The following is a 103,954-nucleotide window of genomic DNA, read 5'->3' on the forward strand; positions in this document are numbered from 1 at the left end:
GCGCTGGCAGGGTGTTGGTGGCGAGGGCTGTTTTGCAGGCGCCGACGAGTCCGTCGAGGAGTTGTTGGGGGCGGGTGCGGCGTTCGAGGTGGGCGTCCGCGGCCGCGGCTTCGGCCGCGGCGCCGAATCCCGGCCCGGCATGCGCGCCCGCGTCACCGCCGGCGGTGTCGGTGTCTGTTCCGCCGGCGCCTGTTCCCGAGCCTGTTCCGTCCGCGGTGGTGGTGGGTTGGGTGCGGGGGTTGGTGGCGGTGTTCATGGCGGTGAGGAGGTGTTCGTATTGGTCGGTGGTGGCGAAGATTTCCAGGTGGTGGAGGCCGCGGCGGGGCGGGCGGGTGAAGGCGCCTTGGCGGTGGCGGAGTTCTTCTTCGCTGGGTTCGGTGCCGTCCTGGTCGATGGCGTCGGTCCAGCGGTGGGCGATGCGGAGCAGGAAGTCGTGGTCGTTCTCCAGGGCGGTGCGGTTCAGGGCGGCCTCCATGCTCTGGAGGGTSGCGGGGTTGGTGATGGGGCGGGCCTTGTCCAGGGCGGTGGTGATGATGGTTCCGGCGCGGGAGGCGATGGTCCCGGCGGCGAGGTTCGCGGCGGTCTGTTCGCAGGCGGGGGGCATGGGGTGGGTGTTGAGGCCGGTGCGGGGCAGCACGGCCGCGGCGAGGGCGAGCCGGCGGCGGGCTTCGCCGATGCTGATCCGGAGCCGGACCCGGAGGAATTCGGCGGTGTTCCGGCACCCGTCATCGGCAGGCACAGACCGCACCCGCCCCGGCCCCGGCGCCGTCTCCGCGGCCCCGGATGCTCCTGCACCGGCCGCGGTGTCGGCCGCGCTGCCGGTGTCGGTGCCGGTGCCCCAGCCGGTGGTCCAGCCTGTGGCCTTTGCCGCGGGTCCGGCGGCGTTGACCGCCTCGGTGCGGGTCCGCTCCACCGCGGCCGCGGCGAGCAACTGAAGATGCTCGGCCCGGCGGGAGAGCTCCTCGGCCAGGTCCGCGAAATCCGCCGCGTTACGGAAGGAGGTCAGAGCCAGTTCATCCGGCACGCTGTCGGCTGTGGTCTCCGCCAGCGCCAAGCACTGCCGGAGGCAGTCAAAAGCACCGCCGTTGGACGAAGAAGTGTCCGCAACGGCGGTGCTGGAGAGTTGGCCAGGGGCACAAGTCCCTGCATCCGGGACGCTGCGCAACGGATTGGTACGCGGGCCGGGCACTGCTGCCTGGCCCGCGTTACCAACGCTGCGTCCCCCAATGGCTTCCATATGAAAACTCTGCCAGAGGGGTCTGACAATCAAAGCCGGTGCCTAAAACGGGCGCCGAACTTCAGTACTCAGCTCGGCTGAGGGACCGGGCTGTTCAGCTAGTGCCTTTCAGGGTCCACGTTGGTGGCAGCCCCGGCCGGAGTGGCGCCACCTTCATCGGACCAGTCCTGACCCGATGAGTCGTTCAATGCGGGGTCAGACTCAACGTCTGAAGTGCCAAGGTTTACTGTCTCCGGGTGAGTACTGTGTGCGGGGACGTCCCCGCTGTCCAAAGTGTCGCCGTCGGGCGTGCCGCCTGAGGCGGGCGCGCCGCCTGAACCGGACGCGGTGCCGCCTGAGGAGTAGGTGCCGGACTTGGTGTCGCCGGATTTTGAAGCGTCGCGGTGCATAGCCGAGCTAAGCACTGTCCCGGCCCGACGCGCTGCTTCGGAGAGCTGGTCGCCCATGTCGGGTGCCTTTTCCTTCACAGCCTCGGCGGCCGCGGTGACCTTGTCCTGAACGGGCTTGCTGTCCCAAATGCTGGTGGCGCGGGCTTTGAGTTTGTCGTACGCTGCCCGGCCGGACCTGGATCCGAGAACGTAGCCTGCAGCAATTCCGGCGCCGAAGAGAAGTTTGGATTTCATGATGAACTCCTGCTCTTGAGAGGGATATGTACGATGTGGAAAGTTCAGCCTCTGAGGGAATCAGCTAAGAAAACGGCCCCGGGAAAATGTCCCGGGGCCGGTTTCCAGCCAAGGTCCGACTAGCGGACGCTGCGGCGGGTGATCATGCCGTAGACCAGCAGGACGACGATTGCCCCGCCGATGGCCAGCAGCCACGTTGACAGCGAGAAGAACTCGTTGATTCCCACGCCGAAGAGCGCGCTGCCGATGAAGCCGCCGAGGATGGCTCCTACTACGCCAAGCAGAAGCGTGATGAAAATGCCGCCACCCTGTCGGCCGGGGAGGATCGCCTTAGCAATGGCTCCGGCAATGAGGCCCAGAATCAGAAATGCGAAAAAACCCATTTTTATCGTTCCTTCTTCTTCATAAAGGAGGCACCCGGTATGCCGGGTACGCTTCGTCCTTCTCCCCAATACTAAACATGCTTACTATTTTTCTGCCAGTCGGTTTGAGGAGAAACTCTCCTGCGGAGGGTTGTTCCCGCCGGCCTCAATGCCCTTGGACGTCTGAGTTCACGCCCGCCTCTGGCCCTTCATCCAGCGTCTCGATGGCCGTCAGATCTTCCTGGTCCAGGGTGAACCCGAAGATGTCGATATTCTCCTTCATGCGTTGCAGACTGGAGGACTTTGGGATGGCCACCAAGCCTTGGTGAACATGCCAGCGGAGCACTATCTGGCTCTCGGTTTTGCCGTGTTTTCTGGCGATTCTTGTCAGCACTGGCGCAGACAACAGGCCTGAACCTGCCCCGAGCGGGCTGTATGATTCGGTGACTATCCCGTGGTGCTCGTGATAGGCGCGGTCCGCAGAGCGCGTGACCGAGGGGTTGAGTTGGATCTGGTTCACTGCGGGAACCACATCACTTGCCCACATCAGCTGTTCAAGGTGGGACGGTTTGAAATTCGACACGCCGATTGAACGGGCCTTGCCCTCCTTCTGAAGCCCTTCAAAGGTCTTCCACGTGGAGATGAAATCGCCACGCCGGGGCAGCGGCCAATGGATGAGGAGCAGGTCCACGTAGTCCATGTTCAGCCGCCTGAGCGCGCCCTCCAGGCCGGCCACGGCCCTGTCCTCACCTTGGAATTCGCCGTCGAGCTTGGTGGTCACGAAGAGCTCGTCGCGGTCCAATCCACACCCGCGAATTCCCTCGCCCACCCCGGTTTCATTGCCGTATTTCACGGCGGTGTCGATATGCCGGTACCCGGCTTCCACGGCATGTACGACGGCGTCCGCCACCTCACGGTCGTTTAGCGGCCAGGTGCCAAGTCCAATCTGTGGTATCCGGTGGCCATCGTTCAGGTCGATTACCGGTGAGAGTGCCATGCGCAAAGTCTTTCCTATGAGCAGCCGTTTGCACAGAGCCAATTGCGGTGCTCCGCTGCCAGAGCCGGTTGTTGCTACGATGAGCGCGAGGGGGCATATGGAGGTCTTGGCCAGGCGCCGCGCGATGACGGATGCGGCAATAGCGATGGCTGGTTTTCTTGTGGCCGGGAGTTGGCTTATGGCCACTTCGGCTGCGGATTCAGGTTGGCTCTACGCGGCGCTGTCCGCTGGCGTTGGGGTGGTGGGAAACGCTGCGGTCTCAATCCTCAGGCGCAAGCCGCCAATGATCACTCCCGCAGATCGGATCACGCTGGTCCGCGCTGTTCTGGCGGCATGCTGCGCAGCAATGGCCGTTCCCGCACTCTTCAGTGACCGCTTGCCCGGCCTCCCGTTCATCGTCATAGGCAGCGTGGCTTTCCTGCTTGATGCCGTGGATGGAGCAGTGGCGCGGCGTTTCGCCTGCGCATCCCCTGCAGGGGCACGACTGGACGTTCAAACAGATGCCGCCTTGGTTCTCGTACTGTCCGTCGCCGCAGTGGGAAGTTTTGGTCCGTGGGTCCTGGCTATCGGGCTGATGTGGTATGCGTTTATGGCGGCCGGCCGGCTCCGGCCTGCCCTCAGAGGAACGCTCGGCGTGAACCGGCTCCGCAAGGTCATAGGTGCCTATCAGCCATTTGCCTTTCTGCTGGCGCTAACACCGGGCGTGCCCGCGGGGATCGGCGCCGCCGCCGTTGTCCTTGCCCTCCTGACGCTGGTGGCCTCTTTCGGCCGAGACATCCTAGAGCTGGAGCGGACCCACAGCAGGGATGTTGGCTTGGAGTCCGGACAAGAACTGGTGAACTGACCGCCTGCCTGAGATCGGCAGCCCTGAGTGAAGCTCTGGACTCAGCGGCAAGGCGCTGGTATGCCTTGGGTGTAGCGGGAACGAGAGAAATATGCGGCCAAGTTTCGTGGCCGCACCGGATGGCACCCCGACCAGCCCCGACCAGCAAAGGATCCTGACCATGAGTGAAACGCCCGACGATTCCAATCAGGATTCCACCCGGGACCCACAGGAGAATCCCTCGGAGGGATTTCCTTTCGACCCCACGCAGAACCCGCCCTTGGAGGATCCCGCAGTTCCTCCGCAGGACCCGCCGGGACCGCCTACGGGCCCCGACGGCGAACCAGACGACCCCGCCCTGGAGGACCCGCAGCGCCCTCCGGCCCGTTAGCGGTAGACGACGGTAGCAGTGCATGCGGCCGCGCGGGAGTCCGACGCCGGCCCGGTCAGCGGCGCGGCCCACCGGTGAGCCAGCGCCAGCCTGTCACCAGGCGTAGTCCTCAGGTGCGGTGCGGTGCCCCGGGAAGATGGCGTCCAGGCGCTTGAGTGCGTCACCGTTGAGCGTGACATCCAGGGCCCGGACGGCGGCGTCGAGCTGTTCCTGCGTGCGGGGGCCGACGATAGGGGCCGTCACCGCCGGTTGGTGCAGCAGCCAGGCGAGCGCCACGTCGCCGGGTTCGTGGCCCAGCTCTTCGGCGAAGTCCTCGTACTCCTGGATCTGGTCGGAGTGCTTTTTCAGTGTTTCGTGCGCGCGCCCCTCAAGGCGCCGTACGCCATCGCGCTCCTTCTTCAGCACACCGCCGAGAAGGCCGCCGTGCAGGGGAGACCAGGGAATGATCCCGAGCCCGTATTGTTCGGCGGCGGGGATGACTTCAAGTTCCACATTCCGGGTCAGCAAGTTGTAGATGGACTGCTCGCTGACCAGGCCCGTGTAGTTGCGCCGGGCAGCGGTCTCCTGCGCCTGTGCAATATGCCAGCCGGCGAAGTTACTGCTTCCTGAATAGAGGATCTTGCCCTGCTGGACGGCCACCTCGATGGCCTGCCAGATCTCGTCCCAGGGAGTGTTCCGGTCCACGTGGTGGAACTGGTACACATCGATGTAGTCGGTCTGTAGGCGCTTCAGGCTCGCGTCGAGGGCCCGGCGGATGTTGAGCGCCGAGAGTTTGGACTCGTTGGGGCGGTCTGTCATGGTTCCGTACAGCTTGGTGGCCAGGACGGTGCGTTCGCGCCGCTCGCCGCCTTGGGCGAACCACCGGCCGATGATCTCCTCTGTCCAGCCGCGATGACCCGTGCCGCCGTAAACATTGGCGGTGTCGAAGAAGTTGATGCCGGACTCCTGCGCGGAGTCCATCATCGAATGCGCTGCGGCCTCGTCGGTTTGAGGGCCGAAGTTCATGGTGCCGAGGCACAGGCGGGAGACTTTCAGGCCGGAGCGGCCCAGATGGGTGTACTGCATGGTCGTGGTCCTTAGGGCTAGAACTGGGAAAAGGCGGCGACGGCGGGATCCGCGCCCACCCGGGTACCGGCCTCCAGTGCATTGATTGATTCGACATCCGCGGCGCTCAGCGAGATGGACGCGGCGGCGAGGTTCTCACGCATACGAGCCGAGTCAGCGGACTTCGGAATAACAATGGTTCCCGCCGCGAGGTGCCAGGCCAGGATGATCTGCGCGGGCGTGGCGCCGCGGTCCTCGGCCAGGGCAGTGACGGCCTGGGCATTCAGGTCGGCGCCCTGGCCGAGGGGGCTATAGGCCTCGACGGCAATGCCGTGGGAGCGGCTCTTCTCGGCCAGAACCGACTGCTGGAACGTGGGATGGAGCTCTATCTGGTTCACGGCCGGAACGATGCCGGCCTTCGCCAAGAGGGTATCCAGGTGGTCCTCCAGGAAGTTCGACACGCCGATGGCACGGATGTTGCCTTCAACGTAGAGCGCCTCCATGGTTCGCCACGCTTCCGTGAACAGGCCTTGCGACGGCACGGGCCAATGGATGAGGTAAAGATCAATGACGTCCAGGCCGAGTGCTTTGCGGCTGTTTTCAAAGGCCTCGGCAGCAGAGCCCTGTTCGCCGTTCCGAAGCTTGGTGGTGATGAAGAGTTCCTTGCGGGGGATCCCTGAAGCCGCGATGGCCGCTCCGACGCCTGCTTCGTTGCGGTAAGCGGCCGCCGTGTCGATGTGCCGGTAGCCGGCCTCGAGGGCGCCTTCCACGATCCGCTGGGTCTCTTCCGGCGGCACCTGGAAGACACCGAACCCCAACTGGGGGATGGTGACGCCGTTGTTCAGCGTGACCCCTGGAATTTCGAGGCTCTGAGCGGCAGGGGTGGTGGATTCGGGTGTCTGGGACATGGCTGTTCTCCTGGGTATTTACGGAATCTGCGTATGTACAGAATCGGAAGGCTCTTCATCGAGCCTATGCACCAGGGCCGCCGCCGTCAGTAGATGTGCCTGTCCCTGTTTTTCCTAGGACTGGCAGTCCTACCCTCGTTGTAGAAAGCACCGCCGTTGCAAGTGCAGAATGGAGGACATGGGTCAGAGCGCTGAGTTCGGAAAATTCCTCAAGGCAATGCGGTCGCGGTTGAAGCCGGAAGACGCCGGCATAGCCGACGGATCCAGCGCGAGGCGGGTGCCTGGGCTCCGGCGTGAAGAAATTGCACGGCTCGCGGACGTCAGCACCGATTACTACACGCGGCTCGAGCAGGGCAGGAACATCCATCCGTCACGGGCGGTGCTGGATTCAGTAGCCAGGGCGCTCAAGCTCGACGCCGGCGAGCAGGCGCACATGATGGATCTCCTGGAGCACTGTGCTGAATCCGCCCGTTCTCCCGTTCCGGCCCAGGGCGTGCGTCCCGCAGTGCGCCAGCTTCTGGAGGCCGTGGGCGACGTTCCCGCCCTTGTCCTTGGCCGGCGCACGGATGTGCTCGCCGGCAACCGGCTGGCATTCCTGCTGTTTGCGGATTTCCCGGAGCTGCCGCCGGGCGAGCGGAACCTGACGCGCTGGCTCATCCTGGATCCACGGGCGCGTGAACTCTTCCGCGACTGGAAGTCGGTGGCCGCCGAGGCGGCAGGCGCGCTGCGCGTCGACGTCGGCCGGCATCCCAGCGACGCCCAGGCCAACCAGCTGGTGGGGGAGCTGGCGGTGCACAGCGAGCACTTCCGGCAATGGTGGGCGGGGCACCGGGTTGCCACCCGGTCGGCCGGCAGCGTGCGGCTCCACCATCCCGCCGTCGGGGACCTTGAACTGAACTTTGAAAACCTGATCCTTCCGGACGATCCTGACCAGGTGCTCCGGGTGTTCTCAGCGAAGCCGGGCTCCCCGTCCGCGGACGCGCTGGCCCTGCTCGGCAGCCTGGGCGCCGGCGCGGAGGGGGAAATTGCGACGGCGGAGGACGCTTCCACCGCTGCCGAACCGCAGCCGTCAGGTGCTCCGGGCGACCGCCCCGCCGCAATGAGGGCAGCCGAACAGCCGTAGGGGGCTCCAGAGCGTTGTGCTGCTGCCCAGCCCACCGGACGGATTCTAGCCATCCGCCCATTGGGTCTGTGCTGCCGCCTTTCTAGCCTTGGAGGAGAACTTCTTCGACCACCAAGGATGACATTCAACGATGAAACGCATCGCACTGCTCAGGGAACGCCACGCGCCGTCCGCATCGACAGGAACCCACTGCCCCGCATCGGGCCTGTGGACCCCGGATGAGTCGCCGCAGGAAACCCATACGTTCTTTGAAGGCCAGGTCCTTCCCGCTTTCCAGGGTGCACCCACCGTATGGCGCCGCCGGTCCGTAGGCCAGGAATCATGATGCGCGAGGCGGGGCTGCCCCAACGTCCCGCCACAGCCGCCGCACGGCTTGCGCCGAACCGGTGGGCGGAATTGGCGCCCGGCGAAGCGGTGTGGGTCGAAAGCGACGGCTACGGCTTCGATGCCGCACACGTGGACGAAGTCTCCGAGCACCACGAGATGCTCTGGGTGGAGTTTGCCGGACGGGGCCGCCGCCTCTTGTGCGGCGGCGACGCCGTCCAGGTGTGGACCAGGGACTGAAACAGTAGCTAACCGCCTGGGCTGGCGGCTGGGGTCAGCGCTCCAGCCGGAAGCCGAGCTTGATGGTGACCTGCCAGTCGGCGACCTGGCCGTTGTCGAGGTGGCCGCGGATCTCCTTGACCTCGAACCAGTCAAGGTTCCGCAGTGTCTTCGAGGCCTCGGCTATTCCGTTGCGGACGGCATCGTCCACGCCTTCGTTCGAAGTCCCGACAATTTCAGAAATGCTGTAAGTGTGATTAGACAACTTCGCTCCTCGTGATCGCCATCGATACCCGGCTGCGGGCCGTTCCTGCAGAGTATCGGAAGGAGCGTCCCGGAACTAGGTTTCCAGGGGGTCAGGCTTCCAGGACGTAGCTCCTGAGGTCGTCAAGGGTCTGCTGCATATGGGCGTCCATGGCATCCCGTGCCCGCAAGGGATCGCGGGCGGCCAGGGCCTCGTAAACGTTCTGGTGGTGGCCGATTGCGTGTTCCTGGATCTGCGGCACCTTGGAAGTCTCCGTGCGCCGCTTCTCCAGCACGCGGTGCAACGGCTCGAACAGGACCGCCACAAAGACGTTCTCGGAGGCATGAAGTATCAGGTCGTGGAAGGCGAGGTCGGCCGCCACGAACCGGGCAAGGTCGTTGGCATGGTGGGCTTCGCGCATGTCCTCAACGCGGCCGCGGAGTTCCTCCAGCTCGGCATCGGTGATGCGCTGCGCAGCCAGCTCGCAGGCACCAGTTTCCAGCATCCTGCGCAGCTCAATGAGCTGGATCGCCGCCGCGGGTCCGTTCTGCCCCTCGGAGGCTGCACGGAGCACGGCTTCCAGTGACGACCAGCGGTTCAGCGGGTTCACGAACGTTCCGCGGCCGCGTTCCACGCTGAGGATGCGCTGGGCCTCGAGGGTCTTCATGGCCTCGCGGACCGTCATTCTGCTGACCTCGTGGCGTGCGCTGAGCTCCAGCTCACCGGGGACGCTCGCGCCGGGCGGAAATTCCCCGGCAATAATGCGGTCCAGGAGCTCGTCAGCTACGACTCCCACCAGTGATTTGCGTGCCATTTTCCCCGTTCAGCGTTTCTCGCCCCATATGCCTGACAAGTCTACTTGCGCACGTCCTGTGCGTTATGCCACACTAGCAGTCAAACGACAGATGTCTGACATCTGACAAAGATTTGTTCGCAATATAGTTTCGACACAACGGAGTGCACCGTGCCCCTAGAAGCAGACATCCTGGCCGCCTACCCCGCGGAGCTCCAGATCCCCGCCCGGCAGGTAGCCAGCGCCCTGGCCGCCTCCGTTGCGGCGTCCCCGCGTGTGCTGGTGGTCCTCGACGACGACCCCACCGGAACGCAGTCGGTTTCCGATCTCCCCGTGCTCACCCGCTGGGAAGTCGAGGACTTCACCTGGGCCTTCACTCAGGGTAAGGCCGCAGTGTACGTGCTCACCAACACCCGAAGCTTGGATCCAGCGGAAGCCGCTGCACGAAACGAAGAGATTGTGCGCAATGCCCTTGCTGCCGCGCATGCGGGCGCAACTGACGGCGAGGCAGCAGTCCGGCTCGGATTCGTCAGCCGCAGCGACTCGACGCTGCGCGGGCACTTTCCGCTTGAACCCGACGTCATCGCCGCCACTGTCGCCGCCGAGAGCGGCGAGGAAACTGACGGCGTCGTGATTGTTCCTGCCTTCCCCGACGCCGGACGCGTCACCATCGGCGGCATCCACTACATGCGCGGAACCGGAAACGACGCCGGCCAGCTCACCCCGGTTGCGGAGACCGAATTCGCCAAGGATGCGACATTCGGGTTCGCCAACTCCGAGATGGCAAAGTACGTGGAAGAGAAGTCGCAGGGCCGCTTTGCCGCGGACTCTGTGATCGTGCTCGACCTCAACATCATCCGCGCGGGCGCCGCCGGCAATGGCGAAGCCGGCGACCCGGACGTGTCCGCCAAGGCCATTGCCGACGCGATTGAGCCGGCCACCGCCTCAACCCCGATCGTGGCGGACATCGTCACCGAAAACGACCTACGTGCCCTCGCCCTCGGCTTGGAAGAGGCCGAACACCGCGGCAAGAAGCTCCTGTACCGCGTGGGTCCGCCCTTTGTCCGTGCCCGGATCGGGCAGGAGATCCGGAGCGAGCTCAGCGGTGAGGAAGCCTACGCCGGCAACGTCCCCTCCGAGGCCGGCGGCCTGATCGTCGTCGGTTCGCACGTGGGCGTGACAACGCGGCAGCTGAAGGTGCTGACCGACCAGCACGGCGCGGCCCGCATTGTGGAGATCGACGTCGAGAGGCTGTTGTGGGACGGCGCCGACACCTACCTCGACGAGACGGTGGACGCCGTCGTTGAGGCCCTTCACAGCGGCGACGTCATCGTCCACACGAGCCGCCTGCTTATCAAGACTGACGACCCGGCCGAAAGCCTCCGGATCGCGCGTACCGTCTCTGCCGCCGTCGTCGCCGTGGTCAACCGGACGCTCAAGACCTTCCCGCCGCGGTTCGTCATCGCCAAGGGCGGCATCACGTCCTCCGACGTGGCTGCCCATGGACTGGAAATCCGGCACGCGATAGTCCGCGGGCCGATGCTGCCGGGGATCGTCAGCCTCTGGGAACCGGTGGACGGCCCCGCCAAGGGAATTCCGTACATCGTGTTTGCCGGCAACGTGGGCGACGACGAATCCCTGGCCCAGGTCACCCGCAAGCTCAGCAACGCTTTCTAGCCAATTCAATGGAGAACACCATGACCTCGAACTACAAAGTCACCGTCCTCGGCCTCGGCGCCATGGGCCTGCCGATGGCCACCCGCCTCGCCAGCCAGCTCACCGTCCACGGGTTCGACATCGCCGAACCCCGCCTGCGCCTGGCCGAGGAGTCCGGCGTGCGCACCTTTGCCTCGGCGCGCGAGGCCGCCCAGGACACTGACGCCCTGCTGCTGGCCGTCCGCAACAGCGAGCAGCTCAACGACGTCCTGTTCGGTGAGAACGGCGTAGCGTCCGTGCTCAAGAAGGGCGCCGTCGTCATCCTGACCAGCACCGTCGGTACCGAAGCGATCCCGGCCACCGTCAGCCGCTTGGCGGACTACGGTGTGGCGCTTATCGACGCACCGCTGTCCGGCGGCCCCAAGCGGGCCGGTGAAGGGGACCTGCTGATCGTCGTCGGCGCCGAGCCCGCCGCGCTCGAGTCGGCTCGTCCCGTCCTGGAACTACTCGCTTCCACCCTGACCGTTGTGGGCGACAAGCCCGGCGACGGCCAGGCCCTGAAGACCGTCAACCAGCTCCTCTGCGGAATCCACATCGCAGCCGCCGCCGAGGCCATGGCCCTGGCCGATGCCCTGGGCCTGGACCAGGCGAAGACCCTCGCCGCCCTCGAAGCCGGTGCCGCCGGTTCCTTCATGCTTTCCAACCGCGGCCCGCGCATCCTGGAGGCCTACAGCGAGGAAGGCGCCGAGGTACTCAGCCGTCTGGACATCTTCGTCAAGGACATGGGCATCGTCGGCAAGGCAACCCGTGCGGCTGGCCTCGCCACCCCGGTTGCCGCCGCCGCCGAACAGCTCTACCTGCTGGGCCAGGCGCACGGCCTCGCCGCTGCCGATGATTCCGCGGTCATCAAGGTTGTGGCTCCCACCAAGCGCACCGCCGCACTCTGATGCGCGCGAGGCTCGACGAGCTTGTAAGCTCTGCTCTCCAGCAGGGCGCGGCAGTACCCGCCTTCACCTGCTACGACTTCACCACCGCGCTGGCGGTTGTCAGCGCCGCCGAAGAGGCTGGCATCGGCGTCATTCTGCTCGTGGCGCCCAAGACTGCAGCCGCCGCGAACGGACTGAGGCTCATCTCAGCGCTCCGGGGCCTGGCCGACGCCGCCTCGGTGCCTGTCGCCGTGCAGTTGGACCATGCCTCAGACCGCCAGGTCATCGTTGCGGCGGTTGTGGCCGGGGCAGATTCCGTCCTCGCGGATGGCTCGTCCCTGCCGTATGAGGAGAACATCGCGCTGGTTCGCGAAGTGCGGGCAGCCCTGGACGCACAGGGGAACGCCGGCGTCGTGATCGAAGCGGAGCTGGGGGGACTCGCCGGTGATGAGGACCGGGCGTTCGGCGCCGATTCGGACGCAGATGCGTCCGGCAGCGAGGTGGCCGGCCTCACCGACTCCGCACAGGTGGAGGACTTTGTGGCCCGGACCGGCGCCCAGCTGCTCGCCGTGGCAGTGGGCAACGTCCATGGAAAGTACAAAGGCAAGCCCGAACTGCGCTGGGACGTCCTGGAGGACATCGCCGTGCGCACACGCATCCCTCTGGTGCTCCACGGAGCATCCGGAATTCCGGCCGGGGAACTGGCCAAGGCCCCGGCCATGAACGTGGGGAAGGTGAACTTCAACACCGAGCTCCGGACCGGCGTTCTTGAAACGCTGGAGACACAAACTGCTGCGCACCGGGCAGACGGCGAGAACCTCCAGGGCCTCCTGGCCCGCTGGAACGACTCCGCCAAGGACTTCGCGACATCGGCCCTGGCCATGTTGAGTCGCTGAACTACGTTTGAGCTGCTGACCACAGTTGAGCCGCTGAAATACAGTTGAGTTGACGCTTCGAAGCGCAGGGGGAGGGGAGGCTAGGATCGAGCCATGATTCCGGCCTCCCTCGTCTTTGCACTCGTCGCGGCACTCCTGCACGTCTATATCTTCACGATGGAGTCGCTCACCTGGGCCCGGCCGTCCACGTGGAAGCGCTTCGGGGTCGCATCGCAGGCCGATGCCGAGACCACGAAACCACTCGCGTACAACCAGGGCTTCTATAACCTGTTCCTCGCACTCGGCGCCTTCGCCGGGATCGCGGCAGTGCAGTTCGGCCAGCCTCGCGTGGGCTGGACGCTCGTCTTCAGCAGCTGCGGTTCGATGTTCCTCGCCTCTGTCGTGCTTGCCTTGAGCGGCAGGAAGTACCTCCGCGCCGCCGCGACGCAGGGCACGACGCCGTTGCTCGCCGTCGTGCTTGGCGTCCTGGCGGTGCTGGCCGGCTAGCTTCGTGGCGGCTCAGCGCCGCTCAGGCGTCGCCGCCCCACAGCGCCTTGCGCAGCAGTGCCTTGAGCTGGGCGGCTTCGTCATCTGCCAGCCCAGACAGCGCTTCGGACTCCGCCCGGCCGGCGGCCTCGGCGGCCTGCGCCTGCAGCCGGCTTCCCGCCGCTGTGGCGGTGACCGTCTTAGCCCGGCGGTCCTGCTTGCCGGGGGCCCGCACCACAAGTCGGCGCTTTTCCAGCTCGTCCACCAGGGCCACGATTTGGCTCGGGTCAAGGCTGAGGAAGTCGGCCAGTTCACGCTGCGTGGGCTCGAGGCCGCTGTTGGCAAGGATCAGCACGGAGTACGAGCGCTCCTTGAGGTCGAACTCCGCCAGCGCCCGGTTGTTCAGCACCGACCCCGCCGCGTGCAGTTTGGCGAGCAGGAAGCCCAGGTCCTGACTGATGGACGCCGCGACGAGCTTGTCGGCCGGCTCTGTCCGCTGCCCGCCCTGTGTCTCGACGCTCATGCCCACCTCCGATAGTTCTCAAAATAAATCGTTGACTTTTTCAACTATCCATATTTTCATGGATACAGAACAGCATCGCATGCCGGACGGCAGGATGCACGGTCAGCTAGCAAGGGAGCAGCGATGAGCCTGTCAGGAAAAGTAGCAATCGTCACGGGAAGCGGCCGCGGACTGGGCCTCGCCTATGCAAGGGAACTCGCCCGCCAGGGTGCCGCCGTCGTCATTAACGACGTCGACGCGGACGTCGCCGGCGAAGCGGTAAGGACCATCGTGGCCGATGGCGGCCGCGCAGTGGCCGCCGTCGCTCCCGTGGGCAGCACGGAAGCCGCCAAACTGCTGGTGCAGACAGCCGTCGACGCTTTCGGCCGGCTGGACATCCTGGTCACCAACGCCGGAATCCTGCGGGACAAGTCCCTGCTGAAGATGACAGATGAGGATTTCGACCTTGTCATCAACGTCCACCTGCGCGGCACCTTCACCTGCGTCCGGGAAGCGTTCGGTTACTTCAAGGAGAACGGCATCGCGGGCCGGATCATCACGATCGGTTCGCCCACGGGGCAGCGCGGCAACTTTGGCCAGACCAACTACGCCGCAGCCAAGGCGGGCATCGTGGGCATGGTCCGCACCTGGGCGCTGGAAATGAAGAAGGCGGGCGTGACCGCCAACGCCGTCATCCCGGTGGCTGCCACTGCCATGACCAAGACAGTCCCGTACTTCGAGAAAGCAGTGGAAGCGGACGAGCGCGGCGAGTCCATGCCGGCGTTCTTCCGCCACGAGCTCGGCTTCGGAACGGCCGACGACGTCTCCGGACTGGTCGCGTTCCTCGCCTCCGATGAGGCGGCGGGCATTACCGGCCAGGCGATCGGCGCCGGCGGCGACCGCCTGCAGGTGTGGACGCACCCGGAAGCCGCGGTAACTGAGTACCGCGAGGGCGGCTGGGGATACCAGGACCTGCTGGAAAACTTCAGCTCGCTCTTTGGGGACAAGCTGCAGAGCGTGGGCGAGGAATTCCTGCCGCTGCCCGAAGGCCTGAAGCCCGAAGCACGTCCTGCCCAGAACCAGCCCGCGGCTGCGAAGGTCGGCTAGCCGTGGCTGCAAACCGCTACGAGCTCGGCATTGACGCGGCCAAGCTGGATGCGATCGACATGCACGTCCACCTCGAAGTGGACGGCCACGGCCACGAATCGCTGCCGCCGGCCCTGACCGAGGCTTCCGCGAAGTACTTCAAGTCCGAGGACCGCAGCCCGTCGCTGGACCGCATCGCCGAGGTGTACCGGGAGCTGAACATGGCCGCCGTCGTGTTCACGGTGGACGCCCGCACCCAGCTCAAGCACGAGCCCAACAGCATCGAGGACCTCATCGCCGGGGCCGCCCGGAACAACGACGTCCTCATCCCGTTCGGCAGTGTCGATCCCCGCACAGGCGCCGAGGCCATCCATGGCGCCAAGCGCCAGGCCATCGACCTCGGCGCCCGCGGCTTCAAATTCCATCCCAGCCTGCAGGGCTTCGACCCCTCCAATGAACAGTTTTACCCTCTGTGGGAGGCTCTCCAGGAACTGGGGCTGCCGGCCATCTTCCACACCGGGCAAAACGGCATGGGCGCCGGGCTGCCCGGCGGTTACGGCATCAAGCTGGCGTATTCCAACCCGCTCCTGCTGGATGCCGTGGCAGCGGACTTCCCGGAACTGCAGATCATCATGGCCCACCCGTCCGTGCCGTGGCAGGACGAGGCCAATTCGATCGCCACGCACAAAGCCAACGTGTTCATCGACCTGTCCGGATGGTCACCGAAGTACTTCCCGGAGTCGCTGGTGCGCATGTCCAATTCGGTGCTGCAGGACAAGGTCCTGTTCGGCACTGACTTCCCGCTCATCACGCCGCAAAAATGGCTCGGTGCCTTCGCGGACCTGCCCCTGAAGGACGAGGTCCGGCCCAAGATCCTCAAGCACAATGCAGTGCGCCTGCTCGGACTGGGAGCCTGAGATGAGCCTGGATACCGGCCTGGCCCCGGGGCATAGGGCCGTGGTGGAAGAACGCCTCTACGGTGTCTGCGACTATTACGACGCCGAGTCCCTCCTCAGCGACGACGAGCGCCGCGTGCTGGGACGCCTGCGGAGCTTCCTCGATGAGAAAGCCCGGCCGCTCCTGGCGGAGTACTGGGAGCGCGGGGAATTCCCGCAGCAGCTCGCACAGCCGCTGGCTGACCTGGACCTCATGGAACCAGCGGAACTCACAGGCGCCGGCCCGGACCGCAGCCCCGCCCGGGGCATCTACCACGGCTTCCGGATCTTCGAGCTGGCCCGCACGGACGCGTCGCTGGCCACTTGGTACACCGCGCAGGCCGGACTGTTCCGCACAGCCGTCCGCGTGGGGGCCTCGAGGGAGCAGCAGGCTGAATGGATGCCGAAAGTCATCGACTTCTCGCTCAAGGGCGTCTTCTCGCTGACCGAACCGGAGTCCGGGTCCGACATTGCCGGTGGGCTCTTAACAACGGCCCGGCGCGAGGGGGATTCCTGGGTCCTGGACGGCGCCAAGCGCTGGATCGGAGGCGCCGCGACGGCGGACGTCCTTGCGGTGTTCGCCCGCGAGGGGGCCGACGGGCAGGTCAAGGCCTTCCTGGTTGACCGTGAAGCCGATGGCGTGACGCTGGAGAAAATCCACGGCAAGACGGCATTGCGGATGATGCAGAACGCCCACATCAACCTTGAGGGCGTCCGCGTACCGGAATCCATGCGGCTGCACAGCGTGAACTCCTTCAGGGATGTGGCCGCGATGCTCCGGGCCATGCGTTCGGACGTCGCTTGGATCGCCGCCGGCATCCAGGCCGGTGCCTTCGAGGCTGCTTTGCGGTACGTCACGGAGCGCCGGCAGTTCGGCCGGCCGCTGGGATCCTTCCAGCTGGTCCAGGAAAAGCTGGCCCGGATGCTCGGTAACGTCACGTCCTCCCTGTCCCTGGTGGTCCGGCTGACCGAACAGCAGGCGCGGGGCATCTACCGCGACCAAGACTCCGCCCTGGCCAAGATGCAGACGTCCCTGCTGATGCGGGAAACCGTGGCCCTAGCCCGCGAAGTGGTTGGCGGCAACGGCATCACCTTGGCCTCTGACGTCGCACGGTTCCATGCCGACGCCGAAGCCGTCTATTCCTACGAGGGCACCCACGAAATCAACGCCCTGATCGTTGGCCGCGCCCTCACCGGCGAAAGCGCCTTCACCCGCTAAGCCCCACGAACTGAACGACTGAACCGGACGACAACTGAACTCCACAACGGCAGCGCCCGCCGCCGTCGTACTTCCGCAATCCCAAAAACCGCCACAGGAGGCACAAATGCCCAATCTCGTCGTCGACTTCGACAAACTGCTCACCCTCGCCGGAACCGACCTCGGCGTGACCGAATACCGCGAAATCACCCAGGAACAGATCAACAAATTCGCCGATGCCACCGGTGACGACCAGTGGATCCACGTGGATCCCGAACGAGCCAAAGACGGCCCGTTCGGCGCCCCGATCGCGCACGGTTTCCTCACGCTCTCGCTCATCATCCCATTCTGGGGCGAGCTGTTCGACGTCGACGGCGTCACCACGAAGGTCAACTACGGCCTGGACAAGGTCCGCTTCACCTCACCAGTGAAGGTCGGTTCGCGGATCCGCATGCAGGCCACCATCGCCGAGGTCACCGAGGTCAAGGGCGGCGCCCAGATCAAGGTATCCAACACCATCGAAATCGAAGGCCAGGAACGCCCCGCCGTCGTAGCCGAGTTCCTCGCCCGCTTCTACAAGTAGGCCGGTTCTACAAGTAGCCCCGCTTCTGGAGGCCACCGCCTCCACCCGTTCCACCCACCCCTCTGCTTTAAGGAACAACGATGTCCCAAATATCGCAGCTTCAGGCCATGGACACTGCCAGCCGGCGCAATGAGGCGCGCACCGTCATTGCCTCCAGCTACCTGGGCAGCACCATCGAGTACTACGATTTTCTCCTCTACGCCACAGCCGCGGCCGTGGTCTTTCCCAAGGTCTTCTTCTCCGGCATGGACGACTGGGTGGGCGTGGTGGCGGCGTACGGAACGTTCGCTGCCGGCTACGTGGCCCGTCCGCTGGGAGGCATCATTTTCGGCCACTTCGGGGACAAAATGGGCCGAAAGGGCATGCTGATCATCTCCATGCTGGTCATGGGCCTGGCCTCCACGCTGATCGGGCTGGTTCCGGGCGCCTCCGTTGCCGGCCCGTGGGGCGCAGTAATGCTCGTGATCCTCCGCGTGGCGCAGGGAATCGCGGTAGGCGGCGAATGGGGCGGCGCTGCCCTGATGGCCCTGGAGCATTCCGAATCGGGCAAACGCGGCTTCGCTGCGTCCTTCGTCAACGCCGGCGCTCCGACCGGTGCCGTCCTCGGCACGTTCATCATGGGTGCTTTCTCCTCGCTGCCCAACGACCAGTTCCTTGCCTGGGGCTGGCGCGTGCCGTTCCTGCTGTCTTTCGTGCTGCTAGGCGTGGGCATGTTCGTCCGGCTCAAGGTGTCCGAGAGCCCCATCTTCAAGGCGGCCCTTGAACAGGAACGGCTTGAACAGGAACGGCTTGAACAGGAACGGCTTGAACAGGGGAAACACGCAACGGCCGCGGCCAAGCAGGGGATTCCGCTGCTGCAGGTCATCCGCAAGCCCAAGACCCTGATCTTCACCATGCTCGCGGGCGCAGCCGGTTTCGCGCTGCAGGTAGTCCTGGCCACGTTCGCCGTCACGTTCGCGGTTTCCAAGGGCGCCGACAGGCAGGGCGTGCTGTATGCCTACGCGGCGGCCTCACTCATCTCCATCGCGTTCGTTGTGATGGGCGGCCGGCTCTCGGACAAACTGGGGCGGCGGCCTGTCATGATCAGCGGGCTGGTGCTCTTTATCCTTTACCTGGTGCCGATGTTCCAGCTGCTGTCCTCCAACAACATCGCGCTGATCTTCGTTGCCTTCACCGTCGGCCTCATGATCCACTCCACGCTGTTCGGCCCGCTCGCTGCGTTTGTCTCCGAACAGTTCGGCACCACGTCCCGCTACACGGGTGCGTCGCTGGGCTACCAGCTCGCCACGCTCCTGGGCGCAGGGTTCACGCCGGGCATCGTGGCGCAGATTTTCAAGGACTCGGGCCAAAACACGGCTTCGGTGGTTTGGTACCTCGCCATCATGTCGGTTGTTTCCATCGTCTTCATCCTGCTCACCAAAGAACCGAAGAACAACGATCTGCAGACCGTGAAGCTCTGACCCGCCTCCGCAGGACTACCTTGAGATAAGAAAGGACCAACGATGGAGAATTCAGGCATCGGTTCGTGGCTGCGACGGCGCAGCCCGAAGTCCGGCACCAAGACCGCCCTCATTTCCGGGGACCATGAACTCAGCTACGAGCAGTTGGCCCAACGAACCGACCGGCTCGCGAACGCCCTGCGGGACCGGGGCGTCGCCCAGGGGGACAGGGTTGGTTACCTCGGCGAGAACCATCCAGCTTTCCTGGAAACGCTCTTCGCCTGTGGCCTTTTGGGTGCCATCTTTGTTCCGCTCAACACCCGGCTGGCGCCTCCGGAAATCCAGTATCAGCTTCAGGACTGCGCAGCCGGGGTCCTGATTTACGCCGAAAGCCTCAGCGACCTCGCCGCCCGCGGCGCCGCCGGGACGGCGGTGGGCAGGCTCATCGCCGTCGACGACTCCGGGGACGGCTCAACTGGGGGCGGCCCAACCGCCGCCGGCCGTTCCGGTGATTCCGCACCGGCCACCGACCAAACCACTTCCGGCGGGAAGAGCCGGGCTGCCGGGCAGCCGGCGCGGGAGGAGTACCGCGACGTCGTGGCTACCGGTGCGGCGCAGCCCCTTGATGAAGCCGTCGGCCTGGATGACGGTGCCATGATCCTCTACACCTCGGGCACTACGGGTCGTCCCAAGGGTGCCCTGCTCACCCACGGCAACATCACGTGGAACTGCATCAACGTCATTGTGGACTTTGACTTCTCATCCGCCGACGTGGCCCTGATGATTTCACCGATGTTCCACGTGGCATCCCTGGACATGGGTGTGCTTCCCACCCTCCTCAAAGGCGGGACAGTAATCCTGGAAGCCAAATTTGATCCCCAACGGGTCCTGCAGCTCATCGGACAGCACAGGGTCAGCACCATCAGCGGCGTCCCCACCACGTACCAGCTGCTCTGCGAGCATCCGGACTGGGCGACGGCGGACATCAGCTCGCTGAACAAGCTCACCTGCGGCGGTTCCGCGGTACCCCTTCGCGTGCTGGAGGCCTACGAGGCGCGGGGACTCAGGTTCTCCAACGGTTATGGCATGACTGAAACAGCGCCGGGCGCCACGACCCTCCCGGTGTCCCGGTCCCGGGACAAGGCGGGCTCCTCAGGCCTGCCGCATTTCTTCACCGACATCCGGATTGCGGACCCGCTCGGGGATCCCTCTCCGGCCGGAACAGTCGGGGAAATCCAGATCAAGGGACCGAACGTCATCCATGAATACTGGAACCGTCCCGAAGAATCGGCAGCCTCCTACGCCGACGGCGGGTGGTTCAAATCCGGCGACATGGGGTACAGGGATCCGGACGGTTTTGTCTTTGTCTCTGACCGGCTTAAGGACATGATCATCTCCGGCGGTGAGAACATCTACCCGGCGGAAGTGGAGCAGGCCATCATCGAACTGGAGGCCGTCGGAAGCGTAGCTGTCATCGGTGTGCCCGACGAGAAATGGGGAGAGGTGCCCCGCGCAGTGATCCTGCTCCGCGAGGGCGCGGACCTGAGCGAACAGCAGCTCCGCGAGTATCTGGACGGCCGGCTCGCCCGGTACAAGATCCCCAAGTCGGTGGTGTTCGTCAGCGAAATGCCCAGGACCGCCAGCGGCAAGATCAGGAAGGCCGAGCTGCGCCAGATGTCCAGCCAAGCCTGACCCTGCTGGCAACCGCCTTGGACCGGGCGGAGAATGGACGGTACCAAGACATTCGCCAGTTCCGCGTTTGTAAGGGGCGCCATGGAGGAATCACTGGGCCGGCCGGGGTCCGTTGCCGGTACAGCCGCGCCGGAGCGCGACCAGGCCATCGATATGGCGCGGTTCGCCTGCCTCACACTTGTGGTGGTGGGACACTGCATGATGACCAGCCCGGTGCTGCACCCCGACGGTACGGTCACCACAGTCAACACCCTCGCGGAACAGGACTGGTTCGAACCCGTTATCTGGATCTTCATGGTGATGCCGCTCTTCTTTGTGGCCGGCGGCATCACCGGGCTGCAGTCATGGCGGCGCACGCAGGCCCGCGGCGGCAACGGCTATGAGTTCGCCCAGACGCGGCTGCTGCGGCTCATCCGGCCGGCGGCGGCGCTGCTGGCCGTGATGTTCCTCGGTTTGTGGGGTGCCCTGCTCCTTGGCGTTGCGCCCCAAGTGGTGGAACTCATGGCCAGCGGGGCCGGCATGCCGCTGTGGTTCCTCGCAGCCTATCTGGCGGCGCAACTGAACATCCCGCTCCTGGCCCGGCTCCATCGGCGCGCACCTTGGCTGACACTTTGCGGCCTGGCGTCCCTAATTGTGGCGATCGACTGTTTCCGCGGCGCCATGCCGCTGCTCGCCTACGTCAACATGATTTTCCTGTGGTGCGCCGTGCAGCAGCTCGGCTTTTTTGTGGCCGACGGTTATCTCGCCAGGCGCAGGATTTCCTCGCTGGTCGGGCTGATCGCCGCCAGCAATCTGCTGCTCCTCGTCGTTACGGGTCTGGGTCTGTACCGGAACAACATGCTGGTGAACCTGAATCCTCCCAACTTCTGCCTGCTGCTGCTCGGCGTTTCGCAGGCCGCCACGCTGCAGCTTTCCGGGCCCGTGCTGGGCCGACTCGCTTCCATGCGGTGGGTTCGGACAGTGGTGGCATTGGTCGGCCGCCGTGCGATGACCGTCTACCTCTGGCACCTGCCCTTGCTCGCCGCCATGACCGGCTTGCTCCTGCTCACCGACTTCCCCAAGCCCGTGTCCGGAACCGCCGAGTGGTGGTGGTCGAGGCCGCTGGTGCTGCTTGGCGTTGTTGCCCTGCTGTTGCCCGCCGTCGCATTGTTCGGCCGGCTGGAGGAACGGCCGACGGCGGCTGCCCACTCGCGCGGGCGGCCTTCTGCCGCGGTGGTGACCGCCGCCGTCGTCGTCTTCATCCCCGTGGCTGACGCCGCGTTCAACGGGCTGACGCTCACCCTGCTGGGCGGGGGCGCCGCCTGCTTCACGCTCGCTGTCCTGCTGCTGGGCCGGGTGCCGGTCCGCGCGGAGGAGCCATTGCCAGCACAGTCATTAAGTGCCAATGTCGAACCATGACGGAGAACACGGTATCCACCGAGGACCAATTCACCCCGGATGTCACGACCTTCCGGAACGATGCGCTCCACCGCTACGAGCTGCACGTCGGCGGGAAACTGGCGGTCAACATCAGGATCATGGACAAACCCGGCCACGTCGACTTCATTCACACGGAGACGGCCGAAGAGTTTAAGGGCCAGGGCCTGGCCAACGTGCTGGTGCACTTTGCGCTGGACGACGTCGTAGCCGCGGGAAAACGCATCATTCCGCACTGCCCGTTCACGGCGCACTACCTCCGCAAGCATGAGATTTACACGCAGTGCATCGACTGGCCGGAGGAGGCCGCCCCCAAGCTCCTCGGTACGTGAGAACTCCCCCAGATACGGCAGAACACCTCGGGACGGTTCACCGGCCTTGAGCCACCGTGCGTGCCCCGGGCGTTGGCGCTAAGCGTTCGTGCCCGGCGTTCGTGCCCGGTACCGCGACTTGTGACGCCCACGACAATTGCGTACGATTCAGTCTGGGCTATGCAGTTGGCTTACGGACTTTCCCTTGGAGAATTCTTTGAACCACAAACTGCGTGTCCTGGTCCGCGTGGATCTCGATCCCGGACGTGTCACCCTCGAAATTGGTGGCTGCCTGACCCAGACAAACTTCCCCGTGCTGCTTCACCTCCTGCTCCGCGCCCAGCGGCTGGCGACCGGTCCAAGCATCACCCTGGACTTCCGCGAGTCTTCGCACCTTGAGCCGTCAGTGCTTTCCTACCTGCAGAACGCCGCACTGCCGGAACCGCATGACGACAGCGAACATGCGGACGTGCATCCTGAACTCGGAAATGCTGCCGCTGCCGCCCTTGACGACGCAGACATGTTCCAACTGACCCTCCTCGAACCCGACGACATCCCGGTCTGCCCCATTCATTCCGGGGACGCCGACACCGAGCCGGTACCTGGCGCGCTGCCGCCGCTGACCGGGGCGGTTGGCCACCTGCCTGCCGTGAACGGAAAACTTGCCGGGCTGGTTGAAGCGGGGAGTGCCAGATGAATGAGAAGGACCTTGCCCGATACCTCGACGAAACCGTCGATCCGGCGGCGACAGTGGCGACGATGCCCGAATCCGCGCTCGCAGAACTGGCCGATGCCCTGTACCGGCATTTGGACACCCCCAGCCCCGCTTTCGGTGCCTACGCGTGGTACATCCAGGTCGCGGACGAACTCCAGATGCGGCGGCTGGCAGCCACTGCGCGTGAGGCGGCGGACTCCGACGATCACGGCTCCGGAGGGCTCGCCGGGCATTCCGGAGGGCGCGCCGGTACTGAGGTGCCGGCCGGATAGCTTACGCAGCTGCGGCTGAACGCGGGCACCGCACCACCCCGTCTGGTGGATCCGGGTGGATTACGACGGCGGGGGCTGCTTTTCGCGGTTGCTGCCCCACTGGGTGGCGTGCCAGAACAGGAGCCCCAGCAGGCCGAGGACTCCGGCGAACAGCAGGAAGGGTGCGAAGCTCATCCACATATAGCCCATCTGCGGGGACTCGACTGACGTTGGCGCGTTGAGGGATTCCTGAGCGACGTTGAACGCTCCGAAGGCGGCCAGGATCAGACCTGCAACAAGGACCCACAGCACCGCGATGAACGGGTTGACCGGGAAGCGGCCTCCCCGCGGGGTGAACCCTGCCCCGGAGGCCTCGGCCGAACTCCATTCGCGGGCGCCAGGGCCGTTGGCCCCGGGGCTGTGGGTCCCAGGTCCGGGCGGGGATTCGCGGCCGAGATTCGCACGACCGAAATGGGTCGGATTTCCGTGTACATCAATCTCGCGGAAGTCGATCGGGTCAGAACCGGCGTCGGGCATGTCCCCCTGCTTCCTGCCGCGCCCGGACTGTACGCCTGGGCACAGGCCCTGTTGAAACCTTGTAGGCACTCTACTCCGCGCTCCCTCCGGCAGCCACGGATTCTGCAGCGAACGGCCCGGATGCAAACGGCCCGGAGGCAAACCGCCCGGATGCAATTAGGCTGGGGCCATGACACCCAGATCCGGCAGTACAGCCCTTGTCACCGGCGCCACCGCGGGACTCGGGGCGGAGTTCGCGCACCAGCTCGCGGAGCAGGGCCACGATGTGGTGCTGGTGGCCCGCGATGAGGCGCGGCTGCAATCGGTGGCGGCAGAGCTGACGCGGCGGTTCGGAACCACGGCTGAAGTGCTGCCCGCGGACCTGACGGACGACGACGGCGTGGCCGCCGTCGTTGCGCGTCTCTCCGACGCTTCGCGTCCCGTCGAAATTCTGGTGAACAATGCCGGGATCGGGCTGCTGCACGACTTTGACCAGAACAGCATCGAGGACGAGAAGAAGCACCTGAAACTGCACGTGGAAACAGCCATGGAGCTCAGCCACGCCGCACTGCAGGGGATGCTGGAACGCGGATCGGGCAGGATCATCAACGTGGCGAGCGTGGCGGCGTTCCTTCCCCGAGGCTCATATTCGGCGGCGAAGGCCTGGCTGCTGAGCTTCAGCCGCTGGGCCAACCTCGCGTACTCCCCCAGGGGAGTGAAGGTCACGGCGGTCTGCCCGGGATTCGTCCATACGGAGTTCCACGACCGGATGGGGATGGATAAATCCGTGGCGCCCGGCTGGACCTGGCTGCGTCCGGGCAGAGTGGTCCGGGAAGGCCTGGCGGACAATGCACGGGGCAAGGCGGTTTCCATTCCCACCAAGCGCTATAAGGTCCTCGCTGCTGCCGCGCGGATCCTCCCGGACCGGATCACGGCCGGGCCCCCGAAGAAGCCGAAGGAGCCGGGGCGGGCCTCCGGCGGGAACGGATAAGCACCACCACCAGGATGCCGGTCACGGCACCTACTAGGGTCTCCACGCCGCGCTCGGCAATGAGGATGTAGGGGTCGGCCGGAGCAGCCAGCTGGGTCATGAGGAGAATGACCGGGGTGAACGAGACCATGGCCAGGCCATAGTGCCGCGTCATGAACAGCTCAGTGGTGAACTGGAAGGTGATCACCAGGAATGCGAGGACGGCGGCTTCGGCTCCCGGAAAAAGGTGCAGCAGGGCCCACGGCCCCGGCAGCAGCACGACGGCGACGATCACCAGCCCGAGCAGCGTCCCCATAATGCGGTGGATGCCGCGGTGGACGCTGCTGGGCAGGTCGGCCCCCGCGAGCGGAACGGCGGCCGCCGCCATGGCCCAGTGCGGATGGCCGCTGCCCGTGAGGACGCCGACCGTACCGGCTGCTCCCACCGCCAGTACGTAGCGCGCGGCGTGGATGACGGCCTTGCGCCGCAGCCGACCCTGCAACCGGACGGAGTCCCTCGCCGCGCCTGGGTTCCACGCACGGCCGCGGACCCAGCCGCCGAAACCGACGAAGAGCGAGAACGCGGCCGATCCGGCGCCGATAAGCAGGGCGCCGTACCAGGGAACTGCCGTGGGGACTGAGGCGCAGGCGCCCAGGGCGAGAATGCCGAAAAAGGGGCCATTGGGCTTGAGGCGGACTTTGTCCGAGTAGACGGAACCCACCCCGGCAAGGAGGGCTTCGATGGCTACAAGCCACCACGAATGAAGGTGGTTGACGGAAAGGAAGACACCTACCCCGACGCCGGAGAGCAGCACCAGCGCCGCCTGCAGTTGGTGCCGCAGCCGGAGCTGGTGGGGCTCATTCCGTCCGTACATCCCGGTCAGTGCCCCGAACACGGCATAGATGATCAGGTCCGGCCGGCCGCAGAGGAGAAGCAGGAGCGACGGAACCGCCACGCTGACGGCTACCCGCAGTGCGGAGAGATGGTCGTTGTTGGATGGCCCCAGACTGTGCAGCTGCCGGACGTGGCGAAGGACAGGCCGCACGGGAGCTCCTCCAACCGTCTACGCTGGCTGCCCCCGGCTGGAGCAGCACCCTAGAAAAAGTAACACCGACGGAGTGACTCCGCAGTGGTTAAGGCGACACAGTGGTTAATGCGACACAGAGCGAAGGCCCGCCCGGCGTGCCGCCCCCAAGGACAGCACGCCGGACAGGCCTTCATCACGGAGACGGAGCTGCTACCGCATCAGGCGTTGGCAGGAACCTTGGCCTGGTCTGCGTCCCGGTCCTGTGTGTCCTGGGCCTCGAACGGCAGTTCGTCGAGGTCAATCAGCGGGTTCTCGTCCTGCGTGGCCACGAGTTCACGGGCCTCGGCCTGCGTGTCGACGCTGGGCATGGAGCCCGGCAGCGGCCGCTGCGCGGATTCCTTCAGGAAGTAGATCGCGACTGCACCGATGGCCGAGGTGACCATGAGGTAGTAGGCAGGCATCATGTCATTGCCCGTGGCGCTGATCAGGGCGGCCACGATGAACGGGGTGGTGCCGCCGAAGATCGCTACGGCGAAGTTGTAGGCGATACCCATGGCGCCGTAACGGCTTGCAGTGGGGAACTGGGCCGGCAGGGCCGAGGCCAGGTTTGCCACGTAGAACGTCACGGGGAAGGCGACCAGGGCCAGGCCGGCCAGCGTTGACCAGATGCTGCCGATGCCGATCAGCATGAAGGCCGGGGCGGCCAGCACCACGGTGCTCAACGCGCCGATCCACAGCACCGGGCGGCGCCCGATTCGGTCAGACAGCTTGCCGGTCAGCGGAATGCAGAGGCTCATGATGACCAGCACGGGGATGGTCAGCAGCGTGCCGTGAACGGGATCGTAGCCCTTGGACTCTGTCAGGTACGTGGGCATGTAGGAGGTGAGGGCATAGCCGGCGGTGTTGGCGGCGGCCACCAGGATCATGGCCACGATGAGGGAACGCCAGTAGGCCTTGACGATGCCCAGAGGCCCCTTGACGGCAGCCTCGTCTCCGGCGGCTGCACCCTTGGCCTGGTCTTCCTGGGCGTCCAGGGTGGCCTGGAACTGCGGGGATTCCTCGATCTTGCTCCGGAAGTAGACGGCGATGAGGCCCAGGGGGCCGGCGAGGAGGAACGGCAGGCGCCAGCCCCACTCCTCCATGGCGGTCTGGCCAAGGGTCAGCTGCAGCACGGATACGAGGGCGGCGCCGAGGGCGAAGCCCAGGTAGCTGCCCATGTCCAGGAAGCTGGCAAAGAAGCCGCGCCGCTTGTCCGGGGCGTACTCGCTCACGAACGTGGTGGCGCCGGCGTATTCACCGCCCGTGGAGAAGCCCTGGATGAGCTTGAGGACAACCAGGAGCGCAGCGGCCCAGATGCCGATCTGCGCGTAGCCGGGCAGGAGGCCGACGGCGAAGGTGCTGGCGGCCATCAGCATCAGGGTTGCGGCCAGAACCTTCTGGCGGCCGATCTTGTCACCGAGCCAGCCGAAGATCACGCCGCCCAGCGGACGGGCAATGAAGGTCGCGGCGAAGGTGCCCAGCAGGAACAGCGTCTGGACTTTGGCATCCGCCTCGGGCAGGAACACCGGTCCCATGGTGGTGATCAGGTAGCCGAACACGCCGACGTCGTACCACTCCATGGTGTTACCCACGATGGTTCCGCCGAGCGCCTTCTTAAGCATGGGCTGGTCAACGACATTGACGTCGGACACCTTGAGCCGCCGACGTGCGAGCAGCTTTGGTTTCTTTACACCCTGGGGTGCCACTTGGTTGGTTCCGCTGGCGTTAATAACGCCTGCTGAAGAGTCGGTCGTGCTTCGGTCTGTGGGCATTTGGGCGACTCCTGTGGAGGTCATTTGCTTGCGACTTGTAGCTGCCCCGCTCCGGGCAGGCCTTCAATTTTACGCGATTTCCATGGCAAATCAGAGTTTGGTGCCGTATGATCAACAGTTTCACCGCCCTCGGCAAGCAAATATCAGATTTGTTTTGCCCGGTTTCACCGCGCCATTCCGGGGAATCCGGGCTCCGGCTGGCATCGTTATCAAACTTTTTGTTCCGGGGCCCGTTTGGGGCCGTATTTTCCGGGTAATGGGCCGCCCGCGAGCGCTTTTGGACTGCCTATCGAGGTACCCGAGAAGGTGCCCTGCAGACGCGACAGAAGGCCCCCCGATTGGCACAACAGGCCTGCCGGCGCGGCCCCAGGAAGCCAGGGCGGGAGTTCCCCGATTGAACCGTTCTTCGCCGGCGGTCGTCTGAGTGGGTAAACCCGGTATGGATGATCCGGGGAAGCCCGGAGAAGGTTCGTTAATTCCAGACAGGGGTGTTCGGCATGGACTACGTAATCAACGGTCTGCCAATGCATGTGTTGCTGGTGCATGGCACCGTGGTGTTTGTTCCGCTGGCCGCCTTGTGCACCGTGCTGAGCATCGTCTGGCCAATTGCCCGTCGGCGGCTGGGAATCGTGACCCCGCTGATAGCCCTGGGGGCGCTGGTGCTGGTCCCGATCACCCAGCAGGCCGGGGAGTGGCTGATGAAGCGTGTGGATACGACCCCGGCCATCACCGCGCACACCGGCATTGCCAGCTCATTGCTGCCCTGGGTCATCGGCGTGTTTGTCGTGGCCATGGCGCAGTGGCTGTGGTTCCGGTACGGGACCACGCAGGCGGATGGAATGCGGAAGAAGCTGGGAACCGCCGGCTCCCGGATAGCGGGGGCGGTCGCCGTCGTACTGGTTCTCATCCTGTGCGGCGGAACGGTCTTCAAGGTGGCGGAGATCGGGGAAGCCGGATCCCGTGCGGTCTGGGAGAACTCCTTTAGCCAAGAAGCCCAGGACTGATTGGCTTCCCGGGGGTTCCCGCGCGGCTGGTTTCTGCCTATCGTGGAGCCATGGGAACACTGATCTTTGAGTAGCTGGCCGGCTGGTGGCCTTCGGTTCGCGCCGAGTCCCAATGACACAACCTTTCGTGATTACAGCAGGGACGCCTGAATCACGGCCCTCATAGGGGTGAACGCTTCGTTTCATTGCAGAAAGGAAGAACAAATGGGTGACATGAATATAGGAAGCTCCATCAAACCGGATGTGGCTGCACATCTGACTGAGTCTATGGACAGGCCGCCGCTGCCCACTCCGGAAACCATCGCCGTCACCGCGGCCATGGGCGGAGCGCGTCAGTGGCCAGACGGCAACGGTAAGCGCCGCCATCCCAAGGACCGCGGTTCGAGCCACGGCCGCGCAGGGCAGGAGGCTGCCGTGACCGCCGTCCACCGGACCGGCCGTCCCCAGATGCCGCACTCGTCCTAGCACCGTTCGAGACTGAAATGGTCCGGCGACACCCGAATTCGGGTGTCGCCGGACCATTTGCGCGTCTTGGGCCGTTGTGCGCGTCCCGGTGACTTTGAGGTTGCCCGTCCGGCTCAGGAACCGGCGGATTCGGCGACGACGTCCTCCGGCTTCTTATCCAGCCGCCAGCCGCGCCACACCGGGTGCCGGAGTTTTCCGCTGCCGGTCCACTCGCCGAAAGTCACCTCGCCCACGAGGCCGGGCGTAACCCAGCGGGCGTCGGCTGCGTCGAGGGCGGGAACCTCTTCAAACGGCGAGGTCTTCCGGGTCAGCCCGTCCATGGTCTGGCGCAGTTCCTTCAATTCGCGGCTGCTGAAGCCGCTGCCAACGCGGCCCACGTAGCGGAGTTTCTTCCCGTCGGGTATGCCCAGCAGCAATGACCCCACGGTGTCCGACCGTTCACCCCTGCCCGGCCGCCAGCCGCCCACCACCACTTCCTGCGTCTGCTCAATCTTGAGCTTGATCCACGACCGGCTCCGCTGGCCGCTGACATAGCGGCTGTCAGCGCGTTTGGCCATGACCCCTTCCAGACCAAGTTCCCGCGCACTTTCCAGGATGTGTTCCACACGCTCGTCTAAGGTCTCGGAGAGCTCCACCGGGAACTCCGACGGACGGTAAAAGTCAGCGAGCCGGTCCCGGCGTTCCTCGAGGGGGAGCCTGCGCAGGTCCTCGCCGCCGTAGGCGAGCAGATCGAAAAGCATGAGCCGCACCGGGATGGCGGCACGGGCCTTCTTCACATCACCGGGTTTGGTTAGCTTCATCCGCCCCTGAAGGAGCCCGAAGTCCGGCCTGCCGCGGGGTCCGACGGCGATGATCTCACCATCCGCTATGAAGTCCTGCGGCGGCCAGCAGTCCCGGTCCGTCAGTTCCGGGTAGCTGGCGGACATGTCGTTTCCGTTGCGGCTGATGAGTCGGATCTTTTCGCTGTCCGCCACCACCAGGGCACGGATCCCGTCCCATTTGAGTTCGAAAAGCCACTCGCTGCCGTAGAGGTCGGCGGTGGTGCCCGCGGTTGCCAGCATCGGGACAGGGTCCTCGATGATGCTGTTTCGTCGGGATGCGGCCTTCGTGGGTGGGCCCTTGGTGGATGCGGCCACGGCAGCCGTGTCCTCACCGGGCGCCGCGTTGGCGGGCGCAGACTCCGTTGCTGCCGTTGAGGCGGCGCGCTTTGTCCGGATACCGGATCCCTTGTCCATCAGGTGGATGAGCCACTGGCTTTGCTCGCCCTGGCCCTGCCCGGTGTGGATCAGGGCGAATCTCCTGGTGCCGCCAAGCCCGCCGCCCTCCTGGCCAGTGAGCGTGGCGATGACTTCCTTGCCGTTGACCCACTTTTCCAGTTCATACACGCCCCTGTCCCAGAGGCTGACTGTGCCGGCGCCATATTGACCCTTGGGAATGGTGCCTTCGAAATCGGCGTAGTCCATCGGGTGGTCCTCGGTCTGGACGGCCAGATGGTTCTTGGCGCCAGTCTCCGGAACGCCCTTCGGCAGCGCCCACGAGACCAGTACGCCCTCGTGCTCGAGCCGGAAGTCGTAGTGCAGGCGGCTGGCATGGTGCTCCTGGATCACGAAGATTTCGTTCGCATCCTGGTTCCCGGCGTTCTCTGCTGCGCTGGCCTGGGCGTCTTCCAGGACCCGGTCGCTGCCGCCCTTGGCTGAGTGGTGCTTTTCGGCGGTAAATGGCTCCGGCGTCTCACCCTGGTCCCGCAGGGAGCGGTACTTGTCCAGTCGCGGATCCTCATGGCCGCCGCTTCGGCGAGCGCCGCCGTCGGCCGTTCCAGCGGCCGGCGTTGCGCTGTGGTGGCCGGTGCCGACGTGTCCGGGTAAGTGGTCCCCGTGCCTGTGGTCCGCGCTGGACGGTACGGTGTGGGCGGCTCCGCTGCTCTCGTCAACGATGGCAAAGGGATCCTTGCCGGCTCCTACCCGGCGCATGACGTCCTCGTAGTCCAACTGCCGGAGGGACGCGGAACTCAGCTCCCGCCAGGTCCGCGGAGCAGCCACGGTGGGCGTCAGCCGTCCGCGCAGCGAGTATGGAACGATGGTGGTCTTGGCCGCGTTGTTCTGGCTCCAGTCCACCAGGACCTTGCCCGTTCGAAGTGCCTTTTTCATGTCGCTGACAGCGAGGTCCGGGTGGTCGGCCTCAAGCGCGCGGGCCAGTTCATGGGCGAAATCGGAAATCTGGTCCGAGGTCTGCGTGCCGTCGAGGCCGGCGTAGAGGTGGATGCCCTTGCTGCCGCTCGTCACCGGAACCGGGTCCAGTCCCACGTCCTTCAGGATGTCCCGCGCCAGCAATGCCACCTGCACGCATTCAGGGAGGCCTGCCCCTTCGCCGGGATCCAGGTCCAGGACGATCCGGTCAGGCGGCAGCGCGTTGCCGTGCGAGTCCACCCTCCACTGCGGGACGTGGATCTCCAGCGAGGCGATCTGCGCCAGCCATGTCAGCGTGGCGGGGTCGTTCACCAGCGGATAGTAATTGGTGCTGGTCTTGTGGGTGATGGCGGCCCGGGGAACCCACCCGGGAGTGGAATGGTCGAGGTTCTTCTGAAAAAACATCTGCCCGGGCTCTTCCGCCGTCCCCACGCCGTGGACCCACCGCTTCCGCGTGGCCGGCCGGTTGGCTGCAGCCGGGATCAGCGCGGGGGCCACAGCGGCGTAATAGGCCAGGACGTCTGCCTTGGTGGTACCGGTCGCAGGGTAGAGCACCTTGTCCAGGTTGGTCAGCGTCAATTCGCGGCCGCCGACCCGCACCCGTTCCTTACCGCCGGCCAAAGGGCTTCACCTCCGGCGAAGTGTGATGTTCACTTGTCTCATGAGAGCGATCTGGAAAGGCGCCATTGCGTTCGGGCTGGTCAACGTCCCGGTCAAGGTGTACAGCGCCACCGAGGACCATGACATCAGCCTCCATCAGGTGCACAACGCCGACGGCGGCCGGATCCGCTACCAGCGCCGCTGTGAGGTCTGCAGCAAGGTCGTGGACTATGCCGATATCGATAAAGCCTTCGAGGACGACGGCCGGACCGTGGTCCTTTCCCGCGAGGAGCTCAAGGCCATTCCCGCGGAAAACAGCCACGAGATCGAAGTGGTCCAGTTCGTTCCGTCCGAGCAGCTTGATCCGATCATGTTTGAGAAGAGCTACTACCTGGAACCGGATTCGAAGTCGCCCAAGGCCTACATGCTGTTGCGCCGGGCGCTCGAGGACACCGACCGTGTGGCAATCGTGCAGTTCGCCCTGCGGGACAAGACGCGGCTGGGTGCTCTGCGGATCCGGGACGACGTCCTGATGCTGCAGGCCCTGCTGTGGGCCGACGAGGTGCGTGAGGCAGGTTTTCCTGCCCTGGAGACGACCATCCGGATCTCCGCTCAGGAACGTGAAATGTCCGCCGCGCTGGTGGAGTCCATGGCCTCCGATTTCGAACCGGAGCAGTTCACGGACGACTACCAGTCCCAGCTGCGCCAGCTCATCGAGGCCAAGCTGGAGAAGGGCGACTCCCTGGATACGGAAGAGACCTTCGGCGTCGAGGCCGGGGAGTCCGGCAACGGGGAAGTCATCGACCTGATGGAGGCGCTCAAGCGCAGTTTGGACCGGAAACGCGGGGCAGGTGGCGGTGAAGAGGCCGGCGGTGCCTCCAGGGCTCCGGCAAAGACGGCCGCGAGGTCCGGCACCAAAACTGCGGCCAAGGCAGCGCCCAGGACAGGCACGGCGGCGAAGACCGGTGCGGCCACCAAGACTGCTGCCAAGCCGGCCGCCACCAAGACTGCTGCCAAGACTGCCGCCAAGCCGGCCGCCACCAAGACTGCTGCCACCAAGGCTGCTGCGAAGCCGGCCGCCGCCAAGACCGCGCGGAAGGGCGCTTGAGGAACCGGACACCCCGGCCGCCGGTCTCATGAGCGCACCGCTCAGGAATTTCTGAGCGCGGAAATGAGCTCGCTCTTCTTCTTGCCGGAATACCCTTTGAGGCCGATCTCTTTGGCTTTGGCTTTAAGCTGGGCCACGGTCCAGTCGTCGTAGTCGCCGGACTTCCCGCCTTTGCGGCCAACTTCGGAGCGGCCCTTATTGGCGGCGGCGTTGGAGATGCGGGCCGCCTTCTGCTTCGACGCTCCATCCTCACGGAGCTCTTCGTAGAGTTTGGCATCCTTGAGGCTCGGGTTCTTTCTCTCAGGCATGGCTACCTCCGCGGATCGGGGTTTTGTTAGTGCACATCCATTTACTCGGCGTCGACTTCTCCGCGATCCACGGACGAGCGCCAGGCGCCGGTCTCGATGCCGCGTGATTCGATGAACTCCTTGAAGCGCAGCAGGTCGGACGAAACCTGCGTTTCATCCACGTGCGCGGCGGCGCCGGTCTTTTCGAGGAGGCCCTCCGGCTCCCATTCAAGTTCCACGTTCACGCGGCAAAGGTCCTGACCGAGGCTTTCGAAGGTGACTCTGCCGGCATTGCGGGGTTTGTCCTTGCTGACCCAGGCGATGCACCGGTCCGGCGTTTGCTCAAGGATCTGCGCGTCGTATTCGCGCCTGATGCCGGCTACCCTCGTCCGGAAGTGGAGCGAGGTCTCGTCGATCTGCTCGACGGATTCAACCCCCTTCATGAACCGGGGGAAAGATTCGAACTGCGTCCACTGGTTGTAGGCGGTGTTGACCGGAACTTCGACGTCAATGCTTTCCTGCAAGGTTGTCACTTTGTCAGGCCTTCCTTCAGCCCGGGATGTCCGGGCGGTACTGAACGGCGCGGGGCACAATTCCAAGCTAGTGGGGCTGAAGAGCAAAAACAAGAAACTGCTAAGTTTGCTTACCAGTCGGGATTTTTGATGGACAGCGAGAACTCGGAAACAGCAACGGCCGGCCCCGGCGCAGTTCCCGGCTGTCGGGATGCTGCGCCGGAAGCCGGCCGTCGTGAGCCTGCTTAGACCTATTCGGCGTCGTGGTCGGTCTCGAGGATCTGGACCAGACGATCGAGGGCGACGTCGGCGCCATCACCCTCTGCCCGGAGCACCACAACGTCGCCGTGCGATGCGCCAAGGCTCATGAGGGAAAGGATGCTGGCGGCGTCCATGGCTTCGTCAGCCGGCTCACCTTCGCGGGCGATAGTGATGTCGAGGTCAAACTCGCCGGCTGCCTCAGCGAAGATGGCGGCGGGGCGGGCGTGCAGGCCTACTCGGCTGGCGACGGTTGCGGTACGTTCGGACATTTTTGCTCCTTGCGATTGCGGTAGGGGGAATTGGGCTGCTGAAGAATCAGCGGGCGGGGACGGCTTCAGGGACGGTCTCCACCGTATCAACGGGCTTGCGGGCAGCCCAGCGCTTGAGTGCGACCACGATCAGCGCGCTGACAACGGTGCCGGCCAGGATGGCGACGATGAACATCACGACGTTACCGATGGCGAAGAACACAAAGATTCCACCGTGGGGTGCCTGTGACGTTACACCGGTGGCCATGGTGAGAGCGCCGGTGACGGCGCCGCCCACCATGCTCGCGGGGATGACGCGCAGCGGATCGGCTGCGGCGAACGGAATGGCGCCCTCCGAGATGAAGGAGGCACCCAGCAGCCAGGCTGCCTTGCCGTTCTCGCGCTCAGCCAGACTGAAGAGCTTCTTGTCCAGGACGGTGGCCAGGGCCATCGCGAGCGGCGGGACCATGCCGGCAGCCATGACGGTCGCCATGATCTGCCACGGCGCCTGGTTGGTGGCGCTTCCTGCACCGAGCCCGGCGACGGCGAAAGCGTAGGCAACCTTGTTGACCGGGCCGCCGAGGTCGAAGCACATCATGAGGCCGAGGATGATGCCCAGCACGATGGCCGAGGCACCGGACATGCCGGAGAGCCAGGTGTTCAGCCCCACAGTGATGGCTGCGATCGGTCCGCCGAGGAACAGGAACATAGCGCCCGAAGCGACGATGGAAGCGAGCAGCGGAATGATCACGACCGGCATCAGGCCGCGGAGCCAGCGCGGCACCGACCATGTCCCGATCACGTGTGCGATGTAGCCTGCGAGCAAGCCGCCGACGATGCCGCCGAGGAACCCGGCACCCATGAAACCGGATACGGCACCGGCCACGAAACCTGGCGCAATGCCCGGACGGTCGGCGATGGCGTAGGCGATGTAGCCGGCCAGTGCGGGCACCAGGAAGCCCATGGACAGGGCGCCGACCTTGAAGAAAACGGTGCCCAGGTAGAGGGCCAGGTTGCCGTCGGGAAGGTTGAGCAGGGTGTTGTTTGCCAGGATGTCGTTGGCTTTTGTGCCCAGGGCGATGTCGAAACCAGCCAGCAGGAAGCCCAGGGCGATCAGCAGGCCGCCGCCGGCAACAAAGGGAATCATGTAACTGACACCGGTGAGCAGGGCCCTCTTCAGCTTCTGGCCGATGTGTTCGCCCTTTTCGGTGGCCTCCTGCTCGGCCTGCTCTTCGGCGCCAAAGTGCGGAACGCGGCGGGCGTGCGGGTTGTCCGCGGCATCCAGCGCTTCCTGGACCATCTTGGCGGGTTCGTCGATGCCGCGCTTGACCGGGGCATTGATGACGGGCTTGCCTGCGAACCGCTCCTTGCCGCGCACATCCACGTCCACGGCGAAGATCACGGCGTCGGCTGCGGCGATGATGGCAGGGTCGAGGGGCTTGGCGCCCGAGGAGCCCTGGGTCTCCACCTGGAGGTCCACGCCCATTTCCTGGGCCGCTGCGACGAGGGAGTCGGCTGCCATGTAGGTGTGGGCGATGCCGGTGGGGCAGGCCGTGACGGCGACGAGGCGCTTCGGGCCACCCTTCGCGGGGGCAGCGGCGCCGGCGGCTGCTGGTGCCGGGGCTTGTGCAGCGGCGGGTGCCGCAGGCTTGTCAGCCAGGGCGCCCTCGACGAGTTCAACGATTTCCGTCTGGCTGGACGCGGCGCGCAGGGCACCGGTGAAGTCCTTCTTGATCAGCGACCGGGCCAGCTTGGACAGGAGCTTGAGGTGCTCCTGGTCTGCGCCGGCGGGGGCTGCGATAAAGAAGATGAGGTCGGCGGGGCCATCCTTGGCGCCGAAGTCGACGGGCTGGGAGAGACGGGCCATGGCGAGCGTGGGAACGGTCACCGCGGACGAGCGGCAGTGGGGGATCGCGATGCCGCCGGGCACGCCGGTTGCCGTCTTCTGCTCGCGGGCGAAGGCGTCAGTGAAGAGGCCTTCGACTTCGCTCGCGCGGCCGGTGGCAGCAACCCTGCCAGCCAGGTGGCGGATCACGTCCTCGGGCGAATTGCCCAGGTTCTGGTCGAGCTCGACCAGGTCGGTGGTGATGAGCTGAGTCACTGTCAATCCTTCCGGAGGGCCGTGATGGTAACGGCGTCGGGGGTAGTTTGGTGGACTGCCGGAACTGTGGAGCCCGGCAGGGAAGCGGCTGCGGCGCCGTGCGCCACAGCTTGACGGAGGCAATCAGCCGGGGCGGCGCCCTGGCTGGCGGCGAGCAGATAGCCAGCCAGCGACGAATCGCCCGCGCCGACCGTACTGACCGCGGTGACCGGCGGATGCGTGGCCAGCCACGCGCCGTCGGCCGTCACAAGGACAGCGCCCTTTGAACCGAGCGTTGCCAACACGGCCCCTACGCCGGAACGCACGACGGCGGCGGCGGCTGCCGCGGCAGCCTCCGGATCCGCTTCGAGTTCCTCAGCCGTGCTCACCGAGGCGAATCCTGCCGCGGCGGCAAGTTCCGCGAGCTCCTCGGCGTTGGGTTTGAGCAGGTCCGGTTTCCCGGAGACTGACCCTGATGCATCGCCGGCGATGGCCGCGGCGAGTGGTGCCCCGGAGGAATCGACGGCGATCTGTGGAACGCTGTTTCCAGTGTCCGCGGAACGAAGCCTCCGGGTGACAGTGGCGTAAAAATCGTTAGGAACTCCCGGCGGGAGCGACCCCGCGAGGACAACCCAGCTGGCGCCCTTGGCGCGTTCCAGGAGCAGCCCAATGAGCGCCTCCTGGGCGTCTTCGCCGAGCACCGGGCCGGGCTCGTTGATCTTGGTGGTGACGCCGCCGGGCTCAGTGAGGGCCACATTGGTCCGGAGCGGCTCATGGATGGCCAGCGCCGCGAACGGCACCCCGGCGTCACGAAGCCCGGCCAGGACGGGATCGGAGTCCCCGCCGGGGAGCACCGCGACGGTCTCCAGCCCGGAGGCCACCAGGGCGCGGGAGACGTTGACTCCCTTGCCGCCGGACTCCTGGCTGACGGAGACGGCACGCTGGACCTCGCCGCGTTCGAGCGGGCCCGGGAGCGCCACCGTGCGGTCGAGGCTGGGGTTTGCCGTGAGCGTGACGATCATGCGATCACCAGCTCAACGCCGGCGTCGGCGAGGGCCGCGGCTAGTTCGGGGCTGGGCTTGCGGTCAGTGATCACGGTGTCCAGATCTTTCAATGAGGCGAACTGGACCAGCGTTTCCGCATCCAGCTTGGACGAATCGGCCAGCACCACAATGCGGCGGGCCGAGTGGACGAAGGCAGCCTTGACGGCGGCTTCTTCGGGATCGGGGGTGCTCAGGCCAAAGCTTGCGTGGATGCCGTTGGTTCCCACGAAGGCGATGTCCGGGCGGAGCTTCTGGGCGGCGTCCACGGTTGCCTGGCCAACGGCGGCCTGAGTCAGTCCCCGGACCCGGCCGCCCAGGATCTGCAGGGCGATGCCCGGCGTACTGGCGAGTTTGGCGGCGATGGGAATGGCGTGCGTGATGACCACCAGTTCCTGATTCTGTTCCGCTCCGTTGTGCTTGGCTGATACGGCACTGCGGCGGGCCAGGATGTCGGCCAGGACCTCGGTGGTTGAGCCGGCGTCCAGGAGGATGCTGCTCGAGGGGCCCTGCGGCAGGAAGGCGAGGGCAGCCTCGGCGATGCGGTGCTTCTGCCCCTGGCGCTGGATGGTCCGCTCCAGGATGCTTTCTTCGGTGGTGCTGAAACGGTCCGCGGAAACAGCGCCGCCGTGAACGCGGCGGACGCTGCCGGCGGATTCAAGGGCGGCGAGATCGCGGCGGACGGTTTCGGTGGTGATCCTGAAGCGCTCTGCGAGGTCGGTCACGCTGGCGCGGCCGCTGGCTGCAACGAGCCCCGCGATCTGCTGCTGACGCTCCTCGGCAAACACATACCCTCCATTGCGTAAGTACTGCTCTGCGTGAATACTGCAAAATCGTCTGTCTCTTACTGATCAGCGAACGGCTTCCGGCTGGCTGTCTTCCCGGGGCCTACTGCCAGCGGCCGACACTCCAGCGATTGAAGCCTCAGTGACTGCCATCACACGATCTGTAATTACTTGACTTTATCTTCGATCATGTTGCTTTGTCAATGAAAAACAACATGAAAACAGACTGCCGGGCCGGACCGAAGGGTCTGGCCCGGCAGTCCGGTGCTTTATCTGGAGTTTCACGGAAGGGCACCCGGCTGGATCCGGCGGGCAGCGGCGGGGCTACAGTCCGCCGTCGCGGCTTTCGTTGCGCGTGATGCGCTCGCCGGTGTTGGGGTCCACGACGGAACGTGTCTCGCTGATGCGGCGGCTTCGGCCGGGGGACGCCAGGACAAGCGAAGCGATCAGCCCGATAACTCCCACCGCCATCAGGATGTAGCCGACCAAAGTCTGGTCGACATTGGGAATCAGGCCGGGGGTGATGGCCCAGGCGAGGATGGCACCGATGGCAATGAGGAAGATGGCGGAACCGATTCTCATGACTTGCTCCTTGTGTTAGCGGCTTCTCGCAACTTGGTAAGTACGGCATTCGGTAAATCCGGCGAATCATGCGCCACTCGCTAAGCATGCTGTCAATCGTCAGGCTACAGCGCAGTACCCCCTGTTTCAATCAAACGCGCAGGTCAGCACGCTGGCCGGCCCGCAGTTCCCGCACGGGGAGTCGTTAGGCTGTTCCGATGGAGACAGTCGTTTGGTCGAAGCCGGAAAATGAGCGCGCCGGCACGCCGCTGCTCGTGATGATGCATGGCTATGGCACGGACGAGTCGCGGATGGTCAATCTGTTCGAGTACCTCCCGTCCGAATTCACATGCGCCGCTCTCCGCGCACCGATGCCAATCGCCGACGGTTACGGCTGGTTCCTGCTGGACTACTTCCTTACGAACGACTTCGCCGATGTCATTGCCGCGGCCAACTCGGTCTTTTCCTGGATTGACTCCGTCAAGGGCGGCCACAGCAGCGTGAGCCTGCTGGGGTATTCGCAGGGGATGGCCATGGCGAGCACCCTGCTGCGGCTGCGGCCGCGGGACTTTCCGGCCGTCGTCGGCCTTTCCGGCTTTGTGCTGGACAACGATCTGCTGGCGCTCAGTGAATCGTTCGACACCCCGCCGCCCTTTTTCTGGGGACGGGACAGGGCCGACCTGATCATCAACGAGGAAGCTGTTGCCTATGCCGAGGAGTGGCTGAATGCCCACACCCAGCTGACGGCACGCACGTACCCGGGCATGGGCCATGCAATGTCCAAGAGGGAGATGGTGGACGTCAGTGCGTTCCTGCGCCACTACGTCCTGCCCTGAGCTGCGTCCTGCCCTGAGCTGATGAAAAGCGCCAGGAGTTGGTCCCCGGGGAGTCAAACTCCTGCGGTTTGGTAAAAACAGTTGCACGCCAAATTTGTAAGCGCTTACACTCGTCTTCGGCCGAAACTACCGGTCCTTGACTGAGTGTTGAAAGGGCTGGGTCACGCGATGCATGTGCAATTGCCTGCGGGCGTGAATCCGGGCGCGTTTGCCCTGACCGGACAACGGCCTCATGATGGAAGCAGACGTTTCTCAGAGCGACTGCGCATTTAAGCCACCTGAACGCGCCCCCGGGCGCTCCCCAGTCGAGGCATTGCGCCGTAAGATGCTCCACCCGCGGTCGCCGACGCCGCACCTCCTCCCCGCATGGTCCCCAACCACTGCTGTCCGCCATCCGAAAGGACACCGCACCAGGCATGACTGATCTTCTGAAGACCCTCCCCGGCAGCACTCCGAACAACTGGACGGACGCCGCCGCCATCCTGTTCGACCTCGACGGCGTGCTCACGCCCACGGCCGTGGTCCACGAGCGCGCGTGGCAGGAACTCTTTGACGGCTACCTCGCATCCAAGCCCGGGAAGTCCGGTTACCGCGGAAGCGACTACTTCGAGCACATTGACGGCAAGCCCAGGTTCGACGGCGTCCGGGACTTCCTGACGTCGCGCGGCATCGAGCTCCCCGAAGGTCCCACCGACGACTCGCCGGACAACGAGACAGTCCAGGGACTGGGCAACCGGAAGAACAAGATCTTCAACGACATCGTCGGCGCCGGCGTTGACCCTTACGCGGGGTCGGTGCGTTTCCTCACAGCCGCGCTGGCCCGGGGACTCAAGGTCGCCGTCGTCTCCTCGTCCCGGAACGCACCGTCCGTGCTGCGCGCGGCGGGGCTCGACGGCCATTTCCAGGTGGTGGTGGACGGCGTCGTGGCAGCCGCTGAAGGCCTTCCCGGCAAGCCCAGCCCGGCAACCTATGACTACGCCGCCCGGCTCCTTGAGCTGCCCAGCGAAGAGTGCGTCGTCGTCGAGGACGCGGTTTCCGGCGTGCAGGCCGGAAGCGCGGGCAGCTTCCACTCCGTCATCGGAGTGGACCGCGGCGCAGGGCGCCAAACGCTGCTGGAGGCGGGCGCCACGTTAGTGGTCAACGACCTCGACGAACTCCTCTAGCACCGCCTTCACAGAGCTCTAGCTCCGCCTTCACGGAGCTCCGGCTCCGCGGAACTCCGCCTCCACTGCGCAATCCTGCCAGGCCCCCAACCCTGGCCGCTCCTCCAACCGCCTAAGGAACGCCACTCATGGCACTCATCACTGCTGACCGCGTCCGCTTCCCCAACGATCCCTGGAAGCTCGTGGAGACCAGTCATGCCGCCGGCAATGCCGGCACCCTGGAAACGCTGTTTGCCCTTGGAAACGGACATTTGGGTATCAGGGGCGCCCATTGGGCGGCGGCGGATGCGGAGCTCCCGGGCAGCTTCATCAACGGGTTCCACGAAATCTGGGATATCAAGCACGCTGAAAATGCCTTCGGTTTCGCGCGCACCGGCCAGCGGATCCTGTACATTCCGGATGCCAACAACTTCACGGTGATCGTGGACGGCGAGATGCTCAGCCTCGCTGAATCGACGGTGCTGGACTACCGCCGCTCCGTAGATTTCGGCACCGGAATCTACGAGTGCAGCATCGTGTGGCAATGCCGTTCGGGCGCCACCGTCACCACCGTGGAGCGCCGCGCCGTGGGCTTCGAATCGCGCGGCTGTCTCGCCATTTCGCTGGAGCTCTCCGCGGACCGCGCCGTCTCCGCCGACGTCACCTCGTCCGTGATCAACCGCCAGGACCAGCCGGTGGACGACCACTCCGCGCACGATCCACGCAGGGCGGGCCGGCACGCAGGGCGCGTCCTGCTGCCCTTGAGGCTCGACGGCGGCGACGGTTCGCTCCGCCTTTCCTGGGAAGCGGCGGAGTCGAAGCAGCGCGTGGGAATCGCCGTCGACCACTGGACCTCTGCAGGGCACCAGCCGTTCGATACGCTCGTGGACCAGGACGACAGCAGCGTCCGTTACGTGCTGGCGGTTGGAGCCGATGAGCCGTTCCGGCTCGAGAAGAGCGTCAGCTACGCGGTGGCCCGGGGCGCCCGCATCGGGGTGCCGGGAGCGGCAGACGCCGAAACAGGCCAGGACCCGGCGGACACGGCAGCGGCGGGCCTGAAGCCGGTAGGTGAGGTCTTCGCCGAGAGCGAGGCACACTACCGCGACTACTGGTCCACCACGGACATCAAGGTGGGCGGCCAGCCCGACGTGCAGCAGGCCATCCGCTGGAACCTCTTCCAGTTGGCCCAGGCCACGGCCCGCGCCGGCGTAGCCGGCATTCCGGCAAAGGGCGTCAGCGGCTCCGGTTACGAGGGGCACTACTTCTGGGACCAGGAGGTCTACCTCCTCCCGTACCTGTCGTATTCAAACCCCGACGGCGCCCGCCAGGTTTTGGAGTTCCGGCACGAGATGCTGCCGGACGCCAAGATCCGGGCCAAGGAGCTCAGCGTGGACGGCGCACTGTTTCCGTGGCGCACCATCAACGGCTTGGAGGCCAGCGCCTACTACGCGGCAGGCACTGCGCAGTTCCACATTGCTGCCGCGATTGCCTTTGCAGCCAACCGGTACGTCTGGGCGAGCGGAGACTCGGACTTCCGCGATGGAATGGGCGCCGACCTGCTCGTGGAGACCGCCCGCATGTGGGTGTCCCTGGGGTTCTTCGGCAAGGACGGCCAGTTCCACATCCACGGCGTGACCGGCCCGGATGAGTACACGGCAGTGGTGAACGACAACCTCTACACCAATGTCATGGCCCGTTTTAACCTGCGCGCTGCGGCGGCGCTGGACCATCCGGAAATCGACGACGCCGAGCGGCAGCTTTGGGAGGCGGCGGCGTCCCGTATCCAGCTTCCGTTCGACGAGCATTTCCAGGTGTACTCGCAGGACAACGACTTCATGACCCTGGAGCCGTGGGACTGGACGACGCCACGCTCCAAGTACCCGCTGCTGCTGAACTTCCATCCGCTGGTGATCTACCGGCACCAGGTGCTCAAGCAGGCGGACACGGTGCTGGCCATGTTCCTGCAGTGGCAGGAATTCACCGCTGAGGAGAAGCACCGCGCCTTCGATTTCTACGACCCCATCACCACGGGTGATTCGACGCTGTCCGCGTGCGTCCAGGGCATCATGGCTGCCGAAGTGGGCTACCGCAAGGCGGCTCTTGAGCACTTCACCAACGCAGTGTTCATCGACCTGGATGATTCGCATGGCAACACGATCGACGGCGTGCACATCGCTTCGACCGGCGGCGTGTGGAGCTCCTTGGTATGTGGTTTCGCCGGCCTGCGGGACCAGGGTGCGGTGCCGTATTTCGATCCCCGGCTGCCCGAGGAATGGGACAGCCTTTCCTTCCACCTGAGGCTGCAGGGAAGGCTCCTCCTCGTGGAACTCGTCGACGCCAGCATCACGCTGAGCGTCCTGGAAGGGGAACCGCTGGACATCGACGTGCGCGGCGGGGTCTATTCCGTCGGCGCCGACTCCGTCCGTGTGGCCCTCGAACCGGTCGAAGTGCCGGAACCGTCGGTCTTCCCGAGCGGTCCGCCCACGGCAAGCCTTCCCGTGGTGCGCGCCCGCGCCTGATGCGCAAGACCGGCCGGCTGCCCGTTCCGGGCAGCCGGCCGCAGTTATTGTCGGCGGCTTTTGACGTCGGCGTCCGCGGAGATGCCGTGTTGCCGTTCCAGCGGGTGGGTTATCTCGTCCCCGGCCATCCGGGCAGCAAGCATCGCCACGATTGCCACCACAGGGCAGACGCTGCCTGCCACCAGGAAGATGATCCAGAGGGGCAGCACGGCCGCGACCGGTCCGGCCAGCGCCATCGAAACGGGCATGAGCGCCAGGGACACAAAGAAATCCAGGCTTGAGATCCGTCCCAGAAGATGAGCCGGCACGCGCCGCTGCAGCAGCGTTCCCCAGATCACCATCCCCACGCTGCCGGTGGCGCCGAAAATGAACAGCGCCAGGGCGAGCACCCAGAAATTGTCAATGAGTCCCACGGCGGCCAGCGGCAGGCTGCCTGCACCCCAGGACACCATCATCACCGTCAGGTACCGGCGCGGGAGCTTGAACGAGGCAGTGACCAGCGCGGCGGCGGCGCTGCCGATCCCCATCACGGCCAGCAGGAAGCCGAACATGGTGGAGTCCCCACCCAGCTGGTCGCGGACCACGAAGGGCATGAGTACCTCTATTGGCCCGATCAGGAACAGCACTGAGATGCAGGCCCAGAGCAGGGTCCAGAGCAGCCACGGTGTCCGCAAGGTGTAGGTGACGCCCTCGTGCAGGTCATGGAAGAAGGAACTCCGCGGCCTGACCGCGTGCGGTCCGGCCGCACCGGGCTGGGCGTCCCTCCCGACCGGGTTCCCTTCGTGCTCCGCGCCGTTGGCAGGAGCGCTGAGGGCGTGCTGGCCGAGGAAATTCAGGATGATGAAAGCCACCAGATGGCACGCCGCCACGCCTGTCACGGCATGGGACGGCGACAGACCGGCCACCACGATGCCTGCAACTGCCGGACCGGCGGCCTGCTGCAGTATGGGGCGCATGGTCCCTTCCATGCCGTTGGCCGCCAGCAGATCCTCGGGTGGCAGGAGCCTCGGCAGGATCGCGGAGTAGGCAGGGAAGAAGAAGGCGGCGCCCACACCGAGCACGAAGGCGCCAACCACCAGATGCCAGAGCGCCAGCCAGCCCGCCATTGCCAGGCCGCTGATGCTTGCGATCACGGCCAGATTTGCGCCTTCCACGGCAATGATGAGCAGGCGCTGAGGCACGCGGTCGGCGGCGATGCCGCCTGCGAGGACGAACGCGACCAGCCCCACGCTTCCGGCCGTGGCCACGAGGGACAGCTCAAGAGGGCCGCCGCGAAGCTGAATGACCTGGTACACCATTGCGACAGCCCACATCCCCGAACCGAAGATGGACACGGCAAGGGCCGTGATCAGCACGCGGTATTCACGATGGGAAAATGGGCGCAGCGCTCGGGGGAGGGGCACACGGCAATTTTAGGCCGAGCCTCCCGGTGGGGGAACGCGCGCCGCGGGATAAGCTCGTGGGATGGGGAACACACCCGCCGGAACATGGCGGCGCAGCGTTGCGCTGATCGGGACCAATTGCGGCCTTGCCCTGCATCCCGTGGACCGGAATGACGTCCACATTCCCGGTGAGCCGGCCAGCTGTTTCGCTTCCTTCTGGAAGGCCGAGTGGTCCAAATGGGGAACAGGGACGGCTCTGCTGGTGGCCACGCTCCAAGGCTGGCGCAGCTACGGCCCCAGCGAGTACTTCGCCCAAACCCTCGCATCCGAGCTAACTCGTTATTTACCGGAAGCCGCCCGCTTTCCACTTAACGCCATCAGCCACACCCACGACGATTTCGACATACACCTCGACCTTGAGCGCGGGTTCACGGCCACCGGGCGCCGGGCAGCACTCGAAATCTCCGGCGTGCTGGACCGCCGGCAGTTTTCCGCACCTGAGTTTCAGCTCGGACCGGCCAGCGCTTCCCTCAGCAACGTCTACCTGCCGTGCAGCGCGGGCCGGCTGTCAGAATTCGGTGTTGAGTGGCCGGGCGCCCCCACCGTCTATGCCGGGCCGCGCGGGCCTTCTTCGTCCGCCTACCTGGCCGTCGCCGAATCCTGGGTGATGTAGCGATGGGCCGGCCTGCGTCCCGGCCTGCGTTCCGGCCCAGGCCCACAGGGTCAGGGCCGTGGCCTAGTGTTAAGGCCTAGGCGACAGCAACCGGCTGTCGATTTGTTCCGAAGTAATTGTTCCGAGGTAGAGGTGAAGATGGCCAACAGACGCAACCCGGCGATGAAAATCGCGCAGGAAACAGCACACAATGCGGTGTTCGATGCCCACGGCAATCCCAAGCCCGGCGTCCACAACCTGTTGCTGCGCGCGGTAAATATCCAGCGACCACTCGTAGTGGCCAACATCCGCAGGCTCCAACGCCGTCACCCCCATGCTTCTGCGGCCCAGCTTGCGGCGAGGCTGGAACGCGACTACCTCACTGCAGTCACTGGCGGCGGCGCCCTGGTGGGCGCAACGGCCGTGGTCCCGGGGGTCGGAACCATCGCCTCGCTGGGTCTCTCCGCAGCGGCCACCGTGGCCTTCCTCGAAGCGACGGCGCTTTACGCGACGTCCCTGGCGGAACTCCACGGCATCAGGATGACCGACCCCGACAAAGCCAGCACCATGGTCATGGCCGTGATGTTGGGCGAAGAGGGCACGGCGCTGCTTGGCTCGCTGAGCGGCCAGGCCCTCGGCAAGGGAAAGGGCGCCACCCAGGCCTGGGGAAGCGTTCTGGCGCGCAAGATGCCTTCCAATGGCTTCGGCGCCATTCGGGAGCGCGTCCAGAAAGTCTTTCTGCGGAGCCTGCTGAAGCGCCAGGGAACGGCACTGTTCGGCCGGGCACTGCCGTTTGGAATCGGCGCCGTGGTGGGCGGCGCCGGCAACCTCATGATGGGCCGGGCGGTCGTGGCGAATGCCAAGGAGGCATTCGGCCCTATGCCGGACACCATTCCCGGGGAACTGACGGCCGCAGCGGGTGCATCGCCGGAAGCGGCAGTGCGGCTGAACCGTACGCTGGAAGGGAGCAACGGTGGACCTGAACGCTGACCTGGGCGAGTCCTTCGGCTCGTGGACCATGGGCGATGACCTTGCCATGTTCCAGCTTGTCACCAGCGCCAACGTGGCCTGCGGGTTCCATGCCGGTGATCCGGTGACCATGCTGGACAGCTGCCGCGCGGCCTTCGAACTGGACGTCACGGTGGGGGCCCACGTTGGCTACCGGGACCTCGCGGGCTTTGGCCGGCGCTCCCTTGACATGTCCTTTGACGAGCTTTTCGGGGATGTCCTGTACCAGTTGGGCGCGCTGGACGGAGTGGCGCATGCAGTGGGCGCCTCCGTGGACTACGTCAAACCCCATGGAGCCCTGTACAACCGGACATTCCGCGATGCCGAGCAGGCGGCAGCCGTCGTGGCGGCCGTCCAGGCCTACGACCCGGGACTTCCGGTTCTCGGGCTCCCCGGCTCGGAGTTGCTGAAGCACGCCCAGGAAGCCGGCCACCCCGTGTTCCGCGAGGCGTTCGTTGACCGCGCCTACCTCCCGGACGGCACCCTGGTGCCGCGCTCGCAGGAAGGTTCCGTGCTGCACGACGTCGGTCCAATCGTTGAGCGGGCCGTCCGGCTGGCGCTGAAAGGCGAGGTAGTGGCGGTGGACGGCACGGTGGTGCGGGTCGATCCGGATTCGCTGTGCATCCACGGTGATACCCCCGGCGCCGTGGGCATGGCCGCCGCCGTTCGCGCGGGACTGCAAGAAGCCGGTGTGGAGCTTGAGCCTTTCGCCTGAGCGGCCTCCGTGCTCTATCGGGGTTTGAGTCCCGCCCCAAGCCGCTGCTCCAGTAGCCTCGCTGTCTCGGGCGTGCTTCTTGGAGGGCCGCTCTTCCGCACCACAGTGTTGAGTTCCGCAGGCTTGGTCGGCGAAAACAGCCACGTGGTGAAGAAGGCCCGCAGGTCCTGGCCGGACAGTTGCTGTGCGAGGTTCATGAAGTCCTCGCTCGAGACGTTGCCGCCGGCGTGGGACTCCGTCCATTCGCGGAGGATGTCGAAGAACACGTCGTCGCCCACCCGCGTCCGAAGTGCGTGCAGTGTCATGGCGCCGCGCGCATAGACACTGAAGTCGAACAGTGCCTTCGTTCCGGGGTCGCCGATTTTCACGGACCAGAACGGCGCTTCCGCGGGGATCGCCGTGGCGTAGAAGTCGAAGATCTGCTGCGGTGTCTCCCGTCCTTCGCTCTCGCTCCACAGCCACTCCGCGTAGGTGGCGAAACCTTCGTTCAGCCAGATGTCCCGCCACGCCCTGACAGCCACGTCATCGCCCACCCACTGGTGCGCCAGTTCATGGACCACCACCGAGTCGCCGCCCGTTGGAGTGTTGAAGAACAACTTGGAGTAGATGGGCCGGGTCTGGTTCTCCAGCGCGAAACCGAGGTTCTTCACGTCGTCCACGATGCCGCCGGCCGCAGTGAAGGGATATGGCCCCAGGAACCCGGACAGGAAGCGGATGATTTCGGGCTGCCGCTTGAAGGAGGACTGCACCTTCTGGCCCAGCGATGGAGGCCCCTCCATGCCTGCCGTCCAGTGAGTTTCGCCCGGGGGACTGTCAGCCGGCGGTCCTGAGGCCGCCCAGCCGTCCAGGAGGTTTCCGTCGTCCTCGAACGACGTGGTGCCGTCCCCGGTCGAGACGGCGACGTCGTCTACGGACACACCGTCGAACGTAATGGCAGCGTCGCTGGCGTACGCGACGGAGACTTCGACCTTCTTCCCGGCGAAGAGGGCGAGGTCGACGGCCCACTGCTCCCAGCCCGTACCTTGCCCGGTTGCCGCCCACCACTTGCCTGACGTGCCCGTGGGCCGGCAGGCCCCCTTGCCGTTATCGGTTTGATAATGGGTGAGAAACGGGTGCAGGGACAGCAGTTCCTGGCAGGCGCGGCCAGTATCCGCCGCGGTGTGTCCGTTCGCATCGGGGAGGGTGGTCCAGTCCTGGGCGCCGGCCGTGTGGGCTTCCACGAAGGTGAAGTCCCGCCCTGCCTCAATGTTCCGCCACAGCCAGAAGGAAAGCCGGGCACCGCCCGGCGGAACGCTGATGACCTTTGTCAGACGCGTGTAGGACCTGTTGCCGTTGTGCGACCACGCGAAGTTGGTTCCTGTCCGCGGAGTCACCACAGGGGTGAAGAGGTCAGGATCGATGGCGTCCACAAAGCCGATCCCGCCGTCCCGGTATTGGCGGAGGTTGAACTGGCCCACGTTGGCCGTGGCGAGGTAGGTGGCCATCGGCGCTTCAGCACGCCAGGTCCACGTTGTTTTGCCATGCTCCGATTCCTTTTCCCGGAGCACTCCGTTCGCCACGACTTCCAGCCCGTCGGGAACACTGATCCGGAAAGTGAAGGACGCCTTGTCCAGCGGGTGGTCATTCGCCGGGAACCAGGTAGCGGCCACGTGGGGCTGCCCGATCACGAGCGATCCGTCGTCGGTGTGTAAAAATCCTGAGATGCCAAACTGGTCGTTGATGGCCTTTGGAACCCCGTCATAGGTCACGACGGCTTTGAAAGCATCGTCGTCCGCTATGCCGTCCTGCGGTGTCACGGTGAGCTCGGCTCCGCTTCGGCTGAAGGCAGCGGGTTCGTCGTCCACTCTGACGGAGCGGACCGTCAGGCCGTCGAGGTCCAGATTGAAAGCGGAGAGGTTTTGCGTTGCGCGGGCGCTGATGGTGGCCGAGCCGGCGAGCAGGCCGGTGGCGGGGTCGTAGCTGAGGTTAAGCAGGTAGTTCCGGACGTCATAGCCGCCGTTGCCGTCGAGCGGAAAATAGGGATCGCCCAGGCCGGGGGAGCCGGGCGCAAAGCTGTCAACTGCAGGCGGACTTTTCGCCGCGGACGCAGATTTGACCTGGACAGTCAGCAACTGGGCTGGGAGCGCAGCGGCCAGAAGCAGTGCCGCGAGGAAAAGGCCCGTGCGGTGCAGTGGCCTTCGGTGGGCGGGACGGGCGAAGGCGGGCCGGACCGCCGTCGGTTCTTTTGGGTTGGGACTCATGGCACCTCGTTCGGAACTCCACGATGGCAACGCCGCAGTGCCGGATCAGGGCCCGCGCCGCGACGGAACCGTAGGAGCCGGCAGGAGACCAAGGGTGCGTTGTAGACACCAAGGTGGCCTCGGCCGCCCCTCCTGTCAAGAGTCCCGCTATTTCCCGGCGCTGAGTAGCGGGCTGCGGTTCACGATGGCCGAACGTCAGCCGAACGCCAGGTGTGCCACCGCGAAGATGGCCAGGCCGGCCAGGGAGCCCACCACAGTGCCGTTGATCCGGATGAACTGCAGGTCCTTGCCCACCTGGAGTTCGATCTTCTGCGACGTCTCTTCGGCATCCCAGCGCGCCACGGTATCGGTGATTACCCCGGCGATGTCGGACCGGTAAGTCCGGACCAGGTAGCCCGCGGCGTCGCCGATCCAGGCGTTGACCTTGCCGGCGAGTTCGTCATCGTTGACCAGGCGTGTCCCGAAGTCGCGGACGGCCGCCTTGAACTTCACCGTCAGTTCACTGTCGGGATCGTCGACGGCGGTGAGCAGCGCACCCTTGATGGTCGCCCAGGTCCGCGAGGCCAGTTCACGAACCTCCGGATCTCCGAGGACCTGTGCCTTAATGCCCTCGGCGCGGGCGATCATGGCCGGATCATACTGGAGGTCCTGCGCAAGGTCCGTGAGGTATTTGTCGATGGACAGACGCACCTGGTGCTGTGGATCGGACTGAACAGCCTGTGCGAACTTCAGGATCTCAACGTAGACCTTGTCTCCCACGATCCCGTCCACGAAGCTGGGCACCCATTGCGGTGATCGGTCGGTGACGAGGCGGCTGACCGTCTCGTGATTGGTCGTCACCCAGTCCGCCGCCCGGTCCACCAGCAGGTCAACAAGCTTGTGGTGGTGACCTTCAGCGAAGATACGCTCGGCCATCCGTCCCACCGGAGGTCCCCACGGCGGAGCAAGCAGATGCTTGCGAACCATGCCCTCGATGACTGCCTGGACGTCGTCGTCATTCAACACCTTGAAGGCGCCGCGGATAACAGCGGCGCCCTCCTTGGCGACGCGTTCGGCGCCGCCCGGTCCGGACAGCCACTGGCCCACCTTGCCCGAAATGTTGATGCTGGCAAGTTTGTCCTGGACCACCTGTTCGGAGAGAAAATTGGTCTCCACGAACTCACCGAGCGACGCCCCGATCTGGTCCTTGCGCCGCGGAATGATGGCGGTATGCGGAATCTTCAGGCCCATGGGGTACTTGAACAGGGCTGTTACTGCGAACCAGTCCGCGAGGGCACCTACCATGCCGCCTTCGGCCGCGGCCCGGACATATTCGAGCCAGGGGTACTGCTTCTGCAGGGCAAACGCGAAGACGAACACAACTGCCATGGCGATCAGCAGGGCGAGGGCCACGAGCTTCATTTTCCGCAGGGCGGCCGCCTTTTCAGCGTCACCTGCAGCGAGCGGGTTCGGGGCGACGGCGGGACCCGCCTGGGCCGGACGGCCCTGAACGGGAGGGCCGGCGGGAGGAGGGGCCGGCTGCGTGGTTGGCTCAGAGTTCACCTGCATGTGCCCAGCCTAGCCCCGCTTCCCGGTCTGTCGTCGGCTAACGTGTCAGCATGACAACCGACGAGTCAGTTCCAGCCCGTCCCTTGGTCTACGCCCACCGTGGTGCCAGCGCTGACTTCGCGGAGCACACCCGAGCTGCGTATCTCCGCGCATTGGCCGACGGGGCGGACGGCGTGGAATGCGATGTGCAGCTGAGCCGGGACCAACATGTGGTTCTGCTGCATGATGCCAACCTGGACCGCACCTCGGACGGCACCGGCCCGGTGGCCGAAAGGACGATTGACGAACTGCGGCTGTTGGATTTCTCGTCATGGAAGGGTGTCCGTATTCCCGAGGCCTACGGGGCGCGCTCGGAGCAGTTCCTGACCCTTCCCGATTTGCTGGACCTTCTCCGGGAATCCGGGCGGGAAATCGGCCTCGCGATCGAACTGAAACACCCCAGCCCGTACCAGCTGAAACTCGAGGACCGGGTGCTGGAAGTCCTGAGGGCGGAGGGATGGGACCCGCGGACGTCCAGGCTGGGCAATATCCGGGTCACATTCATGAGCTTCAGCCCGGACTCCGTGCGTCATCTGTGCAAGACGGTTCCCGCTGAATTCATCTGCCAGCTGGTGGACGACATCAACGTCGCGGAAATCCGGGAAGAACTCGGCCTTGGTCCGCTGACCGGCGGCGCAGTGGCGAACGTTATGAAGGCCGCCCAGCTGGAGGGCGAACGGATCCTCAACGACTGCGAAGTGGGCATGGCCGGGCCCGGCATCGACTACGTGCGCGAGCATTCCCGCACAGTCCGGCGCTGGCTGGATTCGGGCCGCAGGTTCAGGGTCTGGACTGTGGACGCCACGAACGACGTAGCTTTGTGCCAGGGGCTGGGGATCCACGAGATCACCACCAACAAACCTGCCCACGTACTCGCCCAGCTGTAGCCGGCTTCGCCCGGGCGCCACCGCTGTGATTGAGTGGTGCCATGCCCATCACATGGCCGGCCCGGCTCCTGCAATCTCCGGCTGTTCGGGTAGGCCTGTCCATCAGTGTGGCCACAGGCCTGTACGGTGTGTCATTCGGCGCCCTTTCCGTAACTTCCGGCCTAGACTTCTGGCAGACGATGGCCCTGAGCCTGCTGCTGTTCAGCGGTGGATCGCAGTTCGCGTTCATCGGAGTGGTTGCCGGCGGCGGGTCCGGGCTGGCAGCCATGGGGGCCGCGACGCTGCTGGGGATGCGTAACGGAATCTACGGCATGCAGCTCAACGTACTGCTGCACCCGAAGGGATGGCGCAAGTACGCCGCCGCCCAACTGACCATCGACGAATCCACGGCTACGAGCACGGGCCAGACCGATCCCGCCGAACAGCACCGTGGATTCTGGACCGCGGGAATCGGCGTCTTTGTGCTCTGGAATATTTTCACCGCCGTGGGTGCCCTCGCCGGGGGTGCGCTGGGCGATCCAAAGCAGTGGGGGCTCGACGGTGCTGCGGTGGCAGCCTTCCTTGGCCTGCTCTGGCCCCGGCTGAAGGGCAGGGAACCGGTTGCCATCGCCGTCGTCTGCGCGCTGGCCACCGTGCTGGCGGTGCCGTTCGTTCCTGCCGGCGTGCCCATCCTGATAGCTGCGGTAGTGGCGGCCCTCATCGGATGGTTCAGCCACGGATCCAAGGATGAAGGGCTGGAACCCGACATCGATCCTTATACCGGGCGCCGCCATGGCCCGCACCGGGAATCCGGAACGGCCCCCGGGGGTGCGGCATGAATCTGTGGGTATGGCTGCTCCTGTCGTGCCTTTTCGCGTATGCCTGGAAGCTGCTGGGCTACTTGGTGCCGGCTTCGCTCCTGCAGAATCCCCGGATGTCGCGGGTCGCCGGAACAATGACCATCGGGCTGCTGGCCTCGCTGACGGTCGTCAACGCTGTGGCGTCAGGCCAGTCGCTGGTCCTCGATGCCCGGCTCGGTGCGCTGGCCGCGGCCGCAGTTGCGCTCCTCTTCCGCGCCCCCTTCCTGGTGGTAGTCCTGGCCGGGGCAGGGGCAGCAGCCCTGCTGCGGCTGGCGGGCTGGAACTGAAATGGCGGCCTGCCCCGGCATTGACGTGTCAGGCTGGGTGTGAATGAGTAGACCGTAGAGTGACGCTCAATGTTGTTGAATTTCGGAGAGGACGGACCGACCATGAATGACGAATCAGCCCAGGAGGAAACAGCCTCCACCAGAGAAGTCTCGGAGAAATCGGGAGCCCCCTACATTGAGGTGAGCGGCTCCCAGGCCACCAGGGAGCTCCGCGATACGTCCCGCCGCCGCCGCGAGGCGGAGGAAAAGCTGCAGCAGCATCTGATTGAGGCGAAAGAGCACGCCCATGAGGCAGAGCAGGCCCATGAGGCGGAGCAGGCTCATGAGGCGGAGCAGGCCCACGGGAAGGCGCAACGGCCAGCCGAGGATACGGGTGACGATTCCTAGACGCAGGCCAGGCGCAAGCCGCCACGGACGTGCGCCCCTGCCGAGGTGCGCCCCTGCCAGGTGATCAGGCGGCAGCGAGATCCGGCAGCAGCGATCAGGCGGCGCCGTAAGCATCAGGAGAATCGGGCAACGAGCGCCGGGCCAGTTCTTCGCTGGCAAGGTCGTACCAGTCTTGGGCGCCGAGCACTGGTTTAGGGGTGTCCAGGTTCCGGTACAGCGCGTCCACGATGATGCCGAGCTCCTCGGTGGACGCGGATGTCAGGGTGACTTCCGGGTCGCCGGTGTGCTTCATGAATTGGGCAAGTTGTGAGCGGTTCATGATGACGCTGCCAGCCAGACATGTTCACACGTGAAGAGTGCCATTGTTCGCTCCATGAAGGAATGTACCGAGGCTGGCTGCCTAACCACTGGTCTGATCAGCTTACTGTGCCAGCCACTTCAGCGGAATATCCGGCGCAGCTCTACAGCATCGGACGTGGCCCCGCGGGAACGCCAAAAGCCGAGCCTCCGCCTACTCGAACTGCGTGCCCGGGAGCGGCACCTGGGGCGGCAGTGGCCGGCCCGGCCGTTCCGATCGGATGGCGTCCTCGACCAGGGCGGCCGGCCGGCGCCAGGCATCGGAGCCCGGTTCCATAGTGTCCACCACACCGATCAGCATGGCGAGCAGACGCACCATGTCCGTCAGCGAGATGTCCACCCGGAGGGTGCCCTGTCCCTGTCCCCGGCCCAGGAGCACGCCCACGGATTCGATCAGGCTGCCAGTGATGCCGGTCAGCAGGTCACGACGCCCGGCCACTGCACCAAGCAGATTGGCGTTCTCACTTGCGGCGGCCATGATGGCGTCGATCACGCGGAAAAGGCCCTCGGCAGCATCCTGCCCCGCCAGTGCGACGTCAATGACCGGATCAACGGTGAGACGGAGCTGGCGGTTCAGTGCTGCCAGGACCAGCTGTTCCTTGTCTGAAAAGTTCCGGAAGAGCGTCGCGGGACCCACACCGGCAGTGGCGGCGATCGTCTGCAGGGGAACATCCGGGCCGTAGTCGCGGAAGCATTCACGGGCTGCATTAATGATCTTGTCCACATTGCGCGCAGCGTCGGCACGGAGGGGCTTGCGCTCTACTGCGAGGTTCATATCTAAAAGGTTAGCAACGCAGTCTCCCGCCGACTTCGTTACCGATTGGTAGCCTCGAATATGACGCAGGACACCCCGCCGGCGAGGTTCCCGACGTGCCAGACTGGACCCATGTTGCTTGCATTCTCAGTTGCCCCGTCCGGAACTCCTGCCGATCCGACGCACCAGCGCGGGGCCGCGGACGCCTCGGTGCACGACGCCGTAGCCGCCGCAGTCAAAATCGTCAGGGAATCGGGACTCCCCAATCAGACGGACTCCATGTTCACCACAATTGAAGGTGAATGGGATGAGGTGTTCGCGGTCGTAAAGCGCGCCACCGAGGAAGTAGGAAAGTACGGCAGCAGAGTCTCGCTGGTGATCAAGGCCGACATCCGGCCAGGCTTCTCCGGCGAACTGACAGCCAAGGTGGAGAGGCTGGAAAACGTCATCGCCGGGGACTCCTGACCCGGCCCGGCCGCTGACCGGCCCTGACAGGTTCACGGCCCCGGACGGCCCTAGCCGGGCTTGTCCTGTTACTGCGAGACTGGGGCCATGTTTGAGCATAAGCCGCAGCCCGGGTGGGTGGCCGTAGAAGAGTTCCTGTCCGCCGCCGTCGTTCATCCCGACGGAGCGCTGAAGCGCGCGGTGCAGTCCGCCGTCGAGGCCGGGATGCCGCCGATCGAGGTGACCTCGAACGCCGGGAAGCTGCTGAAGCTGCTGGTCATGAGTTGCGGCGCCCGCCGCGTCCTGGAGATCGGCACCCTGGCAGGTTTCAGCACCATCTGGATGGCCCAGGGGCTTCCCGACGACGGGCGGCTGGTGACGTGTGAATACCTCCCCAGACATGCTGAGGTTGCCCGCGCGAACGTGGACGCCGCGGGCGTCGGCCACAAGGTGGACATCCGCACGGGCGCCGCCCTCGAGACGCTTGCTGTCCTGGAGGCAGAAGGAGGAGGCCCTTTCGACTTCGTCTTCATCGATGCGGACAAGGAGAACAATCCGCACTACCTCGACTGGGCCATCCGCCTTGGCCGGCCGGGAACCACCATCGTGATGGACAACGTGGTCTGGGAGGGCGCAGTGCTGGATCCCTCCATGGACGAGATCAACGCCCCCGGCATCCTCGGTGCGCTGAAAATGATGGGCGAGGACAGCCGGCTGGATGCCACAGTTATCCAGACGGTGGGCTCCAAAGGCTGGGACGGATTCGCGCTGGCGGTAGTCCGCTAGAACCAAATGCAAGCATTGAGCAAAACCAAAGGCACCGCCCGCGTACTGGGTGTACGCGGGCGGTGCCTTGGTTGAAGTAGGGAACTACACGATGGCGTTCATGGAGCTCCAGCCAGTGCCGATCAGGGACTTTCCGAGGAAACCGGTTGATCCGTTGCCACGATAGAGGAGCATGTTTCCGCGGGAGTCGCGGGCCGTCAGGTCGGCCTTGCGGTCTCCGTTGAAGTCACCGGGAGCTACGATGCTGAGGCCGTTCCAGCCGGCACCGATCAGGACCCTTGCGAGGAACCCGCCGGAACCGTCGCCACGGTAGAGCCAGAGGTTTCCGGCGCCGTCGCGGGCTACCAGGTCCGCCTTGGCGTCACTGTTGAAGTCGCCGGGAGCCACGATGGCGTTCATCCCGTTCCAGCCGGCGCCGATCTGCATCCGCCCGGTGAAGCCGCCGGTTCCGTTGCCGAGGTAGGCGAACAGGTTGCCACTGGCGTCGCGGACGGTCAGGTCCGGCTTCCGGTCTCCGTTGAAGTCACCGGGAGCGGTGAGGCTGTTGAAAGAGTTCCAGCCGGTTCCGATCTGGACCTTGGTGGAGAAGCCTCCGGCACCGTTGCCCTTGTAGAGATACAGCAGGCCGGTGGAGGTCCTGGCTACGATGTCGGCTTTACGGTCACCGTTGAAGTCGCCGGTGCTGACGATGGCCGTCATCGAATTCCAGCCGGCGCCGATCTTGGTCTTCGCCAGGAAACCGCCGGTTCCGTTGCCGCGGTAGAGCCAGAGGACACCGGCGGAATCGCGGGACACGACGTCCGCCTTGCCGTCGCTGTTGAAGTCCTGCAGCTTGGTCGTTGGTGCGGTGACAGTCGTGCCGATCTGCACGGTGCGGTTGGCCATTGCGCTGACGTTGCCGGCAGCGTCGGTGGCCCGGACGTTGAAGACGTACGTTCCGTTGACCTGCGCATCCCATGTCTTTGGTGAGGCGCAGGTGGGATCCCAGGTTGCGTTGCTGGGCAGCAGTTGGCATTCGAACCGGGCCCCGGCCTCACCCGTGAAGCTCAACGTGGGCGTGCTGTCCAGGCTGGGCGAGGACGGGAACGGTGCGGTCACCGAGACGGCGGGCGCCGCGGTGTCCACGGTGAAGGTGAGCTTCGCCGAGGTCAGGAACTGTGGCTGCGTGGGATCGGCGGCGAAGGCCGGATTGGTGATGCGGGCCTGCACACTGTGAACGCCCTGGGTCAGTGCGGTCAGCGTGGCGGAGTAGCTGGAGCCGGTGAGCGTTGTGGCCCGGGGGGCACCGGTGTCGACAATCAGCTGCACGGGTCCCGCAGCGCCTGCCGGAAGGGTGCCGGTGATGGTCGGTGTGGTGATCCGCGTGATGTTGTCGGTCGTGGAACGGCCGCTGTCGCTGGCCGTTGCCAGGTCAGGCGTGGAGGGACCGCCGTCGGACCCGTCGGCGACAAGCCCCTGGACGGTGAAAGTGTTCACCGTGAGGGTGTTGACCCCGGGGCCGCCGGCGTTGGGACCCGTGATGGTGACAGCATTGGTCCCTGACGGGGCGCCGGTTACTGGCCTTGCTGTGTTGATGTCGCCGAGAGTTCCCGGAGCTGCTCCGACCTGGCGGAGGAAGGTTGCGGTGGTGCCGGTGGCGTAGTTACCGAGGAAGGCCGCGCCTACTCCGGCCCAGTCGCAGGGCACTGTGGCCGAGGGAGCGCAGACGCCGGCGTCGATGGTTTGCTTGATCCGGCCGCCTACCTTTGGGTCCGGTTCGGCAACGAATGTGTTGATGCCGTACGGGTGTGTAATCGTGTAGCTTGCGCCGGGAGTGAGGTTATCGACTATGAACCGCAGCCGGCCGAAGCCCATCTGCTCTCCCGGTTGCACGGGACCGTTGGTGTGGGCTCCTTCAAGTGCCGCCTCATAAGTGCTGAGATTGCCGCCCGTCGCGGAGGCTTGGAACCAGAAGGCTTCTTCCGGGAAGTTGTCCGGATAGGATGCCGGTGAGTTCGGGTCGGGCGGCTCGGAGAGGCAGCCCTTGCCGGCCTCGTAGCAGAGCTGCAGCTTGACCGATCCGTCCGAATACCAGGTGGGAAAGCCGTTGGCGGGATCCACCGGCCCCATGCCGGCGGTCTCGGCGCTGGCCGGAAGGGCGCCCAGCGGCGCGAGGGCCGCGGCCAGCAAGGCGCCGGCGGCAACGGGGGCAATGCGGGCAGTTGCGGTGGTGGCGGACCGGCGGTGGGCTGGCCCTGAACGGTGTGCTCCGTCGGGCATCTTGGGCCTCATTACGGCGTGCGAGAACATGGTGACTCCTTATGGACACTCGATTTATGGCCCCCAGTACCAACAAGGCCAGATCGGGAGGTGCATTCCCAACCACCGCCAGAATGGCGCACCCACCTTGGATTAACGTCGGACAAAACCGATGGTGAAAATGGGCGGCTCCAGCACCGAGGGGAAGGGCGGCCGGCTCGGGCGCCGCAGGGGATACGGTGCCCGGTCCGGCAGCCCTGGTCCCTGTCCGCGCAGGTCAAGCTCCGGTTTTGGACCTGCTTCAGCCTGCCTGCCGGGACTTGGGAATTTCCCGCTGGGCCGCGCCCCGGATGGGCCCACCCGCCGCCCCCGCAAGGGGCCCGCGCCCGGCGTGAGGGGTTAGACCATCGATTTGAGGGGGCCCAAATAGGGGTGGGCGGACCTTGTTTGTTACCCGGGAGTCACTTGTTCGGACCTTTTCCCAAGAATCGCCCGGCATGCTCGGAGCAATCATTCGAAAGGAGCCCTGGCAATGACCGTGTCAAGACGACAAGTCCTGCTGCTGGGTGGATTAGGTGCCCTGGGGGCTGGCGCGCTTTCGTTTCCGTCCCGCGAAGTGGAAGCCAAGTCGGCCAGTCGCCTCAGCAGTGCAGAAATGCCCAAGCCGTTCCAGTCAGCCTTTGTCCAGCCCCCGGTCCTCCAGCCGGACCGGGTGGGAGTGGACCCCGCCGACGGCGGGCCTGTGAACTACTACACCCTGACTCAAAAAGCGGCCATGGCCTCGATTTTGCCGCGGCTTAAGACTCCGATCCTGGGGTACAACGGCATCTTTCCCGGACCCACCATCAGCCTCGACCAGGGCACCAAGGCCGTGCTGCGTGTCCGCAACCAGCTGCCGGCAACGCACCCCAACGATGGCCACGTGCTGGCAACGTCGGTCCACCTGCACGGATCGGCTTCGCTGCCGCAGTATGACGGGTACGCCAGCGACATTACCCACCCCGGATTTTTCAAGGACTACAACTACCCCAACTTCCAGCCTGCCCGGACTCTCTGGTACCACGACCACGGTGTCCACTTCACGGCCCAGAACGCCTACTCGGGGCTGGCGGCCCAGTACCACATGCACGATCCGGTTGAGCGAAAGCTCCTGCCGCAGGGCAAATACGATGTGCCGCTGGTAATTTCCGACGCGATGTTCGCGGCCAACGGCGCCCTGGGCTATGACGACAACACGCACTCGGGCTTGTGGGGGGACGTCATCCTGGTCAACGGCAAGCCGTGGCCGGTCATGAAGGTCCAAAAGCGGATCTACCGCTTCCGCATCCTGAACTGCAGCATCTCCCGTTCGCTCAAGCTCACGCTCAGCACGGGAGATCCCCTGGTGGTCGTGGCCACCGACGGCGGCCTGATGCCCAAGCCGCAGAGCGTGGCCAACTACCGGCACGCGGGCGCGGAACGGTATGAGGTCCTGATTGACTTCCGCAAATACAAGACCGGCCAGCGGATTGAACTGCGGAACCTGTCCAACAAGAACAACGTGGATTACGACTTCACGAACAAGGTCATGGCCTTCGACGTCACCGACGAGCCCGTCAACACCGCCGACGCCACCTGGAACACCATGCCCACGCTGCTGGCTCCGGGCAATGAGGTCATGGCCCTGACCGAGAAGCAGGCAAAAAAGGTCCGGCGCTTCAGGGTCAAGCGGAACGACACCACCAACATGTGGACCATCGATGACACCAGTTGGCAGGACGTCATCGCGAGCGGCTACAAGAAGGTTTCCGCGGAAGTGGACCTTGACGCCGTCGAGATCTGGGAGTTTGAGAACAAGTCGGGAGGCTGGTTCCATCCGGTCCATATCCACCTTGTTGACTTCAAAATCCTGAGCCGCAACGGCAAGGCCCCGTTCCCGCAGGAACTCGGTCCCAAGGATGTGGTCTATGTGGGCGAAGGCGAGACGGTCCGGCTCCTCATGAAGTTCGGTCCGCACAAGGGCCGGTACATGGTGCACTGCCATAACCTTCCGCACGAGGACCACGACATGATGGTCCAGTTCCGCGTCGGGCTGAAGGAAGACGACTACGATCCCTGCGACCCCATGACGGCGGCACTTCCACAATGGGACGCCTAGCCCCCCTGCCAGTAGCAAGAACCGAAAGCCCTGCCGGAGTTTCCCGGCAGGGCTTTCGGGGGAAGAAAACCACGACGGCGGCCGTGCTGGCCGCCGGTTTGCTCGCCACCCGGCTGTGGGTGCTTGAGCCCATGACGGTGAGCTCCGAAAGCATGGAACCGGCGGTGCCCCGGGGCTCCACGATCCTGCTGTACAAAGCCGGACCGGCCCTCGGCGGTCTTACAGCCGGTTCTCTCGTAGTCTTCACCAGCCCCGAGGACGGACATCCGGCGCTCAAGCGTGCCATCGCTTTTCAAGGCCAGACCGTTGCCATCGAAGACTCCGTCCTCGTCGTGGACGGCGTGCCGCAGCCTGAGCCGGGAATCGACCACAGCCGGATTGACGGCACGTATTTCGGTCCGGTCACCGTACCTGCGGGCCACCTCTTCGTCCTCGGCGACAACAGGTCCGGCTCCATCGACTCACGCATCTACGGCAGCGTCCCGCTGGAGAACGTGCAGGCGACCGTGCTGTGGCCGCCCGTGCTGTGGCCGCCGTCGGGTCGTTAGGCGTCCTGCCGGGCCGGCGGAAGCGGCAACAGGCACAATGGGTCGACAGACGTAGGGTCGACAGATATAGGAGGCGGTCCCGGGCAGCAGTTCACAGAGCCCGGGCCGCTTTCCTATGTTGTCGGTGGGTCAGGGTTGTCGTTAAGTCAGGGTTCTTGGTCTGCCAAGGGTTGTTCGACTGCCAGGCCCGTCCCGGCACAGCAACAGGGCCCCGTCCGCGGTGCGGACGGGGCCCTGGATTGTGCGCTGACGTGTCAGCCGGTGCGGATCAACGGGTGGCGATGGCTGACGTTGCCGTGCCTCCCCGAGTGGACTGGACCATGACCCTGGTGATCTGCCTGGTCGGTCCGGGCTTGGCCTTGTAGGACCAGGCGCCGAGGGTGTCGACCTGTGCGGTGCCGATCTTCACCGCGGTACCGCTGGTCATGTCGTAGATCACAACCGACGTGGCCGGGGTCAGAACGCCGGTGCTCCCCGCCAGGGCGGATGTGCCGGTGATCCGGAGCTCGGTGCCAATGCGATGGCGGGAGCCTGCATCGATTGCCACATCGTCGGTCTGGATGGTCAGCGCAACGGTTGTCTCGCTCGTGCTGCCGTCCAGGGCGGTCACGACCAGCTTGATATGGGCAGGTCCTGCGACTGCTGCCGGCACCGGAGCAGTGTCCGTGGTCTTGGCGTAGAACGGAACCGCAACGGTCGGCTTGGCCGTGGTGTCGCCGGCCAGCGTCACGGCCGGTCCGTCCACCTGCGACCACTTGTAGCTGACGCCCCCGGTTGATGTGCTGCCGTCAAGCTGGACACTTGCGCCGCGGGCTACCGTAGCTGATGCCGGCGTCGCCGCTGCCTTCAGCGTGGTTGGCGTGGTAGTGCCGCCGCCTGGCGGGGTGGTGCCGCCGCCCGGTGGTGTGGTGGTGCCGCCGCCTGGTGGCGTGGTGCCGGTCCCTGTGTCAACTACGGGACCGGGATCGGGTGTTGGGCTCAGCGGGGGAAGTCCTGCCTGGGTGGCAGTGCCGCCTGAGACGCTCACCGCAAGGGATGCCGTGTCCCCGGCGGCGTTCTTCACCGTTACCTTGGCGGGTGGCGCATTGAGGGTCCAGGAGCCCTGGGCTGGCGCGCCGGCAGCTGCGGGGTTGACCAAAGGTCCGACTCCGACGACTTCCAGTGGGTCGCCTGAACTGGAGAGGGCTGCTACGTTGAGCTTCGCCCCGTCAAAGGTGGCGCTCGTGACCGTGATGCTACTGGGCTTGGTCACGGAAATGGTGCCGCTGCTGGCGGGCTTGTCGGCGATGTTGGTGATCTTGACCGATGTTGGTGCGGTTCCGGTGAACGGGATCCGGGCGTAGAAGCGGCCGGAGTCCGCATCCGTGGCCATCGGCGTGAGAGCGAATTTCCCTGCCTGTGCCTCGACCTGCAGCTGGGCCGCGGGCTTGCTGCTGGCGAAGATATCGATCATGTTCCCGTTGACCACGGCAGAATCGGCGCTCACGCCGCTGTTGGTTGCAATCTTTCCCTGGAGGGTGAACTGATTGGTTGACAGGTTGAGTCCGCCGCCGCTGACGGAGAACGTGTTACGAAGGCCGCCTGTCACCGTGTGGTCCTGGTTCGGATCCCCAAGGTACCCGGCAGGTGCAGCCGGGGCGGTGGCCGGATCCCATTTGAGGAAGGGGCCGATGTTGCTCTTAAGTGCTGTGGTGAAGTTGCCCACGGCGGGGGAGATGTCCTCCACGAGCCTGCCGGCTCCCGTGCCGTCAGTGTCGACTGTGATGGTCCCGTAGGGATGCTGGAAGGTCAGGGTGGCATTTGCGGGACCGCCCTTCACCACAATCCTCTGACGGCCGAAGACCATCTGGTCGCCGTCCGTGACCGTGTTGGCGAACGCGGCCTCCAGGCCGAGCACCAAGGTGGCCTTTCCGCCGCCGGGAAGGTCAAGGCCGGAGCTGGCGAGCATGTAGAACGCTTCTTGGGGGAAGTTGTCAGGGAACGAAATGGGCGCTGTGTCATTGGGGATGTCGCCAGGCAGGAAGCCGCACAGCGGGTTTTCCGCGTCGAGGCAGAGCTCTACGCGTGTTCCCGACCGGTCCTCGTACCAGGAGGGGAAGCCGTTCTCGGCATTGACCGGACCGACTGAAACAAGTTTGTTGGTGGCCAGATTTTGTTCGGTCACCTGGGTCGCGGCCACGGCCGAGGTGACGCCTGTCACCGACAGCAGGACAGTTGCCGCGGCCGCGATGGTCCGCCGGCCGCCAAACCGCCCGGCAATCGGGCCGGCAAACGGTGGAGAGAATCGCGGATTCAGCTGATGGACTGAGCCATTGGGTGGGTTGGTTGCCATTGGTATATCTCCTCAGGTATGGCGCTGATGGCAACCAATAAACGTTGCCCGAGTTGTGAAAACCTTTGGCAACGTTGGAATCGGTGGGAGTCCGAGAACGGCGGCACCCCCCGGCCCCTGGAAGGCAGGACGCCGTGCCCGCACCCACCGGAAGATAAGTATGCTTGGAATCATCTTGGCCGGCCGCTCGGGGCCGGTGCCGGGCAACAGCAGCGGAGGAAGAAATGAAAGCGTCCCAGACCCTGGCCAGCAACCTGCAGAAGGTCCTCACCGACCTGATCGAACTCCATGTGCAGGGGAAGCAGGCGCACTGGAACCTGGTGGGAACCAACTTCCGGGACCTGCATCTGCAGCTGGACGAAATCATCGCCAGTGCACGGTTGTTCGCGGACCAGACGGCGGAACGCATGCGTGCCCTGCACGCCCTTCCGGACGGCAGAAGCTCGACAGTTTCAGCGGACACCAGGCTGGAACAGTTCCCCGGCGGCCTGACTTCCACGAAGGACACGGTCAAGCTCATCACCGCGCGGCTGGAGCAGACCGTCAAGACCATGCGGGACGTCCATGACGAGGTGGACGAAGAAGACCCCACCAGCGCCGACCTGTTGCACGCGGCCATCACGCGGCTGGAGCAGCTGGCATGGATGGTGAACGCGGAAATCATGACCCCCACGGCGTCGGTGACCTCACCGGCGGGAGACTGAGCAGCCTGATGAGCCCGCCGCACCGCCGCTGGCAGGCCGTCCGCATCAGCTCAACGCCGGAGCAGCTCGGCGAACTTGCTCCCGCCCTCGAGTCAGTTGCGGCCGCCGTAGGGGACGTTCCCGCACTCCTGGCTGCAGCCCAGGAGGCCGGCCGGACCGCGCCGAAGCCGGGCGACGGAGGTACAGCCAGGCTGTGGGAACTGTTGGCTTCCGTTGCCTCCATCGACGTGGCGGCAGGCCGAATCCTTGAACCGCACCTGGACGCCGGCGCCATCCTTGCGCAGGCAGGAAAGGCCGGTTCCTTCACCGGAACCTGGGGTGTCTTTGCTGCCGAAGGCGCCGGCACGCGGCTGAACGCGGAGTCCGGAGACACGCGGGGAGAGATGAACCTCACCGGGTCCAAGCCATGGTGCTCGCTGGCACAATTCGTGGACCACGCCGTGGTCACCGCGCACACTCCTGATGGCGGCCGCGGTGCCTTTGCCGTTGACCTCAGGGATGCCGGCGTGACCTGCGCCGACCCGGAATGGACCAGCCTGGGCCTGAGGGAAATTCCCAGCGGCACTGTCCATTTCGACCGAGTGGCCGGAGTGCCGCTTGGCGACGAGGGGTGGTACTTCCAGCGGCCGGGCTTCGCCTGGGGCGGCATGGGCGTGGCGGCATGCTGGCTGGGGGGTGCAGTAGCGGTGGGCAGGTACTTTAAGGCCGCCCTGATTGGGGGGACCCAGTCCCAACGTCAGCCCGATCAGGTGGCCCTCGCCAGCCTTGGCGAGGTGGACCGTATCCTCACGTCAGCGATCGGGGATCTCGCCAGGACCGCTGAGCTGATCGACCGCGGCCTGCTGGGCAGCGCGGGGAAGCGTGGAGCCAGCGAGTCTCCTGAACCGTCGCCGGAGGAGCTTGGGGCCGGTCAGGAGCCCGGTGCGTGGAGCGAGGCGCTCCGCGTCCGCGGAACTGTTGCTGCCGCCGTCGAACGCGTCCAGCTCCTGGTGAGCCAAAACCTGGGGCCGGGGCCGCTGGCCTTCGACGAACGGTACGGCAAGTGCATGGCGGACCTGTCGCTGTACGTCCGCCAGCATCACGCGATGCGGGATGACGCCCAGCTCGGTGCGCTGACCCTGAAGGGGGATCACGAGTGGTGACCTTTGCCCACACGGACAGCGGCACGGATGAGGCTGACTGGGCGGCAAGCGGGCTCGCGTGCCTGGGCGAACTTCCGCTGGATTCCGGCGAGCTGGCTGATATGACGTTCATCCTGCTCGCTGCCCATCCCGATGACGAATCGCTCGGTGCGGGCGGCCTCCTTTCCCGGCTGGCCGGGGCCGGTGCCGACGTGGAGGTGCTGCTGTGCTCGGCGGGGGAGGCCTCCCACCCGGGCTCTCCGACCACAACGCCGGAGCAGCTTGCGGCCGTCCGGCTGGCCGAGTTTGCGGCTGCCATGTCCGGGCTCGGCTTGGCCGGGCGCTGGCAGTTCCTGGAGCTGGGGGACGGCAAACTCGCCCAGGACCGCGCGGTGATCGCGCGGCACCTGGCGGAGGCCGTTGGCCGTCACCCCGGACCTCCGGAGCGGCTGGCGCTGGTTGCCCCTTACCGCGGCGACGGGCACATCGACCACGACACGTTGGGGGCTGTTGCAGCGGAGGTCGCGGCGGCCGGCGGCCACGGGCTGCTGGAATACCCCATCTGGTACTGGCTCTGGGCGGCGCCGGAGCACCAGGCCTGGCAGAACTGGCTGCGACTTCCGCTGAGCGACGGCGAGCAGCGGGCAAAGCGTGACGCCATGCGGTCCCACTCCTCGCAGGTCCAGCCACTGTCGGAGCGCCGCGGCGACGAAGTGCTCCTCACGGACCAGTTCCTTGGCCACTTTGAGCGGGCCTTCGAGATATTTGCCTGGCAGCCCCCGGTCTCCGGAAGGCGGGGCGCCGCGGACGCTGAGGGCATCTTTGATGCCGTGCACCTCGGGACGGCGGACCCATGGGGGTACGAGGACAGCTGGTATGAGCAGCGCAAGCGCGCCTTGACGCTTGCGGCGCTGCCGGAGCCAAAGTACGACGCCGGGCTGGAAATCGGCTGCTCGATCGGCACCCTGAGTGCCGAACTGGTACAGCGGTGCGGGCGGTTCCTGGCCGTCGACGCCAGCAGCGCAGCGCTGGTGCGGGCGGCACGGCGGCTGGCACCCTTCGCCGGCGCGGAGGCGCGGCACCTGACGCTTCCGCAGCAATGGCCGGACGGCAACTTCGACCTGATTGTGGTCTCGGAGGTGGGCTACTACCTAACAACCGCCGAACTCGGGGAGCTTTTCGGGCGCATCGCTGTGGCGCTGGCGCCCGGCGGAACGCTGCTGCTTTGCCACTGGCGGCACCCGGTTTCCGGCTGGGAGCTCGACGGCGACGCCGTCCACGCACTGGCCAGGGACCGCTTGCGCTGGCCAACCGCAGGACTCTACCGGGAGCGCGATTTCGTGCTGGAGGCGTTCCTCGCGCCGGTGATTCAGCAGGACCCGGAGCCGGCGCATGGCACCTGAGTCAATCCGTTCGCAGGCCCGTCCCCTGATCCGCCGGGTTGAGGTGGTCATGCCGGCGCACGACGAGGAGCGCCACTTGAAGCAGGCACTTGACGCACTCCGGGCGGCGGTGGAGGCCGTCATGCAGCGGAAGCCGGCCACCGTCGTCGGGATTACCGTTGTGCTGGACCACTGCACCGATGGGTCGGCCGAGATCGTGGCCCGTTTTGCCAGCCTGGACCACCGGATCACGATGATGCATCAGCGGTTCCACAACGCAGGCGCAAGCAGGTCCGCCGGAATTTCGGCGGCGCTGCGCGGCTGCCAGTCAGAACTGGCGGGCACCTGGCTCGCCAGCACCGATGCTGACTCGTGCGTCCCCGAGAGCTGGCTGTGGCGCCAGCTCGAATTCGCCGACGCCGGCTGGGACGTGGTGCTGGGCTCCGTGGAACCTGACCCCGGGGACGTGGACCCGGAGGTCCTCCGGCGGTGGCGGGTCAGGCACCCGTTTGAGGAAGACCACCCTCACATTTACGGTGCAAATCTGGGTGTCCGGGCTTCGTCCTACCTGCTGGCCGGTGGATTTCCGGAACTGCGCTCCGCGGAAGACAAGGTACTCGTGGACCGGCTGCGGCGCCGTGGGTGTGCCGTCGTGGCAACGGACAGCACACGCGTGCTCACCTCGGGGCGGACCTCCGCCCGTGCGCCGCACGGATTTGGTGCCTACCTGCGGGCGCTCGGGGTGGAGACCGCCGCCGCCCTGCGCAGCGGCTAGCCAACAGGCCCGGGAGCGGCTGCCGCCGCCCCCCGCTTCCCCTGAAGTTCTTCCGCTGAAGGCGGGTGCGTCACTTGGTGTCGGCGCGGTCCTGCCCGTTCTGCTGGTCGGCGTGCTTCTCGCGAAGCTCCCGCCCGTGCCGGATGTCTTCCTCCTCCTGCTCCTGGAGCTTGTCGCTCTTCTTTGTGTCACGGGGCGGCAGTTGGATGGTTTCCTCCGCCTCGATGCCGGCCTGTAGCTGCCGGCCGCGTTCCATCTCGGCGTCGAACTCGGCGCCGAACAGCAGCGACATGTTAAGGATCCAGAGCCACAGCAGCATGACGATCACGCCGCCGATTGCGCCGTACGTCTTGTTGTAATTGGAGAAGTTGGCCACGTAGAACGCAAATCCCACCGAGGCCAGCACGAACGCGATCAGGGCGATGAGGGAGCCGATGCTCATCCAGCGGATCTTCGGCTGCCTGACGTTCGGGGTGGCGTAGTAGAGGATGGCGATGACAACGATGACGAGCAGGATGATGACCGGCCATTTGGCAATGTTCCAGACGGCAAGGAATACGCCGCCGAGCCCTAGGACACCGCCCACAGCTTCCGCGACCGGGCCGCTGATCACCAGCATCGCCGCGAGCAGTGCAACAATGACCACCGAAAGGAAGGTCACGCCTAGCATGGTTCCGCGGAGCTTGACGAAGCCGCGGCCTTCATCGATTTCGTAAATCCGGTTCATGGCTCTTCCGAAAGCGCCCACGTAGCCCGAAGCGGACCACAGCGCTGTTGCGAGGCCGATGATCAGGGTGAAGCCGGCGGCCGGCGAGCTGGTCAGTTCCTGAATGGGCTCACGGATCATGTCCACGGTGGAGCCGGGCGCGATGCCCTGCACAATGTCCAGGAGGGCCGCTGTTGTTTTTTCCGCCTGGCCGAAGATGCCGAGCAGCGAAACCAGCGCCAGCAGCGCCGGGAAAAGCGACAGAACGGCGTAGTACGTGAGTCCCGCGGCGAGGTCCGGGCACTGGTCCTTGCTGAACTCCCGGAGCGTCTTCTTGGCGATGTACTTCCAGGAGGGCTTGGTGACATCGGTTGGGCTGTCCGGCTTGCGGGCGTCATCAGGGGCGGGCGCCGTGGACGCCTTGGCTGTACTGGTTTCCGGGGCTTCGTTCGTGGCCATGGGACCATCCTTTCGGGCACTTTGCGGCCGGCAAGATCCGGTATTGGAGTATTTGCCGCCTGCAGTCAACTGGGTCAGGCTTGGTGGACGTTGGCCTTGGCTTCTGCGTTCCGTGGTAGACCACTCACCATCGGCCGCCTACGTGGGATTGGATCGATCGCGCGTTAGCGGGTCGCTCCCCAGTGGCTCGTCGGCAAGGTCTTTGCCGGCCAGAGGATCGACCGCAATCTGTGTACTGGACCGCGGATCCTCGGCCAGTTGGGGTGAATTCAATGGGCTGGGCATGTGGGTTACGGCCGGGGACTGGGCCATTCCGGAGAGCCCGGCGGTGGCGGCGTCGGGACCCGGAAGATTCACAGCGGGTGGCGGTACAGCGGTACCGGCTGCGGGAACGAAGCTTCCGGACGCGGCCTCGGCTCCAGGCAGGTCCACCGCGGGTGGCGGTATGGCGGTGCCGGCCGCGGGAACGAAGCCTTCGGGAGCCTCAGGTGCCCCGGCGCTTAGGCCACGCGCGAGCCTTCCCGCGACCACACCCGCACCGGCTGCCAGCAGGAGAAAGGTGCCTGGACGCTTCCGGGCGAACGACTTTGCTTCATCGAGAACTGACCCCGGGTCCCTGCCGTCCAGCCAGGATGCTACTGCCGAGGAGCGTTCAGCGGCTTCCCTCACCAGATCAGAGGCAACCCCCGGCTGATCGGATGCCATCGCCATCGCCTGCAGCTCCTCCGAAAGGGTTCGAAGGCCTGATGCTGCTTTTTGCTGCTGGCTGACGGCCTGGCCGGTCAGCTCGGATTTGGCCTGGTGAAGCAAATCCCGGGCGTTGGACTGTGCTTCGGCTGCGACATGGGCAGCCTCGGTCTTCGCCGACTCGGATACGGTCCGGGCAGAATCCGCAGCCATCCGGGCGACGCCCGCCGCCTCCTCCTTGGCTGGTTCCTTTTTCGAGGATGCCGTGCCCTGTTCGCCCCCACGGGGCTGGCCGGCGAGGTGTTGCGGGGCCGCGTGCTGCGCGGCCGCGGTTTCAGGATCGCTCCCGTCCTGAGGCCATTGGCTTTCTGTCATCATCGCTCTCTTTCAAAGAAGGTGGGCTGCTGATCACAACCGGCTTTACTGGCGGTAAAATAGTAAGCATGATTACTATCAGATAGTAAGTACCCCGATTGCCGCTAGTTCAATCGGCCGCGATCTGAGGCCTGCAAGACGGCCTTCGGCGCAGTGGCCGGCCCGTGCTGGAAATGGAAAGAGGTGGATCCACGGTGGATGCCTGGATTTGGATCGTTGTTGGAATCGTCGTCGTTGCCCTGATCGTTTTGCTCCTCATGACGAGCCGCAAGCGCAAGGAGGCCTTTAGGCAAAAGCGCGATGAAACCAACCGTCAGCACGCTGCGGAAATCCGCAGGGAGGGGGAGAATGCGGAACTTGAGGCCCGTGAAAATGAGGCCCACGCGCTCCGTGCCAAGTCGGACGCAGAGAAGGCGCAGGTCGAGGCTGCCCGCCTCCGCCAGGAGGCCGAGAAGCGGCAGTCCGAGGCGCAGGGCCTTCGAAGCGATGCGGAGAAGCACCTGACCAAGGCTGACGCCCTTGACCCGGATGTGGACGATGAAGGTGGCCGCCGTTCCGGGGCCGTTGTTGACCCCGATCAGCGGACTGATGCTGACCGTGACATGAGGCCTGACCGTAACCGTGATCCCCGCGCCGACGCAGACGCCGGACGAGATCCGCGGACCGACGCAGGGGCAAACCCGGCCGATCCGCGCCGGAACACTCCGCGGGAGTGACGGACCGAACGCAATACGGTCCGGATAGTCCCGTCCCCGCCGCCCCCTGGCCGAAAATGCCCGCGAGGCGCTCCGCAGCGCGCGACGCGGTTTGAGTGGCGGGGACGGGACGACGCCGGGCACCCTTAGCCATGCCCTCGATTACTTCCTTGATGGCGGTCGCGGCTGGGCTGGATCTGCCAGGCGACATGCACCACGGCGTCCGCAAAGCCATTGTGTAATAAGCACGCTTATGATTTCCTTCTTCTAAGTCTTGCCGAAGGCTTTCTCGAGATCCAGGTCGAAGGAATCCCCGACAATGCCAGAGAATCCTCCCCTCACCACTGTGGACATGTCAGCCGTGCCCAGCGATGACTTCCAGATCGAAGGAACTCGTCAGGGGTCTGCCGGGCACGCTTCCAAGGGGCCGGCCCCTCAGGCAGGCCGCCTCCACGATGCCTTCCGGAACCATCTGGTGCTGAACTACCTCGACCTGGCCGAGTCCCTTGCTTCGCGCTATGCCACCCGGGGCAGGGACCGCGCAGACCTGGTCCAGGTGGCGTACCTGGGACTGGTCAAGGCCGCCAGGGGGTTCGATGAGAACAAGGGCGAAAGCTTTCCCGCCTATGCCGCCCCCACCATTAGCGGGGAGCTCAAGCGCTTTCTGAGGGACCGTTGCTGGACCGTGCGGCCGCCACGCCGGGTGCAGGACGTCCGGACTCAATTGCTGCGCACGGCCCCGGACCTGGCCCAATCCCTGGGCCATATTCCCACCGTTCACGAGCTGGCGGGTGAACTGGGCGTTTCGGATGAGGACGTCAGGGAAGCCCAGGCCGCGGCGAGCAGCATGCATCCCGATTCACTCGACACTGTGGATCCGTGGGGCGGGCCGCCCATGGCAGAAATGCTGGTCGCAGAAGACACGCCCATCGAGCATTTGGAAGAACTGGTCTGCCTGAATGATGCGATCCAGGAGCTGGACCCTGACGACCGGGAAATGCTCTACCGGCGTTACTTCCTCGAAGAGACACAAACGGAACTGGGCAGGCGGTTCGGGGTCTCCCAGATGCAGGTGTCGCGGCGCCTGTCCCGCATTCTTGTGCGCCTGCAGCGCCGGCTGCTGGCCGATGAGGATCAGGAGAGCAGCAGCCCACGAACGGCCCCGAGCACGTCCTCCACTGAAACAGCGAGGAGAGCCGGGTCCGGCGTCGCCGCGAAGGTGTCCCCCCGGCGGGCTTGAGCATCCGTAAGCACAACGTGCGGTCCCGGCGGCGGTCCCCACACTTCCACCGGTGCGGGTCCGAACAGCACAACCGAGGGCCGCGAATAGGCTGAGGCAAGATGTGCCGCTCCGGTATCGGCCGAGACCACGAGTCCGGCCGCGGCAATGGCTGCCACGAACTCGGACAGCCCCAGCGTACCGGCCAGGACGTGGTTCTCTCCGAGCCCGGACAAACGCGCAACATCCAAGGCCCGGGACCGCTCGGCCGAGCTGCCCGTGAACGCTATCCGGTGCCCGTCGGACGCCAGCTTCCGGGCGACCTCGGCGAACCTCTCCACGGGCCAGAGACGGCTGCCGTATGCCGCGCCCACGTGCAGCACCGTGGCGCCCGGGCAGGGGCTGGGGACCGCCGGCTGAAGCAGCCGGTAGTCAGCGGGGTCTGCCTCGATGCCGTGCCACCGCACCAGGCGGGTCCACCGTTCACGTTCATGGATGTCCTCGATCCAGCGCGGTCCGGGCCTAGAGGGGGTGCGGTGGCCAAGAATGGTTCCGGGCCTCATTTCAGCCAGCCGATCGTCGCTTTCCGGGCCGCTGCCGTGGAAGTTCACCGCAACGTCCACCCGGCCGGTTTCCAACGGAATGGGAACATCCAAGCCGTGCGTGGGGAGCAGTTCGTACCCGCCGACCAGGTCCACGGCTTCGGCCAGCCAGCCCTGGGCCGCGTAGAGCAGACGGTGGTCCGGGAAGGCGCGGCGCAGCGCACGGAGCGCCGGCACAGCTACCAGCAGATCGCCCAGTTTCAGCGCCCGCAGGACCAACAGGATCGGCTGTCCAGGATTGGCGTGCATTGCTTCCACTGCTGGCCTCCTCGGCTGAAGGCCGCCCGGGCCGGCCGCCTGACGAGGAGTCTAGTCCGAAGAAGTGGACTGCCGGTTGTTTAGGTCTCCCCGGGAGGGGAACGGAGGGGGTATGGCGAGCAACGTTTCCCCGCTCAAGGCTGTGCTGTTCGACAGGGACGGCACACTCGTTGTGGACGTGCCCTACAACGGCGATCCGGCCGAGGTCAGGCCGTTCCCCGGTGCGCGGCGGGTCCTGGACGAACTGCGCAGCCGCGGCCTGGCAACGGGGGTCCTGAGCAACCAGTCCGGCATCGCACGTGGCATCCTGACCCGGGGGCAGGTGGAGAGCGTCAACGCAAGGGTGGAGGACCTTCTGGGGCCCTTTGATGTGTGGGAAGTCTGCCCGCACGCTGATGAGGACGGTTGCCGCTGCCGCAAGCCTGCCCCCGGCATGCTCCACAGTGCGTGCAGCCGGCTCGGCATCAATGCATCGGAAGCGGCGTTCATCGGCGATATCGGCAGCGACGTCGAGGCAGCCCGGGCCGCCGGAGCGAGGGGCGTGCTTGTTCCCACACCGCTGACACGGGACGAGGAGGTTGCTGCGGCCCCTGATGTCGCAGCGGATCTCGAGCAGGCTGTTGCCCTGCTGCTTTTGGGACCGGCATGAGCAGGGTTCTGGTGGCCCGGCTGGACAGCGCGGGCGATGTTCTGCTGGCTGGCCCCGCCGTCAGGGCCGTGGCAAACGGCAGGAGAGCCGACGGCGGCAGCCGCAACGACGTCGTCGTGCTCTGCGGGCCGCAGGGCCTGCCCGCAGCCGCGCTGCTGCCTGATGTTGCGGACGTCTTCACGTGGGACAGCCCATGGATCACCAATCCCGCCCCGACCGTGACCGGTCCACACACGGACACGCTGGTGAACTTTGTCCGCAATTCCCGGATCACCGAGGCTGTCATCCTCACGTCGTTTCACCAGTCCCCGCTCCCGCTGGCGCTGCTCCTGCGGCTTGCGGGGGTGGGACGCATCACCGGGGCCTCGACGGACTACGCCGGATCGCTCCTGGATGTCCGGCTGAAGCCGGGTGAGGACTTTCCCGAGGACCAGCCGGAAGCTGTGCGGGCGCTGGGCATCGCCCGGGCGGCAGGTTTTCAGCTCACGGCAGGCGACGACGGAAAACTCATGGTCAAGGAGCCGCCGGACGTCCGGAACCTCGTGGGGGAGGGCCCGTACGTGGTGGTGCATCCTGGCGCAGCGGTCCCGGCGCGGGCGTGGCCTCCGCTGCACCATGCCGCCGCCGTGGAACTGCTGGTGGGTGCCGGCCACCGGGTGGTGGTGACCGGGGGACACGGAGAGCGGGAGCTCACGGCAACGGTGGCCGGCCCCTCCGGCCTTGACCTGGGCGGGGAGACGGACCTGGACACTCTCGCGGGCGTACTGGCGAACGCGGCGGTGGTGGTCACTGGCAACACCGGTCCCGCCCACCTGGCGGCCGCCGTCGGGACACCTGTGGTGAGCCTGTTCTCACCCGTGGTGCCGGCGGTCCGTTGGGCGCCGTACGGCGTTCCGCTGGAACTGCTCGGCGATCAAAATGCGCCATGCCGGCTGAGCCGCGCAAGGATCTGCCCGGTACCGGGGCACCCGTGCCTGGGGTCGGTGTCGCCGGAACAGGTGGTGGAGGCGGTTGAACGGCTGATGCGCGGTGTCTCCTCCCTCAGTACCCGGAGAAAGGTCCGTAGCCAATGAGAATTCTCCTCTGGCATGTTCATGGCTCCTGGACGGATGCCTTCGTCCGTGGACGGCACGACTACCTCCTGCCGGTTCTGCCCGACGGCGGCCCCTGGGGTCTGGGCCGCGCTGGCCGGGACTGGCCGGCATCAGTCCGGGAGGTCTCCCTGGCGGGGCTCGACGCGGACGGTCTTGACGCCGTCGTCCTCCAGCGTCCCGAGGAAGCCGCCGAGGTGGCTCGCGTGCTGGGACGGCGCCCCGGCGTCGGGCTGCCCGCCGTCTACGTTGAGCACAACACGCCCAAGGGCGATGTCCCCTTTACGCTGCATCCCCTCGCCGGCCAGCGTGAGATTCCCGTGGTCCACGTGACCCATTTCAACGAGCTCTTCTGGGACAGCGGCAGGGCGCCGACCATGGTCATCGAGCATGGCATCCCCGATCCCGGCTACCTCTACACCGGCGAAGTTCCGGAACTGGGCGTCGTAGTGAACGAGCCGGTCCGGCGGGGTCGCGTGACCGGAACGGACCTGCTGCCCGGCTTCGCGGCGGCCGCCCCGCTCCAGGTCTTCGGGATGGGCGGCGACCGCCTTCACGCCAGCACCGGCATCCCGCCCTCGAGGCTCAGGATCCGCGGCGATCTGAAAACCGCTGAACTCCACGGGGAGCTAGCCCGCTGCCGGGCCTACGTGCACCCGCTCCGGTGGACGTCGCTGGGACTTGCGCTGCTGGAAGCGATGCACCTCGGTATGCCGGTCCTGGCCCTGGCCACCACCGAGGCGGCGCGGGCCGTTCCGCCCGAGGCTGGGGGCATCTCAACCAACGTTCAGGAGCTTCGCCGGTGCGCCGAACTGCTCATCAACGATCCCGAAGAGGCGCGCAGGCGGGGCAAGGCAGCGCGGGAGGCCGCCTTGGAACGCTACGGTCTTGACCGTTTCCTGGCGGACTGGGACACCGTGTTGGCCGAACTCAGGACCTGAGCTTTAACCCCGGCGCGAGAAAGGACTACCCATTGAAGATCTCAATGATTTCGGAACACGCGAGTCCCTTGGCGGCGCTTGGCGGAGTGGACGCGGGAGGCCAGAACGTCCACGTGGCTGCGCTTTCCATCGCCCTGGCCCGGCGCGGCCACCGGGTAACGGTTTACACGAGGCGCGATTCGCCGGATTTGCCCGCAACGGTGCGGGTGCAGCCCAGGCTTGAGGTGGTCCACGTGGACGCCGGTCCCGCCACCCATGTGCCCAAGGACGAACTGCTGCCTTTCATGGGCGCGCTCGCCGACGGTGTGGTCCTTCACTGGGGCGGCGAGCCGCCGGACGTGGTCCACGGCCACTTCTGGATGTCCGGAATCGCCGCGCTGGACGCCGCGCGCCGCGGGCCGGCCGGTTTCCGGGTCCCCGTGGTGCAGACGTTCCATGCCCTCGGGACAGTCAAACGCCGGTATCAGGGCGCGGATGACACGAGCCCGGCGGAGCGCAGTTTCCTCGAGCCGTCCGTGGGGCGGTCGGCGGACCGCATCATTGCCACCTGCTCCGACGAGGTTTTCGAACTGAAGTCGATGGGGATCGCTACCGGCAAGGTCTCGATTGCGCCGTGCGGGGTGGACCTGGAGCTGTTCTCCAGCGAGGGTCCGGCCGATGCCCGGACCCGCGCCCACCGCATTCTGTCGGTGGGCCGGCTCGTCCCGCGGAAAGGGGTGGACCTGGTGATCCGCTCCCTGCCGTACCTTCGGGAAGCCGGCTTCGACGACGTCGAGCTCCTCATCGTCGGGGGCGGCGCAGGGGCGGACGGCCCGGATCCCGAGGCACGCCGCCTGCTCGACCTTGCCCGGGACCTGGGTGTGGCGGACCAGGTGGAGCTCCGTGGCCAGGTGCCGCGGGAAGCCATGCCGGGGATCTTCCGGAGCGCGGATGCCGTAGCCTGCACGCCCTGGTACGAGCCCTTCGGCATTGTCCCGCTGGAAGCCATGGCCTGCGGAATCCCGGTGGTGGCGGCAGCTGTGGGCGGCCTGACGGACAGCGTGGTGGACCACGCAACTGGCCTGCACGTGCCGCCGAAGGACCCGGAGGCCATTGCCGGGGCCGTGGCAGCCCTACTGTCCAGCCCCGCGCTCCGCGGGAAACTGGGACAGAACGGCGAACGTCGGGCCAAGGCGCGCTACTCCTGGAGCCGGGTCGCGGCGGAAACTGAAACGGCGTACCAGCTGGCCATAGCCGGAACCGCGCAGTCCAGCAGCCTGGAACCGATGGAAGGAGCGGCACTGTGACAACGGAATGGTCCCTGCAGGAAGCTGAGCTTCCGTCCCTGCCACCGGTGGATTCGGGGCCTGCGGGTTTCCCGCACACAGGGAAGAGACTGGATCCGGACATCACCGTCCCAGCGGCCTCCCGGGAGGCTGTCAGAATCCATCTGGAAAGTGTCCTGCCGGCGCTGCGGTCGCTTGAAAGCCAGGCCGACCGGCTGGCGGCCTGGGGTGTTGAGCTGGCCCAGCGGCTGCTCAGCGGGCAGCGGCTGCTCGCGGCCGGGAACGGCGGCTCGGCTGCCGAGGCCCAGCATCTGACAGCCGAACTGGTGGGCAGGTTCGACGGCGAACGGGTGCCTTTCTCGGCGATCTCGCTGCACGCCGAAAGTTCTGCCGTGACGGCCATCGCAAACGACTATGGCTACGCAGAACTTTTTGCCCGCCAGGTGCGGGCGCACGGGCGGTCCGGGGATGTCCTCATGCTGCTGTCCACGAGCGGCAAGAGCCCCAACCTGCTTCGCGCAGCCGAGGCGGCTGCTCGGCTCAACGTGACCACCTGGGCGCTTACCGGGCCGGCGCCAAATCCGCTGGCCGCCTGCTGCGACGACGCTGTGGCCATAGACGCCGTATCAGCCAACGCGCAGGAAGGGCATCTGATTGCGCTGCATGCCATGTGCCGGGCGTTCGAGGCCGAGGTCACCCGGAAGAGCCGCGGCGTCCCCGGTCTGGAGGCTGACCGCGGATGAGGATCACAGTGGTAGGCGACGTTTTGCTGGACGTGGACCTGGAGGGCGAGGCGACCCGGCTGTGCCCGGACGCGCCGGTGCCGGTGGTGGACATCGCTGAAGTCCGGCGGCGGGCGGGCGGCGCCGGGCTCGTGGCCCGAATGCTCGCCCATGACGGGCACCGCGTCACCCTGGTGACCGTGCTTTCCGACGACGGCGCGTCCCTGGAGCTGGAAGGCGCGCTCGCCGGTGTACGGGTGGTGGCCGGACCCTCGGGTGCCCGGACGCCTGTGAAAACGCGGGTACGGGCCAGCCGCCACCCTGTGGTCCGCGTGGACGAGGACTGCGGTCGCCCGGCCGTTCCGGGGGCGACGGCGGGCATGCTGACGGCCATTGAACAGGCGGAAGTCATTATCGTTGCGGACTATGGCCGCGGCCTGGCCGCGAATCCGGAAATCCGGTCCCTCCTCGCGGCCCTGGCAGTCAGCGTTCCGATCGTGTGGGACCCGCACCCCTTGGGTGCGGCTCCGGTGCCGGGCGTGGCGGTGGTTACGCCGAACCTGGCCGAGGCGGCCAAGGCAGCCGGCAGTTCGGCGGCCACGCCGGCGGAAATTGCCGAAGCGGGGGGTGTCCTGCTGGACCGCTGGCAGGTCAGGGCCGTGCTCGTCACCATCGGGGAGCGGGGCGGACTGCTGGTGGAAACGCGGAATCGCTCGCCGCGGATCGTCCCGGCGCCGCCGACCGACGTCAGCGATCCGTGCGGTGCCGGGGACAGGCTTGCTGCCAGTCTGGCGGTGCACTTGGCAGAAGGCCGCAGCCTCGACGACGCCGTTGAACTTGCCATCCACGAGGCCGCACATTTCCTGGGTGCAGGGGGAGTCGCCTCCCTTCCGGACCGCCACCGGCCGGTCTGGCGGCACCGGCGGGACGGGGATGCCCATGCCCTGGCCCGGAGGGTGCGCGCGAACGGCGGAACCGTGGTGGCGACCGGAGGCTGCTTCGACCTGCTGCACGCCGGCCACGTCCGAACCCTGGCGGCGGCGCGGGACCTGGGGGACTGCCTGATTGTGTGCCTGAACTCGGACGAGTCCGTCCACAGAATCAAGGGTGAGCAGCGGCCCATCGTGAGCCAGGAAGACAGGGCCGAGCTTCTCCTTGCCCTCGAATGCGTGGACGCCGTGATGGTCTTCGAGGAGGACACCCCGCAGGCGTGCCTGGATCTCCTGCGCCCGGCCATCTGGGTGAAGGGAGGGGACTACCAGGCATCGCAGCTGCCCGAAGCGGGTCTCGTCGAAAGCTGGGGCGGGCGGTGCGTGACGGTGCCGTTCCATCAGGCCCGGTCCACGTCTGTCCTGGCGGACGCGCTGGCCAAGGTCAGCTGAGGAACACGACAAACCCTGAAACAGTCTCGACGAAAGGAACACCATGAATGAATCGACTTTTCGGCCCGGCCGTGTTTTGGTCACAGGCGGAGCCTCCGGACTGGGGGCCGCCGTCGTAGATGCGGTGCTGCGGGCGGGCGGGACCCCGGTAGTGCTGGACCGGGATATCCGAAACGTCTCGGCGGCGAAGGCTTTCGAAGTTGACGTCTCGGACCGTGCGGCGGTGAGCGAGGCTGTTCGCCAGGCGGCAGAAACGCTGGACGGCCTGGACGCAGTGGTCACAGCAGCCGGGATTGACCGCTGCGGAAAGCTCGAGGATGTGGACGCGGATGAATGGGAACGCGTCATCGGCGTCAACCTTCTGGGGACGGTATCGGTGGTCCGGGCGGCTCTGCCGTATCTGAAGCGTTCCCGCGGAAGAGTGGTGACCATCGCCTCCACGCTGGGCAAGCGGGCGCTCCCTGAGGCCACGGCCTATTGCGCCTCCAAGTTCGCGGTGGTGGGCTTCAGCCACTCCCTTGCTGCCGAAACGGGTGGCGAGATCGGGGTGACCATCATGATCCCGGGCGGCATGAAGACACGCTTTTTCGACGACCGTGAGGAGCAGTACAAGCCTCAGGACGATTCCCGCCTCAACGATCCCGCCAACGTTGCCCAGGCCATCCTGTTCGTGCTGTCACAGCCCGCGGGCTGCGAGATCCGCGAGATGCTCATCTGCCACGAGGAGGAAGGTTCATGGCCGTGAGCTGGCGGACGTCCTCATAGACCGCGTCGGGGGCGACCGCCTCCACGGTGGATTCGTCATGGCGGCACCGCGGCGCCGTCCAGCCCACCTGGGTGATGTCGATTCCGCAGACCGGGCAGTGCGTCGCCCAGCCGAGATGGATCCGGTGCAGGGTCCGTCCCAGCGGTGCCGCGTTGATGGCATTGCCGGCCCAGAAGACGCCCACGGTGGGGGTGCCGAGTGCCTGGGCCAGGTGACGCGGTCCGCTGTCATTTGCCACCACGGCGCAGCAGGCCGCGAGCAGCGCCGCGAGCTCGCCCAGTCCAAGTTGGCCCGCCAAGGAAGCCACCCGCGGTGCCCTGTTGCGGGCCCCTTTGGAGTCCGCCTTGGCGTGGCCGACGGCGGCCTCCACCACTGTTTCCGCCAGTTCCTTTTCGGTGTGGTCACCGACCACCACGACCCGGAAGCCGTCGTCGGCCGCTTTTCTGGCCACGGCGGCGAAGCGGTCCACCGGCCAGCGGCGCCGCGGATCAGTGGCGCCCGGATGGATCACCACAGTGCCTCGCGCCTCAGTGGACGGGAACAGCGCGTCCAGTCTCGGGGCCAGCTGCTGTGCGAACTCCGGCAAGGCACGGACGCGCGCCTCCAGCCCAGGGGGCGGAGCCCCGGCGAACCCGGCCACTTCCAGCGCCCGCTGCGGCTCGTGCTGGTAGTACACGTACGGCACGGTTCGCTCCAGCCGGGCCGCGTCAGGGGTCCTGGTGCCCACGGTGTGGCGTGCCCCGAGGCGGAGCAGGAACGGATTTGAGTAGCGCCCTCCGCCGTGCAGCTGGACGGCGAGGTCGAATTTCCTGGCGCGCATTTCGCCGAAGAACCGGTCCAGCTCGCCATGATCCTCGGCTCCCGGCCGGACGCCCTCGGCAAACGGCAGAATCAGCGTTTCGTCCAGCGGCCCTTCAATCTGGGACAGCAGCTCTGCGTGGATGGGGGTGCCCAGCAGCGTGACGGAGGCCTCCGGATAGGCGGCCTTCAGCGCCGAGACGGCCGGCAGTGCGTAGATCAGGTCGCCCAGGCCGCCACCGCGCAGCACGGCGATCCGCGATACGTCGCTGAATCTCTCCAGGACCGGGCCCACCCCATAGCCGGTGGCGCGTGCACCGCCGAAGTCGGGGTTGAGGTGTTCCATGGCGTCAGCCCCTTCGGCTACGGACGGATCAGGTCAGGTGTGCGGGTTCCCGTGGGGCCACCATAAGTCCCCGCCTGCCCGGGCCGCCAGCGCCGAAAACTCCTGACGGCACAGGCGTGTAAACCGACAAGGGCAGGGTACGGATGAGGTCAGGAGACGGCGGGATCACGAGTCGGGCGATCACCTGCTCCATAGAGGCACGTACCAAGCGAACCCAGCGAGGAGCCACATGCAAACGACCACCGAGAGTTTCCTGGCCACTGCCCACGACGTGCTGACCATCCGGGACCCCCGCACGGGCGACGTCGTGGGAAGGTTCCCGGCCGCCCGGCCCGAAGATGTGGCACGGGCTGTGGATAAGGCCCGTGCCGCCGGGCCCGCCTGGTCCGCCACGCCACCGGCGGAGCGGGGCAAGCTGCTGCGGGCGGCCGCCGCTGCCCTCGGCAGGGCTGCCGCGGAGTTGGCGGATATCAACGCGCGGGAGACGGGGCGCCCCGCGGAAGAGGCTCTCGCCGGGGTTGCTGCCGGAGTTTCAACCCTGGAGCAGTACGCAGAGCTTGGCCCCGTGCACCGCGGCCTCAGCCTGCGGGGCAACCTGCTCGCGGCCGACTACACGGTGGCCGAACCCCGCGGCGTGGTCGTGCTGCTGACGCCGTGGAACGATCCTGTGGCAGTGGCGTGCGGACTGATCGGCGCGGCGCTGGTCACCGGCAACACCGCGGTCCATAAGCCCAGTGAGCGCTGCCCCGGAGTGGGGGAACGGCTCGGGGAGGTGCTGGCATCCGTCTTCCCGCCTGGTGTGCTGCTGACCCTGACCGGAGGATCCGACGTCGGCGCCCTCCTCACGCAGCAGGCGTCCGTTGACGTTTTTGCGCACGTAGGGTCCAGCGACACGGGCGCACGCATTGTGCGCGCCGCCGTCGCCTCCGGGGCCCACGTGATCCGGGAAAACGGCGGCAACGATCCGCTGCTCGTGGACGAAGGGGTGGATCCGGGCTGGGCGGCGGAGCAGGCCGCCATCGGCGCCTTCAGCAACAGCGGGCAGATCTGCACCTCGGTGGAGCGGATTTATGTCCACCGGGCCGTGGCGGAAAAGTTCTGCGAGGCGCTCGCGGAGCAGGCCCGGAACCGCAACCGTGCCGGCGGGATCGCACCGCTCGTGGATACGCGCCTGCGTGAGGCCGTCCACCGCCATGTTGCCGAAGCACTGCGGCTGGGCGCCCGGGCGGCTGAGGGCGGAGCAGTTCCGGACGGCCCCGGCGCCTTTTATCCCGCCACCGTTCTGCTGAACTGCACCGACACCATGGACGTCATGGCGGAAGAAACCTTCGGTCCGGTGGCTCCGGTGCGCGTGGTGGATAGCTTCGACGAGGGCCTCGAGCTGGCCGCGGCGGGCCGCTACGGCCTGGCTGCGACGGTCCTGACGGGAAGCATCGCCCACGCCCAGCGGGCAATCGCCGTCCTTCCGGTGGGGACAGTCAAAGTCAATGAAGTGTTCGGCGGGGCTCCCGGCGGTTCCGCCCAGCCACGCGGCGAAAGCGGTCACGGCTTCGGTTACGGCCCCGAACTCCTGGACGAATTTACCCGGGTCAAGGTGGTGCACATCGCTGCGCCGCCGCCTCTGGCCCCGCGCTCGGCCGAGGTCTCTGCCAGCTCCGGCCCGTCCGCCGGGCCGTCCGCTGCCGAGCCCGGCGCGGCCGAGGAAGGCGCAGCACAATGACGGGAGGGGGAGCCGGGGGGCAGGGCATAGCCGGAGGCGGCCTGCCCCGCGAGAGCTGGCCGGACCTCTCCGAACAGCGTGGCCTGGCGGCGTGGCTTCCGCAGCGTCTGGCAGAGGAGAGCCCCGCAGTCCTGGTGGTGGGTGACCTCATACTCGACGGCTGGTGGAGCGGACCCAGCGACCGGATGTGCCGGGAGGCGCCGGCCCCCGTGGTGGACATCGACCGCCGCGAATTTTCCCCGGGCGGCGCCGCGAACACCGCCATGAACCTGGCGGCCCTGGGCGCCCGCGTCAGCGTGGCCGGGATCATCGGAACGGACGACGCCGGGGCGGAACTGAAACGCCAGCTGCTTGGCGCGGGCGTCGACACGAGCCACCTGACCGAACATCCGGGCATCGTCACCACCACGAAAATCCGCATCAGCAGCGGCGGCCAGGTCCTGCTGCGGTTCGACGACGCTGCCGCCAGCATTCCGGACGGCGCTTTGGCGGCGCTCGCCGCGGCGGTGCCGGCCGCCGTCGAACGCCAGGACGCCGTGGTGATCTGCGATTACGGCACAGGCGTTCTGGCAGGGCCTGTCCGCGCCCGGCTCATAGAATGCCTCTCGCGGCGGGAACCGGACCCGCTGGTGGTGGTGGACGCGCACGACCCCCGTCCGTGGGCGGCGCTGGAACCGGACCTCGCCACGCCCAACGCCCAGGAGGCCGGAAGGTTGCTGGACCGCCGACTCACCGGCGGGCCGGAGCGCGCTGCCGTCGTCACGGAGCACGGGCAGCAGCTGCTGCAGGCCACGGGGGCGCGGGCAGTGGTGGTGACGCTCGACCGCGACGGCACCGTCCTGATCCCGTCCGCCGGCAATCCCCACCGGACCTGGGCACGGCCCGCCACCGAGAAGCAGGCGTCCGGGGCGGGCGACACGTTCGTGGCGGCGCTGACGCTGGCGCGGGCTGCCTCACTCCCGCTGACGGCCAGCCTGGATCTGGCGCAGGCGGCCGCCGACGTTGTGGTTCATCACCCGGGGACGTCCGTGTGCGGCACGCACGAGCTGGGGCGCTACCTCGAGAGCTTCGCGGACACCGCCCTGACGGCAGATGAGCTGGAACGGCACATCCGTGCCCACCGCAGCGACGGCCAGCGGGTGGTCCTGACCAACGGCTGCTTCGACGTCCTGCACAGCGGGCACACCCGGTACCTGAACCAGGCCAAGCAGCTGGGGGACATCCTGATAGTGGCGCTCAACAGCGATGACTCCGTGCGCAAGCTCAAGGGCCCAGGCCGTCCCATCAACAGCGTGGCGGACCGGGCGGCCGTTATTGCGGCTCTGAGCTGCGTGGACTATGTCACGGTCTTCGATACCCCCACGCCCATTCCGCTGATCGAGCAGCTGCGTCCCGAGATCTACGCCAAGGGCGGCGACTACACACCCGAAATGCTGGCCGAGACCGAGGCCGTGGAGGCCTACGGCGGGCGGGTCTCCATTCTGGACTATGTGGCAGAGCGTTCAACCACGGCCATGGTCCAGCGCATCCGCAACGGCGAGGGTGCTGCGGTTTCAGAAGCCTAGCCTCCGCTGATCGAGCCTGACGAGATCGAGGTTTCGACTGGCTCAACCGGCGGCACGGAGGTCAACTAGGCTTGCATCATGACGGAAGCGGCGGACAACTAATGGCACGGCGCGGCAAATCAGGCGGCAAATCCGGCGGCAGAACGGCTGACACAGCGGTGCGTGGAGTGGTGGAGCTGGCCAAGGGCGCCCGACCGGACGGTCCCGTCGAGGGCGTCTACTACATCGACACCGGGGACTGCGAGCTGATTGCGGACCAGGACAATTCCACGGGCTGGCTACTGCGGATCAACGGCGTCATGAGTTCGCATATCGACCTCGCCGATCCGTTGTTTCTGGACTTCGAATATATGCGCTGGATGGCCGCCCTCATCGAATCCCGCTGGCCCCCGGAATCCCGGCCCAAATTGCGAGGTCTCCACCTCGGCGGCGGAGCGTGTTCCCTGGCCCGCTACTTCCACGCCGCCTACCCCGACGCCCGCCAGGTTGTAGTGGAGCTGGACGGGAAGCTGGCCGACTACGTCCGCGGCTGGTTTGACCTCCCCAAGGCTCCGCTGCTGAGGCTGCGTGTGGGCGAGGCACGCGCCGTGACCGAAACGCTCACCCCGCAGACCCGCGACTTCATCATCCGGGACGTCTTCGCCGGTGCGCTGACGCCGCGTCCGCTGACTACGAGCGAGTTCAACGGCCATGCCAGGCGCGTGCTGGCACAGGGCGGCATCTACGTGGTGAATTCGGGCGATGCCCCTGACCTGAAGAATGCACGCCAAGACGCCGCCACCATCGCGGCTGCCTTTGAGCACACCGTGATCATTGCTGATCCCGCCATGCTGAAGGGCCGCCGCTACGGAAACATGGTGATGGCCGGCAGCGACCTGCCGTTCGACGATGACCCCCGGCTGGCACGCCGGCTCCTGGGCGGCGCGGTGCCCGCCCACATCTGGAACGACGACAAGGTGCGCGCCTTCGCCGCGGGGGCGCCGGTCCGGCACGACCCAGCAGCCCCAACGGTTGCTCCGTAACTGCCGTTTTTGCCTGAAAGTGCCGTTACGGAGCGATCAGCGAGTTCCGCCGCGTCCCAGCAGCGACTCCCGGTGGTCCGTCACCTCTTCGCGCAATGCCTGGACCACGGCCGCGACAGCCGGTCGCCGCATGGAGTCCGGCCGCAGCACCATCCAGTAGGGGAGCCGTTCGGCGAAGTGCTGGGGGAGCAGGCGCACGAGATCGGCATGCCTGTCGCCCATGAAGCAGGGCAGGAAGCCGATGCCCGCTCCTGCCCGGGTTGCCTCAACGTGTACAAACACGTTGGTGGAGCTGACCCCGTCCCGCATCGCCGGCACCAGACGCCGCGGAGCGTCGAGATCGTCCACCTGCAGCATGGAGTCCACGAAGTACACCAGCGGATGCGTGGTCAGGGCTTCCACGGAGTCCGGAGTTCCGTTCTGCTCCAGGTATGAGCGGGAGGCGTACATGCCCAGCACGTATTCACCCAGACGGAACGCTTCGGCCCGGTGCACCTGCGGTTCGCCCACCACCACCTCGATGTCGAGCCCGGAGCGCTGCTGCAGCGCCCGCCTCGTGACGGTGACGATCTCGACGCTGAGGCCGGGGTGGTCCCGCCGCAGTCTGGCCACAGCCGGGGCGGCGATGTAGGCGCTGAAGCCGTCCGTCGCGGTCATGCGCACGACGCCGGTCACCGGGTCGGGCGGGCGGCCCGAAGGTCCCAGCGCACGCACCGCGGTTTCGACCTGTTCCGCAACCATGACAGCCTGCGCGCCGAGTTCGGTCAGCTCCCAGCCGCCTGCCGCCCGTGAGAGGACGCGCCCGCCGAGCGCTTTCTCCAAGGCCGCAATCCTGCGCGAAACGGTGGTGTGGTTCAGTCCCAAGGCCTGTGCCGCCGTCGTGAATTTCGCCGAGCGGGACACCGCGAGCAGCACCAGCAGATCATCCGGATTGGCTTCCATATCTGCAATTTTGCACGAAACGCGTGCTGGATTGGCCATTGAACCCGGAACTTTCTGCAGCAATACTCAGGTGGACCGAAAGTGCCGTGATTCATGGCACGTGTCAGCGTTGACACTGTGAGGAGCAGACCATGAACGCAAAGAACCTTAGCGGCCGGAAGGCCGTGGTGACCGGCGGTGCCAGCGGCATCGGTGCAGCGTGTGCGCGGGAGCTTGCCGCGAGGGGAGCCAAGGTAGTGGTGGCTGACGTGGATGAAGCGGGCGCCGCGGCCCTCGCCGACCAGCTGGGCGGCACGGCATGGGCTGTGGACCTCCTGGATGTGGACGCCCTCGCGGCGCTGAGCCTCGACTGCGACATCCTGGTGAACAACGCCGGCATCCAGCAAATCAGCCCCATCGAGGACTTCGAGCCCGAAGCCTTCCGCCGGATCCTCAGGCTCATGCTTGAAGCACCGTTCCTGCTCGTCAGGGCGTCCCTGCCGCACATGTACGCCAACGGCTTTGGCCGCATCATCAACGTGTCATCCGTGCACGGGATCCGGGCCTCACCCTTCAAGAGCGCCTACGTTTCCGCCAAGCACGGCCTGGAAGGGCTGAGCAAAGTGACGGCGCTGGAGGGCGGCGAGCACGGGGTCACGTCCAACTGCATCAATCCCGGGTATGTCCGTACCCCCCTCGTCGAAAAGCAGATCGCGGACCAGGCCAAGGTCCACGGCATCCCGGAGTCGGAAGTCCTCGCCAAGGTCATGCTGACCGAGTCGGCGGTAAAGCGGCTCGTGGAGCCCGAGGAAGTCGCCTCGCTCGTGGCCTGGCTGGCCTCCGACGACGCCGGCATGGTCACCGGCGCAAGCTACACCATGGACGGCGGCTGGTCGGCACGGTAAAAACCCGGCCGTTAGGCTGGGACCATGCGCAAGGATTTCAGTCCCGCCGGGATGCCGTCCGCCGAGTTCTACCGGCTCCTGACGGCCGTTGTTGTTCCCCGCCCCATCGCCTGGGTATCCAGCACGTCCGCCGAGGGGGTGGACAATCTTGCTCCCCATTCCTTTTTCACCGTCGCGTCGGTGACCCCGCCGATCATCCAGTTCACCTCGGTGGGCAGGAAGGACTCACTGCGGAACATCTCGGCGCGGGGTGAGTTCGTGGTGAACCTTGCGCCGGCTGATTTCATGGCCGAGGTCAACGCGACCGGCACCAACTTCCCGCCGGAAGTCAGCGAGTTCGACGCCGCCGGCGTGACCCGGGAGCCTGGCCTGACGGTCGGTGTGTCGCGGGTGGCGGAGTCCCCCGTGGCCCTCGAGTGCCGGCTGCATTCGACGCTCGCGATGGGCGACTGCGTCCTGGTGTTCGGCGAGGTCACCCATGCCGCCATCTCCGCGGACGTCCTGGAGGGCGACCATCCCCGGATCGATCTCCTCGGACCGCTTGCGCGGCTCGGGCGCGATGAATGGGGGCACCTCGGGCCGGTCCAGGAGCTGGGCCGGATCCGCAGGTCTGACTGGCCTGGGGACTTTCAACGCCGGGACTCTTAACACCGGGACTTGCGACGCCTGGATGAACCGGACGCCTGAACTTGCGACGCCGGGACGAACTGGACGCCTGACGCACGCCTGCCGTGCGGGCCGCCGTCGGGCTTTCAAAGCGAGTGGGCCCGTCATCCGATTCCGAATGACGGGCCCACTCGGTGCCTCTGCAGGGCGGTCCTACTTCACGAACTCGTTCGTGTAGGTTTCCTCCAGCTTGATGTCCTTGTTTCCGACTTCCGGATTTGCCACCTGCTGGGTCTTCAGCACGGCCTGGACGCCATTCTCGGTGAAGGCGCCGTCCTTGCTGAGCGTCTTCTTCAGGTCCTCGATCACCTTGGCATAAAGGGCCTTGTCGCCGCCGGCGAATTTCTCGGGCATCTTTGCGGCGATCTCCTCGCCGGAATGCCCGTCGATGAATTCCAGGGTCCGTTTGATGGCCTTGGCGAGCTTGCCGGCCGTCTCCTTGTTCGCGTCCAGCCAGTCGGTCTTGGCGTAGAGGCTGGAGGACGGCCAGGCATCAGTCTCAAAGACTTCCTTGAGTCCGTCGGCCGTGCGGACGTCCTCCAGGATCACGGGGTCGTGGCCGATCCGCTTGGTCAGCACGGACACGTCCGGCTCGAGCATGACGGCCGCATCGACCTGGCCCTGCTCCACGGCCGCGACCGCCGATGAACCGGCGCCGATGGCGGACACCGCCGCATCCGTCTTCTGCAACCCGTTCTTGGCGAGGAGGTACTTGATGAACATGTCCGTGGACGACCCCGGGGACGTCACACCTACGTTCTTGCCCTTGAGATCGGCAAGGGTCTTGATCTTGCCTTCGTTCTTCGGTGCGACCAGCAGTGCCAGCCCGGAGGACCTGCCCATGTCCACGAACGCCTTGATCTTCTGGTTCTTGGCCTGCATCTGGATGGTGTGCTCGTAGTATCCGCTGGTCACGTTGGTGCTGCCGCCGATCATGGCCGTCAGCGCCTTCGAGCCGCCCTGCAGGTCCTGGAGCTCGACGTTCACGCCTTCCTCCTGGTAGTAGCCGAGCTCCTGCGCGAGCGTCGTGGGGAGGTACGTCAGGAGCGTCTGGCCACCGATACCGATGGTCACCTTGGAACTGCCGGCACCACCGGCCGCCGCGCTGCCAGACTGACCGGGAGGCGCCGCGGCCGGAGCGCCGCAGGCAGACAGGGCCAGGGCAACGGAGGCGATGAGGGTGAGCGGCCGGATGAGGCCGCGGCGCCTTTGCCGGTTTTCGTTCTGTGTCATCGGGGGTCCCTTCAAGGCAGTGATAGTGGATTGGTTTCGGCGCCGAGACTCCGGACGCCTCTTAGCGGTTGAGGACGATTGGACGGTCCAGGACGGCTGGGCTGTCTAGGAAGACTGCACTGTCTAGGAAGACTGCACTGTCTACGAAGACTGCACGGGGCGCCAGCGGAGCAGATGCCGCTCAAGTCGGTTGACGAGAAGGTCGATAATGAGGACCACGATCATCAGGATGAACATCCCGGCAAAGACGCCCTTGGTGTCGAAGACGCCCTGTGCCTGGGCGATCGCGTAGCCAACACCGGCAGACGCTCCGAGGTATTCGCCCACCACGGCGCCCGTGATGGCAAAGCCCACGCTGATGTGCAGGCTGGAGAAAATCCAGGTCAGGGCGCTGGGGATGAAAACGTGGCGGAGGAGCTGCTTCTCGGATGCCCCCAGCATCCGTGCATTGTCCACCAGTACCCGGTCAACGCTCTTGACGCCCTCAAGGGTGTTGAAGAAGACGATGAAGAACACGAGCGTGAAGCCGAACGCGACCTTGGACCAGATTCCCAGGCCGAACCAGAGCAGGAAGATCGGGGCCAGCACCACGCGGGGGAGGGCATTGAACATCTGCAGGAACGGGTCCAGCAGACGCTCGAGGAAACGCACACGGGCCAGGACGAAGCCGAGGAGAAGCCCGGCGGCAGCCCCCACCAGGAAGGCGAGGATGGCCTCCTGCATGGTGATCCACAGATGCGGGAAGACGAATCCTGAGGACACCCAGACCCAGACGGTCTGGAAGATATCCGACGGAAGCGGGAAGAAGAACTCGTCCACGATCCCGGCCCGCACGGACAGCTCCCAGGCGCCGAGGACCGCGAGGGTGAGGAGGAGTTGCGTGCTTCGCATCGCCAGCGGGGACATCTCGGTCCTGCGGGCACGCCGGCGTGTGCCGCCGTCCAGCGCCGCCGAAAGCCCGTTTTTCTTTGATCCCACGAGAGTCACGCGACTTCGCCCTCTTCCGCCATTGCCGTTTCGTACGTCTTTGAGACTTCGATCTTCAACCTGCCCCAGATCTCGCGGTGCAGGGCAACGAACTGCGGGTCATCACGGATGTCGAGCAGGTCGCGGGGGCGCGGGATGTCGATTTCGTAGCTTCCCACCACGGTGCTTCCGGGACCCGCCCCGAGGATCACCACTTCATCGGAAAGGGCGATGGCTTCGTCCAGGTCGTGTGTGATGAAGACGACGGCCTTGCCAGATTCCTGCCACAGCTGAAGGAGTTCGTTCTCCATGATCTGGCGGGTCTGCACGTCGAGTGCTGAAAATGGTTCGTCCATAAGCAGGACATCCGGGTTGACGATCCAGGCCTGCGCGATGGCTGTGCGCTTGCGCATGCCGCCGCTGAGCTGGTGCGGATAGCGATCTGCGAAATTCTTGAGGCCAACCTTCTCGAGCCAGCGCCGTGCCTCCGAATGGGCTTCCGCCTTCGGCACGCCGGCCATCGTCAGACCGAGGCTCACGTTGTCGAGCACCGTCTTCCACGGCAGGAGGGGGTCCTGCTGGAACATGTACGAGGCCCGTCGGTTGACCCCGCTCACGGGTTCCCCAAAGCTCTTCACGTCGCCTGTGCTCGGGTTCAGCAGCCCCGCCGCCATGTTGAGGATGGTGGACTTGCCGGAACCGGTGGGACCGACAATCGAGACAAACCTGCCGGGCTCGACTTTGAGGTTGATGTCGCGGACGGCGAAGTAGGTCTCACCCCCGGGCGTGGGGAACTGTTTGGTGCACCCGGTGAGTTCCACCGCGTACGTTGACGTGTCTGCCTGTGCAGCTGGCATCATTGCACTCTTTCCGGCCGGGGGTGGCCGATTGTTATCGCTGCTGATTCTTACTCGGTCGGACATTTTGTGCGTCGACTCCAGCCCCGCCGCGTCGGCTTTGACGAGCTGGGCCTGGATTGCCACATCGTGGGTTCACCATCATGATGTGGACCTGATGCTAGCAGTAACCCGGGTCACACTCAACGGCCGGCGGGAGTTTGATGGCCAAGCGGACCAATGGGCCGGCGCCTGAACCGCGGGCTCATACACTTTGTCCATGAGCCCCAACGAATCATCGGCGACGCCTTTGCTGGTACTCCGGAAGATCACGTCCATCCTGGACGCTTTTTCCCTCGCCCAGCCAGAGCTGTCCTTGGCCGAGATCCGGGCCGCGACCGGCGTGCCCCACTCAACCGTCCAGCGCCTCGTGGCGAACATGGTCCAGGAGGGCATCCTGGACCGGCACGGGGACAGATTCCGCGTGGGGGTCCGGATGGCCCACTGGGCCGCCCCGGCCACCCAGGGTCTGGACTTCCTTGAACTGCTGACGCCCGTGCTGCGGAGATTGCGTGATGACCTCGGTGAGACTGCCTGCGTTTTCCGGGAGTCGCAGGGAAAGCGGGTATGCATAGCGCTGGCGGAGACGCGGCGAATGCTCAGGAGGGTGGTGCAGGTGGGCGAAATCATGCCGCTGCACGTGGGTGCCGCAGGGCGCGTCCTCCTGGCGTGGAACCCGGACGTGGCCGATCAGGTCTACCGCTCCGGGCTCCGCTCGCTGACGGACCAGACCATCACTGACGCCGCAAACCTCGAGGCAGCAGTCGCCAGGACCAAGGCTGACGGGTTCGCCATCACCACCGGCGAGCGCGTCTCTGGCGCGAGCGGAATCTCGGCCCCGATCTTTGGGCCACAGGCCGAACTGTATGGGGCGCTCACTGTCATGGGTCCCGCCATGAGAATGCCGTACGACGTCTGCGCCTCCTGGGTTGAGCCCGTTCTTGCCGCGGCGGAAGAGTCTACGCGGGTTATCGGGGGAACAATTCCGCAGGAGGGGCTATCCACATCGTGGATTTAGGTCCACAATATGAAATAGTCTGGCGCCCGAGGAGAACTGCTCAATAGGCTCCCTGCTAACCCAATCTGTGACGCCTGCCACGGATTTTTGCCGGCGCCGGCAGAACAGGAGTCCCCAATGGTGAACGCTTCCGAGACCGGCACGCGAGGCGACGAGCCCCGCACTGCCACCGAGCCCGCCATGCGGCATGCCCCCGGGCCCTTGGCCGGCGTGCGTGTCCTTGAACTCGGGTCCCTGATTGCGGGTCCCTTCGCGGGCCGTCAACTTGCCGACTTCGGTGCGGAAGTCATCAAGATCGAATCGCCCGACAGGCCGGACCCGATGCGGGAATGGGGCAGGGCCCGGGTTCATGGGCACACGCTCTGGTGGTCCGTGCAGTCCCGCGGGAAGAAGTGCGTGACGCTCGATTTGAAATCGCCGCGCGGACGCGAGCTTTTCCTGGAACTCTGCCAGGAAGCTGACGTGATCCTGGAGAACTTCCGTCCCGGCACGCTTGAGAAGCTTGGCCTTGCCCCCGAGGAACTCTGGAAGGTTAATCCCGGGCTCATCATTGCCAGGGTGTCCGGCTATGGCCAGACGGGACCGGATGCGCAAAAGCCAGGATACGCTTCGGTGGCCGAGGCCCGGGGAGGGCTGCGTTACCTCAACGGCTATCCCGACCAGGCACCTCCGCGCACTGGCATCTCGCTCGGGGACAGCCTGGCGTCGCTCTATGCCCTGCAGGGCATTCTGCTGGCCCTGTACTGGCGGGACGCGCGGGGAGGAACGGGCCAGGTGGTGGACGTGTCCCTCGTGGAAGCATGCTTTTCACTTCTGGAAAGCGCCGTGCCCGATTACGCGGCGACCGGCGTCGTCCCGGGACCCAGCGGCTCGGGACTGAAGGGGATCGCGCCGTCGAACATCTTCCGTTCCAGTGACGGCAAGTGGGTGGTGATTGCCGCAAACCAGGACTCGGTCTTCGTGCGGCTGGCTGCCGCCATGGGACGCCCCGAATTGACGTCGGACCCGCGCTACAGCAACCACGCGGCGCGGGGCGCGCACCAGGAAGAACTGGAATCGCTGATTGCCGAATGGGCGGCCGGCTATAGCCATGACGGGCTGACCTCGCTCCTGGACCGGCACTCCGTACCGAACAGCCCGGTCAGCAGCATCGAGGACATCTTCGAGGATCCCCAGCTTCGCGCGAGGGGAATGCTGGTGGACGTACCGGACGAACAGCTGGGTACCGTGGTCCAGCCCGGAATCATTCCCAGGCTGACGCGGAGCACGGGGCAGATCGGCTGGAGCGGCCCGCTGACGCCGGGCTCCCACAACCGGGACATTTACGAGGGGCTGCTCGGGCTCTCCGACAAGGAACTGCAGGACGCCAAAGACGAAGGTGCCATCTGATGAACGATGTACAGGCCGCACGGTCCGTTTCCATTGTGGATGTCAGTCCCCGGGACGGACTTCAGAACGAGAAGGTGCCCGTCAGCACCGAGGACAAGCTGCGGCTCATCAACGAGCTCATCTCCCTGGGTGCCCGCCGGATTGAGGCCGTCAGCTTCGTAAACCCAAGGAAAGTCCCGCAGATGGCGGACGCGGATGCGGTCATGGCGGGCGTGCCCCGCGATACCGGTGCAAGCTTCATCGGGCTGGTCCTGAACACCAGGGGTGCCGTCCGTGCCGTTGACGCGGGCGTGGACGAGATGAACTACGTACTGCCGGTGACGGACGCCTTCGCCGCCGCAAACCAGAACACCACCGTGGTCGCAGCCCTCGACTCCCTGGAGGAAGTATCCTCGATCGCCGCCGCGGCTTCGATTCCGCTCACAGTGACGGCCGCCGTCGCATTTGGCTGCCCCTACCAGGGCGACGTGTCCCAGGAGCAGACCCTCTCGGTGGTCCGCAGCGCACTGCAGCGCGCGATGCTGGCTGAGGTCGCGCTCGCAGACACCATTGGCTGCGCCGTCCCGTGGCAGGTCGGCGAAGTGTTTGCCGGGCTGCGCTCGGAAACCGACGTGCGGCTGCGGGCGCATCTGCACGAGACACGCCACACCGCCCTGGCCAATACGTACGCGGCGATGGCGGCCGGCGTCGGGGTGTTCGACAGCGCGGTAGGAGGCCTGGGCGGCTGCCCCTTTGCCCCCGGTGCCGCCGGCAACGTCTCCACCGAGGACTTGGCGTGGATGCTGGGGCGTGCCGGGTTCGAAACGTCCATTGATCCGGTGCGCGCCACGGAACTCGGCCGCTGGATCTGCGCCAAAGTGGGGACGGCGCCACGCTCCGGGCTAGCGGGCGCGGGGGTCTTTCCGAAGGCTGCCTGAACCGCTGAACAGCCTGAGCCGCTGATCAGCCGGTGCGCTAATCAGCAGGTCTGCTAATCTGCCGGTGCGCCGGACTGCCGGATGTAGTCCTCCACGATCGATTCCGGGATGCGGTAGGACTTCCCGAAGCGGACGGAGGCCAGCGTCCGGGACTTGACCAGCCGGTAGACGGTCATCTTCGACACCCGCATCGCCGCCGCGACTTCTGCGATGGTCAGATAGGCGGTGGGTAAGTTTGCAATGGACATGGAAAACGCACTCCTTTGTGGGGCCGGGACGGGACGCTCTCGGCTACTCCGGCCGCCTCAGCTGCCGGTAATCGTAGAAGTACACGCGTCCGGAGGACCTCAACCCCACGGAATTGCCGTTCCTCAGCTCCACGATGCCTTCCCGCCGGCCGTTGAATGGGTCATCGGCCACCACTGCGTCGCCGATCTTGTAGGGGATGGCCGCCGTCCGTGCGCGGCTCAGGGTTTTACTCAGGAAACCGGACAGCCGTCCGGCTCGGATGGAGGCAGCCGGGGCTTCGGCGGTGAACTGGGTCATCGGAACCACTCCTTCGCAGTGTGACCATTCGTCGATTCACTGGCGGTGCGGATCCGGTAGCGATTGTCGGAGAGTTCTCCAAGCCGGGGTGCACCGTGGGAACAACACTAGACAGCGCACCCAAGAGGCACACGAGTAGCAACTACCCCAATTTTCCCAGCGGCAACACTTGCTCTCCTGGGTACTACCTGCCTCTGGAGACCGTCGCGGCCGAACGGCGGCGGATGCTCCGCTGAGCGCCGTCTGGTATTCCAGACACCTCGGCGCCACAGCCTAGTACTTAGACCCGGCGGAAGGTGCACGATTAAGTACGGTATCCCGGACTCGACTTCATTCCGGAACCTGAACGACGGAGGAAAAATGACAGCGGTCGTACCCCTGCAAAGGGAAGCAGCGGCTCCGGCAAAGGCGGCGAAGGCGGCGACGAAAGTCCCGGCGGCAGAAAATACGCTTCGCATTCTCAAACTGCTGGCCTCCAAACGCGGGCCGATGGCGGCGTCGAACATTGCCACCGCCCTGGGACTGCCGCGTTCCAGCGTCTATCACCTCCTGGGCGTGATGGAGGCGAACGGCTTCGTCCTGCACCTCCACGAGGAGCAGCGCTACGGCCTCGGCATCAGCGCCTTCGAGCTCAGCTCCGCGTATTCGCGGCAGGAACCGCTGTCCCGGCTGGGGCGGCCGGTGCTGGCCTCGCTCGTGGACGCGATCGGCGAAAGCGCGCACCTCGCGGTCCTGCACGGGCGCGACGTCCTGTACATCGTGGAGGAGCGGGCCAAGAACCGGCCGTCGCTGGTGACCGACGTCGGCGTCCGGCTTCCGAGCCATCTCACCGCCAGCGGCCGTGCCATCCTTGCCGCGCTGCCGAAGTCCCAGGTGCGGGCGCTCTATCCGAACGCTGCCGCGTTCAGCGCCAGGCACGAGGTGGAGGGCGCCATTATGAAGTACTCGGCGCTGTCCTCGCATCTTGACCAGGTCCGCCAGCGCGGCTATGCCACGGAACATGGTGAAGTCACGCCGGGCTTCGGCTCCATCGCCGCCGCCGTCACGGATCACCTGGGATGGCCGACGGCGGCAGTCGCCGTCACGTTCCTCGAGGACAAACTGCCGGCGGACCAGTGGCCGGCGCTCGCCGCCCGGGTGCAGAGGGTGGCCAACGAGCTGTCGGTCCGGATCCACGGCCGCCCGGCGCAGTAGTACTGCGCCGGGCGGGCGATGGCCGGCAGCTGTGCAGCCCGCGGCCGGGCGCCTGTGCGTTGCCCGGCGGAACGTTTTACCGCCGGGCGTGTGTGGAGGATGCGCTGGCCGCGTCCACAACCGGGAGGGACGCGGTCTCATCCACGAGCTCCGCGCGGGCCAGGCCATGGCCGCGGACCCACAAGCGGTAGGCCAGCAACAGCAGGCCCAGCCAGACGGCGCCCACGTAAAGCGCCACCCGGGTGTCTTCGAAAACTCCCAGGACGGCGATCACCACGGCCATGAAGCCGATGGTCAGGACCGACGCCGCGGGCCACCAGGGGGAAGGGAATTCCGACGCCGGCAGGCCGCTGCGGGCGATCTCGCGCTTCATCGCGACATGGGAGGCGAGGATCATCACCCAGACCCACACTGTGGCGAAGGTGGCGATCGAGGCGATCAGCACGAAGACGTCCTCCGGAATGACGGCGTTCAGGACCACGCCCACCAGCAGAATGCCGGTCATCATCACCACCGTCATCCACGGCACCCCGTGGCGGGACACCTTCGCGAAGCTCTGTGGGGCGTGGCCCTGGCGCGCCAGGCCGAACAGGATGCGCCCGGCCCCGAAGATGTCACTGTTGATCGCGGACAGCGCCGCCGTGATCACCACTGCGTTAAGAATGTGCGGTGCGGCCGGAATGCCCAGCCCGCTGAAGATCTGTACAAACGGGCTGCCGCCGCTGCCGATTTCGTTCCACGGAGACAGGCTCATCAGCACACCCAGGGTCAGCACATAAAACAGGAGCACGCGGACGGGTACGGTGTTGACGGCCTTCGGGATCACCTTTTTGGGGTCGGCCGCTTCACCGGCGGTGATGCCGATCGTTTCGATCCCGCCGAAGGCGAACATCACGACGGCGAACGAGGCCAGGAGCCCTTCGAAGCCGTTGGGGAAAAGGCCGCCGTGTTCGACGAGGTTGCCCAGCCCGGGAGCCACCGTGGACCCTCCGGTGTGGAAGCCGAAGACAATGATGGCGGCGCCGCCGGCGATCATGCCGATGATGGCCGCGACTTTGATCAGGGAGAACCAGAACTCCAACTCGCCGAAAACCTTGACGCTCAGCAGGTTAAGTGCGGCCAGGAAGAAGATGATGGCCAGGACCCAGATCCAGCGTTCAACCTCCGGGAACCAGAAGCCCATGTAGATGCTGAATGCCGTGACATCAGCAATGGCCACGATCGCCATCTCGAAGACGTAGGTCCAGCCGGTCACGAAACCGGCGAACGGGCCCAGATACCGGCTGGCGTACTGGCCGAAGGAGCCGGAAACGGGATGCCGCACGGCCATTTCTCCGAGGGCGCGCATCACCATGAAGACCGCCGCGCCGCCGATCATGTAGGCCAGCAGCACGGCCGGCCCGGCCTTTTGGATGGCGGAAGCGGAGCCGTAGAACAGTCCCGTGCCAATTGCCGATCCCAGGGCCATAAAACGGATGTGGCGGACGTTGAGACCACGGTGCAGAACGGTTTCGACGGCGGCGCTGACTGCTGTGCCAGCGGTCCCGGCGGGTTTTCCGTCGGTTCCGTCCAGTGCCGGCTTGGTTGCTGTTGGGGCTTGTTGCATGCGAATACCTTCTCGTCATTGGGAGGGGGATCGCTATCCAGCAGACCATGTTTGGCGAAGCTGTGATGAGGCTCACGGGCAGTTCGTGTCTTCGATTTCAGACTGCCCTGCGAACTATCGGGATCGTCGGCAGTGCGGAGCACCAGGCGTCGGGACCCGGCCGGGCCACTAAGAGACCGGGCTCGGCCCACGCCGCTATATTGTCTGTGCCTCGTGAAATGCTTCGGGTATGGAAAGCAGTGCGGTTGTGGAGACAGTGGAGGCCATCGATGCTTCTGTCGCTGCGCTGGCTGTTCTTGTCCGACGCGGGGCGGGAATCGTGGTCTCGGCCGGGGGCGATCCGCTGCAGGAGCAGGCGGACGGGTGCCTGGACGGCCTGGCTGAGGTGGCCAGGATTGAAGCCCGCCTGGCAGCTCTGAAAGTGCATCTTGCCGCCGGTTACGCGGCTACGGCCAAGGCCATGGCGCCGCCGCCGGTGTCCCGGCAGGAAAGTACCGCCCGGGACATGGCTGTGACTGCTGAGGTCGCCTGTGTCCTGACGGTCAGTGAAAGCGCCGCGGGTGCCCTGCTGTACGAGGCATCCGTCTTGACGGCCGGCCTGCAGATGACATTATCCGCGCTGCAGGCGGGCAGCATTTCATGGCAGCATGCCCGGATCGTGGCGGACGAAACCACGAACCTCGGCACGGCCGGAGCGGTGGCGCTGGAGGCGCATTTCCTGGACCCTGGTGCACCGAATCCGGCGCGGGGCTGCCCGGCCGGCGAGCTGGTCCCTTCCCGGTTCCGCGCGAAGGTCCGTTCTTGGCGGGAGCGGCACCACCCGGTCAGCATCGAAAAACGCCACATCCGCAGTGCTGCGGACCGGCGAGTGGAGTACACCCCGGACCGGGACGGCATGGCCTGGCTCTCGGCCTACCTGCCCGCTGACCAGGCCGCCGGGATCTGGGACCCGCACCACCGCCGCCGCACGGGCTCTGCAGGGGCAGGGCGAGGCGAGGACCCTCACCCAGCTCCGCGCCGATATCGCCGCGACCTGGCTCCTCACGGCAGGCCTCGAAGAAACACTGGCCGGCACGGCCGACGAGGCCGTCGACGGCGCACCGGGGCGTGCCGGGAGCGGCGGCGCTGCGGGCGGCCCGGTGATTGGCCCCCGGAGCGGCCCCACCGGCGCCAGTACTGTTGAGGGCGCGTTCGGTGGCTGCGTGCCGGCCGGTGGTGTGCCGTCGCCGGCAGCACAGGTCCTGATCACGGTTCCGGTGTTCTCGCTGCTGGGCCTGACCGAGGAGCCGGCCATGCTGGATGGGTACGGGCCGGTGCCGCCGTCCATGGCTCGTCGGCTCGTCGCCGAGGGGGCGTCGTCGTTCCTGAGGGTGCTGACCGACCCTCGTGATGGTGCACCGCTGGAGATCGGACGGACCAGCTACCGCGTTCCCACGGCGCTGCGACGATGGCTACGGCTAAGGGACGGGAAATGCTCGTTTCCCGGCTGCAGCAGCCAGTCCCTGGACAACGAAGCGGACCACCTCCTCGCCTGGTCCGACGGCGGGACCACCGGAATCAGCAACCTGGGCCAACCCTGCCCGAAACACCACCGGCTTAAACATGCTTCGGCATGGACACCTACCGCCGCTAGCGCCAACGACCCGCCGCGCTGGACCTCACCCACCGGACGCCACTGCGCCAGCGGACAACCCGACTGGGAACCACCACTCTGGCCACCGCAAATCCTGGCCGTGCTCAACGACCCGGCCACACTCAATGGTCTTTGCGCCGGCGTGCCCGAAAACCCCGCCCTGCCCGAACCGCCCGACGACGGGGATGTCCGCGCAGCAGCCTAAACGTGCAGCCTGAACGTAGGGGCCTCAGTGTTATTTGCCCGGCGTTCTACGCCTGCCCATCTGCCGGTTCGGTGGTAGCTGGCAGGCCTGGCTCAGCGGTAGCCCGTGGCGTCTGCTGGCAGCACGTTCAAAGGGGCCCCTTGCGGCAATTGACCGCGACGGATACCTGCCATGGTTTTTGATGAGCGGCCTTGTCTGGAATACCGGACAGGTGCGCTCTGAAACCCCTGTTTACGCCGCCGGGGAGGGGCTTTAGTAGATACAGAAGCACTCCGCTCTCCCAAAACAGCAACACGAAGGAGCCATCATGGCACCCGCCGATTTCACCACCGGTGCCCGCCCGGTCAAAGCAGCCCGCGGCACCGAGCTCACCGCCAAGTCCTGGCAGACGGAAGCCCCCCTGCGCATGCTCATGAACAACCTGGATCCGGAAGTCGCCGAGCGCCCGGATGACCTGGTGGTCTACGGCGGCACCGGCCGGGCGGTCCGGTCCTGGGCCGCGTTCGATGCCATCACCCGCACCCTGGAGACCATGGAGAAGGACGAGACCCTGCTGGTCCAGTCCGGCAAGCCGGTCGGGGTCTTCCGCACCAACGAGTGGGCGCCGCGCGTGCTCCTGGCCAACTCCAACCTCGTGGGCGACTGGGCGAACTGGCCCGAGTTCCGCCGGCTCGAGGCCGAGGGCCTGATGATGTACGGTCAGATGACCGCCGGCTCATGGATCTACATCGGCACCCAGGGCATCCTGCAGGGCACCTTCGAAACCTTCGCGGCCATCGCCCGCAAGCTCACCGGCGATGAGAACGGCACGCTCGCCGGCACCCTGACGCTCACCGGCGGCTGCGGCGGCATGGGCGGCGCCCAGCCCCTCGCCGTCACGCTGAACGACGGCGCCTGCCTGATTGTCGACGTCGACGAGACCCGCCTGCGCCGCCGTGCCGGCAAGCGCTACCTCGACGAAGTAGAAACCGACCTCGACGCCGCGATCGCCAAGGTCCTGGCGGCCAAGGAAGAACGCCGCGGCTGGTCCGTCGGCTACGTCGGCAACGCCGCCGAGGTCTTCCCGGAGATCCTGCGCCGCCACCACGCCGGCGAACTCACCGTGGACATTGTCACCGACCAGACCTCCGCCCACGACCCCCTGTCCTACCTGCCCGAAGGCATCACCGTGGCCGAATGGCAGGCCGAGGCTGCCGCGGACCCGGAAGGGTTCACCAAGAAGGCCCAGGCCTCGATGGCCAGGCACGTCCAGGCCATGGTCGAATTCCAGGATGCCGGCGCCGAGGTCTTCGACTACGGCAATTCGATCCGTGACGAGGCCCGCAAGGGCGGCTACGACCGCGCGTTCGAGTTCCCCGGCTTCGTCCCGGCCTACATCCGTCCGCTGTTCTGCGAGGGCCTGGGCCCGTTCCGCTGGGTGGCGCTCTCCGGGGACCCGGAGGACATCGCCGTCACGGACAAGGCCATCAAGGAACTCTTCCCCGAGAACAAGCACCTGCACCGCTGGATCGACGCCGCCGCCGAGCGCGTCGAGTTCGAGGGCCTGCCGGCCCGCATCTGCTGGCTGGGCTACGGCGAACGCGCCAAAGCCGGCCTGCTGTTCAACCAGCTCGTCAAGGAAGGCAAGGTCAAGGCCCCCATCGTGATCGGCCGCGACCACCTCGACTCCGGCTCCGTGGCCTCCCCGTACCGCGAGACCGAGGCCATGGCCGACGGCTCCGACGCGATCGCCGACTGGCCGCTGCTCAACGCCCTGCTCAACACCGCCTCCGGCGCCACCTGGGTCTCGATCCACCACGGCGGCGGCGTCGGCATCGGCCGCTCCATCCACGCCGGCCAGGTCTCCGTCGCCGACGGCACCGACCTCGCCGCGCAGAAACTCGAACGGCTCCTCACCAACGACCCCGGCATGGGCGTCATCCGCCACGCCGACGCCGGCTACGACCGCGCCCTCGAAGTCGCCAACGAACGCGGCGTCCGCATCCCCATGTCAGAAACCCGCTAACCCCAGCTCGCGAAAACCTCGTCGATTGCTCCGTAGGTGCCGTTTTGAGCCTTGAAAAGGGCCGTTACGGAGCAATCGATCGGAGGACCGGCTAACAATTAGACCTAGGTAGATATCAATGACCATCACAACGCAAGCACCCCTGACAGTCACCCTCGGCTCCAGCGGAGTGACCCCCGAGGACGTCGTCGCCGTCGCGCGCCACGACGCGAAGGTGACCATCTCCACCGAAGCGCTGGAGACGGTGGCCAAGGTCCGGGCCCACATCGACGACCTCGCCTCCAGCGACGTCCCCGCATACGGAATCTCAACGGGCTTTGGGGCTCTGGCCAACCGGCACATCCCCAATGAGCTGCGCACCCAGTTGCAGAAATCGCTCATCCGCAGCCACGCCGCCGGCATGGGCCCGGCCGTGGAGCGCGAAGTGGTCCGCGGCATCATGTTCCTGCGGGCCAAGACCCTCGCGTCCGGCCGCACCGGTGTCCGTCCGGTGGTGCTGCAGACGATGGTGGACGTGCTCAACGCAGGCATCACCCCCGTCGTCCGCGAGTTCGGTTCGCTGGGCTGCTCGGGCGACCTCGCGCCTCTTTCGCACTGCGCGCTCGTGCTGATGGGCGAGGGCGAGGCGACGGGACCAGACGGCGAGCTCTACGGAGCCAAAGGCAGCCGCCCGGTCGCCGACCTCCTCGCCGCACACGGGATCGCACCCGTCACGCTCGCGGAGAAGGAGGGCCTGGCACTCGTCAACGGCACCGAGGGCATGCTCGGAATGCTCCTCATGGCCATCGCGGACATCCGGCAACTGCTGACGACGGCGGATATCACCGCCGCCCTCAGCGTCGAGGCGCTGCTCGGCACCGATCAGGTGTTCCTGCCGGAACTCCACGCGGCCCTGCGGCCGCACCCGGGCCAGGCTGCCAGCGCGGACAACATGCTGCGGGTGCTGTCCCATTCCCCGATTGTGGCCTCCCACCGGGTGGGGGACTCCAAGGTGCAGGACGCGTACTCGCTGCGTTGCGCACCCCAGGTGGCCGGGGCGGTCCGGGACACCGTGGACCACGCCGCCCTCGTGGCCTCGCGCGAACTGGCAGCCGCCATCGACAACCCGGTGGTGCTTCCGGACGGCCGCGTCTCCTCCAACGGCAACTTCCACGGCGCTCCGGTGGCGTACGTGCTGGACTTCCTGGCCATCGCTGTGGCCGACCTGAGCTCCATTGCCGAACGGCGCACGGACCGCATGCTGGATCCCGCACGCTCCCACGGCCTGCCCGCATTCCTCGCCGGTGATCCGGGCGTGGACTCGGGGCTGATGATTGCGCAGTACACGCAGGCGGGGCTGGTCTCTGACAACAAGCGGCTTGCGGTTCCGGCCTCGGTGGACTCCATTCCGAGCTCCGCCATGCAGGAGGACCACGTGTCCATGGGCTGGCATGCCGCACGCAAGCTCCGGAAGGCAGTGGAGAACCTGCGCCGTGTCCTGGCGATCGAACTCGTGACGTCTGCCCGGGCCATCGACATGCGCACGCAGCTTTCCGGCGGTGAACTGACTCCGGGTCCGGCCGGTACCGCCGTCGTCTCCGCGCTGCGCAACGTCGTCGACGGTCCGGGGACGGACAGGTTCCTGTCGCCGGAACTGGAAGCGGCGGACCTGCTGGTGGCGTCCGGCGAGGTGCGGGCGGCAGCCGAATCCGCCGTCGGAATCCTTGCCTGAGGCAGAACAATATGCGGCGCCGGGAAACATTTCCCGGCGCCGCCGAAATACTCTGCAACGCTCCGGGAACGAGCCCGCCGAGTGTAGTAGAACTGAAGGTGTAGTGAAAGTCACATCGACGATGCTGTGGCGGAAGAACATCCACAAAGGGGTAGAAGTTCAAATGAAAGCACGCGGGGCAGTCCTGTCCAGGCGCATCGCACACGCTGCAACGGTTTCCAACTGGGGATCATTGCGGCCGGGCGAGCGGGTCGAAATCCTCAAGCATGCGCATGTCATTGCGGCAGGCGAGGTTGAGGAGATTTCGCGGAGCGGCAACGTTCTCTGGCTCGTAGGCAGCGGGCATTCGGAGACGCAGCCCTACATGAAGTCCGACGGCGTGCAGGTCCGCCGGGCCTAACGCATGTGGTCCGAACCTAACGCACGTGGCAGGACCTGTCAGTAAAAGGGTTTAGGCACAAGACAGCCCCCGGCCCTGGGACCGCCCGCTTTTCAGCGGGGCGAGACCAGGGGCGGGGGCTCTTTGCGTGTTAAGCTGCGATGTCCTCGTGGGTTTCGCCAAAGGGGACGGAATCGTCGAGGGCGACGGTGTACCGGCCGGGTTCAAGCCGGGTCACGCGGATGCCGCAGGTGCCTTCTTGGGCAGCTGCTTCGATCAGGGCTTCAACCGCATTTTCCAAGCCCTCGTGGACCTGGTCCGCGCTGGTGAAGGCCAGGTGGATGGACCGGGAAGCCGACGAGCCTAACGCGGGAGACGAAGCGGTTGGGCGCTCCATTGTTGCTGTGCTCATGTGCCAAACTTTCTGTGATTCGTGCCGATGCCGGAGACTATTCTACCCGCCCGTCGGGTCAGACGTAAGATGACTGGCATTTGACAGCCGCCTTGACCGGCATTGTCTTGTCCTTTTGGCCCGTCCCGTTACGGCGGGACTCACGGCCGGATTTGGAGCGCCCGCCGGGCGGGGCGGCCGGATGTGGATCGGGTAACGGGCGGCGCGTATCCTGAAATCAAGCGGGATGCGTGGTGAGCTGGAAGCATGGCACTGAAGAGGTTTTTGTCCCGGGCAGCCCGGGCCCTGGCGGGGATGCTCGGGTTCGTGGTCGTGAGCGGTATCTGCGGGGTCCTGGTGGCAAGCTTCATCGTGCCGGCGGCCGCCTTGGCCGGCACCGGGGTGAGCCGGTCGATCTCCTACTTCAACAGCCTTCCAACCGACCTGGCGGTGCAAACGCCGGCGCAAACCACCAGGATGGTGACCGCGGACGGAAAGCTGATCGCCAGTTTCTATGACGAAAACCGGGTGCGGGTCCCGCTCAAAAACATGTCTCCGTTCATCAGGAACGCGCTCGTGGCCATCGAGGACAGCCGTTTCTACGAGCACAGCGGAGTGGACACCCAGGGTGTTCTCCGGGCGCTGACCAGCAACATCACCCGCGGAGAGCGGCAGGGGGCGTCCACCCTCACCCAGCAGTACGTCACCAACGTGGCCAACGAGTCCCTGATATCCGCAGGACGCGAGGACCAGGTGGTCCTCAGCGGCCAGAAGAGCATGGGGGACAAGCTGCGCGAGATGCGGCTCGCCATGGCGCTGGAAAAGAAGTACACGAAGGACCAGATCCTCGAGGGTTACCTCAACATCGTCTTCTTCAACCGCAACGCGTATGGCATCGAGGCGGCCGCCCAGTACTTCTTCAGCGTTCCGGCCAGCAAACTCACCCTGCCCCAGGCGGCCCTGCTGGCCGGGCTGGTCAACAGCCCCAGCTTCTATGATCCGGTGACCAATCCGAAGAACTCCGTCAAGCGGCGCAACCAGGTCCTGGACGCGATGCTGGAACAGGGCAAGATCACCAAGAAACAGCATGACGCCGCCAAAGCCTCCGGCGTGGGCCTGAAGGTCAGGCCGTCCCGGCAGGGTTGTGCCGCCGCCGCGATAGCCCCGTACTTCTGCGACTACGTCACCCATCTGATCCTGAACAACCCGGCGTTTGGCCCGGACACCCAGGCACGCGAGCAAAAGCTGTACCGTGGCGGGCTGACCATCACCACCACGCTGGACAGCAGGCTGCAGGCGGCCGCGCAGGCACAGGTGGACTCGACGGCCGGGGCCAATCCGGCCAAATGGGGCTCGTCCCTGGTCTCCGTCCAGCCGGGAACCGGCAAGATCCTCGCCATGGCGCAGAATACGGTGTTCCTTCCCC

At 66.0% G+C, this 103,954-nt stretch carries 102 protein-coding genes and 1 pseudogene; 64 read left to right on the forward strand and 39 right to left on the reverse strand.

Annotated features, from left to right (window positions below):
- From AC1DDG_RS13245 to AC1DDG_RS13260, 4 genes are all read right to left on the reverse strand, one after another.
- Window positions 1-1,237, reverse strand: a 1,237-nt coding sequence (locus AC1DDG_RS13245; protein WP_476876399.1) for a DUF222 domain-containing protein, incomplete at its 3' end; no start/stop codon positions are given.
- 98 nt (window positions 1,238-1,335) lie between these two features.
- On the reverse strand, window positions 1,336-1,860 hold the full coding sequence (locus AC1DDG_RS13250) for a hypothetical protein (protein WP_476876400.1): 525 nt from the start codon (window positions 1,858-1,860) through the stop codon (window positions 1,336-1,338).
- A gap of 119 nt (window positions 1,861-1,979) precedes the next feature.
- Window positions 1,980-2,243 carry a GlsB/YeaQ/YmgE family stress response membrane protein gene (locus tag AC1DDG_RS13255; RefSeq protein WP_230121273.1) on the reverse strand — a complete coding sequence of 88 codons (264 nt, stop codon included), beginning with the start codon at window positions 2,241-2,243 and terminating at the stop codon, window positions 1,980-1,982.
- Between the two features lie 145 nt (window positions 2,244-2,388).
- Window positions 2,389-3,219, reverse strand: a complete 831-nt coding sequence (locus AC1DDG_RS13260; protein ID WP_476876401.1) for an aldo/keto reductase — start codon at window positions 3,217-3,219, stop codon at window positions 2,389-2,391.
- A gap of 283 nt (window positions 3,220-3,502) precedes the next feature.
- Between AC1DDG_RS13260 and AC1DDG_RS13265 the strand changes: the two genes are divergently transcribed.
- Entirely contained in the window at window positions 3,503-4,063 is a 561-nt protein-coding gene (locus tag AC1DDG_RS13265) for a CDP-alcohol phosphatidyltransferase family protein (RefSeq protein ID WP_476876402.1), read from the forward strand.
- Between the two features lie 160 nt (window positions 4,064-4,223).
- Entirely contained in the window at window positions 4,224-4,433 is a 210-nt protein-coding gene (locus tag AC1DDG_RS13270) for a hypothetical protein (protein ID WP_476876403.1), read from the forward strand.
- A 93-nt stretch (window positions 4,434-4,526) separates the two neighbouring features.
- On the opposite strand, the gene AC1DDG_RS13275 is transcribed toward AC1DDG_RS13270, so the two are convergent.
- Both AC1DDG_RS13275 and AC1DDG_RS13280 read right to left on the reverse strand, forming a co-directional pair.
- A complete protein-coding gene (locus AC1DDG_RS13275) occupies window positions 4,527-5,498 on the reverse strand; it encodes an aldo/keto reductase (protein WP_476876404.1) in 972 nt (323 codons plus the stop codon).
- 17 nt (window positions 5,499-5,515) lie between these two features.
- A complete protein-coding gene (locus AC1DDG_RS13280; protein ID WP_476876405.1) occupies window positions 5,516-6,385 on the reverse strand; it encodes an aldo/keto reductase in 870 nt (289 codons plus the stop codon).
- A 178-nt stretch (window positions 6,386-6,563) separates the two neighbouring features.
- On the opposite strand from AC1DDG_RS13280, the gene AC1DDG_RS13285 reads away from it, so the two are divergent.
- From AC1DDG_RS13285 to AC1DDG_RS13295, 3 genes are all read left to right on the forward strand, one after another.
- Window positions 6,564-7,508 carry a helix-turn-helix transcriptional regulator gene (locus tag AC1DDG_RS13285; protein WP_476876406.1) on the forward strand — a complete coding sequence of 315 codons (945 nt, stop codon included), beginning with the start codon at window positions 6,564-6,566 and terminating at the stop codon, window positions 7,506-7,508.
- Window positions 7,509-7,638: 130 nt separating this feature from the next.
- Entirely contained in the window at window positions 7,639-7,833 is a 195-nt protein-coding gene (locus tag AC1DDG_RS13290) for a hypothetical protein (protein WP_230121280.1), read from the forward strand.
- Window positions 7,830-8,072, forward strand: a complete 243-nt coding sequence (locus tag AC1DDG_RS13295) for a hypothetical protein (RefSeq protein ID WP_476876407.1) — start codon at window positions 7,830-7,832, stop codon at window positions 8,070-8,072. The genes AC1DDG_RS13290 and AC1DDG_RS13295 overlap by 4 nt, the downstream gene beginning before the upstream one ends.
- Before the next feature lie 34 nt (window positions 8,073-8,106).
- Here AC1DDG_RS13295 and AC1DDG_RS13300 read toward each other — a convergent pair whose 3' ends face one another.
- Window positions 8,107-8,316 (reverse strand): dodecin, encoded by a 210-nt coding sequence (locus tag AC1DDG_RS13300; RefSeq protein ID WP_476876408.1) that lies wholly within the window; start codon window positions 8,314-8,316, stop codon window positions 8,107-8,109.
- A 91-nt stretch (window positions 8,317-8,407) separates the two neighbouring features.
- Window positions 8,408-9,109 carry a FadR/GntR family transcriptional regulator gene (locus AC1DDG_RS13305; protein WP_476876409.1) on the reverse strand — a complete coding sequence of 234 codons (702 nt, stop codon included), beginning with the start codon at window positions 9,107-9,109 and terminating at the stop codon, window positions 8,408-8,410.
- 150 nt (window positions 9,110-9,259) lie between these two features.
- Between AC1DDG_RS13305 and AC1DDG_RS13310 the strand changes: the two genes are divergently transcribed.
- The 4 genes from AC1DDG_RS13310 to AC1DDG_RS13325 all read left to right on the forward strand — a co-directional run bounded on the left by AC1DDG_RS13310 (window position 9,260) and on the right by AC1DDG_RS13325 (window position 13,052).
- Window positions 9,260-10,765 carry a four-carbon acid sugar kinase family protein gene (locus AC1DDG_RS13310; protein ID WP_476876410.1) on the forward strand — a complete coding sequence of 502 codons (1,506 nt, stop codon included), beginning with the start codon at window positions 9,260-9,262 and terminating at the stop codon, window positions 10,763-10,765.
- Between the two features lie 20 nt (window positions 10,766-10,785).
- Entirely contained in the window at window positions 10,786-11,691 is a 906-nt protein-coding gene (locus tag AC1DDG_RS13315) for an NAD(P)-dependent oxidoreductase (RefSeq protein ID WP_476876411.1), read from the forward strand.
- Window positions 11,691-12,566 (forward strand): class II fructose-bisphosphate aldolase, encoded by an 876-nt coding sequence (locus AC1DDG_RS13320; RefSeq protein WP_476876412.1) that lies wholly within the window; start codon window positions 11,691-11,693, stop codon window positions 12,564-12,566. The genes AC1DDG_RS13315 and AC1DDG_RS13320 overlap by 1 nt, the downstream gene beginning before the upstream one ends.
- 93 nt (window positions 12,567-12,659) lie before the next feature.
- Window positions 12,660-13,052, forward strand: coding sequence for a DUF1304 domain-containing protein (locus tag AC1DDG_RS13325; RefSeq protein WP_476876413.1), 393 nt, complete (start codon window positions 12,660-12,662; stop codon window positions 13,050-13,052).
- A 22-nt stretch (window positions 13,053-13,074) separates the two neighbouring features.
- On the opposite strand, the gene AC1DDG_RS13330 is transcribed toward AC1DDG_RS13325, so the two are convergent.
- A complete protein-coding gene (locus AC1DDG_RS13330; RefSeq protein WP_476876414.1) occupies window positions 13,075-13,554 on the reverse strand; it encodes a MarR family winged helix-turn-helix transcriptional regulator in 480 nt (159 codons plus the stop codon).
- A gap of 123 nt (window positions 13,555-13,677) precedes the next feature.
- Here AC1DDG_RS13330 and AC1DDG_RS13335 point away from each other — a divergent pair, with 123 nt between their 5' ends.
- The 10 genes from AC1DDG_RS13335 to AC1DDG_RS13380 all read left to right on the forward strand — a co-directional run bounded on the left by AC1DDG_RS13335 (window position 13,678) and on the right by AC1DDG_RS13380 (window position 23,180).
- Window positions 13,678-14,640, forward strand: coding sequence for an SDR family NAD(P)-dependent oxidoreductase (locus AC1DDG_RS13335; RefSeq protein WP_476876415.1), 963 nt, complete (start codon window positions 13,678-13,680; stop codon window positions 14,638-14,640).
- A 59-nt stretch (window positions 14,641-14,699) separates the two neighbouring features.
- Window positions 14,700-15,536, forward strand: coding sequence for an amidohydrolase family protein (locus AC1DDG_RS13340; RefSeq protein ID WP_476876480.1), 837 nt, complete (start codon window positions 14,700-14,702; stop codon window positions 15,534-15,536).
- 1 nt (window position 15,537) lies between these two features.
- Window positions 15,538-16,773 carry an acyl-CoA dehydrogenase family protein gene (locus AC1DDG_RS13345; protein WP_476876416.1) on the forward strand — a complete coding sequence of 412 codons (1,236 nt, stop codon included), beginning with the start codon at window positions 15,538-15,540 and terminating at the stop codon, window positions 16,771-16,773.
- A 106-nt stretch (window positions 16,774-16,879) separates the two neighbouring features.
- Window positions 16,880-17,335, forward strand: coding sequence for a MaoC family dehydratase (locus AC1DDG_RS13350; protein WP_028270914.1), 456 nt, complete (start codon window positions 16,880-16,882; stop codon window positions 17,333-17,335).
- An 80-nt stretch (window positions 17,336-17,415) separates the two neighbouring features.
- The gene (locus AC1DDG_RS13355) at window positions 17,416-18,795 is read left to right on the forward strand and encodes an MFS transporter (RefSeq protein ID WP_476876417.1); all 1,380 of its coding nucleotides are present in this window, start codon (window positions 17,416-17,418) and stop codon (window positions 18,793-18,795) included.
- Window positions 18,796-18,837: 42 nt separating this feature from the next.
- Window positions 18,838-20,466: an acyl-CoA synthetase gene (locus tag AC1DDG_RS13360; RefSeq protein ID WP_476876418.1), complete on the forward strand. Its 1,629-nt coding sequence runs from the start codon at window positions 18,838-18,840 to the stop codon at window positions 20,464-20,466.
- An 81-nt stretch (window positions 20,467-20,547) separates the two neighbouring features.
- Window positions 20,548-21,864 (forward strand): acyltransferase family protein, encoded by a 1,317-nt coding sequence (locus AC1DDG_RS13365; protein ID WP_476876419.1) that lies wholly within the window; start codon window positions 20,548-20,550, stop codon window positions 21,862-21,864.
- A complete protein-coding gene (locus AC1DDG_RS13370) occupies window positions 21,861-22,214 on the forward strand; it encodes a GNAT family N-acetyltransferase (protein ID WP_476876420.1) in 354 nt (117 codons plus the stop codon). The genes AC1DDG_RS13365 and AC1DDG_RS13370 overlap by 4 nt, the downstream gene beginning before the upstream one ends.
- Before the next feature lie 196 nt (window positions 22,215-22,410).
- Entirely contained in the window at window positions 22,411-22,890 is a 480-nt protein-coding gene (locus AC1DDG_RS13375) for a hypothetical protein (protein WP_476876421.1), read from the forward strand.
- The gene (locus AC1DDG_RS13380; protein ID WP_476876422.1) at window positions 22,887-23,180 is read left to right on the forward strand and encodes a hypothetical protein; all 294 of its coding nucleotides are present in this window, start codon (window positions 22,887-22,889) and stop codon (window positions 23,178-23,180) included. The genes AC1DDG_RS13375 and AC1DDG_RS13380 overlap by 4 nt, the downstream gene beginning before the upstream one ends.
- Window positions 23,181-23,240: 60 nt before the next feature.
- Here AC1DDG_RS13380 and AC1DDG_RS13385 read toward each other — a convergent pair whose 3' ends face one another.
- The gene (locus AC1DDG_RS13385; protein WP_476876423.1) at window positions 23,241-23,696 is read right to left on the reverse strand and encodes a hypothetical protein; all 456 of its coding nucleotides are present in this window, start codon (window positions 23,694-23,696) and stop codon (window positions 23,241-23,243) included.
- A 169-nt stretch (window positions 23,697-23,865) separates the two neighbouring features.
- Between AC1DDG_RS13385 and AC1DDG_RS13390 the strand changes: the two genes are divergently transcribed.
- On the forward strand, window positions 23,866-24,666 hold the full coding sequence (locus tag AC1DDG_RS13390; RefSeq protein WP_476876424.1) for an SDR family NAD(P)-dependent oxidoreductase: 801 nt from the start codon (window positions 23,866-23,868) through the stop codon (window positions 24,664-24,666).
- On the opposite strand, the gene AC1DDG_RS13395 is transcribed toward AC1DDG_RS13390, so the two are convergent.
- Window positions 24,605-25,690: an FUSC family protein gene (locus tag AC1DDG_RS13395; RefSeq protein ID WP_476876425.1), complete on the reverse strand. Its 1,086-nt coding sequence runs from the start codon at window positions 25,688-25,690 to the stop codon at window positions 24,605-24,607. The two genes, AC1DDG_RS13390 and AC1DDG_RS13395, sit on opposite strands and share 62 nt — an antisense overlap.
- A gap of 200 nt (window positions 25,691-25,890) precedes the next feature.
- The gene (locus tag AC1DDG_RS13400) at window positions 25,891-27,483 is read right to left on the reverse strand and encodes an MFS transporter (RefSeq protein WP_476876426.1); all 1,593 of its coding nucleotides are present in this window, start codon (window positions 27,481-27,483) and stop codon (window positions 25,891-25,893) included.
- A gap of 497 nt (window positions 27,484-27,980) precedes the next feature.
- Here AC1DDG_RS13400 and AC1DDG_RS13405 point away from each other — a divergent pair, with 497 nt between their 5' ends.
- Complete coding sequence (locus tag AC1DDG_RS13405; protein WP_230120073.1) at window positions 27,981-28,487, forward strand: DUF2231 domain-containing protein; 507 nt, start codon at window positions 27,981-27,983, stop codon at window positions 28,485-28,487.
- A 204-nt stretch (window positions 28,488-28,691) separates the two neighbouring features.
- Window positions 28,692-28,952, forward strand: coding sequence for a hypothetical protein (locus AC1DDG_RS13410; protein ID WP_230120072.1), 261 nt, complete (start codon window positions 28,692-28,694; stop codon window positions 28,950-28,952).
- 113 nt (window positions 28,953-29,065) lie between these two features.
- On the opposite strand, the gene AC1DDG_RS13415 is transcribed toward AC1DDG_RS13410, so the two are convergent.
- Window positions 29,066-31,759 carry an ATP-dependent DNA ligase gene (locus tag AC1DDG_RS13415; RefSeq protein WP_476876427.1) on the reverse strand — a complete coding sequence of 898 codons (2,694 nt, stop codon included), beginning with the start codon at window positions 31,757-31,759 and terminating at the stop codon, window positions 29,066-29,068.
- 40 nt (window positions 31,760-31,799) lie between these two features.
- On the opposite strand from AC1DDG_RS13415, the gene ku reads away from it, so the two are divergent.
- On the forward strand, window positions 31,800-32,846 hold the full coding sequence (gene ku, locus AC1DDG_RS13420) for a non-homologous end joining protein Ku (RefSeq protein ID WP_476876428.1): 1,047 nt from the start codon (window positions 31,800-31,802) through the stop codon (window positions 32,844-32,846).
- A 41-nt stretch (window positions 32,847-32,887) separates the two neighbouring features.
- Here ku and AC1DDG_RS13425 read toward each other — a convergent pair whose 3' ends face one another.
- The 7 genes from AC1DDG_RS13425 to AC1DDG_RS13455 form a co-directional block, all read right to left on the reverse strand.
- Complete coding sequence (locus AC1DDG_RS13425; protein WP_476876429.1) at window positions 32,888-33,154, reverse strand: DUF7218 family protein; 267 nt, start codon at window positions 33,152-33,154, stop codon at window positions 32,888-32,890.
- Between the two features lie 41 nt (window positions 33,155-33,195).
- Entirely contained in the window at window positions 33,196-33,666 is a 471-nt protein-coding gene (locus AC1DDG_RS13430) for an SRPBCC family protein (RefSeq protein WP_230120068.1), read from the reverse strand.
- Window positions 33,667-33,896: 230 nt separating this feature from the next.
- Entirely contained in the window at window positions 33,897-34,175 is a 279-nt protein-coding gene (locus AC1DDG_RS13435; RefSeq protein ID WP_230120067.1) for an HPr family phosphocarrier protein, read from the reverse strand.
- Between the two features lie 46 nt (window positions 34,176-34,221).
- Window positions 34,222-36,255, reverse strand: a complete 2,034-nt coding sequence (locus AC1DDG_RS13440; RefSeq protein WP_476876430.1) for a PTS fructose transporter subunit IIABC — start codon at window positions 36,253-36,255, stop codon at window positions 34,222-34,224.
- A 2-nt stretch (window positions 36,256-36,257) separates the two neighbouring features.
- Window positions 36,258-37,256, reverse strand: coding sequence for a 1-phosphofructokinase family hexose kinase (locus AC1DDG_RS13445; protein ID WP_476876431.1), 999 nt, complete (start codon window positions 37,254-37,256; stop codon window positions 36,258-36,260).
- Entirely contained in the window at window positions 37,253-38,062 is an 810-nt protein-coding gene (locus AC1DDG_RS13450; protein WP_230120064.1) for a DeoR/GlpR family DNA-binding transcription regulator, read from the reverse strand. The genes AC1DDG_RS13445 and AC1DDG_RS13450 overlap by 4 nt, the downstream gene beginning before the upstream one ends.
- Window positions 38,063-38,383: 321 nt before the next feature.
- Window positions 38,384-38,641 (reverse strand): DUF6458 family protein, encoded by a 258-nt coding sequence (locus AC1DDG_RS13455; protein ID WP_230120063.1) that lies wholly within the window; start codon window positions 38,639-38,641, stop codon window positions 38,384-38,386.
- Between the two features lie 197 nt (window positions 38,642-38,838).
- Between AC1DDG_RS13455 and AC1DDG_RS13460 the strand changes: the two genes are divergently transcribed.
- The 3 genes from AC1DDG_RS13460 to AC1DDG_RS13470 all read left to right on the forward strand — a co-directional run bounded on the left by AC1DDG_RS13460 (window position 38,839) and on the right by AC1DDG_RS13470 (window position 43,117).
- A complete protein-coding gene (locus AC1DDG_RS13460; protein ID WP_476876432.1) occupies window positions 38,839-39,456 on the forward strand; it encodes an alpha/beta hydrolase in 618 nt (205 codons plus the stop codon).
- Between the two features lie 416 nt (window positions 39,457-39,872).
- Complete coding sequence (locus AC1DDG_RS13465) at window positions 39,873-40,619, forward strand: HAD family hydrolase (protein WP_476876433.1); 747 nt, start codon at window positions 39,873-39,875, stop codon at window positions 40,617-40,619.
- 128 nt (window positions 40,620-40,747) lie between these two features.
- On the forward strand, window positions 40,748-43,117 hold the full coding sequence (locus AC1DDG_RS13470; protein ID WP_476876434.1) for a glycoside hydrolase family 65 protein: 2,370 nt from the start codon (window positions 40,748-40,750) through the stop codon (window positions 43,115-43,117).
- Window positions 43,118-43,161: 44 nt separating this feature from the next.
- On the opposite strand, the gene AC1DDG_RS13475 is transcribed toward AC1DDG_RS13470, so the two are convergent.
- Window positions 43,162-44,520, reverse strand: a complete 1,359-nt coding sequence (locus AC1DDG_RS13475) for an MFS transporter (RefSeq protein WP_476876435.1) — start codon at window positions 44,518-44,520, stop codon at window positions 43,162-43,164.
- Window positions 44,521-44,581: 61 nt separating this feature from the next.
- Between AC1DDG_RS13475 and AC1DDG_RS13480 the strand changes: the two genes are divergently transcribed.
- The 3 genes from AC1DDG_RS13480 to AC1DDG_RS13490 all read left to right on the forward strand — a co-directional run bounded on the left by AC1DDG_RS13480 (window position 44,582) and on the right by AC1DDG_RS13490 (window position 46,874).
- A complete protein-coding gene (locus AC1DDG_RS13480) occupies window positions 44,582-45,172 on the forward strand; it encodes a hypothetical protein (RefSeq protein ID WP_476876436.1) in 591 nt (196 codons plus the stop codon).
- Between the two features lie 138 nt (window positions 45,173-45,310).
- Window positions 45,311-46,141, forward strand: coding sequence for a hypothetical protein (locus AC1DDG_RS13485; protein WP_476876437.1), 831 nt, complete (start codon window positions 45,311-45,313; stop codon window positions 46,139-46,141).
- Window positions 46,125-46,874 (forward strand): LamB/YcsF family protein, encoded by a 750-nt coding sequence (locus AC1DDG_RS13490; protein ID WP_230120056.1) that lies wholly within the window; start codon window positions 46,125-46,127, stop codon window positions 46,872-46,874. Before AC1DDG_RS13485 ends, AC1DDG_RS13490 begins: the two co-directional genes overlap by 17 nt.
- 14 nt (window positions 46,875-46,888) lie before the next feature.
- Here the strand turns inward: AC1DDG_RS13490 and AC1DDG_RS13495 are convergent, their stop codons facing one another.
- Together AC1DDG_RS13495 and AC1DDG_RS13500 are read right to left on the reverse strand one after the other, a co-directional pair.
- Window positions 46,889-49,114 (reverse strand): M1 family metallopeptidase, encoded by a 2,226-nt coding sequence (locus AC1DDG_RS13495; RefSeq protein WP_476876438.1) that lies wholly within the window; start codon window positions 49,112-49,114, stop codon window positions 46,889-46,891.
- 195 nt (window positions 49,115-49,309) lie between these two features.
- Window positions 49,310-50,662: a DUF445 domain-containing protein gene (locus AC1DDG_RS13500; RefSeq protein ID WP_476876439.1), complete on the reverse strand. Its 1,353-nt coding sequence runs from the start codon at window positions 50,660-50,662 to the stop codon at window positions 49,310-49,312.
- A gap of 50 nt (window positions 50,663-50,712) precedes the next feature.
- Between AC1DDG_RS13500 and AC1DDG_RS13505 the strand changes: the two genes are divergently transcribed.
- From AC1DDG_RS13505 to AC1DDG_RS13520, 4 genes are all read left to right on the forward strand, one after another.
- Complete coding sequence (locus AC1DDG_RS13505; protein ID WP_476876440.1) at window positions 50,713-51,588, forward strand: glycerophosphodiester phosphodiesterase; 876 nt, start codon at window positions 50,713-50,715, stop codon at window positions 51,586-51,588.
- 41 nt (window positions 51,589-51,629) lie between these two features.
- The gene (locus AC1DDG_RS13510; RefSeq protein WP_476876441.1) at window positions 51,630-52,406 is read left to right on the forward strand and encodes an AzlC family ABC transporter permease; all 777 of its coding nucleotides are present in this window, start codon (window positions 51,630-51,632) and stop codon (window positions 52,404-52,406) included.
- Window positions 52,403-52,714, forward strand: coding sequence for an AzlD domain-containing protein (locus AC1DDG_RS13515; RefSeq protein ID WP_476876442.1), 312 nt, complete (start codon window positions 52,403-52,405; stop codon window positions 52,712-52,714). The genes AC1DDG_RS13510 and AC1DDG_RS13515 overlap by 4 nt, the downstream gene beginning before the upstream one ends.
- Before the next feature lie 102 nt (window positions 52,715-52,816).
- Window positions 52,817-53,101, forward strand: coding sequence for a hypothetical protein (locus AC1DDG_RS13520; RefSeq protein WP_476876443.1), 285 nt, complete (start codon window positions 52,817-52,819; stop codon window positions 53,099-53,101).
- A gap of 94 nt (window positions 53,102-53,195) precedes the next feature.
- Here AC1DDG_RS13520 and AC1DDG_RS13525 read toward each other — a convergent pair whose 3' ends face one another.
- Together AC1DDG_RS13525 and AC1DDG_RS13530 are read right to left on the reverse strand one after the other, a co-directional pair.
- Window positions 53,196-53,420, reverse strand: coding sequence for a hypothetical protein (locus tag AC1DDG_RS13525; RefSeq protein WP_476876444.1), 225 nt, complete (start codon window positions 53,418-53,420; stop codon window positions 53,196-53,198).
- Window positions 53,421-53,612: 192 nt separating this feature from the next.
- Window positions 53,613-54,233, reverse strand: a complete 621-nt coding sequence (locus AC1DDG_RS13530) for a TetR/AcrR family transcriptional regulator (RefSeq protein ID WP_230120048.1) — start codon at window positions 54,231-54,233, stop codon at window positions 53,613-53,615.
- A 111-nt stretch (window positions 54,234-54,344) separates the two neighbouring features.
- On the opposite strand from AC1DDG_RS13530, the gene AC1DDG_RS13535 reads away from it, so the two are divergent.
- Both AC1DDG_RS13535 and AC1DDG_RS13540 read left to right on the forward strand, forming a co-directional pair.
- Window positions 54,345-54,677, forward strand: coding sequence for a thiamine-binding protein (locus tag AC1DDG_RS13535; RefSeq protein WP_230120047.1), 333 nt, complete (start codon window positions 54,345-54,347; stop codon window positions 54,675-54,677).
- Between the two features lie 87 nt (window positions 54,678-54,764).
- Window positions 54,765-55,442, forward strand: a complete 678-nt coding sequence (locus AC1DDG_RS13540) for an O-methyltransferase (protein ID WP_476876445.1) — start codon at window positions 54,765-54,767, stop codon at window positions 55,440-55,442.
- A gap of 84 nt (window positions 55,443-55,526) precedes the next feature.
- On the opposite strand, the gene AC1DDG_RS13545 is transcribed toward AC1DDG_RS13540, so the two are convergent.
- The gene (locus tag AC1DDG_RS13545; protein WP_476876446.1) at window positions 55,527-57,731 is read right to left on the reverse strand and encodes an FG-GAP repeat domain-containing protein; all 2,205 of its coding nucleotides are present in this window, start codon (window positions 57,729-57,731) and stop codon (window positions 55,527-55,529) included.
- A gap of 481 nt (window positions 57,732-58,212) precedes the next feature.
- Between AC1DDG_RS13545 and AC1DDG_RS13550 the strand changes: the two genes are divergently transcribed.
- Window positions 58,213-59,817, forward strand: coding sequence for a multicopper oxidase family protein (locus tag AC1DDG_RS13550; RefSeq protein WP_476876447.1), 1,605 nt, complete (start codon window positions 58,213-58,215; stop codon window positions 59,815-59,817).
- Window positions 59,805-60,365: a signal peptidase I gene (lepB, locus tag AC1DDG_RS13555; protein WP_476876448.1), complete on the forward strand. Its 561-nt coding sequence runs from the start codon at window positions 59,805-59,807 to the stop codon at window positions 60,363-60,365. Before AC1DDG_RS13550 ends, lepB begins: the two co-directional genes overlap by 13 nt.
- 268 nt (window positions 60,366-60,633) lie before the next feature.
- Here lepB and AC1DDG_RS13560 read toward each other — a convergent pair whose 3' ends face one another.
- Entirely contained in the window at window positions 60,634-62,697 is a 2,064-nt protein-coding gene (locus tag AC1DDG_RS13560) for a hypothetical protein (protein WP_476876449.1), read from the reverse strand.
- A gap of 224 nt (window positions 62,698-62,921) precedes the next feature.
- On the opposite strand from AC1DDG_RS13560, the gene AC1DDG_RS13565 reads away from it, so the two are divergent.
- Genes AC1DDG_RS13565 through AC1DDG_RS13580 form a run of 4 tightly spaced genes read left to right on the forward strand, consistent with a single transcriptional unit; the run spans window position 62,922 to window position 66,679 of the window.
- Window positions 62,922-63,401 (forward strand): Dps family protein, encoded by a 480-nt coding sequence (locus AC1DDG_RS13565; protein ID WP_230119554.1) that lies wholly within the window; start codon window positions 62,922-62,924, stop codon window positions 63,399-63,401.
- An 8-nt stretch (window positions 63,402-63,409) separates the two neighbouring features.
- Entirely contained in the window at window positions 63,410-64,543 is a 1,134-nt protein-coding gene (locus tag AC1DDG_RS13570) for an acyl-CoA dehydrogenase family protein (RefSeq protein ID WP_476876450.1), read from the forward strand.
- Window positions 64,537-65,925, forward strand: a complete 1,389-nt coding sequence (locus AC1DDG_RS13575; protein WP_476876451.1) for a PIG-L family deacetylase — start codon at window positions 64,537-64,539, stop codon at window positions 65,923-65,925. Before AC1DDG_RS13570 ends, AC1DDG_RS13575 begins: the two co-directional genes overlap by 7 nt.
- Entirely contained in the window at window positions 65,915-66,679 is a 765-nt protein-coding gene (locus tag AC1DDG_RS13580; protein ID WP_476876452.1) for a glycosyltransferase family 2 protein, read from the forward strand. Before AC1DDG_RS13575 ends, AC1DDG_RS13580 begins: the two co-directional genes overlap by 11 nt.
- 70 nt (window positions 66,680-66,749) lie before the next feature.
- Here the strand turns inward: AC1DDG_RS13580 and AC1DDG_RS13585 are convergent, their stop codons facing one another.
- Window positions 66,750-67,844: a YihY/virulence factor BrkB family protein gene (locus AC1DDG_RS13585; RefSeq protein ID WP_476876453.1), complete on the reverse strand. Its 1,095-nt coding sequence runs from the start codon at window positions 67,842-67,844 to the stop codon at window positions 66,750-66,752.
- A 138-nt stretch (window positions 67,845-67,982) separates the two neighbouring features.
- Complete coding sequence (locus AC1DDG_RS13590) at window positions 67,983-68,906, reverse strand: hypothetical protein (protein WP_476876454.1); 924 nt, start codon at window positions 68,904-68,906, stop codon at window positions 67,983-67,985.
- 194 nt (window positions 68,907-69,100) lie between these two features.
- Here AC1DDG_RS13590 and AC1DDG_RS13595 point away from each other — a divergent pair, with 194 nt between their 5' ends.
- Window positions 69,101-69,622 (forward strand): hypothetical protein, encoded by a 522-nt coding sequence (locus AC1DDG_RS13595; RefSeq protein WP_476876455.1) that lies wholly within the window; start codon window positions 69,101-69,103, stop codon window positions 69,620-69,622.
- A gap of 298 nt (window positions 69,623-69,920) precedes the next feature.
- Window positions 69,921-70,841: a sigma-70 family RNA polymerase sigma factor gene (locus tag AC1DDG_RS13600; RefSeq protein WP_476876456.1), complete on the forward strand. Its 921-nt coding sequence runs from the start codon at window positions 69,921-69,923 to the stop codon at window positions 70,839-70,841.
- On the opposite strand, the gene AC1DDG_RS13605 is transcribed toward AC1DDG_RS13600, so the two are convergent.
- Complete coding sequence (locus tag AC1DDG_RS13605; RefSeq protein WP_476876481.1) at window positions 70,736-71,671, reverse strand: glycosyltransferase family 9 protein; 936 nt, start codon at window positions 71,669-71,671, stop codon at window positions 70,736-70,738. The two genes, AC1DDG_RS13600 and AC1DDG_RS13605, sit on opposite strands and share 106 nt — an antisense overlap.
- A 121-nt stretch (window positions 71,672-71,792) precedes the next feature.
- On the opposite strand from AC1DDG_RS13605, the gene AC1DDG_RS13610 reads away from it, so the two are divergent.
- The 7 genes from AC1DDG_RS13610 (at window position 71,793) to AC1DDG_RS13640 (ending at window position 78,475) form a co-directional block, all read left to right on the forward strand.
- Window positions 71,793-72,329, forward strand: coding sequence for a D-glycero-alpha-D-manno-heptose-1,7-bisphosphate 7-phosphatase (locus tag AC1DDG_RS13610; protein ID WP_476876457.1), 537 nt, complete (start codon window positions 71,793-71,795; stop codon window positions 72,327-72,329).
- Window positions 72,326-73,402 carry a glycosyltransferase family 9 protein gene (locus AC1DDG_RS13615; RefSeq protein WP_476876458.1) on the forward strand — a complete coding sequence of 359 codons (1,077 nt, stop codon included), beginning with the start codon at window positions 72,326-72,328 and terminating at the stop codon, window positions 73,400-73,402. The genes AC1DDG_RS13610 and AC1DDG_RS13615 overlap by 4 nt, the downstream gene beginning before the upstream one ends.
- A complete protein-coding gene (locus AC1DDG_RS13620; RefSeq protein WP_476876459.1) occupies window positions 73,399-74,361 on the forward strand; it encodes a glycosyltransferase in 963 nt (320 codons plus the stop codon). The genes AC1DDG_RS13615 and AC1DDG_RS13620 overlap by 4 nt, the downstream gene beginning before the upstream one ends.
- A 32-nt stretch (window positions 74,362-74,393) precedes the next feature.
- Window positions 74,394-75,647, forward strand: coding sequence for a glycosyltransferase (locus AC1DDG_RS13625; RefSeq protein ID WP_476876460.1), 1,254 nt, complete (start codon window positions 74,394-74,396; stop codon window positions 75,645-75,647).
- A gap of 89 nt (window positions 75,648-75,736) precedes the next feature.
- On the forward strand, window positions 75,737-76,369 hold the full coding sequence (locus AC1DDG_RS13630) for a D-sedoheptulose-7-phosphate isomerase (RefSeq protein WP_476876482.1): 633 nt from the start codon (window positions 75,737-75,739) through the stop codon (window positions 76,367-76,369).
- Complete coding sequence (rfaE2, locus tag AC1DDG_RS13635; RefSeq protein WP_476876461.1) at window positions 76,366-77,730, forward strand: D-glycero-beta-D-manno-heptose 1-phosphate adenylyltransferase; 1,365 nt, start codon at window positions 76,366-76,368, stop codon at window positions 77,728-77,730. The genes AC1DDG_RS13630 and rfaE2 (AC1DDG_RS13635) overlap by 4 nt, the downstream gene beginning before the upstream one ends.
- A 43-nt stretch (window positions 77,731-77,773) precedes the next feature.
- Window positions 77,774-78,475 (forward strand): SDR family oxidoreductase, encoded by a 702-nt coding sequence (locus AC1DDG_RS13640; RefSeq protein WP_476876462.1) that lies wholly within the window; start codon window positions 77,774-77,776, stop codon window positions 78,473-78,475.
- Here AC1DDG_RS13640 and AC1DDG_RS13645 read toward each other — a convergent pair.
- Window positions 78,441-79,640, reverse strand: coding sequence for a glycosyltransferase family 9 protein (locus tag AC1DDG_RS13645; RefSeq protein WP_476876463.1), 1,200 nt, complete (start codon window positions 79,638-79,640; stop codon window positions 78,441-78,443). The genes AC1DDG_RS13640 and AC1DDG_RS13645 overlap by 35 nt on opposite strands.
- A 229-nt stretch (window positions 79,641-79,869) precedes the next feature.
- Here AC1DDG_RS13645 and AC1DDG_RS13650 point away from each other — a divergent pair, with 229 nt between their 5' ends.
- The 3 genes from AC1DDG_RS13650 to AC1DDG_RS13660 all read left to right on the forward strand — a co-directional run bounded on the left by AC1DDG_RS13650 (window position 79,870) and on the right by AC1DDG_RS13660 (window position 83,947).
- Window positions 79,870-81,360: an aldehyde dehydrogenase family protein gene (locus tag AC1DDG_RS13650; RefSeq protein WP_476876464.1), complete on the forward strand. Its 1,491-nt coding sequence runs from the start codon at window positions 79,870-79,872 to the stop codon at window positions 81,358-81,360.
- Window positions 81,357-82,925: a D-glycero-beta-D-manno-heptose 1-phosphate adenylyltransferase gene (rfaE2, locus tag AC1DDG_RS13655; protein ID WP_476876465.1), complete on the forward strand. Its 1,569-nt coding sequence runs from the start codon at window positions 81,357-81,359 to the stop codon at window positions 82,923-82,925. Before AC1DDG_RS13650 ends, rfaE2 (AC1DDG_RS13655) begins: the two co-directional genes overlap by 4 nt.
- Before the next feature lie 101 nt (window positions 82,926-83,026).
- Window positions 83,027-83,947, forward strand: coding sequence for a spermidine synthase (locus tag AC1DDG_RS13660; RefSeq protein ID WP_476876466.1), 921 nt, complete (start codon window positions 83,027-83,029; stop codon window positions 83,945-83,947).
- Window positions 83,948-83,983: 36 nt separating this feature from the next.
- On the opposite strand, the gene AC1DDG_RS13665 is transcribed toward AC1DDG_RS13660, so the two are convergent.
- A complete protein-coding gene (locus AC1DDG_RS13665) occupies window positions 83,984-84,889 on the reverse strand; it encodes a LysR family transcriptional regulator (protein ID WP_476876467.1) in 906 nt (301 codons plus the stop codon).
- 131 nt (window positions 84,890-85,020) lie between these two features.
- Between AC1DDG_RS13665 and AC1DDG_RS13670 the strand changes: the two genes are divergently transcribed.
- Together AC1DDG_RS13670 and AC1DDG_RS13675 are read left to right on the forward strand one after the other, a co-directional pair.
- Entirely contained in the window at window positions 85,021-85,773 is a 753-nt protein-coding gene (locus tag AC1DDG_RS13670; protein WP_476876468.1) for a 3-hydroxybutyrate dehydrogenase, read from the forward strand.
- A gap of 24 nt (window positions 85,774-85,797) precedes the next feature.
- Window positions 85,798-86,421, forward strand: a complete 624-nt coding sequence (locus AC1DDG_RS13675) for a flavin reductase family protein (protein WP_476876469.1) — start codon at window positions 85,798-85,800, stop codon at window positions 86,419-86,421.
- Window positions 86,422-86,592: 171 nt separating this feature from the next.
- On the opposite strand, the gene AC1DDG_RS13680 is transcribed toward AC1DDG_RS13675, so the two are convergent.
- The 3 genes from AC1DDG_RS13680 to AC1DDG_RS13690 all read right to left on the reverse strand — a co-directional run bounded on the left by AC1DDG_RS13680 (window position 86,593) and on the right by AC1DDG_RS13690 (window position 89,495).
- A complete protein-coding gene (locus AC1DDG_RS13680) occupies window positions 86,593-87,672 on the reverse strand; it encodes an ABC transporter substrate-binding protein (RefSeq protein WP_476876470.1) in 1,080 nt (359 codons plus the stop codon).
- A 141-nt stretch (window positions 87,673-87,813) separates the two neighbouring features.
- Window positions 87,814-88,659, reverse strand: a complete 846-nt coding sequence (locus AC1DDG_RS13685; protein ID WP_476876471.1) for an ABC transporter permease — start codon at window positions 88,657-88,659, stop codon at window positions 87,814-87,816.
- Window positions 88,656-89,495: an ABC transporter ATP-binding protein gene (locus AC1DDG_RS13690; protein ID WP_230119578.1), complete on the reverse strand. Its 840-nt coding sequence runs from the start codon at window positions 89,493-89,495 to the stop codon at window positions 88,656-88,658. The genes AC1DDG_RS13685 and AC1DDG_RS13690 overlap by 4 nt, the downstream gene beginning before the upstream one ends.
- A 259-nt stretch (window positions 89,496-89,754) precedes the next feature.
- On the opposite strand from AC1DDG_RS13690, the gene AC1DDG_RS13695 reads away from it, so the two are divergent.
- The 3 genes from AC1DDG_RS13695 to AC1DDG_RS13705 all read left to right on the forward strand — a co-directional run bounded on the left by AC1DDG_RS13695 (window position 89,755) and on the right by AC1DDG_RS13705 (window position 92,858).
- Window positions 89,755-90,552 carry an IclR family transcriptional regulator gene (locus AC1DDG_RS13695; protein WP_476876472.1) on the forward strand — a complete coding sequence of 266 codons (798 nt, stop codon included), beginning with the start codon at window positions 89,755-89,757 and terminating at the stop codon, window positions 90,550-90,552.
- Window positions 90,553-90,669: 117 nt separating this feature from the next.
- The gene (locus AC1DDG_RS13700) at window positions 90,670-91,941 is read left to right on the forward strand and encodes a CaiB/BaiF CoA transferase family protein (protein ID WP_230119580.1); all 1,272 of its coding nucleotides are present in this window, start codon (window positions 90,670-90,672) and stop codon (window positions 91,939-91,941) included.
- Window positions 91,941-92,858 carry a hydroxymethylglutaryl-CoA lyase gene (locus AC1DDG_RS13705; protein WP_476876473.1) on the forward strand — a complete coding sequence of 306 codons (918 nt, stop codon included), beginning with the start codon at window positions 91,941-91,943 and terminating at the stop codon, window positions 92,856-92,858. Before AC1DDG_RS13700 ends, AC1DDG_RS13705 begins: the two co-directional genes overlap by 1 nt.
- A gap of 53 nt (window positions 92,859-92,911) precedes the next feature.
- On the opposite strand, the gene AC1DDG_RS13710 is transcribed toward AC1DDG_RS13705, so the two are convergent.
- Both AC1DDG_RS13710 and AC1DDG_RS13715 read right to left on the reverse strand, forming a co-directional pair.
- Window positions 92,912-93,106 carry a helix-turn-helix domain-containing protein gene (locus AC1DDG_RS13710; protein WP_230119582.1) on the reverse strand — a complete coding sequence of 65 codons (195 nt, stop codon included), beginning with the start codon at window positions 93,104-93,106 and terminating at the stop codon, window positions 92,912-92,914.
- A 43-nt stretch (window positions 93,107-93,149) separates the two neighbouring features.
- Entirely contained in the window at window positions 93,150-93,404 is a 255-nt protein-coding gene (locus AC1DDG_RS13715; protein WP_476876474.1) for a hypothetical protein, read from the reverse strand.
- 360 nt (window positions 93,405-93,764) lie between these two features.
- Between AC1DDG_RS13715 and AC1DDG_RS13720 the strand changes: the two genes are divergently transcribed.
- Window positions 93,765-94,598 (forward strand): IclR family transcriptional regulator, encoded by an 834-nt coding sequence (locus AC1DDG_RS13720; protein WP_476876475.1) that lies wholly within the window; start codon window positions 93,765-93,767, stop codon window positions 94,596-94,598.
- Window positions 94,599-94,674: 76 nt separating this feature from the next.
- Here the strand turns inward: AC1DDG_RS13720 and AC1DDG_RS13725 are convergent, their stop codons facing one another.
- Window positions 94,675-96,204, reverse strand: coding sequence for an amino acid permease (locus tag AC1DDG_RS13725; protein ID WP_476876476.1), 1,530 nt, complete (start codon window positions 96,202-96,204; stop codon window positions 94,675-94,677).
- Window positions 96,205-96,433: 229 nt separating this feature from the next.
- Here AC1DDG_RS13725 and AC1DDG_RS13730 point away from each other — a divergent pair.
- From AC1DDG_RS13730 to AC1DDG_RS13745, 4 genes and pseudogenes are all read left to right on the forward strand, one after another.
- Window positions 96,434-98,042 (forward strand): annotated as a pseudogene (locus AC1DDG_RS13730) (HNH endonuclease signature motif containing protein).
- Window positions 98,043-98,349: 307 nt separating this feature from the next.
- The gene (locus AC1DDG_RS13735) at window positions 98,350-100,047 is read left to right on the forward strand and encodes a urocanate hydratase (protein WP_476876477.1); all 1,698 of its coding nucleotides are present in this window, start codon (window positions 98,350-98,352) and stop codon (window positions 100,045-100,047) included.
- A 118-nt stretch (window positions 100,048-100,165) separates the two neighbouring features.
- Window positions 100,166-101,758, forward strand: coding sequence for a histidine ammonia-lyase (gene hutH, locus AC1DDG_RS13740; protein WP_476876478.1), 1,593 nt, complete (start codon window positions 100,166-100,168; stop codon window positions 101,756-101,758).
- A 163-nt stretch (window positions 101,759-101,921) separates the two neighbouring features.
- Window positions 101,922-102,158 (forward strand): hypothetical protein, encoded by a 237-nt coding sequence (locus tag AC1DDG_RS13745; protein ID WP_230119588.1) that lies wholly within the window; start codon window positions 101,922-101,924, stop codon window positions 102,156-102,158.
- Window positions 102,159-102,288: 130 nt separating this feature from the next.
- Here the strand turns inward: AC1DDG_RS13745 and AC1DDG_RS13750 are convergent, their stop codons facing one another.
- Window positions 102,289-102,549 carry a hypothetical protein gene (locus tag AC1DDG_RS13750; RefSeq protein WP_230119589.1) on the reverse strand — a complete coding sequence of 87 codons (261 nt, stop codon included), beginning with the start codon at window positions 102,547-102,549 and terminating at the stop codon, window positions 102,289-102,291.
- Between the two features lie 246 nt (window positions 102,550-102,795).
- Here AC1DDG_RS13750 and AC1DDG_RS13755 point away from each other — a divergent pair.
- Window positions 102,796-103,954 (forward strand): transglycosylase domain-containing protein (locus AC1DDG_RS13755; protein ID WP_476876479.1); only part of this gene is annotated, 1,159 nt, incomplete at its 3' end.

The sequence above is a fragment of the Arthrobacter sp. 10L430 genome (genome assembly GCF_056395245.1).

Excerpts from the sequence above, each read along its gene's own strand:
- AC1DDG_RS13545 (WP_476876446.1), bottom strand. The coding sequence starts at position 57,731 with ATGTTCTCGCACGCCGTAATGAGGCCCAAGATGCCCGACGGAGCACAC.
- ku (WP_476876428.1), top strand. The coding sequence starts at position 31,800 with ATGAGAGCGATCTGGAAAGGCGCCATTGCGTTCGGGCTGGTCAACGTC.
- AC1DDG_RS13670 (WP_476876468.1), top strand. The coding sequence starts at position 85,021 with ATGAACGCAAAGAACCTTAGCGGCCGGAAGGCCGTGGTGACCGGCGGT.
- AC1DDG_RS13605 (WP_476876481.1), bottom strand. The coding sequence starts at position 71,671 with ATGCACGCCAATCCTGGACAGCCGATCCTGTTGGTCCTGCGGGCGCTG.
- AC1DDG_RS13285 (WP_476876406.1), top strand. The coding sequence starts at position 6,564 with ATGGGTCAGAGCGCTGAGTTCGGAAAATTCCTCAAGGCAATGCGGTCG.
- AC1DDG_RS13270 (WP_476876403.1), top strand. The coding sequence starts at position 4,224 with ATGAGTGAAACGCCCGACGATTCCAATCAGGATTCCACCCGGGACCCA.
- rfaE2 (WP_476876465.1), top strand. The coding sequence starts at position 81,357 with ATGACGGGAGGGGGAGCCGGGGGGCAGGGCATAGCCGGAGGCGGCCTG.
- AC1DDG_RS13485 (WP_476876437.1), top strand. The coding sequence starts at position 45,311 with ATGGCCAACAGACGCAACCCGGCGATGAAAATCGCGCAGGAAACAGCA.
- AC1DDG_RS13725 (WP_476876476.1), bottom strand. The coding sequence starts at position 96,204 with ATGCAACAAGCCCCAACAGCAACCAAGCCGGCACTGGACGGAACCGAC.
- AC1DDG_RS13525 (WP_476876444.1), bottom strand. The coding sequence starts at position 53,420 with ATGAACCGCTCACAACTTGCCCAATTCATGAAGCACACCGGCGACCCG.
- AC1DDG_RS13515 (WP_476876442.1), top strand. The coding sequence starts at position 52,403 with ATGAATCTGTGGGTATGGCTGCTCCTGTCGTGCCTTTTCGCGTATGCC.
- AC1DDG_RS13340 (WP_476876480.1), top strand. The coding sequence starts at position 14,700 with ATGCACGTCCACCTCGAAGTGGACGGCCACGGCCACGAATCGCTGCCG.
- AC1DDG_RS13695 (WP_476876472.1), top strand. The coding sequence starts at position 89,755 with ATGAGCCCCAACGAATCATCGGCGACGCCTTTGCTGGTACTCCGGAAG.
- AC1DDG_RS13690 (WP_230119578.1), bottom strand. The coding sequence starts at position 89,495 with ATGCCAGCTGCACAGGCAGACACGTCAACGTACGCGGTGGAACTCACC.
- AC1DDG_RS13735 (WP_476876477.1), top strand. The coding sequence starts at position 98,350 with ATGGCACCCGCCGATTTCACCACCGGTGCCCGCCCGGTCAAAGCAGCC.
- AC1DDG_RS13365 (WP_476876419.1), top strand. The coding sequence starts at position 20,548 with ATGGAGGAATCACTGGGCCGGCCGGGGTCCGTTGCCGGTACAGCCGCG.
- AC1DDG_RS13660 (WP_476876466.1), top strand. The coding sequence starts at position 83,027 with ATGGCACGGCGCGGCAAATCAGGCGGCAAATCCGGCGGCAGAACGGCT.
- AC1DDG_RS13400 (WP_476876426.1), bottom strand. The coding sequence starts at position 27,483 with ATGCCCACAGACCGAAGCACGACCGACTCTTCAGCAGGCGTTATTAAC.
- AC1DDG_RS13680 (WP_476876470.1), bottom strand. The coding sequence starts at position 87,672 with ATGACACAGAACGAAAACCGGCAAAGGCGCCGCGGCCTCATCCGGCCG.
- AC1DDG_RS13710 (WP_230119582.1), bottom strand. The coding sequence starts at position 93,106 with ATGTCCATTGCAAACTTACCCACCGCCTATCTGACCATCGCAGAAGTC.
- AC1DDG_RS13645 (WP_476876463.1), bottom strand. The coding sequence starts at position 79,640 with ATGGAACACCTCAACCCCGACTTCGGCGGTGCACGCGCCACCGGCTAT.
- AC1DDG_RS13260 (WP_476876401.1), bottom strand. The coding sequence starts at position 3,219 with ATGGCACTCTCACCGGTAATCGACCTGAACGATGGCCACCGGATACCA.
- AC1DDG_RS13550 (WP_476876447.1), top strand. The coding sequence starts at position 58,213 with ATGACCGTGTCAAGACGACAAGTCCTGCTGCTGGGTGGATTAGGTGCC.
- AC1DDG_RS13650 (WP_476876464.1), top strand. The coding sequence starts at position 79,870 with ATGCAAACGACCACCGAGAGTTTCCTGGCCACTGCCCACGACGTGCTG.
- AC1DDG_RS13425 (WP_476876429.1), bottom strand. The coding sequence starts at position 33,154 with ATGCCTGAGAGAAAGAACCCGAGCCTCAAGGATGCCAAACTCTACGAA.
- AC1DDG_RS13325 (WP_476876413.1), top strand. The coding sequence starts at position 12,660 with ATGATTCCGGCCTCCCTCGTCTTTGCACTCGTCGCGGCACTCCTGCAC.
- AC1DDG_RS13315 (WP_476876411.1), top strand. The coding sequence starts at position 10,786 with ATGACCTCGAACTACAAAGTCACCGTCCTCGGCCTCGGCGCCATGGGC.
- AC1DDG_RS13640 (WP_476876462.1), top strand. The coding sequence starts at position 77,774 with ATGAATGAATCGACTTTTCGGCCCGGCCGTGTTTTGGTCACAGGCGGA.
- AC1DDG_RS13410 (WP_230120072.1), top strand. The coding sequence starts at position 28,692 with ATGGGTGACATGAATATAGGAAGCTCCATCAAACCGGATGTGGCTGCA.
- AC1DDG_RS13535 (WP_230120047.1), top strand. The coding sequence starts at position 54,345 with ATGTTGCTTGCATTCTCAGTTGCCCCGTCCGGAACTCCTGCCGATCCG.
- AC1DDG_RS13585 (WP_476876453.1), bottom strand. The coding sequence starts at position 67,844 with ATGGCCACGAACGAAGCCCCGGAAACCAGTACAGCCAAGGCGTCCACG.
- AC1DDG_RS13255 (WP_230121273.1), bottom strand. The coding sequence starts at position 2,243 with ATGGGTTTTTTCGCATTTCTGATTCTGGGCCTCATTGCCGGAGCCATT.
- AC1DDG_RS13520 (WP_476876443.1), top strand. The coding sequence starts at position 52,817 with ATGAATGACGAATCAGCCCAGGAGGAAACAGCCTCCACCAGAGAAGTC.
- AC1DDG_RS13465 (WP_476876433.1), top strand. The coding sequence starts at position 39,873 with ATGACTGATCTTCTGAAGACCCTCCCCGGCAGCACTCCGAACAACTGG.
- AC1DDG_RS13700 (WP_230119580.1), top strand. The coding sequence starts at position 90,670 with ATGGTGAACGCTTCCGAGACCGGCACGCGAGGCGACGAGCCCCGCACT.
- AC1DDG_RS13280 (WP_476876405.1), bottom strand. The coding sequence starts at position 6,385 with ATGTCCCAGACACCCGAATCCACCACCCCTGCCGCTCAGAGCCTCGAA.
- AC1DDG_RS13540 (WP_476876445.1), top strand. The coding sequence starts at position 54,765 with ATGTTTGAGCATAAGCCGCAGCCCGGGTGGGTGGCCGTAGAAGAGTTC.
- AC1DDG_RS13350 (WP_028270914.1), top strand. The coding sequence starts at position 16,880 with ATGCCCAATCTCGTCGTCGACTTCGACAAACTGCTCACCCTCGCCGGA.
- lepB (WP_476876448.1), top strand. The coding sequence starts at position 59,805 with ATGGGACGCCTAGCCCCCCTGCCAGTAGCAAGAACCGAAAGCCCTGCC.
- AC1DDG_RS13705 (WP_476876473.1), top strand. The coding sequence starts at position 91,941 with ATGAACGATGTACAGGCCGCACGGTCCGTTTCCATTGTGGATGTCAGT.
- AC1DDG_RS13290 (WP_230121280.1), top strand. The coding sequence starts at position 7,639 with ATGAAACGCATCGCACTGCTCAGGGAACGCCACGCGCCGTCCGCATCG.
- hutH (WP_476876478.1), top strand. The coding sequence starts at position 100,166 with ATGACCATCACAACGCAAGCACCCCTGACAGTCACCCTCGGCTCCAGC.
- AC1DDG_RS13580 (WP_476876452.1), top strand. The coding sequence starts at position 65,915 with ATGGCACCTGAGTCAATCCGTTCGCAGGCCCGTCCCCTGATCCGCCGG.
- AC1DDG_RS13715 (WP_476876474.1), bottom strand. The coding sequence starts at position 93,404 with ATGACCCAGTTCACCGCCGAAGCCCCGGCTGCCTCCATCCGAGCCGGA.
- AC1DDG_RS13500 (WP_476876439.1), bottom strand. The coding sequence starts at position 50,662 with ATGCAGGTGAACTCTGAGCCAACCACGCAGCCGGCCCCTCCTCCCGCC.
- AC1DDG_RS13745 (WP_230119588.1), top strand. The coding sequence starts at position 101,922 with ATGAAAGCACGCGGGGCAGTCCTGTCCAGGCGCATCGCACACGCTGCA.
- AC1DDG_RS13370 (WP_476876420.1), top strand. The coding sequence starts at position 21,861 with ATGACGGAGAACACGGTATCCACCGAGGACCAATTCACCCCGGATGTC.
- AC1DDG_RS13750 (WP_230119589.1), bottom strand. The coding sequence starts at position 102,549 with ATGAGCACAGCAACAATGGAGCGCCCAACCGCTTCGTCTCCCGCGTTA.
- AC1DDG_RS13360 (WP_476876418.1), top strand. The coding sequence starts at position 18,838 with ATGGAGAATTCAGGCATCGGTTCGTGGCTGCGACGGCGCAGCCCGAAG.
- AC1DDG_RS13295 (WP_476876407.1), top strand. The coding sequence starts at position 7,830 with ATGATGCGCGAGGCGGGGCTGCCCCAACGTCCCGCCACAGCCGCCGCA.
- rfaE2 (WP_476876461.1), top strand. The coding sequence starts at position 76,366 with ATGAGGATCACAGTGGTAGGCGACGTTTTGCTGGACGTGGACCTGGAG.
- AC1DDG_RS13275 (WP_476876404.1), bottom strand. The coding sequence starts at position 5,498 with ATGCAGTACACCCATCTGGGCCGCTCCGGCCTGAAAGTCTCCCGCCTG.
- AC1DDG_RS13330 (WP_476876414.1), bottom strand. The coding sequence starts at position 13,554 with ATGAGCGTCGAGACACAGGGCGGGCAGCGGACAGAGCCGGCCGACAAG.
- AC1DDG_RS13510 (WP_476876441.1), top strand. The coding sequence starts at position 51,630 with ATGCCCATCACATGGCCGGCCCGGCTCCTGCAATCTCCGGCTGTTCGG.
- AC1DDG_RS13565 (WP_230119554.1), top strand. The coding sequence starts at position 62,922 with ATGAAAGCGTCCCAGACCCTGGCCAGCAACCTGCAGAAGGTCCTCACC.
- AC1DDG_RS13385 (WP_476876423.1), bottom strand. The coding sequence starts at position 23,696 with ATGCCCGACGCCGGTTCTGACCCGATCGACTTCCGCGAGATTGATGTA.
- AC1DDG_RS13305 (WP_476876409.1), bottom strand. The coding sequence starts at position 9,109 with ATGGCACGCAAATCACTGGTGGGAGTCGTAGCTGACGAGCTCCTGGAC.
- AC1DDG_RS13495 (WP_476876438.1), bottom strand. The coding sequence starts at position 49,114 with ATGAGTCCCAACCCAAAAGAACCGACGGCGGTCCGGCCCGCCTTCGCC.
- AC1DDG_RS13560 (WP_476876449.1), bottom strand. The coding sequence starts at position 62,697 with ATGGCAACCAACCCACCCAATGGCTCAGTCCATCAGCTGAATCCGCGA.
- AC1DDG_RS13265 (WP_476876402.1), top strand. The coding sequence starts at position 3,503 with ATGATCACTCCCGCAGATCGGATCACGCTGGTCCGCGCTGTTCTGGCG.
- AC1DDG_RS13380 (WP_476876422.1), top strand. The coding sequence starts at position 22,887 with ATGAATGAGAAGGACCTTGCCCGATACCTCGACGAAACCGTCGATCCG.
- AC1DDG_RS13320 (WP_476876412.1), top strand. The coding sequence starts at position 11,691 with ATGCGCGCGAGGCTCGACGAGCTTGTAAGCTCTGCTCTCCAGCAGGGC.
- AC1DDG_RS13345 (WP_476876416.1), top strand. The coding sequence starts at position 15,538 with ATGAGCCTGGATACCGGCCTGGCCCCGGGGCATAGGGCCGTGGTGGAA.
- AC1DDG_RS13405 (WP_230120073.1), top strand. The coding sequence starts at position 27,981 with ATGGACTACGTAATCAACGGTCTGCCAATGCATGTGTTGCTGGTGCAT.
- AC1DDG_RS13470 (WP_476876434.1), top strand. The coding sequence starts at position 40,748 with ATGGCACTCATCACTGCTGACCGCGTCCGCTTCCCCAACGATCCCTGG.
- AC1DDG_RS13480 (WP_476876436.1), top strand. The coding sequence starts at position 44,582 with ATGGGGAACACACCCGCCGGAACATGGCGGCGCAGCGTTGCGCTGATC.
- AC1DDG_RS13570 (WP_476876450.1), top strand. The coding sequence starts at position 63,410 with ATGAGCCCGCCGCACCGCCGCTGGCAGGCCGTCCGCATCAGCTCAACG.
- AC1DDG_RS13455 (WP_230120063.1), bottom strand. The coding sequence starts at position 38,641 with ATGAGAATCGGTTCCGCCATCTTCCTCATTGCCATCGGTGCCATCCTC.
- AC1DDG_RS13665 (WP_476876467.1), bottom strand. The coding sequence starts at position 84,889 with ATGGAAGCCAATCCGGATGATCTGCTGGTGCTGCTCGCGGTGTCCCGC.
- AC1DDG_RS13530 (WP_230120048.1), bottom strand. The coding sequence starts at position 54,233 with ATGAACCTCGCAGTAGAGCGCAAGCCCCTCCGTGCCGACGCTGCGCGC.
- AC1DDG_RS13390 (WP_476876424.1), top strand. The coding sequence starts at position 23,866 with ATGACACCCAGATCCGGCAGTACAGCCCTTGTCACCGGCGCCACCGCG.
- AC1DDG_RS13445 (WP_476876431.1), bottom strand. The coding sequence starts at position 37,256 with ATGATCGTCACGCTCACGGCAAACCCCAGCCTCGACCGCACGGTGGCG.
- AC1DDG_RS13460 (WP_476876432.1), top strand. The coding sequence starts at position 38,839 with ATGGAGACAGTCGTTTGGTCGAAGCCGGAAAATGAGCGCGCCGGCACG.
- AC1DDG_RS13335 (WP_476876415.1), top strand. The coding sequence starts at position 13,678 with ATGAGCCTGTCAGGAAAAGTAGCAATCGTCACGGGAAGCGGCCGCGGA.
- AC1DDG_RS13435 (WP_230120067.1), bottom strand. The coding sequence starts at position 34,175 with ATGTCCGAACGTACCGCAACCGTCGCCAGCCGAGTAGGCCTGCACGCC.
- AC1DDG_RS13355 (WP_476876417.1), top strand. The coding sequence starts at position 17,416 with ATGTCCCAAATATCGCAGCTTCAGGCCATGGACACTGCCAGCCGGCGC.
- AC1DDG_RS13600 (WP_476876456.1), top strand. The coding sequence starts at position 69,921 with ATGCCAGAGAATCCTCCCCTCACCACTGTGGACATGTCAGCCGTGCCC.
- AC1DDG_RS13250 (WP_476876400.1), bottom strand. The coding sequence starts at position 1,860 with ATGAAATCCAAACTTCTCTTCGGCGCCGGAATTGCTGCAGGCTACGTT.
- AC1DDG_RS13610 (WP_476876457.1), top strand. The coding sequence starts at position 71,793 with ATGGCGAGCAACGTTTCCCCGCTCAAGGCTGTGCTGTTCGACAGGGAC.
- AC1DDG_RS13675 (WP_476876469.1), top strand. The coding sequence starts at position 85,798 with ATGCGCAAGGATTTCAGTCCCGCCGGGATGCCGTCCGCCGAGTTCTAC.
- AC1DDG_RS13505 (WP_476876440.1), top strand. The coding sequence starts at position 50,713 with ATGACAACCGACGAGTCAGTTCCAGCCCGTCCCTTGGTCTACGCCCAC.
- AC1DDG_RS13615 (WP_476876458.1), top strand. The coding sequence starts at position 72,326 with ATGAGCAGGGTTCTGGTGGCCCGGCTGGACAGCGCGGGCGATGTTCTG.
- AC1DDG_RS13590 (WP_476876454.1), bottom strand. The coding sequence starts at position 68,906 with ATGACAGAAAGCCAATGGCCTCAGGACGGGAGCGATCCTGAAACCGCG.
- AC1DDG_RS13720 (WP_476876475.1), top strand. The coding sequence starts at position 93,765 with ATGACAGCGGTCGTACCCCTGCAAAGGGAAGCAGCGGCTCCGGCAAAG.
- AC1DDG_RS13620 (WP_476876459.1), top strand. The coding sequence starts at position 73,399 with ATGAGAATTCTCCTCTGGCATGTTCATGGCTCCTGGACGGATGCCTTC.